The sequence below is a fragment of the Asticcacaulis sp. P2_C5 genome (assembly GCF_056404555.1).
This window is the reverse complement of record NZ_JBFUDU010000006.1, coordinates 227,784-341,184: the sequence shown is the minus strand read 5'-3', so window position 1 is coordinate 341,184 and position 113,401 is coordinate 227,784. Positions and strand designations below refer to the sequence as shown.

Annotated in this window: 107 protein-coding genes (1 of these 107 running past the window's edge); 57 read left to right on the top strand and 50 right to left on the bottom strand. The window is 61.3% G+C overall.

Going from position 1 to position 113,401, the window contains the following annotated elements; translation table 11 throughout:
• The first annotated feature begins 209 nt into the window (after positions 1-209).
• Both AC1DXO_RS13220 and AC1DXO_RS13215 read left to right on the top strand, forming a co-directional pair.
• Positions 210-413: a cold-shock protein gene (locus AC1DXO_RS13220; RefSeq protein WP_476978623.1), complete on the top strand. Its 204-nt coding sequence runs from the start codon at positions 210-212 to the stop codon at positions 411-413.
• Between the two features lie 423 nt (positions 414-836).
• On the top strand, positions 837-3,482 hold the full coding sequence (locus tag AC1DXO_RS13215) for a calcium-binding protein (protein WP_476978622.1): 2,646 nt from the start codon (positions 837-839) through the stop codon (positions 3,480-3,482).
• An 83-nt stretch (positions 3,483-3,565) separates the two neighbouring features.
• Here the strand turns inward: AC1DXO_RS13215 and gluQRS are convergent, their stop codons facing one another.
• Positions 3,566-4,360, bottom strand: coding sequence for a tRNA glutamyl-Q(34) synthetase GluQRS (gene gluQRS / locus AC1DXO_RS13210; protein ID WP_476978621.1), 795 nt, complete (start codon positions 4,358-4,360; stop codon positions 3,566-3,568).
• A 235-nt stretch (positions 4,361-4,595) separates the two neighbouring features.
• On the opposite strand from gluQRS, the gene AC1DXO_RS13205 reads away from it, so the two are divergent.
• The 4 genes from AC1DXO_RS13205 to AC1DXO_RS13190 all read left to right on the top strand — a co-directional run bounded on the left by AC1DXO_RS13205 (position 4,596) and on the right by AC1DXO_RS13190 (position 7,319).
• Positions 4,596-5,156 (top strand): HNH endonuclease, encoded by a 561-nt coding sequence (locus tag AC1DXO_RS13205; protein ID WP_476978620.1) that lies wholly within the window; start codon positions 4,596-4,598, stop codon positions 5,154-5,156.
• A gap of 32 nt (positions 5,157-5,188) precedes the next feature.
• Entirely contained in the window at positions 5,189-5,506 is a 318-nt protein-coding gene (locus AC1DXO_RS13200) for a hypothetical protein (RefSeq protein WP_476978619.1), read from the top strand.
• Positions 5,507-5,751: 245 nt separating this feature from the next.
• Complete coding sequence (locus AC1DXO_RS13195) at positions 5,752-6,186, top strand: hypothetical protein (protein WP_476978618.1); 435 nt, start codon at positions 5,752-5,754, stop codon at positions 6,184-6,186.
• Positions 6,187-6,251: 65 nt separating this feature from the next.
• Positions 6,252-7,319, top strand: coding sequence for an aspartyl protease family protein (locus tag AC1DXO_RS13190; RefSeq protein ID WP_476978617.1), 1,068 nt, complete (start codon positions 6,252-6,254; stop codon positions 7,317-7,319).
• A gap of 207 nt (positions 7,320-7,526) precedes the next feature.
• Here AC1DXO_RS13190 and AC1DXO_RS13185 read toward each other — a convergent pair whose 3' ends face one another.
• Positions 7,527-8,414 carry a glucosamine inositolphosphorylceramide transferase family protein gene (locus AC1DXO_RS13185; protein ID WP_476978616.1) on the bottom strand — a complete coding sequence of 296 codons (888 nt, stop codon included), beginning with the start codon at positions 8,412-8,414 and terminating at the stop codon, positions 7,527-7,529.
• Positions 8,415-8,479: 65 nt separating this feature from the next.
• On the bottom strand, positions 8,480-9,499 hold the full coding sequence (locus tag AC1DXO_RS13180; RefSeq protein ID WP_476978615.1) for a glycosyltransferase: 1,020 nt from the start codon (positions 9,497-9,499) through the stop codon (positions 8,480-8,482).
• Between the two features lie 213 nt (positions 9,500-9,712).
• Here AC1DXO_RS13180 and AC1DXO_RS13175 point away from each other — a divergent pair, with 213 nt between their 5' ends.
• The 3 genes from AC1DXO_RS13175 to AC1DXO_RS13165 all read left to right on the top strand — a co-directional run bounded on the left by AC1DXO_RS13175 (position 9,713) and on the right by AC1DXO_RS13165 (position 13,746).
• Positions 9,713-10,237, top strand: a complete 525-nt coding sequence (locus tag AC1DXO_RS13175) for an RNA polymerase sigma factor (RefSeq protein ID WP_476978614.1) — start codon at positions 9,713-9,715, stop codon at positions 10,235-10,237.
• A 136-nt stretch (positions 10,238-10,373) separates the two neighbouring features.
• Positions 10,374-11,354 (top strand): FecR family protein, encoded by a 981-nt coding sequence (locus AC1DXO_RS13170; RefSeq protein ID WP_476978613.1) that lies wholly within the window; start codon positions 10,374-10,376, stop codon positions 11,352-11,354.
• Complete coding sequence (locus AC1DXO_RS13165; RefSeq protein WP_476978612.1) at positions 11,290-13,746, top strand: TonB-dependent receptor; 2,457 nt, start codon at positions 11,290-11,292, stop codon at positions 13,744-13,746. Before AC1DXO_RS13170 ends, AC1DXO_RS13165 begins: the two co-directional genes overlap by 65 nt.
• On the opposite strand, the gene AC1DXO_RS13160 is transcribed toward AC1DXO_RS13165, so the two are convergent.
• The 6 genes from AC1DXO_RS13160 to AC1DXO_RS13135 form a co-directional block, all read right to left on the bottom strand.
• Positions 13,730-14,308, bottom strand: coding sequence for a hypothetical protein (locus AC1DXO_RS13160; protein ID WP_476978611.1), 579 nt, complete (start codon positions 14,306-14,308; stop codon positions 13,730-13,732). The two genes, AC1DXO_RS13165 and AC1DXO_RS13160, sit on opposite strands and share 17 nt — an antisense overlap.
• A 192-nt stretch (positions 14,309-14,500) precedes the next feature.
• Entirely contained in the window at positions 14,501-15,775 is a 1,275-nt protein-coding gene (locus tag AC1DXO_RS13155) for an NRAMP family divalent metal transporter (protein WP_476978610.1), read from the bottom strand.
• A gap of 86 nt (positions 15,776-15,861) precedes the next feature.
• Positions 15,862-16,320, bottom strand: a complete 459-nt coding sequence (locus AC1DXO_RS13150; protein ID WP_476978609.1) for a DUF1003 domain-containing protein — start codon at positions 16,318-16,320, stop codon at positions 15,862-15,864.
• Between the two features lie 30 nt (positions 16,321-16,350).
• A complete protein-coding gene (locus AC1DXO_RS13145) occupies positions 16,351-16,953 on the bottom strand; it encodes a demethoxyubiquinone hydroxylase family protein (RefSeq protein ID WP_476978608.1) in 603 nt (200 codons plus the stop codon).
• Between the two features lie 16 nt (positions 16,954-16,969).
• Positions 16,970-17,527 carry a disulfide bond formation protein B gene (locus tag AC1DXO_RS13140; RefSeq protein WP_476978607.1) on the bottom strand — a complete coding sequence of 186 codons (558 nt, stop codon included), beginning with the start codon at positions 17,525-17,527 and terminating at the stop codon, positions 16,970-16,972.
• A 29-nt stretch (positions 17,528-17,556) separates the two neighbouring features.
• On the bottom strand, positions 17,557-18,153 hold the full coding sequence (locus AC1DXO_RS13135) for a YqaA family protein (protein WP_476978606.1): 597 nt from the start codon (positions 18,151-18,153) through the stop codon (positions 17,557-17,559).
• 228 nt (positions 18,154-18,381) lie between these two features.
• Here AC1DXO_RS13135 and AC1DXO_RS13130 point away from each other — a divergent pair, with 228 nt between their 5' ends.
• From AC1DXO_RS13130 to AC1DXO_RS13120, 3 genes are all read left to right on the top strand, one after another.
• Positions 18,382-18,837, top strand: a complete 456-nt coding sequence (locus AC1DXO_RS13130) for a MarR family winged helix-turn-helix transcriptional regulator (protein WP_476978605.1) — start codon at positions 18,382-18,384, stop codon at positions 18,835-18,837.
• A gap of 129 nt (positions 18,838-18,966) precedes the next feature.
• Complete coding sequence (locus AC1DXO_RS13125; RefSeq protein ID WP_476978604.1) at positions 18,967-19,680, top strand: hypothetical protein; 714 nt, start codon at positions 18,967-18,969, stop codon at positions 19,678-19,680.
• Positions 19,681-19,701: 21 nt separating this feature from the next.
• Complete coding sequence (locus AC1DXO_RS13120) at positions 19,702-20,502, top strand: hypothetical protein (protein WP_476978603.1); 801 nt, start codon at positions 19,702-19,704, stop codon at positions 20,500-20,502.
• 17 nt (positions 20,503-20,519) lie between these two features.
• Here the strand turns inward: AC1DXO_RS13120 and AC1DXO_RS13115 are convergent, their stop codons facing one another.
• Positions 20,520-20,918, bottom strand: a complete 399-nt coding sequence (locus AC1DXO_RS13115) for a RidA family protein (RefSeq protein WP_476978602.1) — start codon at positions 20,916-20,918, stop codon at positions 20,520-20,522.
• Positions 20,915-22,417 carry an N-acyl-D-amino-acid deacylase family protein gene (locus tag AC1DXO_RS13110; protein WP_476978601.1) on the bottom strand — a complete coding sequence of 501 codons (1,503 nt, stop codon included), beginning with the start codon at positions 22,415-22,417 and terminating at the stop codon, positions 20,915-20,917. The genes AC1DXO_RS13115 and AC1DXO_RS13110 overlap by 4 nt, the downstream gene beginning before the upstream one ends.
• Positions 22,418-22,432: 15 nt before the next feature.
• Between AC1DXO_RS13110 and AC1DXO_RS13105 the strand changes: the two genes are divergently transcribed.
• Positions 22,433-23,626 (top strand): amino acid deaminase, encoded by a 1,194-nt coding sequence (locus AC1DXO_RS13105; RefSeq protein ID WP_476978600.1) that lies wholly within the window; start codon positions 22,433-22,435, stop codon positions 23,624-23,626.
• Between the two features lie 10 nt (positions 23,627-23,636).
• Positions 23,637-24,395 (top strand): SDR family NAD(P)-dependent oxidoreductase, encoded by a 759-nt coding sequence (locus tag AC1DXO_RS13100; protein WP_476978599.1) that lies wholly within the window; start codon positions 23,637-23,639, stop codon positions 24,393-24,395.
• Here the strand turns inward: AC1DXO_RS13100 and AC1DXO_RS13095 are convergent.
• The 3 genes from AC1DXO_RS13095 to AC1DXO_RS13085 all read right to left on the bottom strand — a co-directional run bounded on the left by AC1DXO_RS13095 (position 24,392) and on the right by AC1DXO_RS13085 (position 27,063).
• Positions 24,392-25,165: an SDR family oxidoreductase gene (locus tag AC1DXO_RS13095; protein WP_476978598.1), complete on the bottom strand. Its 774-nt coding sequence runs from the start codon at positions 25,163-25,165 to the stop codon at positions 24,392-24,394. The genes AC1DXO_RS13100 and AC1DXO_RS13095 overlap by 4 nt on opposite strands.
• A gap of 187 nt (positions 25,166-25,352) precedes the next feature.
• The gene (locus AC1DXO_RS13090; protein WP_476978597.1) at positions 25,353-26,375 is read right to left on the bottom strand and encodes a glycosyl hydrolase; all 1,023 of its coding nucleotides are present in this window, start codon (positions 26,373-26,375) and stop codon (positions 25,353-25,355) included.
• 145 nt (positions 26,376-26,520) lie between these two features.
• A complete protein-coding gene (locus tag AC1DXO_RS13085) occupies positions 26,521-27,063 on the bottom strand; it encodes a glutathione peroxidase (RefSeq protein WP_476978596.1) in 543 nt (180 codons plus the stop codon).
• A 199-nt stretch (positions 27,064-27,262) separates the two neighbouring features.
• Here AC1DXO_RS13085 and AC1DXO_RS13080 point away from each other — a divergent pair, with 199 nt between their 5' ends.
• Genes AC1DXO_RS13080 through AC1DXO_RS13070 form a run of 3 tightly spaced genes read left to right on the top strand, consistent with a single transcriptional unit; the run spans position 27,263 to position 30,151 of the window.
• Positions 27,263-29,188, top strand: coding sequence for a S9 family peptidase (locus AC1DXO_RS13080; RefSeq protein ID WP_476978595.1), 1,926 nt, complete (start codon positions 27,263-27,265; stop codon positions 29,186-29,188).
• Between the two features lie 4 nt (positions 29,189-29,192).
• Entirely contained in the window at positions 29,193-29,552 is a 360-nt protein-coding gene (locus tag AC1DXO_RS13075) for a DUF1304 domain-containing protein (RefSeq protein WP_476978594.1), read from the top strand.
• 26 nt (positions 29,553-29,578) lie between these two features.
• On the top strand, positions 29,579-30,151 hold the full coding sequence (locus AC1DXO_RS13070; protein ID WP_476978593.1) for an RluA family pseudouridine synthase: 573 nt from the start codon (positions 29,579-29,581) through the stop codon (positions 30,149-30,151).
• Between the two features lie 446 nt (positions 30,152-30,597).
• Here the strand turns inward: AC1DXO_RS13070 and AC1DXO_RS13065 are convergent, their stop codons facing one another.
• The 4 genes from AC1DXO_RS13065 to rhmD form a co-directional block, all read right to left on the bottom strand.
• The gene (locus tag AC1DXO_RS13065; RefSeq protein WP_476978592.1) at positions 30,598-32,064 is read right to left on the bottom strand and encodes a GH1 family beta-glucosidase; all 1,467 of its coding nucleotides are present in this window, start codon (positions 32,062-32,064) and stop codon (positions 30,598-30,600) included.
• A gap of 115 nt (positions 32,065-32,179) precedes the next feature.
• Positions 32,180-32,926, bottom strand: coding sequence for an SDR family NAD(P)-dependent oxidoreductase (locus AC1DXO_RS13060; RefSeq protein WP_476978591.1), 747 nt, complete (start codon positions 32,924-32,926; stop codon positions 32,180-32,182).
• A complete protein-coding gene (locus AC1DXO_RS13055) occupies positions 32,923-33,795 on the bottom strand; it encodes a 2,4-didehydro-3-deoxy-L-rhamnonate hydrolase (RefSeq protein ID WP_476978590.1) in 873 nt (290 codons plus the stop codon). Before AC1DXO_RS13055 ends, AC1DXO_RS13060 begins: the two co-directional genes overlap by 4 nt.
• 245 nt (positions 33,796-34,040) lie before the next feature.
• A complete protein-coding gene (rhmD, locus tag AC1DXO_RS13050) occupies positions 34,041-35,240 on the bottom strand; it encodes an L-rhamnonate dehydratase (RefSeq protein ID WP_476978589.1) in 1,200 nt (399 codons plus the stop codon).
• Positions 35,241-35,315: 75 nt separating this feature from the next.
• On the opposite strand from rhmD, the gene AC1DXO_RS13045 reads away from it, so the two are divergent.
• Genes AC1DXO_RS13045 through lldD form a run of 5 tightly spaced genes read left to right on the top strand, consistent with a single transcriptional unit; the run spans position 35,316 to position 39,856 of the window.
• Positions 35,316-36,140, top strand: coding sequence for an IclR family transcriptional regulator (locus AC1DXO_RS13045; RefSeq protein ID WP_476978588.1), 825 nt, complete (start codon positions 35,316-35,318; stop codon positions 36,138-36,140).
• Positions 36,141-36,152: 12 nt separating this feature from the next.
• A complete protein-coding gene (locus AC1DXO_RS13040) occupies positions 36,153-36,929 on the top strand; it encodes an SDR family NAD(P)-dependent oxidoreductase (protein ID WP_476978587.1) in 777 nt (258 codons plus the stop codon).
• 33 nt (positions 36,930-36,962) lie between these two features.
• The gene (locus AC1DXO_RS13035; RefSeq protein ID WP_476978586.1) at positions 36,963-37,931 is read left to right on the top strand and encodes a 2-hydroxyacid dehydrogenase; all 969 of its coding nucleotides are present in this window, start codon (positions 36,963-36,965) and stop codon (positions 37,929-37,931) included.
• On the top strand, positions 37,915-38,724 hold the full coding sequence (locus AC1DXO_RS13030; protein ID WP_476978585.1) for a kinase: 810 nt from the start codon (positions 37,915-37,917) through the stop codon (positions 38,722-38,724). The genes AC1DXO_RS13035 and AC1DXO_RS13030 overlap by 17 nt, the downstream gene beginning before the upstream one ends.
• A 1-nt stretch (position 38,725) precedes the next feature.
• Positions 38,726-39,856 (top strand): FMN-dependent L-lactate dehydrogenase LldD, encoded by a 1,131-nt coding sequence (gene lldD / locus AC1DXO_RS13025; RefSeq protein ID WP_476978584.1) that lies wholly within the window; start codon positions 38,726-38,728, stop codon positions 39,854-39,856.
• A 107-nt stretch (positions 39,857-39,963) separates the two neighbouring features.
• Here lldD and AC1DXO_RS13020 read toward each other — a convergent pair whose 3' ends face one another.
• Both AC1DXO_RS13020 and AC1DXO_RS13015 read right to left on the bottom strand, forming a co-directional pair.
• Positions 39,964-40,809: a fumarylacetoacetate hydrolase family protein gene (locus tag AC1DXO_RS13020; RefSeq protein ID WP_476978583.1), complete on the bottom strand. Its 846-nt coding sequence runs from the start codon at positions 40,807-40,809 to the stop codon at positions 39,964-39,966.
• Positions 40,810-40,896: 87 nt separating this feature from the next.
• On the bottom strand, positions 40,897-41,340 hold the full coding sequence (locus tag AC1DXO_RS13015) for an Lrp/AsnC family transcriptional regulator (protein WP_476978582.1): 444 nt from the start codon (positions 41,338-41,340) through the stop codon (positions 40,897-40,899).
• A 118-nt stretch (positions 41,341-41,458) separates the two neighbouring features.
• Between AC1DXO_RS13015 and AC1DXO_RS13010 the strand changes: the two genes are divergently transcribed.
• Both AC1DXO_RS13010 and AC1DXO_RS13005 read left to right on the top strand, forming a co-directional pair.
• A complete protein-coding gene (locus tag AC1DXO_RS13010) occupies positions 41,459-42,352 on the top strand; it encodes a DMT family transporter (protein WP_476978581.1) in 894 nt (297 codons plus the stop codon).
• A 56-nt stretch (positions 42,353-42,408) separates the two neighbouring features.
• A complete protein-coding gene (locus tag AC1DXO_RS13005; RefSeq protein ID WP_476978580.1) occupies positions 42,409-43,527 on the top strand; it encodes a Fic family protein in 1,119 nt (372 codons plus the stop codon).
• A gap of 3 nt (positions 43,528-43,530) precedes the next feature.
• Here the strand turns inward: AC1DXO_RS13005 and AC1DXO_RS13000 are convergent, their stop codons facing one another.
• The 3 genes from AC1DXO_RS13000 to AC1DXO_RS12990 form a co-directional block, all read right to left on the bottom strand.
• Complete coding sequence (locus AC1DXO_RS13000; protein WP_476978579.1) at positions 43,531-44,697, bottom strand: AAA family ATPase; 1,167 nt, start codon at positions 44,695-44,697, stop codon at positions 43,531-43,533.
• An 8-nt stretch (positions 44,698-44,705) separates the two neighbouring features.
• Positions 44,706-45,122, bottom strand: coding sequence for a hypothetical protein (locus AC1DXO_RS12995; protein ID WP_476978578.1), 417 nt, complete (start codon positions 45,120-45,122; stop codon positions 44,706-44,708).
• 247 nt (positions 45,123-45,369) lie between these two features.
• Positions 45,370-46,662 (bottom strand): spinster family MFS transporter, encoded by a 1,293-nt coding sequence (locus tag AC1DXO_RS12990; RefSeq protein ID WP_476978577.1) that lies wholly within the window; start codon positions 46,660-46,662, stop codon positions 45,370-45,372.
• A gap of 234 nt (positions 46,663-46,896) precedes the next feature.
• On the opposite strand from AC1DXO_RS12990, the gene AC1DXO_RS12985 reads away from it, so the two are divergent.
• From AC1DXO_RS12985 to AC1DXO_RS12975, 3 genes are all read left to right on the top strand, one after another.
• On the top strand, positions 46,897-47,331 hold the full coding sequence (locus AC1DXO_RS12985; RefSeq protein WP_476978576.1) for an OsmC family protein: 435 nt from the start codon (positions 46,897-46,899) through the stop codon (positions 47,329-47,331).
• 92 nt (positions 47,332-47,423) lie between these two features.
• Positions 47,424-47,765, top strand: a complete 342-nt coding sequence (locus AC1DXO_RS12980) for a YciI family protein (protein WP_476978575.1) — start codon at positions 47,424-47,426, stop codon at positions 47,763-47,765.
• A complete protein-coding gene (locus tag AC1DXO_RS12975; protein WP_476978574.1) occupies positions 47,766-48,983 on the top strand; it encodes an RNA polymerase sigma factor in 1,218 nt (405 codons plus the stop codon). It begins immediately after the preceding gene.
• On the opposite strand, the gene AC1DXO_RS12970 is transcribed toward AC1DXO_RS12975, so the two are convergent.
• The 5 genes from AC1DXO_RS12970 to AC1DXO_RS12950 all read right to left on the bottom strand — a co-directional run bounded on the left by AC1DXO_RS12970 (position 48,952) and on the right by AC1DXO_RS12950 (position 54,593).
• Positions 48,952-50,382 (bottom strand): ArnT family glycosyltransferase, encoded by a 1,431-nt coding sequence (locus AC1DXO_RS12970; RefSeq protein WP_476978573.1) that lies wholly within the window; start codon positions 50,380-50,382, stop codon positions 48,952-48,954. The two genes, AC1DXO_RS12975 and AC1DXO_RS12970, sit on opposite strands and share 32 nt — an antisense overlap.
• 43 nt (positions 50,383-50,425) lie before the next feature.
• The gene (locus AC1DXO_RS12965; RefSeq protein ID WP_476978572.1) at positions 50,426-52,471 is read right to left on the bottom strand and encodes a phosphocholine-specific phospholipase C; all 2,046 of its coding nucleotides are present in this window, start codon (positions 52,469-52,471) and stop codon (positions 50,426-50,428) included.
• 306 nt (positions 52,472-52,777) lie between these two features.
• Complete coding sequence (locus tag AC1DXO_RS12960) at positions 52,778-53,929, bottom strand: acyltransferase family protein (protein ID WP_476978571.1); 1,152 nt, start codon at positions 53,927-53,929, stop codon at positions 52,778-52,780.
• 20 nt (positions 53,930-53,949) lie between these two features.
• Complete coding sequence (locus AC1DXO_RS12955) at positions 53,950-54,387, bottom strand: YdeI/OmpD-associated family protein (RefSeq protein ID WP_476978570.1); 438 nt, start codon at positions 54,385-54,387, stop codon at positions 53,950-53,952.
• On the bottom strand, positions 54,384-54,593 hold the full coding sequence (locus AC1DXO_RS12950) for a type II toxin-antitoxin system RelE/ParE family toxin (RefSeq protein ID WP_476978648.1): 210 nt from the start codon (positions 54,591-54,593) through the stop codon (positions 54,384-54,386). The genes AC1DXO_RS12955 and AC1DXO_RS12950 overlap by 4 nt, the downstream gene beginning before the upstream one ends.
• Before the next feature lie 48 nt (positions 54,594-54,641).
• Here AC1DXO_RS12950 and AC1DXO_RS12945 point away from each other — a divergent pair, with 48 nt between their 5' ends.
• Positions 54,642-54,953: a hypothetical protein gene (locus AC1DXO_RS12945; RefSeq protein WP_476978569.1), complete on the top strand. Its 312-nt coding sequence runs from the start codon at positions 54,642-54,644 to the stop codon at positions 54,951-54,953.
• A 31-nt stretch (positions 54,954-54,984) separates the two neighbouring features.
• On the opposite strand, the gene AC1DXO_RS12940 is transcribed toward AC1DXO_RS12945, so the two are convergent.
• Entirely contained in the window at positions 54,985-56,484 is a 1,500-nt protein-coding gene (locus tag AC1DXO_RS12940) for a carboxylesterase/lipase family protein (protein ID WP_476978568.1), read from the bottom strand.
• Positions 56,485-56,660: 176 nt separating this feature from the next.
• A complete protein-coding gene (locus tag AC1DXO_RS12935) occupies positions 56,661-58,994 on the bottom strand; it encodes a glycoside hydrolase family 31 protein (RefSeq protein WP_476978567.1) in 2,334 nt (777 codons plus the stop codon).
• A gap of 240 nt (positions 58,995-59,234) precedes the next feature.
• On the opposite strand from AC1DXO_RS12935, the gene AC1DXO_RS12930 reads away from it, so the two are divergent.
• The 3 genes from AC1DXO_RS12930 (at position 59,235) to AC1DXO_RS12920 (ending at position 65,896) form a co-directional block, all read left to right on the top strand.
• Positions 59,235-61,457 carry an exo-alpha-sialidase gene (locus AC1DXO_RS12930; protein ID WP_476978566.1) on the top strand — a complete coding sequence of 741 codons (2,223 nt, stop codon included), beginning with the start codon at positions 59,235-59,237 and terminating at the stop codon, positions 61,455-61,457.
• A 75-nt stretch (positions 61,458-61,532) separates the two neighbouring features.
• Positions 61,533-64,805: a DEAD/DEAH box helicase gene (locus AC1DXO_RS12925; protein WP_476978565.1), complete on the top strand. Its 3,273-nt coding sequence runs from the start codon at positions 61,533-61,535 to the stop codon at positions 64,803-64,805.
• A gap of 86 nt (positions 64,806-64,891) precedes the next feature.
• Positions 64,892-65,896 carry an aspartyl protease family protein gene (locus tag AC1DXO_RS12920; RefSeq protein ID WP_476978564.1) on the top strand — a complete coding sequence of 335 codons (1,005 nt, stop codon included), beginning with the start codon at positions 64,892-64,894 and terminating at the stop codon, positions 65,894-65,896.
• A 9-nt stretch (positions 65,897-65,905) separates the two neighbouring features.
• Here AC1DXO_RS12920 and AC1DXO_RS12915 read toward each other — a convergent pair whose 3' ends face one another.
• From AC1DXO_RS12915 to AC1DXO_RS12900, 4 genes are all read right to left on the bottom strand, one after another.
• Positions 65,906-66,331, bottom strand: a complete 426-nt coding sequence (locus tag AC1DXO_RS12915) for a YciI family protein (RefSeq protein WP_476978563.1) — start codon at positions 66,329-66,331, stop codon at positions 65,906-65,908.
• A gap of 212 nt (positions 66,332-66,543) precedes the next feature.
• Positions 66,544-67,866, bottom strand: coding sequence for a Gfo/Idh/MocA family protein (locus tag AC1DXO_RS12910; protein WP_476978562.1), 1,323 nt, complete (start codon positions 67,864-67,866; stop codon positions 66,544-66,546).
• 97 nt (positions 67,867-67,963) lie between these two features.
• A complete protein-coding gene (locus AC1DXO_RS12905; protein WP_476978561.1) occupies positions 67,964-69,634 on the bottom strand; it encodes a methyl-accepting chemotaxis protein in 1,671 nt (556 codons plus the stop codon).
• Positions 69,635-69,861: 227 nt separating this feature from the next.
• Positions 69,862-70,719, bottom strand: coding sequence for a hypothetical protein (locus tag AC1DXO_RS12900; protein ID WP_476978560.1), 858 nt, complete (start codon positions 70,717-70,719; stop codon positions 69,862-69,864).
• Between the two features lie 317 nt (positions 70,720-71,036).
• Between AC1DXO_RS12900 and AC1DXO_RS12895 the strand changes: the two genes are divergently transcribed.
• The 3 genes from AC1DXO_RS12895 to AC1DXO_RS12885 all read left to right on the top strand — a co-directional run bounded on the left by AC1DXO_RS12895 (position 71,037) and on the right by AC1DXO_RS12885 (position 74,992).
• On the top strand, positions 71,037-72,146 hold the full coding sequence (locus AC1DXO_RS12895; protein ID WP_476978559.1) for an S-(hydroxymethyl)glutathione dehydrogenase/class III alcohol dehydrogenase: 1,110 nt from the start codon (positions 71,037-71,039) through the stop codon (positions 72,144-72,146).
• 138 nt (positions 72,147-72,284) lie between these two features.
• A complete protein-coding gene (fghA, locus tag AC1DXO_RS12890) occupies positions 72,285-73,139 on the top strand; it encodes an S-formylglutathione hydrolase (protein WP_476978558.1) in 855 nt (284 codons plus the stop codon).
• 65 nt (positions 73,140-73,204) lie between these two features.
• Positions 73,205-74,992, top strand: a complete 1,788-nt coding sequence (locus AC1DXO_RS12885) for a PAN domain-containing protein (protein ID WP_476978557.1) — start codon at positions 73,205-73,207, stop codon at positions 74,990-74,992.
• Between the two features lie 50 nt (positions 74,993-75,042).
• On the opposite strand, the gene AC1DXO_RS12880 is transcribed toward AC1DXO_RS12885, so the two are convergent.
• The gene (locus tag AC1DXO_RS12880) at positions 75,043-75,882 is read right to left on the bottom strand and encodes a HAMP domain-containing protein (protein ID WP_476978556.1); all 840 of its coding nucleotides are present in this window, start codon (positions 75,880-75,882) and stop codon (positions 75,043-75,045) included.
• A 316-nt stretch (positions 75,883-76,198) separates the two neighbouring features.
• Between AC1DXO_RS12880 and rpsD the strand changes: the two genes are divergently transcribed.
• Entirely contained in the window at positions 76,199-76,816 is a 618-nt protein-coding gene (gene rpsD, locus AC1DXO_RS12875) for a 30S ribosomal protein S4 (protein WP_476978555.1), read from the top strand.
• A gap of 410 nt (positions 76,817-77,226) precedes the next feature.
• Here rpsD and grxD read toward each other — a convergent pair whose 3' ends face one another.
• On the bottom strand, positions 77,227-77,562 hold the full coding sequence (gene grxD / locus AC1DXO_RS12870; protein ID WP_476978554.1) for a Grx4 family monothiol glutaredoxin: 336 nt from the start codon (positions 77,560-77,562) through the stop codon (positions 77,227-77,229).
• Between the two features lie 101 nt (positions 77,563-77,663).
• A complete protein-coding gene (locus AC1DXO_RS12865) occupies positions 77,664-78,560 on the bottom strand; it encodes an aldo/keto reductase (protein ID WP_476978553.1) in 897 nt (298 codons plus the stop codon).
• 301 nt (positions 78,561-78,861) lie between these two features.
• Here AC1DXO_RS12865 and AC1DXO_RS12860 point away from each other — a divergent pair, with 301 nt between their 5' ends.
• From AC1DXO_RS12860 to AC1DXO_RS12840, 5 genes are all read left to right on the top strand, one after another.
• Entirely contained in the window at positions 78,862-80,187 is a 1,326-nt protein-coding gene (locus AC1DXO_RS12860; protein WP_476978552.1) for a DUF4910 domain-containing protein, read from the top strand.
• Complete coding sequence (locus AC1DXO_RS12855) at positions 80,184-80,978, top strand: formyltransferase family protein (protein WP_476978551.1); 795 nt, start codon at positions 80,184-80,186, stop codon at positions 80,976-80,978. The genes AC1DXO_RS12860 and AC1DXO_RS12855 overlap by 4 nt, the downstream gene beginning before the upstream one ends.
• A 102-nt stretch (positions 80,979-81,080) precedes the next feature.
• Positions 81,081-81,551 carry a hypothetical protein gene (locus tag AC1DXO_RS12850; RefSeq protein ID WP_476978550.1) on the top strand — a complete coding sequence of 157 codons (471 nt, stop codon included), beginning with the start codon at positions 81,081-81,083 and terminating at the stop codon, positions 81,549-81,551.
• Between the two features lie 72 nt (positions 81,552-81,623).
• Positions 81,624-81,896, top strand: coding sequence for a CopG family ribbon-helix-helix protein (locus AC1DXO_RS12845; RefSeq protein ID WP_476978549.1), 273 nt, complete (start codon positions 81,624-81,626; stop codon positions 81,894-81,896).
• Complete coding sequence (locus tag AC1DXO_RS12840) at positions 81,884-82,171, top strand: type II toxin-antitoxin system RelE/ParE family toxin (RefSeq protein ID WP_476978548.1); 288 nt, start codon at positions 81,884-81,886, stop codon at positions 82,169-82,171. The genes AC1DXO_RS12845 and AC1DXO_RS12840 overlap by 13 nt, the downstream gene beginning before the upstream one ends.
• Here AC1DXO_RS12840 and purL read toward each other — a convergent pair.
• The 6 genes from purL to purC form a co-directional block, all read right to left on the bottom strand.
• Entirely contained in the window at positions 82,168-84,384 is a 2,217-nt protein-coding gene (purL, locus tag AC1DXO_RS12835; RefSeq protein WP_476978547.1) for a phosphoribosylformylglycinamidine synthase subunit PurL, read from the bottom strand. The genes AC1DXO_RS12840 and purL overlap by 4 nt on opposite strands.
• A 121-nt stretch (positions 84,385-84,505) precedes the next feature.
• A complete protein-coding gene (locus tag AC1DXO_RS12830) occupies positions 84,506-85,972 on the bottom strand; it encodes an OmpA family protein (protein ID WP_476978546.1) in 1,467 nt (488 codons plus the stop codon).
• Between the two features lie 211 nt (positions 85,973-86,183).
• Positions 86,184-87,611: an alpha/beta hydrolase gene (locus tag AC1DXO_RS12825; protein ID WP_476978545.1), complete on the bottom strand. Its 1,428-nt coding sequence runs from the start codon at positions 87,609-87,611 to the stop codon at positions 86,184-86,186.
• Positions 87,612-87,756: 145 nt separating this feature from the next.
• Positions 87,757-88,428 (bottom strand): phosphoribosylformylglycinamidine synthase subunit PurQ, encoded by a 672-nt coding sequence (purQ, locus tag AC1DXO_RS12820; protein WP_476978544.1) that lies wholly within the window; start codon positions 88,426-88,428, stop codon positions 87,757-87,759.
• A 4-nt stretch (positions 88,429-88,432) separates the two neighbouring features.
• The gene (purS, locus tag AC1DXO_RS12815; RefSeq protein ID WP_476978543.1) at positions 88,433-88,672 is read right to left on the bottom strand and encodes a phosphoribosylformylglycinamidine synthase subunit PurS; all 240 of its coding nucleotides are present in this window, start codon (positions 88,670-88,672) and stop codon (positions 88,433-88,435) included.
• Positions 88,672-89,430 carry a phosphoribosylaminoimidazolesuccinocarboxamide synthase gene (gene purC / locus AC1DXO_RS12810; protein WP_476978542.1) on the bottom strand — a complete coding sequence of 253 codons (759 nt, stop codon included), beginning with the start codon at positions 89,428-89,430 and terminating at the stop codon, positions 88,672-88,674. The genes purS and purC overlap by 1 nt, the downstream gene beginning before the upstream one ends.
• 187 nt (positions 89,431-89,617) lie before the next feature.
• On the opposite strand from purC, the gene AC1DXO_RS12805 reads away from it, so the two are divergent.
• The 3 genes from AC1DXO_RS12805 (at position 89,618) to AC1DXO_RS12795 (ending at position 91,831) form a co-directional block, all read left to right on the top strand.
• Positions 89,618-89,926: an ATPase inhibitor subunit zeta gene (locus AC1DXO_RS12805; RefSeq protein ID WP_476978541.1), complete on the top strand. Its 309-nt coding sequence runs from the start codon at positions 89,618-89,620 to the stop codon at positions 89,924-89,926.
• A 44-nt stretch (positions 89,927-89,970) separates the two neighbouring features.
• Entirely contained in the window at positions 89,971-90,705 is a 735-nt protein-coding gene (locus tag AC1DXO_RS12800; protein WP_476978540.1) for a transglycosylase SLT domain-containing protein, read from the top strand.
• Positions 90,706-90,781: 76 nt separating this feature from the next.
• Positions 90,782-91,831 (top strand): hypothetical protein, encoded by a 1,050-nt coding sequence (locus AC1DXO_RS12795; protein ID WP_476978539.1) that lies wholly within the window; start codon positions 90,782-90,784, stop codon positions 91,829-91,831.
• Between the two features lie 39 nt (positions 91,832-91,870).
• Here the strand turns inward: AC1DXO_RS12795 and AC1DXO_RS12790 are convergent, their stop codons facing one another.
• Entirely contained in the window at positions 91,871-92,545 is a 675-nt protein-coding gene (locus tag AC1DXO_RS12790; protein ID WP_476978538.1) for a 2OG-Fe(II) oxygenase family protein, read from the bottom strand.
• Entirely contained in the window at positions 92,535-93,842 is a 1,308-nt protein-coding gene (gene purB, locus AC1DXO_RS12785) for an adenylosuccinate lyase (protein ID WP_476978647.1), read from the bottom strand. Before purB ends, AC1DXO_RS12790 begins: the two co-directional genes overlap by 11 nt.
• Before the next feature lie 205 nt (positions 93,843-94,047).
• Between purB and AC1DXO_RS12780 the strand changes: the two genes are divergently transcribed.
• The 3 genes from AC1DXO_RS12780 (at position 94,048) to AC1DXO_RS12770 (ending at position 98,622) form a co-directional block, all read left to right on the top strand.
• Positions 94,048-95,331, top strand: a complete 1,284-nt coding sequence (locus AC1DXO_RS12780; protein ID WP_476978537.1) for a peptidoglycan-binding domain-containing protein — start codon at positions 94,048-94,050, stop codon at positions 95,329-95,331.
• A 110-nt stretch (positions 95,332-95,441) separates the two neighbouring features.
• Entirely contained in the window at positions 95,442-98,267 is a 2,826-nt protein-coding gene (gene galA / locus AC1DXO_RS12775) for a beta-galactosidase GalA (protein WP_476978536.1), read from the top strand.
• A 58-nt stretch (positions 98,268-98,325) separates the two neighbouring features.
• Positions 98,326-98,622, top strand: a complete 297-nt coding sequence (locus tag AC1DXO_RS12770; protein WP_476978535.1) for a putative quinol monooxygenase — start codon at positions 98,326-98,328, stop codon at positions 98,620-98,622.
• Here the strand turns inward: AC1DXO_RS12770 and radC are convergent.
• The gene (gene radC, locus AC1DXO_RS12765) at positions 98,615-99,352 is read right to left on the bottom strand and encodes a RadC family protein (RefSeq protein ID WP_476978534.1); all 738 of its coding nucleotides are present in this window, start codon (positions 99,350-99,352) and stop codon (positions 98,615-98,617) included. The two genes, AC1DXO_RS12770 and radC, sit on opposite strands and share 8 nt — an antisense overlap.
• Positions 99,353-99,355: 3 nt before the next feature.
• Positions 99,356-100,168, bottom strand: a complete 813-nt coding sequence (map, locus tag AC1DXO_RS12760) for a type I methionyl aminopeptidase (protein ID WP_476978533.1) — start codon at positions 100,166-100,168, stop codon at positions 99,356-99,358.
• A gap of 79 nt (positions 100,169-100,247) precedes the next feature.
• Here map and AC1DXO_RS12755 point away from each other — a divergent pair, with 79 nt between their 5' ends.
• The gene (locus AC1DXO_RS12755) at positions 100,248-100,661 is read left to right on the top strand and encodes a hypothetical protein (RefSeq protein WP_476978532.1); all 414 of its coding nucleotides are present in this window, start codon (positions 100,248-100,250) and stop codon (positions 100,659-100,661) included.
• Positions 100,662-100,665: 4 nt separating this feature from the next.
• Here AC1DXO_RS12755 and AC1DXO_RS12750 read toward each other — a convergent pair whose 3' ends face one another.
• Positions 100,666-100,842, bottom strand: a complete 177-nt coding sequence (locus AC1DXO_RS12750) for a hypothetical protein (protein ID WP_476978531.1) — start codon at positions 100,840-100,842, stop codon at positions 100,666-100,668.
• Between the two features lie 201 nt (positions 100,843-101,043).
• Between AC1DXO_RS12750 and AC1DXO_RS12745 the strand changes: the two genes are divergently transcribed.
• Positions 101,044-101,505 (top strand): J domain-containing protein, encoded by a 462-nt coding sequence (locus AC1DXO_RS12745; protein WP_476978530.1) that lies wholly within the window; start codon positions 101,044-101,046, stop codon positions 101,503-101,505.
• A gap of 2 nt (positions 101,506-101,507) precedes the next feature.
• Here AC1DXO_RS12745 and AC1DXO_RS12740 read toward each other — a convergent pair whose 3' ends face one another.
• On the bottom strand, positions 101,508-101,804 hold the full coding sequence (locus AC1DXO_RS12740; RefSeq protein ID WP_476978529.1) for a YciI family protein: 297 nt from the start codon (positions 101,802-101,804) through the stop codon (positions 101,508-101,510).
• A gap of 146 nt (positions 101,805-101,950) precedes the next feature.
• Between AC1DXO_RS12740 and AC1DXO_RS12735 the strand changes: the two genes are divergently transcribed.
• Positions 101,951-102,592, top strand: a complete 642-nt coding sequence (locus AC1DXO_RS12735) for a TetR/AcrR family transcriptional regulator (RefSeq protein ID WP_476978528.1) — start codon at positions 101,951-101,953, stop codon at positions 102,590-102,592.
• Between the two features lie 14 nt (positions 102,593-102,606).
• Positions 102,607-103,005: a DUF1761 domain-containing protein gene (locus tag AC1DXO_RS12730; RefSeq protein ID WP_476978527.1), complete on the top strand. Its 399-nt coding sequence runs from the start codon at positions 102,607-102,609 to the stop codon at positions 103,003-103,005.
• A gap of 61 nt (positions 103,006-103,066) precedes the next feature.
• On the opposite strand, the gene AC1DXO_RS12725 is transcribed toward AC1DXO_RS12730, so the two are convergent.
• Positions 103,067-104,581, bottom strand: coding sequence for an SPOR domain-containing protein (locus AC1DXO_RS12725; protein WP_476978526.1), 1,515 nt, complete (start codon positions 104,579-104,581; stop codon positions 103,067-103,069).
• A gap of 420 nt (positions 104,582-105,001) precedes the next feature.
• Between AC1DXO_RS12725 and AC1DXO_RS12720 the strand changes: the two genes are divergently transcribed.
• The 7 genes from AC1DXO_RS12720 to AC1DXO_RS12690 all read left to right on the top strand — a co-directional run.
• On the top strand, positions 105,002-105,439 hold the full coding sequence (locus AC1DXO_RS12720) for a phasin family protein (protein WP_476978525.1): 438 nt from the start codon (positions 105,002-105,004) through the stop codon (positions 105,437-105,439).
• Between the two features lie 307 nt (positions 105,440-105,746).
• The gene (locus AC1DXO_RS12715; RefSeq protein ID WP_476978524.1) at positions 105,747-107,639 is read left to right on the top strand and encodes a PAS domain S-box protein; all 1,893 of its coding nucleotides are present in this window, start codon (positions 105,747-105,749) and stop codon (positions 107,637-107,639) included.
• Positions 107,636-108,097, top strand: coding sequence for a response regulator (locus tag AC1DXO_RS12710; RefSeq protein WP_476978523.1), 462 nt, complete (start codon positions 107,636-107,638; stop codon positions 108,095-108,097). Before AC1DXO_RS12715 ends, AC1DXO_RS12710 begins: the two co-directional genes overlap by 4 nt.
• 8 nt (positions 108,098-108,105) lie before the next feature.
• Complete coding sequence (locus AC1DXO_RS12705; protein WP_476978522.1) at positions 108,106-109,251, top strand: sensor histidine kinase; 1,146 nt, start codon at positions 108,106-108,108, stop codon at positions 109,249-109,251.
• A gap of 351 nt (positions 109,252-109,602) precedes the next feature.
• The gene (gene clpS, locus AC1DXO_RS12700; protein ID WP_476978521.1) at positions 109,603-109,932 is read left to right on the top strand and encodes an ATP-dependent Clp protease adapter ClpS; all 330 of its coding nucleotides are present in this window, start codon (positions 109,603-109,605) and stop codon (positions 109,930-109,932) included.
• Positions 109,933-110,202: 270 nt separating this feature from the next.
• On the top strand, positions 110,203-112,524 hold the full coding sequence (gene clpA, locus AC1DXO_RS12695; RefSeq protein WP_476978520.1) for an ATP-dependent Clp protease ATP-binding subunit ClpA: 2,322 nt from the start codon (positions 110,203-110,205) through the stop codon (positions 112,522-112,524).
• Positions 112,525-112,678: 154 nt separating this feature from the next.
• A protein-coding gene (locus AC1DXO_RS12690) for an LLM class flavin-dependent oxidoreductase (protein ID WP_476978519.1) crosses the window boundary here: on the top strand, positions 112,679-113,401 show its 5' portion. Its footprint extends 279 nt past the window's final position; 723 of the gene's 1,002 nt are visible here — the first part of the coding sequence; the start codon lies at positions 112,679-112,681; the stop codon falls past the right edge of the window.

Genomic DNA, 113,401 nt, shown 5'->3' with positions numbered 1-113,401 from the left:
CACCAAATTCGATGTGTTTTTGTTTGACCAAAACGCAGAGTGCTGGCTTACTGCCCTCACAATCCGTTACTCTGGCTGCCTATGCTAACGGGATTGAGCGTTACGGTCTTACCGGCCCGCTTCGGTCTCAACCGCCTGCTACCGAGACGATTGTCGGGAAGGGGCAACCCTTCACGCCTCGATAACAGCTCGGACAAAGGAGAGCGCACATGGCCGAAGGTACGGTTAAGTGGTTTAATTCCACAAAGGGTTTTGGCTTTATTCAGCCCGCCGAAGGCGGCAATGATGTTTTCGTTCACATCTCGGCGGTCCAGCGTGCCGGCCTGCAAGGCCTCGCCGACGGTCAGAAGGTGTCGTACGAACTGCAGAACGAGCGCGGCAAGACCGCCGCCGTCGACATCAAGCTGCTGTAAGCCAGCAAAAGTAAAGCGTTCCAGAGCGCAGGCAGCCCCCGAGGTTGCCTGCGCTTTTTTATGAAATGTACGCTGCACCCTGCGCTTAGAGCAAAATGACTTTAGATAGAATCGTCATTTTTCTCTAATTCTTTGTTTAATCGCGCAATTTATCCGAAAAGTGCCAGAAACGTATATTGGCACTTTATCGGATTGCGCTCGGTGTTTGAAGCCTTATACCAACCCGCAAAGATACTGACACATAAAGCGCAGGCTTCGATTTACACTTTTGCAGCTCAAACGCCGCCGCACGGCCAGGGTCAACGACCGGGGGCTTGCGGTGATAACAATGTTAGCCTAGGTTGACCCCTATACCGCATGTGGTCAGTGAGTATAGGGGGCTCGCAACAGCGGATGGCATCAACCCCCTGCAGGGGCGCCATCTTGAGCATCGATTTGCTGGCCGGACCAGAGTCCGTCGTCAATACCACCACGGCATTTGAACAGATCCAAACCGACATTGTCGGATTATCGGATGGCGGTTACGTTATCGTCTGGGCCAGTTTTGATCCTTTCGGATCAACACCTTCAACCCTTTACGCCCAACGCTATACGGCCGACGGCCAGCCTGTCGGCGCCGAAAGCCAGATCAATGCGACTGGCACCTCGGCGCGATATCCCAGCGTGGCGGCGACGGATGATGGCGGCTATGCTGTCGCTTATCTCATCACTGACGCAGATATCAACCACGCGGAAATCCAGAGATTCGACAGCGCGGGCGATGCGGTGGGGGCGCCCATCGTCGTTGCGGCTTCGGGCAACAACATCCACGAACCGAGCCTGACCGGCATTGCCGGCGGTGGCTATGCCGTCAGCTGGATGGCTTATGTCGAGGGCGTGAATCAGGTTTTCGTCCAGATCTATGATGCCGCGGGCCAGGCCGTCGGGCCGGAGTTGCTGACGCCGCAGGACTGGCAGCCGGCGGTCGGCAAGGATGGAGAACTCCTCGACTTTCTTGTACGCACCTGGCAGGAGGCGGCCAGCGTGACCGGCCTGGCGGACGGCGGGTTTATCGTCACATGGACATCGGATACCGGCCATAGCGCGGCCATTTTCACGCAACGCTGGGACGCGAACGGCCAAACCGCTGGCGCGGTCAGAATTACCGACTATGGCGAATTGACCCGGTCCATCGTGGTTGCCATGCCGGACGGGGGTTATGTGATCGCCGGCAATGTCGGGCGGGAAAACGTCCATGAGATATTCAGCCAGCGCTTCGCCGCCGATGGCTCGCCGCTCCATGGACCGACCTATATCGGGGGGCTCCTCGGGTCGGGTCTGCAGGCCGTCGCCGTTGCAGCGATTACCGACGGAGGCTATGAATTCGCCTGGACGGACGGCACGGGCACCCACAACCAGCGTGTCGGTGATGACGGCGAACGGGTGGGCGGTGTCGAACGGATAACGGCGCCGGACGAATGGGGCGAAGGCCTGGTCGTTTCCGGGCTGGCCTTTGGCGGTTTCGTCGCCGCGTTCGGGGTGCGCAATCCCTCGGACGGTTTTACCGATGTCTATATGCGCGCCTACCTGCCATCGGGCGATCACCTTACCGGCACACCTGAGGCGGATACGCTTCAGGGCGTGGCCGGCAGCGACTGGGTGCAAGGGCTGGCCGGAGACGACCGGATCGGCGGCGGTGGCGGCGACGACTATCTCGACGGCGGCACCGGCAATGATTCGATGGATGGCGGGCTGGGTGACGATATCTTTATCGTCGATTCCGCTGGTGATGTGGTGATCGATCGCGCCGGACAGGGCCACGATACGGTCGAGGCTTCGGTCTCATTCCGCATGAATGTCGCCTTTGTCGAAGACCTGGTCCTGACCGGTAATGCCGATATCAACGGCGTCGGCAACCTGCTCGACAACATGATCATCGGCAATGCCGGCAACAATCTGCTGGACGGCGGGGAAGGACAGGATGTCCTGAAGGGCGGCGCCGGCAACGATACCTATGTCGTAGTCGTAGGTGAGGACGTCGTTGTCGAAACCAACGGCAAGGCCGGAGGCACCGACACCATCCTGCTTTATGGCGCCGTCACCGGCGACGAAGCCTGGCTGGAATCGATCGAGAACATCACCCTGATGAGCGCGGGCGACGCCGACCTGTTCGGGAACGGCCTGGCCAATATCCTGCGCGGCAATGACGGGCGCAATGTCATCGACGGACGCTGGGGGGCTGACGCCATGATCGGTGGCGGCGGTGACGATACCTACTATGTCGACGATACGGGCGACAGGATCGTCGAGGCTGTAGGCGGCGGCGTCGACCAGGTGCGGTCGTCCGTTACGTTCAACTCGTTCGGACAGGAAATCGAGGTCATCACCCTGACGGGGTGGGACACGATCAATGCCGTCGGTAATGCCGCCAACAACAGCATCACCGGCAATGATGGCGACAACAGCCTCTACGGCCAGGACGGCAACGACGTGCTCCGCGGCGGCGCCGGCAATGACAGGCTATGGGGCGGCAACGGGCTCGACATTCTGTGGGGCGGCGACGGCAACGATTCCCTGCGCGGATCGGCCGGCGTGGTCATGCGGGGCGGCACGGGCAACGATGTCTACTTCGTCAGCGACGCTTCGGACACACTGGGGGAATATGCCGGCGAGGGCGTGGACCTGGTCAATGCCACGATCAGCCTGACCCTTTCAGCCAATGTCGAGAACCTGATCCTGAGGGGCACCGGCAACACGACGGGTGTCGGCAACGACCTGGCCAATATTATCATCGGCAATGACGGCAACAATCTTATCCGCGGACGCGGTGGCGCCGACCGGCTGACCGGCGGATTGGGCGCCGATCTGTTTGTCTTCGATGATGTCGCCAACCAGGCCGTCATTACGGATTTTTCGGCCGGGCAGGGGGACCGGATTCATCTCAACGCGATCAGTCATGGCGTCGCCAATGGCGGCGGAATAACGGTTTTACAGGTCGGAAACGATACGGTTATCGATCTCGGAGGGGGATCGATCATTACTGTTCAAACAACCCTGGTGGCCGACCTGACAGGTCATGTCATCTGGTAGTCCGCGCCATTATCTGCCTCTATATCGACGAACTGTGTAGAGCGTTCCAGAGCGCAGGCGGTTTTCGGGCCGTCTGCGCTTCTCTATGTTTTGGGTGTTTGATCCAGCATTTCCCGAACACCGTCCGCCGTCTGGCCATCGTCACGATAATCGCGCAACGCTTTGGAGCCCTTGCGCTTGGCCAGCCGGCGTCCCTGGTCGTCGAGCAGCAACGGGTGATGAAAATACTGAGGCGTCGTCAGGCCGAGCAAAGCCTGCAGCAAAACCTGGGTATGGGTGGCGTCGAACAGGTCCTGACCGCGCACGACATGGGTGATGCCCTGGCGCGCATCGTCGATCACGACGGCCAGGTGATAGGCGACTCCGATATCCTTGCGCCCCAGAATGACATCGCCATTGATCGTGGGCTGGGCAGCGTGCTCGCCGGTCGCCAGGTCGGTAAAGACAAGCGGTCGGGCAATATGGCGTTGCGCCGCCTCGACCGATAACCGCCAGGCCGGCTGGGCCGGAGCCGGATCGCTTGTGGCGTCGTCTTCCTGCAGCGCGCTCAGCGCGGCCTCGGCCTGGCCTTTGCGCGTCCGGCTGTCGGCATAGAGGACACCCATATTGCGCAGCCGGTCCAATGCCGCCTGATAATCAACCAGATGTTCGCTCTGGCGCAGGACAGGCTCAAGCCAATCAAGACCCAGCCAATGCAGGTCATCGTAAATGGCCTGTTCGAATGCCGGCCGGCAGCGGGTGTGGTCGATATCCTCGATACGCAGGATAAATTCGCCGCCGTGATGGCGCGCGAAGTCATACGCCGTCAGGGCGCTGAAGGCGTGACCCAGATGAAGGTAGCCGGTGGGTGAGGGGGCGAAACGGGTCCGTACAGCCATGACAATCTGCAAGTTTTATAAGACGGCCAGCATAGCCTGATGTCCGCCCGGTGCAAATCGGGGCGTTATTTTTGCAACGCACACCTGTCATAAAAATTTGTCGTTTCTTTTGTGAGGAATCGGAGTCAAACTATCCACAGGCTCGGGTTTTCGAGCTGCCCGCTGCTGTCACAAGGAGGTCCGTCTTCAAACCTGATAGTGCATATCGTGTGAACCCCATGGACAGGAGATGGCCATGCAGGTTCTGAAAGCTCCGCCGCACGACTGGCGCGCCCTCGTGCTCAATGCCGATTTCCGGCCTTTGTCCTATTATCCCTTGTCGACCAAGCCGTGGCAGGATGTCGTCAAGGCGGTCTTTGAAGAACGCGTCGACGTGGTGTCGAACTACGATATCGAAATCCACTCGCCATCGATGAAGATGCTGCTGCCCAGCGTGGTGTCGCTGAAAACCTATATCGACCAGAACCGGCCCCCGGCTTTCACGCGTTACAATGTCTTCCTGCGCGATCGTTTCTGCTGTCAGTATTGCGGATCACCCGCCGACCTGACCTTCGACCACGTCCTGCCGGTCAGCCAGGGTGGAAAATCGACCTGGAACAACATCCTGACAGCTTGCGCACCGTGCAACTTGCGCAAGGGGGGAAAAACTCCCCAGCAGGCGCGCATGATGCCGACAAAAAACCCACACCGTCCGACAATGTATCAATTGCAGGAACTTGGCCGGCGTTTTCCCCCTAACTATCTTCACGAAAGTTGGATAGATTACCTGTATTGGGATACGCTTCTGGAAGCGTAGAGGGTTTTATCAGGTCTGGTTTGGCATAGAATATGTCGTCACCCGTGCGGTTTGAAATGGACAGGCGTGTCTTTGGCGTGGTGAATTTCCCGCGTCCGCGCGGCAAGACGCGTACGCCGCTGGAGCCTCTGACCAGCGCCTTGCAGACCTGTCTCGGCGTACGCATCGAGGCCCGGCGCAAGTGGTTGTTCGGCCGCAAGCATCACAGCTTCATCTTTATGGGCGAACGGGTGCAGATCCACATTCAGGATAACGGCGATGCGACTTTCGATCTTGGCCACGCCGATGACGAGGTGCGTGAAACCATACTAGAACATCTGCGCACCAGTTTCGATTTCGAAGGCCGTTAAGTCGTGCTGGTGGCTTGACACGAAAATCACAGCGCCGTAACCCTTGCCCATGACCGTCCTTTTCAACCATGCCCAGCAACAGCAATGCCGCCCTTGTGCGGTGCTGTCGCATGCCCGGTTGGACGTACTCAGGACCTGACGGTCCGCCCAAGTCGCCCAAATACCCAAATGGCAAACCCGACAGCCCCGCCCCGACCGGCGGGGTTTTTCCATGCGCGGTCCGGGCCAGACGAGAAAGCCCCGAAATGATCCTCTATTTTCGCACCGACGCCGAAATCGCCGACCTGACCTCGCGCCTGGTCGCCGCCACCTTGCCGAAACCGGCCTGGACCCATGCCGCCCACTTCGCCGCAGCCCTGTGGCTGCTGCGTTATGAATCGGGGACGCTCAGCGAAACCCTGCCGCCCATTATCCAGCGCTATAACGAAGCCAGCGGCACGCGCAACACCGACATCACGGGCTATCATGACACCATAACCCAGGCCTCGATCCGCGCGGCAGCGGCCTTCATGTCGCGGTTTGCGCCCGATCATTCCGTCTGTGATATTGCCAACCGGCTGATGGCGACAAACCTCGGTCGCTCCGACTGGTTATTGGCCTACTGGAGCCGGGAGCGGCTGTTTTCCACCCAGGCGCGCCGGGCATGGACGCCGCCCGACATCCACCCGTTACCCTATTAGCAAAGTAGCGCGGTTATGCTACCATCGGCTCGCGCCGGACAAAACATAATAACCGGGGAGGCAAGATGCGCGCGCTGTCACACTTTACCATGGGTCGGACTCCGGCCACCGATATGTCGCGCCGCGGGCTTGTTGCCGCAGTCGCGGCCGCTGCGTTTGCACCAGGCCTTGTGCTGGCTCAGGCGGCACCACCTGCGACACTCCCGGCTGAACCAGACGGACCAGATGGACCAGATGGCCTGGCGGCCGATATCGCCGCGCGCAGCGAAGCCAATCGCCGTATGACGATCGAGGTGCGGATCAATGGCAGGGGACCGTACCGTTTCATCGTCGATACCGGCGCCGAGCGATCAGTGATTGCCGACGACGTGGCGCGCGAGCTGGGCGTGGTTCATGGCGATAAGGTCGTCGTCGACGGCCTGGCGCGGCAGATTCCGGCAGAATCCACCACCCTGGCCGAGTTGGCGTTCGGGCCTTTCAAGCGCAAGGACATGCCGGTGCCGATTCTGCCGCGTGGTCTTCTCGGCTGTGACGGCTATCTCGGACTCGACGCCATCAACAAGACCCGTGTTACCTTCGATTTCGAGAACCATCTCGTGCGTATCGATTCCGGGCGCAGCAGTTTTTCGGTGTTCGATCCACAACATAACACGACGCGGGTCCAGGTTTCGGGCAAGGACGGCCGGCTGCAGGCCGGCGACTGCTGGGTCGATGGCGTCCGCACCGGCGCCTTTATCGACAGTGGTGCCGAAATCTCCGTCGGCAATCTGGCGCTCCACGCGGCCCTGGGACGGCGCAAACGACCGCCGTCTGACGTCGGTATCATCGTCCTGACCGGCGTTACCGGTGGCGAAGCCATCGGTCGCATGATCCCGATCAGGAATATTCGCATGCAGGCCCTGAACTTCAACAACGGCACCCTGGCCATCGCCGATGTTCCGAATTTTGCCAACTGGGGCCTCGACAAGCGGCCCGCCCTGCTGATCGGCATGGATTTCCTGCGTCAGTTCGGCAGTGTTACGATCGATTACCGAACACGCGAAATCCGCTTTGAACTGGCGAGCTCGCTCGACGATCGGGCTGTCGGCCGTTCCATCGCCCGCGGTGTCCTGCCGGACCCAGCCGTCGGCTAGAGCGAAATGACTTTAGGTAGAATCGTCATTTCACTCTAATTGTTTGTTTTGCCGCGCAATTTAACCGAAAACGGGGCCGCCCGTGCGGTGGCATCCACTTTATCGGATTGCGCTCTAACGCCATACGCTAGATGTGCCATCCCTGTAATGTGCTTTGCGATCTCTGGGGCACCGCTTGTCGAGGCGACCCGCCAAGGCGTGCCGTGCTCAGCGCCGGAACGCGCGGCGCAGCTTGTGCTCCAGCCGGATGAACGGTTCACGCCAGGAGCGTTCGATCCGTTTGACATCGATGAAGGTCACGTCGTCGGAGCCTGCCAGGGTATGCAGTCCGTCGCCATAGCCGTCTCTCAGGCCCTCCGGCGACAGGCGAGCGACGCTTTCCGCCGAGAATCTGTCCGGCGTCAGGGTGTCGATACGCAGCAGGTTCAGGGCCGCGCCGTAGGTCCCGACACAGTCCTGCATCGGCAGATAAAGCGCGCCGTCATGGACGAAGGGATTGCCGCCAGGACGCGATGATTCGTAGCCCTGGCGCACCGGATTGGCGGCGTGCTGGTGCCACGGTCCCTGCAGACGGTCGGCCCAGGCGATGTGCAATTCCCGCATGGCTCGGCCGTCGGGACCGGGCAGGGCGTAGAACATCCACCACCGACCGTCGTGTTGCGCGATTGTGGCATCGATCGCCGGCAATTCCAGCAGACGCTCGGCGGGCGCCCACTGATCGGGGAAACGCGTGCAGCGATAAAGCGTGAGAGCGCCACTGCGGTGAGCTTCCGGCAGCATGTAGAGTTCGCCCCCATCCCGGATAAGATAGGGATAGGACAGGTGGAACGGGCGCAACAGGGCCTGTCCGCTGGCCGTCAGGTTCTGCGTCTTATCGTAGCTGTAATAGTGGATTTCGCCACGCTTGATGCGATAATCATAGGCTTCGACGAAGATCGTCATGCCGTCTTCGGTTCTCATGCCGAAGGGGTCGGCAATGAAGCGGAACGGGCCGGGATCGGGAAGCCAGGTGATCTGGGAAGCGGCCAGAGCGCCGGGCGTCAGGGCGTCAGACATCGGGCGATTGAGGAAGCCCACATGCCACAGATCGATCATTGCAAGGGGCTCCGAATGGGTAGGGCTCAGTCATTGACGGGAAGCGGCCCCGCAGTCAACAACCGTCAGGCCAGGGACTCGATCGCGGTACGTAACCGGCGTCGGCCGGCGTCGAAACCGAAGGCCTCGATGGCGTAGGTCTGTGCCGCCAGAGCCTGGTCACGGAACCGGCCCCAGTTGGCGAAGGCCTGTCCGACGGCTGCGGCCAGGGCCGAAGCGTCTTCGTTCTGGAACAGGGCGCCGAATTGTCCGGCTTTCAACACCGCGCGCGGGCCTTCGGTATCGGATGCGACGACGGGGACGCCGGCAGCCATGGCTTCGATCAGCACGAGACCGAACGATTCGTAGCGCGATGGCACGACAAACAAGTCTACGCTGGACAGGAATGTTAAGGGATCGGCAGCCCAGCCACAAAATTCGACGCAAGTGTCGAGGTTCAGTTCGCGGCACAGCGCTTTCAGGCCGGACAATTCCGGACCGTCGCCGGCAAGTTTCAGGCGAAAGGCCTGGCCGGAGTCGCGTAACTGTGCGGCGGCGCGCAGCAGCACATCGAAACCCTTGATGGTGTGGAGCCGCCCCATGGCGCCGATCACCGGCACGGAACCTGGCGCGCTTTTGACGGGCATGGCGCGCAGGTGCGAGAAATTGGCCATGTCGAAGACGCGCAGGTCGGGGAAGGCGGCGCTGGCCTGGTCGCGCACGGCGTCGCTGACACACAGCGCGGCAGTGATGCGCTTCAGGTGGCGCTTGACGGTCGGGGTGTGCAGGACCTGGACCGTGCGCGACCGCGTACCGATGAACGGCATCATGCACAGGCGCCCGGCGCGGTTGCCGTGGGCGATGACCAGGTCAGGACGGAAGGCGCGGACATATCCGGCCAGGGTCATGGCGGCGATCGGATCGTGGATGGCGTGGGTTTTAAGCGGCCGGAAACCGTGTCCGGATGTAATGTCGGCCAGCATGCCCGACGGCTCTCCGATGCTTTGTACGTCGAAGCCTTCGTCACTCAGCGCCTCATGATAGTGGCGCGCCATAAGGCCGTCGCCGCCCTTGACGCGGGTCAGCATGATGTTCAGCAGACGCATACCCTGTGCCCCATTTTTTCTTTTTCGGAGACCCGGGCATACGCGCGTAACGAGCCCCTCCAATTTGAAGACACAGCCACACGCGACAACCCGCACCCGGGTTGCAAAAAATGTCACAAACGACATCAGGTTCGCGATGCGCGGGACAGCGGTTGCAGTCGAAGCCATGCCCCCGCTATAAGCGGGCAACAATTTTCCGTCGCGGCAATCCGAGTGTCTCAACCCACGACCCTAGTGCAGAGCTACCTGGCGAACCGCGACACGCTGTTGCGCTTCCTGACTGGCCTGTGCCGCGATGCGACCCTGGCCGAGGACGTGCTGCAGGACCTGTATATCCAGGCAGGCAGGGCCGATGTGGCGGTACAGGTCGACAATCCGCTCGGTTATCTGTTCCGCATGGCCAACAACCTGTATCTCAACCGCCTGCGCGCCCAGGCCAGCCATCGCGCCCGTGACGCGGCCTGGTACGATTTGCACCCGCAGCAGGATACAGGCGCTGACGCATCGCCCGATGCCGAAGCCGCGCTCAGCCGGCGCCAGGACCTGGAAGCCGTGTTAAAGGCCGTGGACGAATTGCCGGAACGCACGCGTGACATTTTTCGCCTGCACAAGGTGGAAGGCTTGGCGCAGGCCGAAGTGGCGCGGCGATTCGATATTTCGCTCAGTGCGGTGGAAAAACACCTCGGACGGGCCCTGAAACACCTTATGGCCCTGCGACGAAGTCACAAGGTGCATTAGGTTAAGGCCTTATATTTTCCCAAAAGCGTAGCGAATCTCCGGCCGGGCTTTTGGCCGCCGGGCTTTAAATTTGAAATTTGCTGCGGGTTATGCCTTTTTGAAGTGTCTTCGGTATATGGAGCGGATCAGGTTGAACATGTCGGACGACATTGCGGATATCGAAGCGGAAGCGGCGGAATGGGTCGTAAAGGCTCTGAGCGGCGATATCGGCGACGGGGACGTGCTGGCCTTGACAGCCTGGGTAGAAACATCACCGCGCCATGCCGAAGCCTATCGCCATGCTCTGGCATTGTGGGCGGGTCTGGAGGAAGAGGCGCCTCCATCCCAACCCTATGTGCCTTCGCGTGTGGCGAACGCCTCGGCCGGCCGGCCCTGGCGTTTCGCGTTTGCGGGCGCCGGGGCAGCCGTTCTGTGCGCCCTGGCCGTCAGTTTCGTCATCCTGCGCCCCGCGCCGGCAACCCTTTATGAGACCGGCCACGGTGAGCGCCGTGAGGTTGCCCTGGCCGATGGCACGCATCTGACGCTGAATACGGACACACGTCTCAGTGTATGGCTGTCGAATGGACGCCGCGACCTGACCCTGGACAAGGGCGAGGTGGCGCTGAACGTCGTCCATGACGCGCGCCGACCCTTTGTGCTGTCGAGTGGCGACCTGAAAATCACCGATATCGGCACGGAATTCAACGTGTCCCGCCTCGACGGCGTTGTCAATGTGGCGGTGCGTGAAGGCGAGGTCAGTCTTATGGCGCCCGGTCATAGGGCGGCCACTCTGCGTGCTGGTGATTTCGGCATCCACGCTGAAGCAACCGGACGTGAAACCTTTGGCCGGGTCGACCCGCGCGAGGCCTTTGCGTGGACGAACGCCCATGCTATCTATCGTAATCAGCCTCTGTCCGTCGTGGTCCGGGATCTGAACCGCTATTTCGACACACCTATCGTTGTCGATGACGCGGCCGGGCAACAAAGACTGAGCACCATATTAACCCTGGATTCGCAAGACGCGGTGGTCGGGCGATTACGTGAGTTCCTGCCGCTCGAAGTCCGCACGACGCATGAAGCCATCTATCTCAGCCTGCGCCCTGGTGCCGCTGCTGCTTCTGGCGGCAACGGACGTTGATGCGCGCCAGTCGGATGCACAGAAGGCTGTAGAAACGACGCGGCAAAGCCTGGATGTAGCGGCGCGTGATCTGCCCTCTGAACTCGTCGACCTCGTCCTGGCGACCGGCATATCGATCGGCGGCGTCGACCCGGTCATCTGCGCGGCGCGGCCCCAGGCCATTCGTGGAAATTACAGCGCCGAAGCTGCCCTGCAACGTCTGCTGGCCGGCAGCCGCTGTGACGTTCAGCGTGTTGACAACCTGACCTACCGCCTGGTTCTGCGCGAACGTCCAAAGCCCAGGCCGGAACCGCGTCCCATTGCGCGCCCTGTGCCGCCGTCACCCGCTGCCGACGAGGAGCCGGTTGTTGTCGTTGTCCGTCATCCGCAGCGTCTGAGCCAGACGCCGGCGGGCGTTAGTGTCGTCAAGCCGCCTTTGCTGGCCGGTGAAGACACCGACCTGACCCTGATCGCGCCGCATGTTTCCGGTATGACCGTGACCAATCTCGGCCCCGGGCGCGACAAGATCTTTCTACGTGGCATTTCCGACGGCGTACTCACCGGCCGGACCCAGTCGACGGTCGGCCTCTATCTGGACGACACGGCCATCACCTATAATGCCCCTGACCCCGACCTTCTGCTCGTCGATATGGCGCGGATCGAGGTGCTTAAAGGTCCGCAGGGCAATCTCTACGGCCAGGGCGCCCTGTCGGGGGTTGTGCGTCTGGTCACCAATGCGCCGGATACTGAAAACTTCTCCGCCCAGACTGGGGCTGCTTTGGGAGGGACGCGTGGCGGCCAGCCATCGTGGCGCGTAACCGGCGTGGTCAACCTGCCGCTCATCAAGGATCGCGCGGCGCTGCGCATGTCGCTCTACAGTGAAAAATCGGGTGGATTTATCCGGGGACGCGATGACCCGCCCGGTGTGATGAACAAGCCGCCCGCCCTGTTGCACACGGCTTCCAACGACACCGAGCGGGCCGGAGGGCGCGTCAGCGTCACCTGGCACGGCGACCGAGGTTTGCAGATCGATGCGACGGCCACGGCACAGGATCTCAATTCGTCGAACAGCCAGTATGTCATTGGCCGCAAGGCGGTCTTTGCCGAGGCACTGGCGGTCGCCGAACCGCACAACAACATCTTCCGTAACCTGTCCCTGAGCCTGACGCGTGAGACGGCGGCGGGGACGCTGAAACTGTCGGTCAACCGTTCGCGCCACAAGATCCATTCGGGCTATGATGCGAGGCCGATTGGACGCTATGTTTCCATTCCCAATTCCGGCGTCCTGTTCTACGACGAAGACCAGGTCTTCCATCTGTCAACCGCCGAAGCCAGTCTGGTATCGCCCCAGCGCGGCCACTGGCAATGGCTGACCGGCCTGTTCCTGGCCCACAGCGACGAACGCTTTACCCCGCACCTAATCGATATCTATACCGGAAAGACCCTGTATGACGAAGTGCGCGCCGACCGCGTGCGCGACGTGGCACTGTTCGGCAAGCTGATCTGGACGCCGTCACCGCGCTGGACGGTTTCCGCGGGTCTGCGCGCCCAGAATTCGCGCCACGAAACCGACAGTTTTATCAGCGATGTTCACCTGGTCAACTACCTGCCGGAAGGCCATATCGAAGGCCATATCGAAGCGACCCCGGTATCCCACGAACTGATGATCAGCTATCAGCCCAATTCGCGCCTGTTCCTTTATGCCCTGTCGGCGGACGGCTTTCGTACCGGCGGCTTCAACACAACCACGCTGGTCAATACCTCCGTGCCGAAGGTCTATGCCGGCGATCACATTGACAGCCTGGAAGGCGGATTCAAGTACCGGTCGAAGGATGCCCGCCTGTCGCTCGACATGGCCATATTCAGCGCCGACTGGCGCGACATCCAGAGCGACCAGTTGCGCGCCACCGGACTGCCCGTGACGCTCAATATCGGGCGGGGCGTCAATATCGGGCTGGAGACAGAATTGGGTTGGCAGGCCACGCCCGATCTGAAATTCCAGTTGCGCGGCCAACTCAACCAGCCGAAGCTGCGGCGCTATAACCGCCAGTATCCCTATCTGGCGGAAAGCGGCATGCCCTATATCGCCAAGGTCAATCTCAGCCTCAGCGCCCAGTGGGACCAGACCCTGTACGGCCACCGTCTGAACCATATCATGGTGGTGTCCGGCAAGGACGGATCGCTGCTCAACTACGGGGTTACGCCGCGGGTCTGGATGGACGGCTATGTCAATATCGACCTGTCGTCATCAACCGATATCGGGCCTTACAGCCTGGCTTTGCGAGTCACCAACGCCCTGTCGACGCAGAGCAACAGCTTTGCCTATGGTAATCCGTTCTCGATGGATACAGCCGACCAGATGACGCCGCTGCGGCCGCGCACGGTTTGGCTGTCGGTCAGCCGGTCTTACTGATCAGATCCGAAGCGAGGTTTGGCGTCAGGGATTGGGCAGGACGGGCGCGATTCGTCTGACCTTCCTCAACGGTCAGCCGGCGGCATCCGGCTTCGCTGCGTTCGACAAAGAAACGCGCCAGCGGCGGGCGGGCGATGCGGCCTTCTTCGAGGCCTTCCTTGGGCGTCAGGCCCCGGCGACGGTCGGGTCCGAAGTATTCGGTCGTTTCGAAAAATTCCATCGGCTTGGCCAGCAACAGCTTAAGCCGCAGCCAGAACTCACCTGGGCCCAGAGCGGCCAGAACGATATCGTCGACCCCGAGGCCCAGCAGATGGCGGATCGTCTCGCGGGTTGGCTTGCGGACAAAGGCGATGATGGGCGACAGGCGGATGACGTCCGCGTCGTGACCGCGGACGGCGCGGACGCAGTTTGCGAAGGTTTCGATCGTTTCGGCGCGGAATTCCATGACGAAGACATTCAGCTTGAAGCGGACGACAACGGCTTCGTAATCAGTGTCGCGGAAGCTGAGGCTGATCGCGCCCCTGGCCATGCGCAGGGCACGCAAAAGGGTGGGGTCCGGCATGCAATTGTCCATCTGGACATGAATGAAGCGGCCGGGAATAACGGGGACGGGCGCAGACATGGCTCGTGGGCTGCCAAAAGGAGGGCTGAACAACAAATGCTGACGAATCGCACTACAGGTAGAGATTGAGAAGGTGCAGATCAAAGGTTGAGGAGCGGTAAAGATTTGCCTTCCTGCCGGGCAATTTAAGAATTACGCTGTAAGGTTGCAATAGAGGAGGAAGCCTGCCGACCCCGTCATGAGCAGTAGCGTGAGAGCGCCCAAAAGGTTGGACCAGAAGCCGTTGGTGAACCGGCCCATGACCTTTTTGTTGTTGGAAATATGCAGCACGATGGCAATGATCACCGGCGACGTCACGCCGTACAGCATGGCTGACCACAACAGGGCCTGAATCGGCGATATGCCGGTATAGTTGATAGCCAGCCCGACGCCCAGCGCGACGACAATGACGGCGTAGAAGGCCGGCGCCTCGTGCAGCTTCTTGTCGAGGCCTTCCTGCCAGCCAAACGCCTCCGAGACGATGTAGGACAGTGAGCCGCTCAGTACCGGTATGGCCAGGAAGCCCGTGCCGATGATGCCGGCGGCGAACAGATAATAGGCGGCCGGACCTGCCAGGGGTTCCAGGGCCCTGGCGGCCTCGGCGACGGTGTCGATATGATGAATTCCGGCCGAAAACAGCACGGTTCCTGTGGTCAGGATGATGAAAAACATGACGATGTTGGAGAACAGCATACCGATATCGACGTCGAACCCCATCTCCCTGATCACCCGCTTGTCGACAACGACGTGGCTGTGGGCCTGGGCTTCGACCTCCATGGTTGTCTGCCAGAAGAACAGGTAGGGTGATATGGTCGTGCCCAGGATCGCCACCAGGACGTTGATATAGTCTTTGTCCAGTCTGATCGTCGGCATAAAGGTGTGGCGCGCCACGTCCATCCAATCGGTTTTCATCAGGAAGGGTACGACCAGATAAACCAGAAGGACGGCGCACAACCATTTCAGGATCGCCGCAAACCTTTGATAGGGCAGGGCGATGATCAGGATCAGCAAGACGACCGTAAAGGCGATACTGAAATAGCTGGTCGGGATAGACGGTACGATCAGGTTGGCGACGGCACCCATGCCGGCGATATCGGCGCCGATATTGAGCACGATAGCCGGAAAGCTGAACAGGATCATCAGCCACAGGACCGGCCTGGGGTACGACTTGCGTAAAATACCGGTCAGGCCCTGCGACGTCACCAGACCGATGCGGGCGCACATTTCCTGAATCGCGGCCATCAGAGGGAAGGTGATCAGTGCCGTCCACAAGGTCGCCAGGCCGTACTGGGCGCCGGCCTGAGAATAGGTGGCTATGCCGGACGGATCGTCGTCGCTAGCGCCGGTCACCAGGCCGGGGCCCAGGGACTTGAGAAGGGCGACGAGCCCGCGCGGCTTGGGATTGACAGGTGGTGAGGTTGGTTCCATCGCCTTTTGGCTCCTGATCTGGGTTTACAGACCACGCCCGGGCGAGCGGCGCAATAGGATGTTCCGTCCCGGCGATAAACAGCCGATCAGGCCTTGGGCGTATCTTCTTCCCTGGTGATCCGTTCCCTCGTCAGGGTTTCCAGTAGTCCGATCAGTCGCGTTATGTCTTCCTGGCGCATCAGGTCGATCTTCTGGTGCAGCGACTCGATATCCAGTTCGGCGCGGCAATTGACGTCATAGTCGAGCTGCGCCTTGTGCCGGTCGATATCGGACTGGCGGTTCTGCGCCATCATGATGATCGGGGCGGTAAAGGCGGCCTGGAAGGACAACACCAGATTAAGCAGGATGAAGGGGTAGGGATCCCAATGGGCGACCCAGCCAATGATATTCAGGATGATCCAGCTGATCAGGATGCACGATTGGACGATGATAAAGCGCCACGATCCGACCAGGGCCGCGATCCGGTCCGACATGCGCTCGCCAAGGGACTGAGGCGGCAGATGGGGCTTATGATGTCTGACCTTGAAGGGCGGCGCATCGGTCATTGAGGGACTTTCGGGGAGGAGCTTTCAGGGTTATATTTTTTCGCTGATCCGGATGGCCAGGCGGCAACCGGTCTTGATAATCGCCGACAACAGTGGGTAGGCCGGCGCCTCACGCGCGCCCTGCTCGACGGCGCGATCATGATGGCCGATTTCGTCGTCGCGGAACTGGCTCAGGCGCGCCGCCAGTTCGGGATCGCTGGACGTGACCTCGGCGATCTGTTCGGCATAATGTTCCTCAATCACGCTTTCGACCGCTTCGGTACAGGCGTGGGCCGCCTTTTCACCCAGCAGGGCCGTGCCGACGCCCAGGCCCAGAGCGGCAAGGCGCCAGACGGGTGTCATGATCGTTGGGCGGACGTGGTTGTCGCGCAGCAGCGTTTCGAAGGCGTCGAGATGGGTCTGTTCCTCGCCTTCCATGCGGCTGAACTGCTCGCTGAGATGGCTGTGCGGCGTGGCTTTGAAGACGGCGCTCTGGCCGCGATAGATATGGACGGCCGCCAGTTCGCCGGCATGATCGACGCGCAGGATTTCTTCCAGGCGGGCGCGGCTTTCGCCCTGGCCCGGCCGGGGCGGAAGGGGCTTATGTGATGCGTTGCGAGACGATTCAGCGGCGGTCGATGTGGCGGCGGTCATGACTGGACCTCGAAATCTATAATGCGCGCTTCTTTTTCGGGCGGAAGCGCAGGGACGCGACCAGGCTGAGTATGGCCAGGACCACCGATGCGATGGCATTGTATCCTGACATGGTTATGCCCCACAGGTCCCAGGCTATAACGTCGCACATGGCGGCACGGGTCGGCGCACCGCTCAGCATGGCGGCCACGCTGTCGAGGCTGATTTCCTTGCCTGACGTCGTGCAGGTTTCCGGTCCGCGCCACCAGTGCTGCTCGACGCCGGCATGGAACATGGCGATGGCGGCGCCGGTGGCGAATATGGCGAAAAGGACGAACGAGAAGACGCGCGGCGGCCCCTTCGCACCCGTGAAAAGCGCCCACACCGAGGCGACCAGCGAAACGCCAACGGCGATCCAGTAGATATCGCGTTGCTTCAGGCACAGATGGCAAGGGTTGAGCCCGCCGAACAACTGGAACGACCAGGCCGTGGCCAGCATGCCTAAGGAGACGACCAGCGCGGTGATGCTCCACCAGCGCGAAAAGGCCAGGCGTAGCTTGGCGCCGACATTGGTGGACGGTTTGGGGTGAGTCATCAGATATGCCTTAGTCCCGGCCATGTCGGTCAGCAGGTGGAAGACGAATGCGTCAGCAGCTTGACGGCAATGAAGCCTATCACGACTACCGCGAGAACAATAGTGGTGACAAGGTAGAAGCGCTTTTCCATAACTTCGGTGATTTCAGGACCGAAGCGTTTCACCAGGGCGGCAACCGCAAAGAAGCGCGCCGAACGCGTTACGGCCGAGCAGACGAAGAATAAGGGCAGGTTGAACTGCGCCAGGCCGGCGGCGATGGTCACCAGCTTGTACGGAATGGGCGTCAGGCCCTTGATCAGAATCACGGACGCGCCCCATTTGGCAAAAAAGCAGCGGAATTCGGCCAGACCGTTCGGATGGCCGAACAGGGCCAGGATCGCCTCGCCGACCGGCTGGAAATAATAGCCAATGGCGTAGCCCAGGAAACCTCCGAGCACCGAGGCAATCGAGCAGATGGCCGCCGTGCGCCAGGCTTTTTCCGGACGCGCCAGTACCATGGGAATCAGCATGACGTCGGGCGGAACCGGGAAGAATGAAGCTTCGGCGAACGAAACCAGGGCCAGGGCCTTTTCGGCATGACGCCCGCCCGCCAGCTTCAACATCCAGTCGTAGATTTTCTTGAGCACGTACACGCCTGCAAACTTCGAGGAAGGCCTCCCTTAGCAGGCGCATTGCCGCTTGTCGCGGGCGTGACGCACCACAGGCGCAAATTTGGGGAAATTTTTGCGAAATCTCCCGATTTTTACAAAATACCATGACTTTAGCGAAATTATGCAATGTCTTAACTATTACTGATTTGTCATTGGCAACGTACTGGGGCATCACGTAACCTCCCTACGAAAGGACTCGTACTCATGCCGCACGATTCGTTGACTCTGGACGAATACATGCCTTACCGGCTGGCCGTGGCGTCCAGCGCCGTGAGCACGCTCATATCGACCGCCTATGACAGCCTGTATGGGCTGAAAATACCGGAATGGCGGCTGATCATGATCCTGCGTGAGGACGGCCCGTCGACCCAGCAGGCCCTGGTCAAGCGCGGCGGCATGGACAAGGTGACGATCTCGCGCGCCGCCCAGGCCCTGGCCAAGCGCCGGTTGATCACGCGCGCCCCGCACGAGCACGACGGCCGGTCGCACCACCTGATTCTGACATCGGAAGGCGAGCGCCTGTTCGCCGACGTCGTCCCCGCCGCGGCCGAATATGAAAAAGTCATGCTCGCTGATTTCTCCGCCGACGAGGTTGCGACCTTCAAGAAGTTGCTGCGCCGTGTCGAAGATGCCGCGCTCAAGGCGCAAAATAACGGCTGACAGGCGAACTCGCGCATTTGAGGCGGCAAAATAGGGGAAGCGGGATAGCGCCGCGCCAATCTATCTGTTAACCTTTGTGGTTAGCTGCGATGTGATGTCGCCGCGTTCGCGGATGAGGGAGGAGGGGGCTTGCAAATCGATTACAGCAATGACGGCCACGGACTTCCCTCGGATTTCCCCAGCGATCCCGTCTTTCAGTTCGATCTCCTGTTCTGGGGCCTGGGCGCGCTGCTGCTGGTCCTGCTTCTGGCCGCGATCTTTTTCGCCTTCTACAAGATGGCCGAACAGCGCGTCATGTCCGACGCCCAGGATGCCATATCACGTCGCGTCGAAGTCGTGCGCAAGGTTCTGTCCGAAGCTGCCCGTGCCCCCGAGGACGAGCAGGAGGTGCGGTTGCGCGCCTGCGTCGATGAAATCAAAAAGCAGTTCGGCAGCACGCTCAAGCTCAGCGCGGATTTCAGCAAGGCCATTGGCGCGCTCAACACCGCGATGGATGGAACGCGCGAGGAAGAGTACAAGGCGCCAGGCGGCATGCCGATAGGCGGTGCCCTGACCGGAAACACCATCATAAATATCGCGGTCAATCAGGGTGAGATCGTGCCCTACCCGCAGAGCGCCGCCGCTGCCGCCCCTTCGGAAAAGGTAGCGATGACGGTCGAGGAAAAGAGCGAGACGATCTGGAAGGCCGTCCAGCGCATTTTCGACTATTGGAAGCACCGCAATTCGGTCGTGGCGTCCCTGCGCGCCGTTCAGCAGCAGATCAGCCATTCGCCATCGTGGTCGCCGCCGCGCATCGACGAAAAGTTTCTGCCGGCTGCCTTCAGCCGTCGCGGCGAGCATTGAGACAGGCCCGGTGACATAGGCATGCATGATTTCGATGACAATTTCGGAGGACCGGCGGAGGGGACGTTCAACGACCCCTACGATCTGTCGACTATCCACCCGATCTATATTGTCGGGCTGGTGGGACTGATTGTTATTGTTATCGCCCTGTGCCTGGTCGGCTACTATTTGGGCCGGCAGCGCGGGCTCGACCGCCTGAGGAAACAGTATCAGGACTCGCGCGAAGCCATCTACGGCAGTGTGCGCTATGCGCTCGACCAGGCGCTGAAGTCGTCGGGTGCCATCATTCTGGAGCGCGGCCGCGAGGTCGCCGACATCCTGGAGTCGCGCGTCGGGTTGCTGATTGCGCTCAATGGCAAGCTCGGCAAGGCGGTCAAGGCCCTGGACGATGCCCTGAAGGCCGAGAAGGACGCCGTACCCGTCGCGCCGGGCGCCCCCAAGATCAAGGTCGCCCGGGCTACCGAGGAACATTATCATCAGGTCTGGAAGGCGTTGCAGGCGCTGAACAAGTTCTGGCAAAAGGACAGTGTGCTGTCGCTGATTGCTGCCGCGCAAATGGAACTGGCCACCCCGCCGGTGCGGCCTTTGGTGACGCAATCCTTCTTCAAGCGTGATCGGCCGACGATTGCCGCGACGGTGGCGGGCGCCCTAAGCGACGCCGACAAGGCCGGCAGTGCGCCGTTGCCGGTGGTCGATGTGCCGCCGCCGGTCAAGGCCGAGGACACGCCTCCGCCGCCGGAACCGACACCACCCTTGCCGCCGGCACCGCGTCCCAGCGGCGGCCGGAAGCTGCCGGCCCACAAGCGTAATATGCTGGCCTGAGGGCGGAGGCCTGAGACCTAAGGCTTCTTATAGGCCACGCAGTCGACCTCAACCTTGCAATCGACCACCATCGATGACACCACACAGGCGCGAGCCGGCGGGTTGGCGCCGAAATACTCCTTGAAAATGCGGTTGAACGACATGAAGTCGCGCGGATCGTCGAGCCAGACACCGCAACGCACGACATGTTCCGTGCCGTAGCCGGCTTCGGCCAGGATGGCGAGGACGTTCCTGATCGCCTGATGCGTCTGGGGGACGATACCGCCGTCGATGACCTCGCCATTGACCATCGGCACCTGGCCGGAGACATACAGCCAGCCATCGGCCTGGACCGCGCGGGCAAAAGGCAGGTGCTGACCACCTGTGCCGCTACCGCCTTCGACTCCGTAACGTTTGATGCCGTTATCATCGCTCATGCGTCTATCCTCTGTTGGCGGGGCAGGAATCGTCCTGCACGGAGTTCGGTCGGCTTACCGTCTTTCAGGGCCGTCTGTCCATTGACCCATACCGCGTGGATGCCTCGCGCCGGCTGGATCGGATCGGCGAAGGTGGCGGCGTCGGCAATCTGTTCAGCATCGAACAGCACCAGGTCGGCGTGATAGCCTTCCCGGACATAGCCGCGGTCCTTCAGCCGGAATCGGTCGGCGGTCAGGCCGGTCATCTTGCGCACGGCGGTACTCAGCGAAAACAGTTTGCGCTCGCGCGTGAAATAGCCCAGCACACGCGGAAAAGCCCCCCAAAGGCGCGGATGGGGGCGCGGATCTTCGGGCAGGCCATCCGATCCGATAACAACGCCGGGATGGCTGAGGATACGTTCGACGTCGGGCGCGTGCATGCCGTGATAGACGGCGCCGGCCGGACGCAGGCGTTCCGCCGCCGTCAGCAAATCGGTCTGCCAATCGGCCGCTATGTCTTTCAACAGACGTCCGGCCATGTCGGGACAGGGTTCGGACCAGGTGATGGAGATATCGAACCGGTCCGTGACTTGCCTCACGTCCAGCGTCGTCGAACTGGCGGCGTAAGGGTAGCAGTCGCAGCCGATCGCCTGGCTTTCAGAGGCGGCGTCGACCGCTTCCAGGACTTCGGCGCTGCGGCCCCAGTTGGCGACGCCGGCGCATTTCAGATGCGAGATCAGTACTGGCACGCCGGCCTCGCGCCCGATACGGAAGGCTTCGTCCAGCGCGTCGCGGATACCGTCGGCTTCGGTGCGCAGGTGTGTGCAGTAGAGTGCGCCGACCGCCGCCAGAGGCATGGCCAGGGCAATAATCTCTTCGGTCGGCGCGTGTATGGCGTTGGGATAGGCGAGGCCCGTCGACAGGCCCAGCGCACCGTGATCCAGCGCCTCTTGCAATTGCGCCGTCATGGCGGCGATTTCGTCAGGCGTCGCCGCGCGGTCGAAGCGGTCCATCTGGGCGGCGCGCAGGGCGGTATGGCCGATAAAGGCGGCGATATTGCACGCTGGTCCCGCCGCATTGACGGCTTCTGTCCAGGCTTCGAACGTGGAGAAGCGAAAACGCTCAGGCCCACCCAGCAGGTTGAGTGGGTCTGGCACCAAGCCGTCGCCGACGATCAGGGGGGCTGCGCTGATTCCGCAATTGCCGGCGATTACGGTTGTGACGCCCTGGGTGATCTTGGGTGTCATGGCTGGCCGGTCGATGGCGACCATGTCGTCGTGTGTGTGGGCGTCGATAAAGCCCGGCGCCAGCACCAGGCCGGCGGCATTGATCGCGTCGCGGGCCGCCAGGTTGCAGCTTTCGGCGATCACGGTGATGCGCCCGTCCTTCAGCCCGACGTCGGCATGGCAAGGTTCGGCGCCGGAGCCGTCGATAAGGCGGGCATTGCGGATCAGTGTGTCGAGCATAGGCCTTGTCGAGCTGACGATTTTGGCTACAGAGGTAGGGGGACGAATCTGCACGGGTCAATCGAAAACATGCTGACGCTCGACAAAGGCCTGGGGGAGATCGGTGCCTCGCTGCTGCGCGAAGAGATCGCCCTGCCGTGCGCGGTGCTGTACGACAGCCGCGTGCAGAGCAATCTCGACTGGATGCAGGGCTTCGTCGCCGCTTACGGCCTGAACCTGGCGCCGCACGGCAAGACGACCATGACGCCGAAACTGTTCCAGCGCCAGATCGGCGGTGGCGCCTGGGGTATGACCCTGGCTACAGCGCAGCAGGTCATCGTGGCGGCGCATTTCGGCATCAAACGCGTGTTGATGGCCAACCAACTGGTGGGACGGCAGAACATGGCGGCCATCGCGCAGTGTCTGACGGATCCGGATTTTGAATTTTATTGTTTGGTCGATTCGGTCGAGGGCGTGCGCCAGTTGGGGCGGTTTTTCACCACGCCGATCCAAGTCTTGCTGGAGCTGGCACCGACGTCGGATCAAAGCGGTTACCGCACTGGCGTCCGCGACCTGGCCGGATTGGAGGCCGTCCTGGTCGAGCTGGAAAACTGGCCGCAGGTCCGGCTGTGCGGGGTCGAGATTTACGAAGGCGTCCTGGCCGAAGAGGGCGAGATCCGCACCTATCTGAAACGCGCCGTCGCGACCTTGCACGATATCGCGGCGCGAGACGGCTTTCATGGCCGGCCGATATTGTCGGGCGCCGGCTCGGCCTGGTACGACGTCGTTGCCGAAGAGTTCGCCGCGGCCAAGGAACTGGCTGACGTGGTGTTGCGGCCTGGCTGCTATCTCAGCCACGATATCGGTACCTACAAAAAAGCCCAGGCGCAGATCGAAACGCGCAACCCGATCGCCGCGAAGATGCACTACGGCCTGAAGCCGGCGCTGCACCTGTGGGCCTGCGTGCAGTCCTTGCCTGACCCGGGCCGGGCGGTGATCGGTTTCGGCAAGCGCGACGCTGCCTTCGATGCCGGTTTCCCGGAACCCGCCATGGTATTCCGCTCCGGTGCGGCAACACCCGCGCCCGCGCCGGACCATTGGACGGTGACGCGCATGATGGATCAGCATGCCTTTATGGACATCGCGCCGGGCGACGATATCCGCGTCGGTGACATGATCGCCTTTGATATCTCGCACCCGTGCCTGACCTTCGACAAATGGCGCAAGCTGCTGCTGGTCGATGACGACTATCGGGTTATCGACCTACTGGACACCTATTTTTGAGGAGACGGTCATGGGCAAGACGGCGGTGGTGACGGGCGGCGGCGGTAATCTCGGCCGGGCGATCGCAGCCGGTCTGGCAGCGGAAGGCTGGGATATCTTCGTCACCTTTATCAGCGACGCTGCTGAGTGCGCCGGCGTTATGGCCGATGTCACGGCGCTGGGCCGGCAATGTACCGCGCTTGCCTGCGATGCCGGCGTCAAGGCGGATGTCGATCGCTTGTACGCTGCCGTGCATGAGGCGGCGGGCGCGCCGGGACTGTTGGTCAACAATGCCGGCGTCCAGACCTGGTCGTCTTTGCTCGATCTGGAAGAGGCCGATTGGGACCGCGTCATCCGTACCAATCTGAAGGGCTGTTTTCTCAATACTCAGGCCGCCGCGCGTTTGATGGTCGATGCCAAGACGGGCGGCCGTATCGTCAATATCGGTTCGGGTTGCAATCAGATCGCCTTTCCAAACCTGGTCGATTACACGGCGTCGAAGGGTGGCATCGAGATGCTGACCAAGGTCGCGGCGGTTGAACTGGGCGCTTACGGCATCACCGTCAATTGCGTGGCACCCGGCGCTATCGAGACCGAACGGACCAAGCTGGAAGCGCCCGACTATGCCGGCCGCTGGGCCGCTATCACACCGCTGGGTCGGGTGGGGACGCCGAAAGACGTCGCCGATGCGGTGTGTCTGCTGGCCGGTGACCAGGCGAGCTTTATCACGGGCCAGACCATCAATGTCGACGGCGGCGTGTTCAACAAGCCAAATTGGCCGGGGTACTAAATCGATGCCAGCAGACCGCCATCGACATAGAGAATCTGGCCGTTGATAAAGTCCGAAGCCGAAGATGCCAGGAACACCGCCGCGCCGTGCAGGTCTTCCATCCGCCCCCAGCGGCCGGTCGGAACACGCTTTTTCAGCCAGCCGTCGAACTCCGGATCCTCATACAGCGCGCGGTTCAGCGGTGTGGCGAAATAGCCGGGACCGATTGCATTGATCTGCAGGCCATGTCTTGCCCAGTCGGTGCACATGCCCTTGGTCAGGTTCTTCACGGCGCCCTTCGACGTCGTATAGGGTGCGATGGTCGGGCGGGCCAGTTCCGACTGGACGCTGGCGATGTTGATGATCTTGCCATGGCCGCGCTTGATCATATGCCGCGCCACGGCCTGGCCGACAAAGAACAGACTGTCGATATTGGTCCGCATGATGTCGTCCCAATCCTTGCGCGTAAAGTTTTCCAGAGGCGCCCGGCGCTGGATACCGGCATTGTTGATCAGGATGTCGATGGCGACGCCGGACGCTTCCAGACCGTCGACGGCTTCAGCCGCTGCATCGCCATCGGTGACATCGAAGGGCAGCAGCACGACCTCGGCACCCAGGTCGCGCAGGGCAGCGGCGCCTTCGCCGAGACGCTCGGCCGAGCGGCCGTTGAGCACGATACGCGCCCCGGCATTGGCCAGGCCTGTGGCCATGGCCAGCCCCAGGCCCTGGCCTGAACCGGTGACCAGCGCCGTGCGCCCGGTCAGGTCGAACAGGGGATTTGTGTGTGACATGGTGTTTTCCTCCCGCGGCCATGAACAGGATGACGGGTCGGAAAGTAAAGCGCTTTTTGACTTTTTAGAGCTCAAGCGCCGTCGCACGGGCGCCCCCGATGGCTCGCGCAAACGTGCGCGGCGGCCAAAGAACGTTTTCTGGCGGCCTTGCCAACAGCCTATGAGCTACGCTCAATGGCCGTTGGAATTACGCCTCCGGCTTGAAGGCCGGGTCGATCTCGTCCTTGGTGATGTAGCGATCGGAATTATAGAAGCGCCTGATCTCGTCGACCGTATTCTGCTTGCCGTCGTGTATGAACTCGCTGTGCCATGTCATGAAATAGAGCCAGTCGGCTGACGGTCCGAGCTGGGTCGGATCGGGAATCGGACCGTTCTCGTGCAGGCAAATCGGCACAGTGTCGCCGACCACGGCCTTCACTGCGGCGAACATGTCGCTCAGCGGGCCGTGGTCATTGACGTAGGTGTCGGCGCCGGCGATGTCGACATACTGCCGGCCGGGATAGTAGCTGGCCTGGACGTCCTTGGTGTAGCCCAGCACCCAGATCAGGTTATCCAGCCCGCGTTCGAAGGTGTAGTATTTGTACATGAAGATCCACAGCGCCTTGAAGGCTTCGGCGCCGCTCATCCCCCACCAGAACCAGTTGCCGGTGAATTCGTGCATCGGCCGCCACAAGACCGGCACGCCACGGTCACGCAGCACGGTCAACTGGTCACCGATGGCGACGATGTCGCGGATCATGGCCGTATTTTCGGGCGTTCCGTGCTTGAACGCCGCGAACATGTCGAAATACTTCTTGGAATTTTCGTAGCCGGTGCCGATGGTCGGCGCCCCCCAGTGCCAGCAGATGGTCGGGATGCCGCCTTCTTCCTTGTACCACCGCGTGGCGCGATCATTGGCCGCGACCCAGTCATTGGGGTCGATATAGTCGAGCCCCAGCACGGCCGGCAGCTTGCCCGAGACTTTTTCAATATAGTCCAGTTCGTAGCGCGGTCCGCCGTGCCAGATCGATTCCTGCTGACCGGTCAGGGTCTTCTTGCCATAGATGCCGCACAGATAGGCATAGAGCGCCCGGGCCTCGGGCGAGGCTTTCGGATTGCTGAGTTCGCCCCTGGCCGGAAGAGATGGCGTGGTCTGGGCCTGGCTGCCGTTTGCGGTCATCGCAGCCCAGGCGCTCATCGCCGCGAGGGCAGATCGCTTTGTCAGATGCATGGTTGTTTCCTCTCACGGCATTTTAGCAGAATAATTAAATTTGAAATATGAAAAAGAGGGGAGCCCAAATTTGCGGCATGGCAGGCCAATAAAAATCCCGCAGCTGGTGAACTGCGGGATGAATGGCCTATCGAAATGAGACTGGCTACTTGCCGAGTTCTGCGTTGATGGCAGCCAGCAGGCGTGGATCTTCCGCCGTCACATCCGGGGCAAAACGGCCGACGACGTCACCTTTGCGGCCGATCAGGAACTTCTCGAAATTCCACAGAACTTCGCCCGGTGGACTGACCGGAATGCCGTAACCTTCCAGCCGCTCGCGCATCGGCCCGGCGCTGACCGCCACGGGTTTGGCCCTGGTCAATATGTCGTATAGAGGGTGCTTGTCGGCGCCGACGACACTGATCTTGCTGAAGATCGGGAAGGTGACATTGTACTCGGTCGAGCAGAAGGTGGCGATCTCGGCATCGCTGCCGGGTTCCTGCTCCAGGAAATTGTTGGCCGGAAAGCCCACGATACGCAGACCGTCATAGCTCCGGGCGCGGTGCAAGGCTTCCAGGCCCTCATATTGCGGAGTCAATCCGCACTTCGATGCAACATTGACAATCAAAAGGACCTTGCCGGCATAGGGACCTAAGGTGGCCGGCTTGCCGGCGATCGTACGCAAGGGAAGGGTGTAGATATCGCTCATCTGGAACTCCGTGGGCCGCATGCGGCGTGGGGCAAGCCTACAGTGCGCAGGTGTGCGGTGCAACAGCCAGACGCGCGACGACAGGGGATCATCGCCCGGGTCCTTCCAATTCCATGTCGATTAATGTTTCCGCGGCAACGAATTGAACTGCCGTCAATCCTGTGTAGAGTGCTGCCGACCTATCACGACGGAGATGCCGATGCGCCGGTTTGCACTTGTTCTGGCTGCCATGATTGCGGCGCCGGCCTTTACCACAGCCGCTTTGGCGGATGCCGAAAAACCGGCTGCCCTGGTCGCGGACGGCATCCCCGCCGTGCCCGACTCGATCGTAACGGCGACCCGGCCCTATATGGAATACCGTACCGCGGGCTTTGCCGGCTGGAGTCCATCCGATAAGTCGATGCTGATCACGACCCGCTTCGGCAATACCGCGCAGCTGCACCGGTTGGCGGGCCCGATGATGGACCGCCGCCAGATCAGTTTCGAAGCCGAACCCGTCGGCGGATCGTGGTCGCCGAGAGGCGACGTCCTGGTGGTGCGCAAGGATATCGGCGGGAACGAGTTCTTCCAGCTCTACACCCTGAAGAACGGCCAATTGAGCCTGCTGACCGATGGCAAGAGCCGCAACGCACTGGGTGCGTGGAGCAAGGACGGCCAGCTGATCGGGTACACCTCGACACGGCGCAACGGCACCGACAACGACATCTATGTCATGGATCCGCGCGACCCGGCGACGGATCACCTGGTCGCTCAGGTGACGGGCGGCGGCTGGGGGCTTAGTGATTTTTCACCCGACGGCAAGACGGCCGTCGTCGTCAATGTTCAGTCGATAAGCCATTCGGTCCTCTATATTCTCGACATGGCAAGCGGCTCGATGACGGCGATTGGCGATCCGGCCAAGGAAATTGCCTATGGTGAGGCGCAGTTCGCCCCCGATGGCACGCTCTGGGTAACGTCCGATGAAGGCTCCGACTTCCAGCGGCTGGGCACGATCGACATCAAGACTGGCAAGTTCACGCCCAAATCGCCCGATCCGAAGTGGGACGTCGAAGCCTTCGATATCGCCGACGACGGCAGCTTTCTCGTCTATTCGATCAACGAAGCCGGTCGCGACCGGGTCAAGGTGATGGACTCTAAGACAGGCACGGTGCGTGTCGTCAGCGATCTGGCCGCCGGTACGGTCGGCGGGCTGGACATTGCGCCCTGGGGCGATATTGGCCTGACGGTCACCTCGGCGCGCAGTGCCGCCGATGCCTATTCGATTGATCCGAAGAGCCTGGCGGTAACGCGCTGGACCCAGTCGGAAACGGGCGGCCTGGACACCAATGTCAATGCCGAGCCGCAGTTTGTCGAGGTCAGGTCTTTCGACGGCGAGCCGGTATCGGGCTTTCTCTACCGCCCCGATCCGGCCAAATTCCCGGGCAAGCGCCCTCTGATCGTCAATATCCACGGTGGACCGGAAGGTGAATTCACGCCGGGCTTCCTGGGACGAAGCAATTACCTGCTCAATGAACTGGGCATCGCGATCTTCTACCCCAATGTGCGTGGATCGACCGGTTTCGGCAAACGCTTCGTCTCGCTGGATAACGGGCCGTTCAAGCGCGAGGATTCGGTCAAGGATATCGGCGCCTTCCTCGATGTGCTGGACAAGGATCCGGCCCTGGACGCGTCGCGTTTCGCCGTCACCGGCGGGTCGTATGGCGGCTATATGTGCTACGCCGTGGCTATCCGTTACGGCACGCGGCTAAAGGGCGCCAACTGCGTCGTCGCCATCTCCAACTTCGTGACCTTCCTCGAAAACACCCAAAGCTATCGTCGCGATCTGCGCCGCGTCGAATATGGCGACGAACGCGATCCGAAGCAGCGCGCCAAGCTGATGGAGATATCGCCCCTGACCTCCGTCGATCGCTTCAATATCCCGCTGCTGGTCGTGACCGGTGGTAACGATCCGCGCGTTCCGGCGTCCGAAGCCGACCAGATTGTCAAGGCCGTGCGGGCCAAGGGCGGCACGGCGTGGTCGCTGCTGGGCCAGGACGAAGGCCATGGCTTTGCCAAGAAGGTCAATCAGGACTATCAGTTCTGGGTCGGACTGATGTTCTGGCAACAGACCCTTTTGAAGGAATAGCCATATGAGCCTGGGCGCCATCACCGATATCCTCATCGCCGTTGTTGCGGTGCTGCACGTGTTGTTTCTGATTCTGGAGATGTTTCTGTGGAACACGCCGTTTGGCCGAAGAACCTTCGGGCTTTCAGCGGAGTTTGCCAAGGAATCGGCGAAATTGGCGGCCAATCAGGGCCTGTATAACGGCTTTCTCGCTGCCGGCCTCGTCTGGGGTTTGCTGGCGCATGACTTCCATGCCAAGATATTTTTCCTGGCCTGCGTCATCGTCGCTGGCATCTATGGCGGCATCACGGTCAAGCGCTCGATCCTGTTTATCCAGGCCTTGCCGGCGATCATCGCGCTTGTCTTGTTGCACATCCCCGGGTGATCCTCTTTGCCGACGATGCCCTGGTGGTGGCGGATAAGCCTGCCGGCCTGCTCAGCGTGCCCGGGCGCGGTCCCGACAAGCAGGACTGCCTGATTGCCCGCGTTCAGTTGCGTTACCCGGATGCCTTGACGGTGCACCGGTTGGATCAGGCGACGTCGGGCCTGATCGTCTTTGGGCGCGGTGAAGTGGCTCAGCGGGCTTTATCGGTGGCCTTTGCCGAACGCCGGGTCGAGAAACGCTATATCGCCGTGGTGCATGGGGAATTGCCGGATACGGGCGAGGTCGATCTGCCGCTGATCACCGACTGGCCCAATCGCCCGCGCCAGATGGTCGATCATGTGGTGGGGAAGCCGTCGCTGACGCGGTATCGGGTGGTGGCGCGCGGAGAGCGGACATCGCGCGTCGAGCTAGAGCCGGTCACAGGCAGGTCGCATCAGTTGCGGGTGCATATGCTGGCCATCGGCCATCCGATTGTTGGGGATACGCTATACGCGGCGCAACTGGGCGGCGAGCGATTGTTGCTGCACGCAGAGCGGCTGATTGTTCCGCATCCGGTGACCGGCGAGGCGATGGCATTCGAGGTTGCGGCAGCGTTTTAGGGTAGAGAAGATTCGAACACGGATCACCGGTCGCTGACGCTTCCGGTGACACGGATGCCGCTTCGCGGACACGGATAGACACGGATATCTCGGCCTTACTCGGGCGGTATCGTGACTTTTATTTGAATTGAAGCGCGTTGCGCTTCGAAAAAAACGAACAACGCAGGACTGGCGCCGCATGCGCTACTACCATCCGTGCCTTATCTGTGTCCGCCGAGCGGCATCCGTGTCACCCTGAAGCGAGAGCGAAGGGTGATCCGTGGTAAAATCCTTGCTTCCTGCATTCTCGACGGACGCCGTTTTGAAGCCAGAAACCCCACCAGCCTCGCCGGCAGGCACACATCTCACGTCTCATTGGCTATCGCCAATTCGCGCTCGTGCGGTCCCCCTCCCCAAATTTGCAAGCAAATTCAGGGAGGTATAAGGACAGCGGCGGTTGTTTTGTGCTAGGCGGCCACGACCTTATTGGCTGCGGCGCATTTGCCATACCAGTAACCGGAATCCTTGATCGTCCGCTTCTGGTCGTTCTTGAAGTCGACATGGACCAGGCCGAAGCGCATCGAATAGCCCTGAGCCCATTCGAAATTGTCCATCAGACTCCAGCAGTGATAACCGCGCACCGGCACGCCGTCGGCAATGGCCTTCGACAGCTGATTGAGGTGCAGGCTCAGCCATTCGATCCGCTTGGGATCGTGGATGGCGCCGCTCTCGTCCGGGCCGACATTGTAACAGGCGCCGTTTTCGGTGATCTCGATCGGCCGCGCACCGGTGATCTCGTGCATGCGCTTCAGGATATCGTAGAAGCCCTGTGGATAGATGTCCCAGCCGATATCGGTCTTGTCGTGATCGCCGGTTGCCCATTCGCCCTTGACGCCGACGCCTGGAATGCCGCCGTTGTCGTCCGAGGCCGAGACGCGCCACTGGGCATAGTAGTTGAGCCCGACGAAGTCGAGATCGGCCTTCATGATGGCTTCGTCGCCCGGACGGAAGTCGAGCAGGGTGTTTTGTTGATCGGCCGGCAGGACGCCTTCCGGATAGGCGCCATTGATCACCGTACCGGCGAACCAGGCATTGAGGAACAGGTCCCATTTCTTGGCCGCAGCCTTGTCGGCTTCTGAGTCCGTGGCCGGCAGCATGGGGGCGACGTCATAGACGCTGCCGACCTTGAGCTTCGGATTGACGCCTTTCAGCGCCGCATAGCCTAAGCCATGGGCCATATTGACGACGTGGGTCGCCTTCAGGAAGGCCAGCGGGTCCTTGCGGCCGGGCGCGAAGATGCCGTTCCAGTAGCCCAGTTGCGTAAAGGTCTTGGATTCGTTGAACAGGGTCCAGTTCTCGATCCGGTCGCCCAGGGTCTTGCCCATGATGGCGGCGTAGTCGGCAAAGCGCGCCGCTGTGTCGCGGTTCGGCCAGCCGCCCAGGTCTTCGAGATTTTGCGGCAGGTCCCAGTGATACAAGGTCGGCATGGGGCGGATGCCGGCTTCGAGCAGGGCGTCGGTCAGGCGGCTGTAATAGTCGAGCCCCTTCTGGTTGGCCGGGCCGGTGCCGTCGGGCTGGATGCGCGTCCAGGCGGTCGAGAAGCGGTAGCTCTTCAGGTTCAGCGCCTTGAGCAGGGCGATGTCCTGCGGGTATTTGTGATAGCTATCGCAGGCGACATTGCCGGTGTCGCCATTCTTGATCTTGCCGGGGGCAAGAACGAAGCGGTCCCAGACGGATTCGCCCTTGCCGTCTTCGTTATAGGCGCCTTCGACCTGGTAGGCGGCCGTGGCCGCGCCCCAGAAGAAGCCAGGGGGGAAGCTGCCGGGCTCGGGGCCCGTGACAGGCTTGGGTTTGGATTTGGCGCTGGCCATGACGGGCGTCAGAGCGGCGCCCATAAAGCCAAGGCCGGACGCGAGCAGTTCGCGACGGTTCATGATGGTCTCCTCAACACAGTTTATATCGGCCTCATTGAACGGGCCGTCTGCGATTGAAGGGAGTTTCGGGCCGTGGTCAAGCCATAAAAAGGCCCGGAACGCGGAGCCGATCAGGTTAGAAGGTCGTGCGGCCGCCGGAAGTGTCAAACGTTGAGGCTGTCGTGAAGGAACATTCCTCCGACGCCATGAAGCACACCGTGGCGGCGCTTTCGTCGACAATGCCCAGACGTCCCATGGGGATCTTCGAGCGCATATAGTCGACCTGTGACGGCGGCAGTTGCGCCAGGATGGGTGATTCAAACGTTGCCGGCGTCAGGGCGTTGCAGATAACGCCCTTGGTCGCCAGTTCCTTGCCCAGGCTTTTGGTCAGGCCGATCACGCCGGCCTTTGAGGCCGAATAGGCGGAGGCATTGGGATTGCCTTCCTTGCCGGCGACGCTCGCCACATTGACGATGCGGCCGTAGCCGCCTTCGAGCATGTAGGGGATGACCTCACGGCAGCAATAGAACAGACCGTTGAGATTGATGTTCATGACCTGAAGCCACGAGTCGAGTGGGAATTCCCACAGCGGCACCGTGGCGCCGGTGATGCCAGCCGAGTTGATCAGGATATCGATCCTGCCCAGGATACGCTGCGAATGTGCCGCCGCCGACTTGACGGCGTCATGGTTCGACACGTCGAGAGACACGACACCGGAAGCACCCGTGTCCGCCATGGCGGTTTCCAACGCCGCGGCATTGAGGTCCCACAAGACCACCTTGCCGCCTTCGGCGACGATACGTGTTGCAGCGGCTTTACCCAGGCCCGATGCCCCGCCAGTGACGATGGCGCAACGGCCTTCAAAACGTCCTGCATAGATCATCCGAGAATCTCCTGGCCTTCGAGCGAGAAGGGCACAACCGTCTGACGCTGTTCACCCAGCTTCGACACACCCAGATGCATGGTGTCGCCGGCATTGAGGTAGATCGGATCGGGCTTTTTGCCTTCGCCGACGCCGGGCGGCGTCCCGGTAATAACCAGGTCGCCCGGCTGCAGGGTGATGAAGCGCGAAATATAGCTGATGCAGAAGGGCACGTTGAAGATCAATGTCTTCGTATTGCCGGTCTGCATGCGTTGGCCGTTCACATCGAGGAACATGTCGAGATTGTGCACGTCGCCGACGTCGTCAGGCGTGACCAGCCACGGACCGGTCGGGGCGAAGCTGTCGCAGCCCTTGCCCTTGACCCACTGGGTGCCGCGTTCCTTCTGAAAGGCGCGTTCGGAGACGTCGTTGACCAGGACATAGCCCGCGACGTGATCCAGGGCGTCGGCTTCGTCGACATAGCGACAAGTCTTGCCGATGATCAGGCCCAGTTCGACTTCCCAGTCCATCTTGGTGGCGTCGCGCGGCTTCATGACGTCGTCATTGGGGCCGGTCAGCGAGGTGATCGCCTTGGTGAAGAAGATCGGCTCGGGCGGGACGGGCAGGTTGGATTCGGCGGCGTGGTCGGCATAGTTGAGGCCGACGGCGATGATCTTGCCGATGCCGCTGACGGGTACGCCATAGCGCGGTGAACCGGCGACGACGGGCAGGGCGGAGATATCGATGCCCTTAAGCTTGGCCAGTTGCGACAGGCGCACCGTGTCGGGCGTCAGGTCGGAGACCAGGCCTGACAGATCGCGGATGCGGCCATCGACGTCGACGAGACCGGGTTTTTCGGCGCCCTTGGGGCCGTAGCGGCAGAGTTTCATGGATAGGTCCTCTTTAAGGAAGGTTTGAACCACGAACCTCACGAACCGACACGAACAAGATTTAGGAACCGCGAATGAACGCGAATGAACGCTAATTAAGAGCGAGCGCCAAAGGCGCTCATTTTAGGGAAGCGTGCCCACAACGTTGGAGGTGTTCCCAAAAAATATTCGCGTTCATTCGCGTTCATTCGCGGTTCCAAAATCTTCCTTGTTCGTGTTTTTCGTGTTTTTCGTGGTCAAAAAATCTAATGCGTATACGGCCGGAACAACGCGACGTCGGGATTGAGCTCGACCCCGAAGCCTGGTTTATCCAAAGCGGATACGTTCAGGCGGCCATTGACCGGCACAGGTTCGCCCAGCAATTGCGGATGGAACATCGGTGCGACGTGATCGGCCTTGGGCGCCATCATCAGGAACTCGGCAAACGGCGAGTTATGGCGCGTGATAACGAAGTGGTACGAATAGACCGATGAACCGTGCGGCACGACCATGATGCCACGCGAATCCGCCATGGCCGAGATCTTCAGCAGTTCGGTCACCCCGCCGCACCAGCCGACATCGGGCTGGATCAGGTCGCAGCAGTCCATCTCCATCAGCATGCGGAAGCCCCAGCGCGTGGCCTCGTGCTCGCCGGTGGTGACCAGCATGCCGGCCGGGACGTTCTTTTTCAGTTGGGCGTAGCCCCAGTAGTCGTCGGGCGAGATGGCTTCCTCGATCCATTTCAGGCCATAGGGTGCGCAGGCATGGGCCAGTTTGGTGGCGTAGTTCACGTCCAGCGCCATCCAGCAGTCGTACATCAGCCAGAAATCGTCACCGCACCGGGCCCGCATATCGGCAAGCAGTTCGACATTCTTTTTCAAGCCGGCGTCGCCTTCGATCGGACCATGCAGCAGGGGCAGCTTGCCGCCGATAAAGCCCATCTGTTTGGCGAGATCCGGCCGTGCGCCCGTGGCATAGAACTGCAGTTCGTCGCGCACGGCGCCGCCCAGCATATGATAGACAGGCTCACCGCGCAGGCGCCCCATCAGGTCCCACAGCGCCAGGTCGACGCCGGAAATGGCGTTCACCACGATGCCCTTGCGGCCGTAATATTGCGAGGCGAAATACATCTGGTCCCAGATGGTCTCGTAGTCGAATGGGTCGCGGCCTTCCAGAAAGCGCGAAAAATGCTTTTCGACCAGATAGGCCGCCGGTTCTCCGCCGGTTGTCACGGCAAAGCCCGTCGTGCCGTCCTCGCACTCGATCTGGACGACCAGGGTGCCCAGAACATTGATGCCGAAAGACTTGCGGCTCTGGCGGTATTCGGGATAACGGCCCATAGAGGTGGCGATATGATTGTCGATCCAGTGGCCTTCGCCTTGGTCATGATAATCCGCCCCGCCGCCGCCTTCGCCGCCCTTGATCACAAATGCGCGGACATGCTTGATCTTTGAATATTTTGACATTAGTCTCACCATTTGGGACGTTTTATCAGGATTTGGCTTGGCTTCGTCCCACAATTTAGATATGAGTTTTAAAGAATGAAACAAACTGCGTCAACGGACAATTTGCCGGAAGGTATCGATGATCCGGTCGCCGGCAAGTCCCTGGCCGGCGCGCAGACCCTTGTGCGCGGCCTGGACGTGCTGATGGCGGTGGCCGACAGCGGCAAGAGCCTTCCCGAACTGTCGGAAGCCCTGGGACTGACGCGGTCCACCACCCACCGCCTGGCCACGACCCTGGTCGAACAGCGCTTCCTCAACTTCACGCCGCGTGTCGGCTACAGCCTGGGGCCGCGCCTGCTGGAACTGGGCTATCTGGCGTCGCGCCAGATGAACCTGGCGCGCGTCGCCCACGACTATCTGGTTACCTTGGCGCGACAGACCGGCGACACCGTACACCTCGGCATCCTCGACAATGGCCGGGCCCTGTATCTCGACAAGGTGCTGGGCAGCCGGCGCATCGAGATCAGCTCGCGCATCGGCGAACGCCAGCCCCTGCGCTCAACCGGTATCGGCAAGGCTTTGTTGCTGGATGACAGTCCGGCGGCGCTGCACGACCTGTATGTCCGCGAAGGCCGCGACTACCCGCAATATCGCGTGCCGGAAGACGAATGGATGACGCGCATGACGGCCTATGGCCAGGCAGGCTATGCGCTCGACCTGGAAGAAAACGAAGACCGTATTCGCTGCGTGGCAGCACCGATCCGTGACGCCGGCAATCGCATCATCGGTTCGATCAGCGTTTCCAGCGCCGCGCAATATATGGACGACGCGCGCATGAAGGCGCTCACCGACGACGTCCTGGCCACCGTCCGCGCCATTTCGGCCGAGTTCGGCTGGACCGAAAAACATATAAGATCATAGGGAAGAACCTCCATGCTGCTTCAAGGACAAAAGGTGCTGGTCACGGGGGCGTCGCGCGGTATCGGCCGCGCCACCGCCGTCATGTGCGCCCGTCACGGTGCCGATATCGGCCTGAACGTCTATAACGACGCCGAAGCCACGGCATCCGTGGTGGCCGAGATCGAAGCGCTGGGGCGCAAGGCCTTCGTCTATGACGGCGACGTTGCCGATCCGGCTTCGGCGCCGGCCTTCGTCAAGGGCGCAGCCCGGGCTCTGGGCGGTGTGACGGCCTTCGTCTCCAATGCCGGTATCTGCCCGTTCCACAGCTTTCTCGACATGCCGCAGGACGTCTTCCTGCGCACGCTCAACGTCAATCTCAGCGGCGCCTACTATATGTGCCAGGCGGCCGCCAACCAGATGGTGGAGCAGGGCCGTGATAGTGAAGGTCGCGGCGGATCGATCATCGCCGTGTCGTCGATCTCGGCCCTGGTCGGCGGAGAGATGCAGACCCATTACACCCCCACCAAGGCCGGGGTCCATTCGCTGATGCAGTCGACGGCGATCGCACTGGGCCGTCATGGTATACGCTGCAACTCGGTCATGCCGGGCACGGTTGCCACCGATATCAACAAGGACGATCTCGCCGACCCGGCCAAGCGCGCCTATATGGAAAAGCGTATTCCCCTGGGCCGGCTGGGCCATCCCGACGACATCGCCAAGGTCGTGGTCTTCCTGGCGTCTGATCTCAGTGGATATGTCACGGGTGCATCGGTGCTGACGGATGGCGGTCTGTTCGTCAATCTGCAATAGATTGCGGCTACGGATTCGACCCAAGGACTGCACATGACCCGCCCGAAAATCCTTTTGACCCGCCGGTGGCCCGAAGCCGCGGAAGCCTGGCTACGCGAACGCTTTGATGTCACGGTTAATGAGGCGGCGGCCCTGACACCCGACCAACTGGTCGCGGCCATGACCGAGTATGACGCCCTTTGCCCAACCGTCACCGACAAGCTGACGGCCGCCGTGTTTGCCGCACCGAATCCGCGGGTGAAGATGATCGGCAATTTCGGCGCGGGCTTCGAGCATATCGACCTTGCCGCCGCAAAAGATGCCGGCATCTTCGTCTCCAACACGCCTGATGTCCTGACCGAAGCGACCGCCGATATCGCGCTTCTGCTGATGCTGATGACGTCGCGCCGTGCCTCCGAAGGCGAACGCCAGTTGCGCGCCGGAGGCTGGAAAGGCTGGGGCACGACGGCGCTGATGGGCCAGTCCCTGCAGGGCAAGACGCTCGGCCTGATCGGCTTTGGCCGTATCGCCCAGGCCACCGCCCACCGCGCCCGGACCTCGCTCGGCATGAATATCCTCTATCACAGCCGCAACCCGGTCGCCCCGGAAGTCGAGAGCGCCTTTGCCGCCAGTTATTGCGCCTCGGTCGATGACATCGCCGCGCGCTCGGATGTCCTGTCGCTGCATTGCCCCGGCGGGGAGGCGACCCGCCATATGATCGATGCCCGGCGCCTGGGGCTGATGAAGCCGACCGCCATCCTGATCAACACAGCGCGTGGTTCGGTGGTCGATGAACCGGCCCTGGCCAGGGCCCTGCGCGATCGCGTCATCTGGGCGGCAGGGCTCGACGTCTATGAGCACGAACCGACGGTTCACCCCGACCTCCTCGACCTCGACAATGCCGTCCTGCTGCCGCACCTGGGCAGTGCCACCCTGGAGACGCGGACCAATATGGGGCTGCGCGCCGCCGCCAATGTCGACGCCTTCTTCAAGGGGGAACCGCTGCTTGACCGCATTGCTTGACAGGGTGGCGGATGCGGTCCGGGATTGGCGTGCTGCCCAGTCCGGGCCATTGGTCGTCGGTATTTGCGGTGCCCAGGGCTCAGGCAAATCGACCCTGGCTGTGGGCCTGAAAGCGCGGCTGGAAGGCGAGGGGGCAAGGGTTGCCGTCCTGTCGCTCGACGACCTGTATCTGTCCCATGCCGAGCGCGCCGAATTGGCGGCGGATATCCATCCCCTGTTTGCCACGCGCGGCGTACCCGGCACCCACGACGTCGAACTGGGTATTGCGGTGCTCGATGCTCTGACGGACGGTCGCGCAACCGCATTGCCGCGCTTTGACAAGGCTCACGACGATCCTGTGCCCGCGAGCGAATGGCCGGTTATTCACGACCCGGTCGATGTGATTCTCTTTGAAGGCTGGTGTGTCGGCGCGATCGCGCAGGATCCGGCGGACCTGACCGAGCCCGTCAATGACCTGGAACGCGAGCGCGATGCCGACAGCGTGTGGCGGACCTATGCCAATACGCAACTGGTTGGCCTCTATGCCCGCCTGTATGGTCGTCTTGATCGCCTGATCCTGTTGGCGGCCCCCGGATTCGAGATCGTCCAGGCGTGGCGCACCCAGCAGGAGCACGATCTGGCGCGCGACCTCGCCGCAAAGGGCATAACCGGCACACACGTCATGTCCGATGCCGAAGTCGTGTACTTTATCCAGCATTATGAACGCCTGACGCGCCATATCCTGCGTGAGATGCCGTCACGCGCCGACCTGACCCTGCGCATCGACGCCGACCGAAACCTTATCGAGGCCTGACATGATTATCTCCGCCGCCACCGACTATCGCGCCGCCGCCAAGGCCAGGCTTCCGCGTTTCCTGTTCGACTATCTCGATGGCGGTTCCTATGCCGAGATGACCTTGCGCGCCAATGTCGACGACCTGTCGCGTCTGCCCTTGCGTCAGCGCATCCTCAAGAACGTCGCCGACGTGTCGTTGGAAACGGAACTGTTCGGCGAGAAGATGGCCATGCCGGTCGCCTTGGCGCCGGTTGGCTTGGGCGGCATGTATGCCCGTCGCGGCGAGGTCCAGGTCGCCAAGGCCGCCAAAAAGGCACGCGTACCCTATATCATCTCGACGGTTTCCCTATGTCCACTGAAGGAAATCGTCGAAAAATCCGGCCACGACATCTGGTTTCAGCTCTATGTCCTGAAGGACCGCGGCTTCATGCGCCATGCCCTGGAACGGGCGCAGAGCCTGGGCGTTACCAAGCTGGTCTTCACCGTCGACATGCCGGTGCCCGGCGCGCGCTACCGCGACAAGCATTCGGGGATGAGCGGCGATTACGGACCGATCCGCCGTATTCTCCAGGCCATGACCAAGCCGCAATGGGCGTGGGACGTCGGCGTCATGGGCACGCCGCACGATCTGGGCAATGTCTCGGACTATCTCGGCAAGGCGACCGGCCTGGAAGACTATATCGGCTGGCTGGGTGCCAATTTCGATCCGTCGATTTCATGGCAGGACTTGGAATGGATCCGCGACGTGTGGAAGGGGCCGATGATCATCAAGGGCATCCTCGACCCGGAGGACGCGCGCGACGCGGTGCGCTTCGGCGCCGACGGCATTGTGGTGTCGAACCATGGGGGGCGGCAACTGGACGGCGCCCTGTCGACGACCCGCGCCCTGCCGGCGATCGCCGAGGCGGTCGGCGATGACCTGACGGTTTTGGCCGATTCCGGTATCCGGACGGGGCTGGACGTGGTGCGCATGCTGGCCCTGGGCGCGAAGGGCGTACTGTTGGGCCGGGCCTATATCTACGCCCTGGCGACTTCGGGCGAGGCGGGGGTTACGAACCTGCTTAGCCTGATCGACAAGGAAATGCGCACGGCCATGGCCTTGACGGGTGTCACGAGGGTTAGCGACATAACGTCGGATTTGCTAGCTTAATCAAGCCTTTGGCCCACAGATTGGCACAGATTTTCACAGATTAAGAAAGAAGGTTCAAATCTTCTTTCTTAATCTGTGAAAATCTGTGCCAATCTGTGGGAAAAATCTTACGCCGCGCCAACCACCTGACGTTGCTGGCCCAGGCCCTGAATACCCAATTCCATGACATCGCCCGGATTGAGATAGATCGGATCGGGTTTCTGGCCCATGCCGACGCCCGGCGGCGTGCCGGTCGAGATGACGTCGCCCGGATGCAGCGACATGAACTGCGACACATAATGGATCAGGAAGGCCGGCTTGAACACCATGGTCGATGACGACCCGTTCTGGAAGCGGCGGCCATTGACCTCCAGCCACATGGCGAGATTCGTCACGTCGCCAGCCTCGTCCTTCGTCACCAGCCAAGGGCCGATCGGACCGAAGGTGTCACAGCCCTTGCCCTTGTCCCACGTCCCGCCGCGCTCGATCTGGAAATTGCGCTCCGACACGTCGTTGATGGTGCAATAGCCGGCAACATAATCCAGAGCCTCGGCCTCCGACACATAGGACGCTCGTCTGCCGATGACGACACCCAGTTCGACTTCCCAGTCGAGCTTGGTCGAGCCTCGTGGCTTCAGCACTTCATCGTTGGGACCGACAATCGCCGAGGTCGCCTTCATGAAGATGACCGGCTCGGATGGCACCGGCAGATTGCTCTCGGCGGCGTGGTCGGCATAGTTCAGGCCGATGCAGATGAACTTGCCGACGCGACCGACGCAGGAGCCATAACGCGACCCTTCCGGCGCCAGGGGCAGGGTGGCGGGATCGATGACGGCCAGACGCGCCAGGCTGTCCGGAGACAGGACGTCACCGGCGATATCGGAGACCAGCGACGACAGATCGCGGATGCGGCCGTCGGAATCGAGCAGGCCGGGCTTTTCTGAGCCCACAGGGCCGAAGCGGAGAAGTTTCATGGCGCAAATCCTTGCTGGCGGGCGGTTGTCCCGCTCGATAATCTGCTCACGTCGCGACGTAAAGGCCTAATTGTCGCACAAATAAAATTACGCCTCATGCAAGGGCGGCAACCGCCGGCGCACCGGCTGCGCCTTGACAATCGACGTGCTGGTCGCCGCCTTGTCGATAATCCGGTCAAGGATCTGGTCCAATTGCTCGATCGAGCGCAGATGCAACCGTACAATAAAGCAGTCGTCGCCCGTCACCTTGTCGCACTCACTCACTTCGCGGATATCGCCCAACAGTTGCTGGACGATATGCAGCTTGCCAGGCAGGGGCTTCACCCGGACTATGGCCTGTAACGTGTAACCCAGGGCCATCGGATCGATATCGACCGTAAAGGCCCGGATCACGCCGCGCTCCTCCAGCCGGCGCAGGCGCTCCGATACGCTGGGCGACGACAGGCCGACCCGTGCGGCCAGGTCCTTGACGGAGATGCGCGCATCCTCGACCAGGACGTCGATCAGGCGGCGGTCGAGTTCATCGATCATAAGGCAAAATCCAAAAATTACTTCATATTGTGAGGCATTTTATCAAAATAAGCGTCTTTTGTCCATGGAATTGCGCCGCGCGACCTTCTAGTCTTGGCGCCTTGCAAAGGAGATTGCCATGAAGGACAAAACACGCGGTGCGGCCGAAATGACGGGGGCCATGCTGATCGCGGGCACCCTTGGCTGGTGTGTGGTCAAGTCTGGCCAGCCGGTCGGCGATATTGTCTTCTGGCGCTGCCTGTTCGGCGCACTCACTTTGTTTGTGGTCTGTGCCGCCATGGGCCTGTTGCGCCGTGGCCTCATGACCTGGCGTCAGGCGGGACTGGCAGCTCTGGGCGGCGTGGCCATTGTGGCCAACTGGCTATTGCTGTTCGCCGCCTATCCGAAGGCCTCGATATCCGTGGTAACAGCGGTCTACAATACCCAACCCTTCATGCTGGTGGCGCTGGGTGCAATTCTGTTTCGGGAACGTGTGACGCTGACGCAACTCGGCTGGCTGGGGCTGGCCTTTGCCGGCGTGGTACTGATCGTCCAGGTAAAAGGCGGCACCGGTAGCGATTACCTGATTGGTATTCTCCTGACCCTGGGGGCAGCGTTTCTCTATGCCCTGGCGGCCATTGCCACCAAACTGCTGAAGGGCACGCCACCGCATCTGATCGCCCTGATCCAGTTCGTGGTCGGCGTGGCGATGATGCTGCCCTTCTCCCATCCGGCGCGATCCATGCCGATGAGCGCCTGGGCCATCATGCTGACCCTCGGCGTGGTGCATACGGGCGTCATGTATATCCTGCTGTACAGCGCCATCCAGAAGCTGCCGACCAGCCTCGTCGGAGCCCTGTCCTTCGTCTATCCGGTCGTGGCGATCGTGGTCGACAGGCTGGCTTTCGGCCATCGGCTGACCATCACCCAGATTGTCGGCGCCGCCGCCATCCTGCTGGCAGCCCTGGCGATGAACCAGGGCTGGACCTTTGGCAAAAGATCGGTTGCGGCACCGGTGATCGATAAGGTGTAGGCTTATAGATCACTTTTATGCTATATTGTGATCTATAAATTGTGGATTTATCGATCATGTGGAATTGGCAGCACGCCGAATGGCCCCACTTCACCTATGAAGTTGCCATTATGCACCGTGCAGAAACCCTGTTTGCGGAAGGCACGGGAAGGCTGATCGGCGTCTCCAAACATCTTGGGGGCGGCGCGCAGACGGCATTGCGTGTGGAACTGCTGAGCGGCGAAGCGGTCGACAGTTCGGCCATCGAAGGGGAACGCCTCGACCGCGACAGCGTGCAATCCTCGATCCAGCGGCAGCTTGGGTTGGCGACAGATGCCCGCCGGCCCAATGCGTCCGAAGCCGGCATGGCCCGGATGATGGTCGACCTCTTTGTCGCCATGGAGTCGCCGCTGAGCCACGACATGTTGTTCGACTGGCACAGCCAGGTGGTGAACGGCCGCAACGACCTGGCGGATGTCGGTCGTTATCGGCGTGGCGACGACCCGATGCAGATCGTGTCGGGCCCGCTGTCGGCGCCGAAAGTCCATTTCGAGGCGCCGCCCGCCGCCAGGATCGCCGATGACATGGCTGTATTGATCGACAGCTTCAACGCAGCACCGCGCGACCCAGGGGTTATTCGGGCGGGGTTGTTTCACCTCTGGTTCGAGTCGATCCATCCGTTCGAAGATGGCAATGGCCGGATCGGTCGGGCCTTGATCGAGAAGGCCCTGGGCATGCCGAGCGGCGGCATTCTCGGCATGGCGCCGACCTTGCTGCGTCACCGTCGTGACTATTACCAGGCGCTGGAACGCGCCAGCCGCACGATGGATATTACGGACTGGCTGCTGTGGTTTGCCGCCAAGGCTATCGAAGCGCAACGCCGCACTCTTAGCCTGATAGACTTCACCTTGCAGAAATCGCGGCTGCTCAATGCTGTCCGGACGCAGATCAATTTTCGCCAGGAAAAGGTGTTGCTGCGCATGCTGGCAGAAGGTCCGGAGGGCTTTCGTGGCGGCCTGAGCGCGGCCAACTACCAGACGATCGCCGATACGACGAGCGCCACGGCGACCCGTGATCTGGCAGATCTGGTCGAGATGGGCGCCTTGAACCGGACGGGCCAGCGCAAGTCCACGCGTTATTATTTGCCGTTTGAGATAGAACCGGTCTCGGATGTCTCAGTCGAAAGTCTGCGATAGTGGCTACCGCTCCGGCCATTCCCACGACGGCGCTTCGTTGCCGATGATCTGCGTCTCGCCCAGCTCTTTTTCGAGCGTAATCCGCTTGCTGCGGCCGGCCTGCTCGATGGCCGAGACCAGGCCTTCGGCGTGCGACACCACCACGACCTGGCTGCGTTCGGAAGCCTTGACGATCAACCGCCCCAGTGCCGGCATCAGGTCGGGATGCAGGCTCATTTCCGGTTCGTTGAGCACCATGAAGGCCGGCGGGCGCGGTGACAGCAGGGCCGTCGCCAGCAGCAGGTAACGCAAGGTGCCGTCGGACAGTTCGGCCGCGCGCAAAGGCCGCAGCAAGCCGCGCTGACGCATCAGCAGTTCGAAATAACCGCCCTGGTCGTCGATATCGACCGTCGATCCGGGAAAGGCGTCGTCTATGGCGGCGGCGAGTGCGTCTTCATCGCCGATTTCCAGAATCGTCTCGACCGCAGCGGCCAGATCGCTGCCGTCGCCAGCCTGGACAGGCGTATAGGTGCCGATCTGCGGTGAACGTGCCGGCGCGTCGCGGTCGGTGCGGAAATGGTCGTAGAAACGCCAATTGTGCATATGTTCGCGCAACCGCAGCAGTTCGATGGCGTCGCGCGGATCGCTGGCATGGGTCATCATGCTGTCGAAGGTCGACATACTGGTGAAGACCTGTTTCCAGCTTCCGCTGTCGTCACGAACGCGGACGCTGGGACCGCGGCGGGCGGCGATCTCGTTGCGTGCGCGCAAGACCTGACCGACCCAGAGCGACTCCGTTTTGATGTGCGGGTCTGAACCGAACTTGGTCTTGATGGCCAGCGAATCCAGAGTCGGCAGGCCCAGGTCGATCGCATAGCCATACTCGTCGGTGGCGAAGCCCATCTTCAAACTGACCGGATGTTTGCGGACCGTGCCCTGGATCGGATACTGGCCGGAGCGCATTTCGCGCGAAAAATATTCCGGACCGGCCCACAGGACCGAGTTGAGCCCGCCTTCCAGTGCCAGGGCACGAATGACATTGCCATGGGCGATGTCGGCCAGCAGACGCAGGGCGCGATAGAGGCTGGACTTGCCCGAGCCATTGGCGCCGGTCACCACGTTCAACGGTTCCAGTTCGAGCACGACGTTGCGCAGCGACCGATAACCGGAAATGGCCAGGGTGGTGATCATAGGCCCGACTAAAGACCGCCGTCGCTCGCCGGCCCCTGTTTGACGAAGTGCTGTGTGCCCTTGGGCGAGATGACGTCGTAGCCATCGCCCGCCAGCCGCCAGGTCAGGTCGGGGCCGAATTGGATATCGGCGCCGGTGCGCTCGGCGGTGCCGGGATAGAGGTCACCTTCGCTGTTGTAATAGCTGTAGCCGACCATATCCTTGTCCGAGCGATAAAGGGTGACGCCTTCATAAACCGGCATGCCGTTCGGCGTGCGCACCTTGTGCACATCCATAACCAGCTTGCCGCCGGCCGTCATGGTGAAGCAATGGGTGTCCGTGCTGCCGCCGGCCATGTCGGTGCGCCAGCACGAACCCGTCAGGCCGTCGAAAATCTGGCCCGGCGTCATGGCGAGGGCGGCGATCAGCAGGGGCGTGGCGAACATGCGAGGTCTCCCGTTTGCCCTGTTATAGGCACGCAGTACGCATGCTGTCGAGTTACCGCATCGTCATGTTTATCGCCTGCTGATTTTTCCGCCGCATGGTCCATATGGCGGGCCGGCCGCAGATGCCCTAATCTGGACACAAGGGTTAATTTGACCCGCAAAATTCCATCATCCGGGAAGCGTGAGAGATTTCCGGGTAATGGGAAATAAGCCCTCCGGTTTCCCCTGGCCGGGGGGCTTCTTTTACTTATTCGACCCAATCCTTTTTGAGGCGGGTCGCTGCGAAGATCAGCAGTACGGCGGCAATGCCGTAGAAGCCAAGCCCCCATAAAAAGGCGTATTTGATCGAGTCGACGCCATAGTGCGGCTTCAGCAGGTCCGACAGTTTGCCGAAGGCATAGGTGCCCAGGGCGATCCCGATCAGATTGTTGATCAGCAGGAACAACGACGACATCACGCTGCGCGAGGCGGCGGGCGCCAGATGCTGGACAGCTGTGAGGATCGGCCCCAGCCACACCAGTCCCAGAGCCTGTGGGACCAGAAACAGCAGGAAGGCGGCTTGCGGAGTCTTGGCCATCACCCCAAGGGCGTACAGGGGCGCGGCAATCAGAAAGGCCGCGGCGGGGATCAGGGCATAGGCGGTCTTTGTCCGGCGGCCCAGGCTGTCGCCGAGAAAACCGCCGAGCACCAGCCCGGAGACGCCGCCGATCAGCAATACCCCGGCGAACAGCTCCGATCGGCTGACCAGATCCATATTCAGCGATCGCGCCAGGAAGGACGGCATCCAGTACATGACGCCATATCCGACCATCGAGGCACAGGCCGAACCGATGGACAGCAGCCAGAAGGACGGCTTCATTGCTGCCAGCTTCGCCACGGCCAGGAGGCCGAGGGGCGTGCCGGCCGCGGTAGGGACCACCTCATTGCCGCCGCGCGGTGGGTCCTTGACCAAGAGCCGGAAGATTGGCGCCAGGACGACGCCGGCAGCGCCGACGACCAGGAAGGCGTAACGCCAATTGACGTGCGCTGCCAGCAGGCCGCCGAACAGTACGCCGGCGGCACTGCCCAACGGAATGCCCAGAGAGAACAGCCCAAGGGCACGGGCGCGGATCCGGGCCGGGAAATAGTCGGAGATCAGGCTGTAGGCCGGCGCGACACCACCGGCTTCACCGACGCCGACGCCCATGCGGCAGATGGAGAGTTGCCACAGATTGCCGGCCAGGCCGCACAGGGCCGTAAAGCCCGACCAGATGGCCAGCGCCCAGGTCATGATCCAGACGCGCGAGGTACGGTCGGCCAGCCAGGCGGCGGGGACGCCTAAGATGCAGTAGAACAGGGCCAGCGGCAAACCGCCCAGCCAGCCCAGTTGTGCATCGTTCAGGTTCAGGTCGACCTTGATACTGTCCTTCAGGATGCTCAGCACCTGGCGATCGAGGAAGTTCAGCGTGTAGACGAGTATAAGCAGGGCCAGGACAAAATAGCGGCCCGTCGTGCCGGCCGCTGGTTTTGCGGACTCCGCAGCTCGGTGAGTGTCTGGCATCAAGAACGTCCCTGTCGACCGCGCGAAAGTGGCGGCCACTTGGTCGTGAGCCGCATCGGTTGTCAAGCGCAGTAAGGTCGTAGAGCGTTGAGGTCGTTATGGCGCCACAGTAGCCCCTACCGTCGGCCCGACGATCCATAAAAATCGTACGAAAACTTTATTTGCCTGATCTGATCGCCGCGCTACAACCGCCCCGGCATCGCCAAAGACATCAACCCCAAAAGGAGAGACACCATGATCCGCACGGCAAAAGCCCATTGGGCCGGCGACGGCAAGTCCGGCGAAGGCACCCTGACGACACAGAGCGGGGTCCTGTCCGGCCAGCCCTACAGCTTCAAACTGCGCTTTGAAAATGCCGATGGCCAGGCCGGGACCAATCCGGAAGAACTGATCGCCGCCGCCCATTCGGGCTGTTTCTCCATGGCCCTGGCTTTCGCCCTGGCCAGCGCCGGTTTTACCGCGACCAGCATAGACACCGAAGCCAGCGTTGACCTGCAGCCAGGCGAGGGCGGTTTCTCGATCGCTGGAATCAAGCTGAAACTGACCGCCGCCATACCGGGCATTTCCGCTGACCAGTTCCAGGAAATCGCTGCCGGCGCCAAGGCTGGCTGCCCCGTATCAAAAGCGCTGGCTTCCGTGCCGATTACGCTGGAAGCTATTTTAGCGTAATTTTTTACAGTGGTGTGTCGAAATGCGGCATCGTGGCGCGTCATGGTCACGAGCCGCAACCTTGCGCTCGCAACAGGACATAGGAGCCAGCCATGAAATACGCCCTGCTGATCTATGAGACAGCCGACTCGTTTGAGGCTTTTCGCAACGACCTGGCCTATAATGCCGCCTTTCCAGCCTACACTCAGGCCCTGATCGAGGCTGGCGTGATGGCCGGCGGTGCCGGCCTGCAGGGCACGGAAACCGCCACGACCGTCCGTATAAACGAAGGCGGTCACACGGTGGAAGACGGCCCGTTTGCCGAGACCCGTGAAATGCTGGGGGGCTTCTACCTGATCGATGTACCCTCACTCGATGAGGCGCTGAAGTGGGCTGCACGCCTGCCGGTCAGGCCTGGTTGCTGTGTCGAAGTCCGCCCACAGCTTGTTATGTGAATGGACGCGGGGGCGGCGGCGGAAAAGGTGGCGCGCACGGCCTATGGCCGGCTGGTCGCTTACTTGTCCGCGCGCACACGCGATATCGCGGCGGCCGAGGAAGCCCTGGCCGCCGCTTTTTTACGCGCGTTGGAAACCTGGCCGCGAACCGGGGTCCCGGATCGTCCAGAGGCCTGGCTGCTCAGTGTCGCGCGCAATCGCCTGAACGACGGCTGGCGCCGCGACAAGGTCCGCACCGAAGCCGAACCGACCCTGGAACTGATGATGCAGGATGTAACGGAAGCGGCGGCGTTTCCAGACGAACGCCTCAAGCTGATGTTCGTCTGCACGCACCCGGCGATCGACGAAGTTGTGCGTACGCCGCTGATGCTGCAAACCGTCCTGGGGCTCAGCGCCGAGCGTATTGCCTCGGCGTTTCTGGTCAAGCCGGCTGCCATGGGGCAAAGGCTCAGTCGCGCCAAGAGCAAGATCCGCGACGCCGGCATTCCGTTCGATGTGCCCAACGCCAACGAATGGGCGCACCGCCTGCCGGCACTTCTGAATGCCATCTATGCTGCCTATAGTCTGGGCTGGGGTGACTATGCCGGCGATGGCGATCATCGCGGCCTGGCCGACGAAGCCATGGACCTGGCCCAGTCTCTGCACGGACTGATGGCGGCCACGGCGGAGTTGAACGGGCTGCTGGCGTTGATGCTCTATTGCGAGGCGCGTAAGGCGGCGCGTTTCCGGGACGGCGCCTATATCAGCCTCGATCGTCAGGACCCGGCGGCTTGGGATTGGGCGATGGTCGATCACGCCAATCGTCTTTTGAACGCCACGGACCCGCGTGCCTTGGGCCGGTTCCGGCTAGAGGCTCTGATCCAGTCGGTCCATATCCGGCGCGGCGTCACCGGGACCACGGATTGGGAAGGTATCGCCGGCCTCTATGCCGCCTTGCTCAAGGTTGCGCCATCTCTGGCGGCACGGACAGGCTATGCGGTGGCATTGACCGAGTCAGGCCAGCCGGAGCAGGGGCTGGCGGTTCTGGACGATATGGATCGTGGGCGCATGAACGACTATCAGCCTTGGTGGGTGGCTCGGGCGCATGTGCTGACGGTCCTCGGCGATGAAGCGGCCAGGTCGGCCTATGAGCGGGCCATAGGTTTGAGCCAGCACCCGGCCCAACGCGCCTTCCTGATGGAAAAACTCAACGCGCCAGGTCGCAGTGGGGATCACTGAGCGTGCCGGTGTAGAGGCGATAGGTCGATTTCTTGCCTGGCTTGACCGTGCGCGATACCGTTCCCGCGTCCTCGATATGGGTAAAACACCGCCCGACATCGATCGTCTTGTCCGCCGCCACGACAATCAGGGCGCGGCCCTTCGGCGGTAGTCCCTGCCACGGGTAGCGCTCGCGCTCGGCCATGGCATAGGGCGCGAAACCCCAGGACAAGGTCGGTCGGGTGGTTTCGTAGGCCAGTTCGCCCTGGGTATTGTAGTCGGTAACGGCAATCCAATCTGTTCTGTGGCTTTTGACAAATATGCCGTCCGCCAGGCGGAACCAGCTTTCCGACAAGCCTCCCATGCCAACGACATGGCCTGATACGGACATCAGGACCAGAACGACAACACTCAGGCCGATGCCGACCGGCGCCGCCAGCCAGCGCACGCGTTGCAGTTTGGATGGGCCCTGCAGGCCTTCCGCCACAACGGCGCCCAACAGGACCAGGCCGGGAAAGACCGGCGCCGTCCAGTTGCCCTGGATGCGGTCGTGAAAGACATGGACCAGCAGATAGGCGAACAGCGGCATAGGCGTCGCCACCAGCAAGCGCAGGCGCGAGTCTTTGGTCTGGAAGGCCGCCAGGGCGCCCAGCACCGTAAAGGCGAAGACCAGAGGATTGAGCAACAACGGTTGCGACAGCAGGAACTCGATCAGGAAGTTCAGGGTCAGATGGCTGGCGCCGATACGGCCGAACTGCTTGGTGACTGAGATCCAGTCGTGCTGCAGGTTCCACAGGAGGTTGGGCGCCATGGCGGCCAGCGCTACGACCGCGCCGAGATAGGGCCACGGTGTCAGCAGCCACTTGCGCGCCGGCGTGTCGAGGATCATCCAGGCGACGACGCCGAGGCCCAGAAACAGGTTGGTATATTTGGCCTCGACGCCCAGCCCGGCAAACAGGCCGAAAACCAGCCAATATTGGCCCTGATCGCTGGCTTGCAAACGGGCGAGAGCCCATAGGCCACCGGCCCACATCAGGACGCTGGGCGGATCGGGCGTGGCCAGCACCGAACCGACGCTGAGCAGCAGACAGGCATTGAGCCATAGGGCCGTGCGCCGCGCCACCGCCTCGTCGAACAACACCCGCGCGGCGTCATACATGAACCAGGTGACGCCGAGAAAGCTTAGGACGAACAGCAGGCGGACAAACAGCGACGTGTCGAAGCCATCGGGCGCGATCATGATCCACCACGCCACCATGGGCGGATGGTCGTAATAGCCGGCGGCGGGGTGGCGCGACCACAGCCAGTAATAGGCTTCGTCCGGCACCAGGTTCATATTGGCCGCCGCCACCAGACGCAGCACGGTCATGGAACCGATCAGTATGGCCAGCCAGGGCAGGGATTTCAGGCGTTCGAACATGGCCCTTATTGGCCGGTTTCGCGCCGGCTGGCAACTGGTCCTGTCAGATGTCCGGGAGGCTCAACGGCGCCGGCCCACCCAGGGCGGGATCGCTGAACGAGGGCATGCCGTTTTCGATATGGCCGGCAAAGCGGGCATACAGCCACGGTGCGGACACGCTGACGTCGTACCAGTTATGGCTGGCCGAGAGGTCAAGCACGATCAATCGGCTTTCACCTCGCCCAAGCGCGACAGTCTGGTCCGGCTGACCGTAGGACTCGTCCCTGATCGTTAGCTGCATGGCCTCGTCGCCCTCGTTGCGCAGGCTTAACCTTATGCCGTCCAGCCGCACCACGGCCCTTGTGTTGTTGCCGCCCGACATGCCGCGGTAAAAGCCATTCGGCCCCAACACGTGGACGTCGATCACGCCATGCTCGGCAAATACCGTCGCCATCGCCTTGCCGCCAGGAGCAAGGGTGTAGCGCAGAGGCTGGGCAACAGACGATATCCCGCTGTACACGTGAAATACCGCCGCCAAATCGGGACTACGATTTTCCACTTCGAAGCCAGCCGAGAAGCCAATCACCGGCTGGCCGGCCAGATCATAGGGCAGGGCGCGCGCCGGGCGTTGGCCGCTTTCCTGGACGGGCGGCTCCAGGCCGTCTGGCGGGGAGGGATTGACGGTGCCGGAAAGCTTTCGTGTGCGCAGGGCCAGGTCTGCGGTCGCGGGAACCTGTGCGACGGCGGTATCCGGATTGGCGAAATCGAAGCAGGTCAGCAGATCGCCGCACACGGCGCGACGCCAGGCCGAGATATTGGGCTCGCGGACGCCGAAGCGCGCCTCGAGGAAACGGATGACCGAGGTGTGGTCGAAGACCTGCGAGTTGACGAAACCGCCCTTGCTCCACGGCGAGACGACATACATCGGTACGCGCGGCCCCAGACCATAGGGACGGCCTTTGAATTTGTCGTCGGCCAGGTGATATTCGCCGGTGGTGTCGATCTGGCTCTCACCGAGGAAACCGGCGGACCATCGTGACGGCGGTGCGGGCGGCGGCACATGGTCGAAAAAGCCGTCGTTTTCGTCGAAATTGATCAGCAGGACGGTCTTTGCCCAGACGTCGGGATTGGCGGTCAGGGCATCCAGCACGCGGGCGGTATAGTCGGCGCCCTGGGCGGGGCTTGACGGTCCGGGATGCTCCGACCCCTCGGCGGTGGCGATGATCCAAAACACCTGCGGCAGTTTGTCGGCCAACACGTCCTCGCGCAACTTGTCGAGGTCGCGCGTGCGGATCGAGCGCCGCGCCAGTTCCGCCAGCGGACCGTCCTTGGCCTTCTCGGCGGCGCGATAGGCTTTGAAGCCGGCCAATGGGTTGTCGGTGAAGTTGTCATTCATATCCTGATAGATCTGCCACGACACGCCAGCGTCGCTCAGCCGCTCAGGATAGGTCGTCCAGCTATAGCCGCCATGCCCCTTCGGATCGCCCGACAGATGGTCGTAGCCGTTGTCGATGACCGGCCCGCCCTTGTCGCCGGCGGCATTGTTGGTGCCTGTCCAGTGATAGACTCTGTTGGGATTGGTGCCGGCGTGCATTGAACAATGATAGGCGTCGCACAGCGTAAAGGCCTCCGCCAGCGCATATTGAAACGGGATATCTTCGCGGGTGAAATAACCCATCGACCGGTTGTGTTTGGCCTGGGGCCAGGCGTCCATACGGCCATTGTTCCACGCTGCCTGCGCATCGGGAAAGGTGTGCGGCGTGCCTTCGGTACGCATGCGGTGGAAATCGGCCTGGGTGTCGAGGCGATAGGGCACGATCAGGCGTTTGTCGTCGTTCTCGTCGCGCTGAACCAGGATCGTCTTACCCGTGCGGTCCATCATGTTTGCAACCGGCGTTGCAAAACGATCGGAAAAGCCGCGCACGCCGCGCAAGGTGCCGAAATAGTGGTCGAAGCTGCGGTTCTCCTGCATCAGGATGACGACGTGTTCGACGTCCATCACCGTGCCGGTGACGCGTTTCGCCGGGATATCCAGCGCCCGCGCGATCGAGGCGGGCAGAGCGCCGGCGGCCAGGGCTGAGGCGAGAAAGGCGCGGCGATCGATGGACATAGGTCTGCTCCCCGGATGTGCCCGCGACTTAAGAACAGGATTGCGACAGCTTTACGACGTCGTAAGGGTAGAAGTTTTTACCACGGATAAGCGCAGATGGATTTGCCGATGGCAATCCACACGGATTGCACGGATGCAGGCGCGATATAAAGCACTTGTTTTGAGCTTACGCGCGCGCAGCGCAGTTCTCGACTTATCAATCAAGGTATTGATTTTGATCACAAAATCCGTGTGATCCGTGCCGGATGTCTTCATCCGATCCGTGCCTGATCCGTGTTCCAACTTTCTGTTTCACGCATCCCGCAGTCAGAGTCTTAGGAACCAGCGTTTACGATAACAGACCCACAACACCAGGAAGATCAAGGTGATCATCACCAGGCCGAAGCTCAAGGAGGCCAGGTTGGGAGGAAACCACTGGGCAAAAAAGACATTGCCGGCGCTGCGCAGTGAATACCAGGGCTGCGGGAACAGTTGCCAATCGATCAGCGGCGCGACCAGGAAGGACAGGATATAGGCCAGCAGCGGATTGGAGCCATAGACCGTGGCCGGGAAAAACAGCGGCCCGGCCTTGAGATGTTCCGTCAGCAGGGTCAGCCCGGACAGGCAGATCAGTGAAAAGCCGACCGTGAACAGGACGAAGGTGCTGGTCCAGATGTTCTTGATGATTGGACAGACCGTGTTGAACAGCACCGCGATCAGTATCAGTTGCAGTCCCGCGCCCAGCCAATAAAGGACGGGCCGCCTTAGAGTTTTTTCGGCGTAGACGTGTCCAACCAAAGCGCCGGCGAGGACATTGGCGCAGACCGGCCAGGTACTGAGCAGGCCATCGGGGTCAAAGACGACCTTGCCGTTGACCGGCCACCAGATGAACATGTGGTCGGTAGTCAGGACGGTCCGATCGAAAAAGGCTGGCCAACTGCCGACCGGATCGAAGCGCGGTGCACCGAAGCCCGGTACCGGCACGAAATAGAGCAGAACGAACCAGGAGATGACGACAGCGACGAAGGCGTAGGCCATGGCGGTCTTGCTGGCCTTGAAGCCGCCGTCGCGCCGGGCGGTAAGCAGGACGAACAGCGCGACAACCATGTAGCTGACACCGATGCGCTGCAGAACGCCCGGTATGCGCAGATGAGCGAAGTCAAACGTGGGATAGGCATTGAGAAACAGCCCGATCACAACCAGGATCAGGCCGCGCACCACGATATGGCGCGCTTGCTCAGTCACTGTTTGGCCGCCATCTATCCGCCGCCGCAGCGACAGCGGAATAACCGCGCCGATACAGAACAGAAAGACGGGCGCCACCATATCGATGAAGGTGCCGCCCTCCCATTTGGCGTGGACTAGAAAGGCATATTGGTGCTCCCACGCACCGGGATTGAGATTGAGCAGCATAAAGATGATGCTCAGACCCCGCAGGATATCGAGCGCCTGCCAACGCGTGTTGGTCGTCTCTGCCATGATGGCCCCCTATGTGACGGTTATCCCAATATTTTGGTGACAGCTTTTTCGATGCGCCGCGCCCGCGTTTCAGGCGTCTTGGCCTCTTCGATGGCGCGGACATGTTCCTTGCGATGGCTGAAGGCCAGCTTGTCGAAGGCTTCGTCGGCGCCGGCGGCATCCAGGGCGGCCTGGAAATCTTCGGGTATCTCGACCACGCGTGGCGCGCTGTCGAGTTCGATGTCGACCGTGATCGCATCGCCGCCATTGATGCCCGAGGCGGCGCGGTGTTCGGACGAGAACCCGACCATGTATTTGCCGCCCATGACGGCGACGGTGTTGCGATAGGTGTAGCCATTGACCGTGAGTGCGACCGGCGGCTTCTTGCCGGCGCCAAGTGCGTCGATAATCCCGGCCGGTATTTCAATGCCGGTGACGGACCGGCCTTCGGGTTGTTGTAGGGTGGTGTGGAATTTCATTTTGTTTCCCTCGGCCCTTGTCTTAACAGTCGCCTTATGATCCGGCGGCTGCCATGAATTATGCGTAGGATTGTGACCGTATCGGTGCCGGCTGTGAAGCGGTAAATTACGAGAAACGGGGAAACGACGCCGATCCGGATACGCGAGCCGAGGCCTGGGCGCAGCGCACCACTTTCAGGGTATTCGGTCAGGCGATCATAAAGCACATCGAACAAGCCGTCTGACGGCCGGCTTCCTTAGCCAGATAATTGAAAATGTCGGCCGAATCGTCGTCCGCCCATGACGAAACGACGACAATGGCCATCAGGTCAGAGTGCCGCCAGGCGCGCGGCTTTGCGCGCGCGATGTTCTTCCAGCGTCATAACCTCGCCGCGCTCTACAGCCGCCAAGGCTTCGTCGACAAGCGGCTTAGCCCAGGACAGATCGTCGGTCTCTTCGGCAATGCGCATATCAATCAGGTGCGCGATGGCATCTTCGGCAGACGAGAATTCGCCGCTGGCGATATGGGCGTCGAGCCAAGCCTGTTGTTGCGCCGTCAAATTTATCATGACGGAAGGCTAGCATAAACCCGACCCGAAGCCAATCGCCGGGCGATCGTCAAGGCCGGGACTCGAACAGTGTAAAATCCGGCGCCTTGCCGCGCGCATCGACCTCATCGGCGCTGCCGAGCGGCAGGATCGAAGAGTCCGAGCCATCGAAGGCCGGCCAGGCGGGAAGGCCTTCGCCATTCGGATCGCCGGTCTTGGCGAAGTTTGTCCAGTAGCCCGACGCCCGCGCGGCCATCATCCTGTCCTCGGCATTCCACGGTCGCGAATCCTGCGCCAGTTGATCAAAGATATAGCGGATTTCGGCACCATGTCCGGCCTGGCAGCCATAGCCGCACGGCTCGACCGGTTCGGCCGGTGAATGAACGAAGTAATAGATGTAGGATTGGCTGGCGTGGGCCTGGGATTGCAAGGCCGCCCATGCCCGCATCCGCCAGCCCCAGTAGTCGCTGGTCAGCCGGTTGATCGAGGCGCGCGCCTCGTCGTCCGTACGGCCGGGATAGGCGGTCAACAGGTCCGCGGACGGCGCATGGCCGAGCAGTTGCGTAACCAGGGCCGCGTAGCGGGCAGCCGTGAAGTCGGCGGCTGGGGTTGCCAGGATTTCAGGTGCCAGGTCCTTGCCTTCGTCGGCGTTCCAGCCAACCAGGATCGGCACGTCGTTCTGGCGGTGATGGCGGTAGGTCGTTGTCAGGTCTTCGCGCAGGACGTAGCCGTCGATGATCGGTTCGGGAGTCCACGGCTTGTGGATGAGGGTGTCGGCATCCGTGGCGCGCAGTTGCGCCAGGCTTCCCGGGAATTGCCTCAGCGCCTTCGTTTCGGCGGCGGCTCGGTCGGCCCTGGGCATTTCCGTGGAATCGAGGGGGACGTTCACATTGCCGCTCTCGGCGATGGCGCGCTGGAACAGCCCCTTGGCGGCGGGCGAGGCGGTCAGGGCGACGACCGAGATCGAACCGGCCGACTCGCCGAAGATGGTGACACGATCGGGATCGCCGCCGAAGGCCGCGATATTGTGCTTGACCCAGGCAAGGGCGGCGATCTGGTCGCGAAAGCCCTGGTTGCCCGAAGCGTGGTCAGGCGATTCCCTTGTCAGTTCGGGATGGGCGAAGAAGCCGAACACGCCGAGACGATAGTTCAGTGTGACGACGATAACGCCCTGACGCGTCAGTTGCGCGCCGTCATAGCCACCTTGGGAGCCGGAGCCGCCGAAATAGCCGCCGCCATGGATCCAGACCATAACCGGAAGGTTTTTGGCATCCCTGGGCGCCCATATATTGAGATAGAGGCAATCCTCGCTCTGTGGTTCGGATATCCACGGCACGGTTTGGCGGCAAACGGGCGAGAAAGCGGTGGTCTGGCGCACGCCCGTCCATGGTTTCTCCGGTTGCGGGGCGCGCCAGCGCAGCTCGCCGACGGGCGGAGCGGCGTAAGGCACCCCGAACCATGTGGCGACACCGTCTTTAACGGTGCCGGAGACGGCTCCGGCTTCGGTCTGCACAGGCGGCGTTGATTGGGCGTGGCTGACGATGGGGACCATCAACAGTGTGGCACCCATCGTCAGTCCAAGCGAGGTCTTAAACCAAGTTCTCCAAGCATCCACGAGAGCGACTCCGCAGCCCCTCATCCGGCCTTCGGCCACCTTCTCCCCTCCCGAGGGTAGAAGGGGATAATCCGCGCGTCCGCGAAGATTGAAGGCCGCTATCATCCTGTGTCCTCGTTGTACTTTCCGAATTAACGGCCGACAATCTGGACAAGCGATGGCGCGGACTTGGCCAGGGTCTTGTCACCCGTGGCTGTAAGCTGGCCCGTGGCGTCGTTCCAGTGCAGGGTGGCGGTTACCGTACCCTTGCCCTTTTCGTAGTCGTAGGAAACGCCGTCGTCGTCGTAGAGGGCGAAGTCTGCATCACGGCCTGGATAGACCTTGATGGTGGCGATCGACTGCTTGGTGGCGGTCGACTGGATATCCGAGCCCAGCGGCACGATCGAGCCAGCCTTGACGAAGACCGGGATCTGGTCGATCGGCGCGGCCACCTTGACCCACTGGCCGCCGCTCAGCTTTTGGTTGGTCCAGTAGTTATACCAGTCGCTGCCGGCCGGCAGATAGACCGACTTTTCAACTTGCGCCTGCTCGGTGACCGGCGCCACCAGGAAGGCCGGGCCGAACATATATTGCGTGCCGAGATTGGCGACATTCGGGTCATTCGGGAACGCCATCCAAAGCGGCCGCATAAACGGCGCGCCGGTGTCGAAAGTCGCCTTGGCCTGGCTGTAGATATAGGGGATCAGCGCATAGCGCAGGCGGTCGTATTTGGCCAGGATCGGCTCGGCGGCGGCGCCGAACTCCCAGATTTCGGTGTGCTTGCGGTCACCGTGGATACGCAGGGTCGGCAGGAAGGTGCCGTACTGGAACCAGCGGGTGAACAACTCGGGATAGTCATGGTTCTGGCCGACTGTGGCCTCGGCGCCGGCGGGATCGAGCAGCGGTGTTTTGGTTGCCGAGGTCTGTTGCGGCAGCCACTGCCAGCCGCCGATATCATTGCCCCAGTAGGCGATGCCCGAAGCCGTCATGTTCAGCCCGGTCGGGACCTGCCGCGTCAACGCTTCCCACGACGGATTGATGTCCGACGACCAGAACAGGGCGCCCGTACGCTGCGACCCCAGATAGGCGGCACGCGACAGGATCAGCACGCGCTTGTTGGGCTTCCATTCGCGCATGCCCTGGGCGACGCCCTCGACGTGAACCAGAGGATAGAGGTTATGGTAGCGGTCGCCCGAGCCGATGCTGTAGAAGTGGCCATCCGGCACCAGGTCCGGCTCGGTCTCGTCCAGCCACGGATAGTCGAAGCCATGCGACAGGATGTTGTCGCGGGCATGTTCCCAGAACCACTTGCGCGCTTCGGGATTGGTTTCGTCGATCAGCGCGCCGGTGCGATCCGAGCGGAAGGGCAGGCCGTCAACCGTCTTGCCGTCCTTGTCCTTCAGGAAATAGCCCTTGGCGTCCAGTTCGTTGAAGTAACGCCCGGCGGTTTCGAAACGCGGCCAGATCGAGATGATCGACTGCATGCCCATGTCATGCAGTTGCTTGTTCATGGCGTCCGGATCGGGGAACTGCGCCGGATCGATGTCCATCTGGCCCATCCGTGTCCAGTAGAACCAGTCGACCACCATGACATCCAGCGGATACTGCTTCTGGCGGTAGGTATTGGCCACGCGCAGCACCTCGGCCTGGCTGTCGTAGCGTGCCTTGGACTGGATCAGGCCGAAAGCCGCCTTGGGCGGGATTGGCGTCTTGCCGGTCACCCGCGCATAGGCGGCATAGATTTCCTCGGGCGTATCGCCGGTGATGACGAAGAAGCTGACGCGTTCGCCGACCTTCGACTGGAAGGCCGTGCGGCCGTTGACGGCAGCAACAAAGCGCGTGTCCGACGGATTGTCCCAAACGATGCCGTAGCCCTTCGACGACACCATGAACGGCACGCACACCGTTTCGCCGGCGGGCGCATCGTACCAGTGCTTGCAGTCGATCACCCGGCCGCGCAGATCCAGAATGCCTTCCTGGTTCTGCCCCATGCCGTAATAATGCTCGTCGGCAGGCGCGCTGAACGTAGCGCCGACCTGATAGGTCTGCTCGCCCGACACCTCGTGAGGCGCCATCTCCCAGCCGCCCATGGTCAGCACGGTCTCGCCGCGCGCATTCTTGACCTGCAGGCCCACAGGCGCCAGGGACGGGGCGAAATATTTCTCGCCCATCGACGGGACATGCGGCGGTGGCGCGGCATTGACATGCAGGGTCAGGGCTGATGACGCAAACGTATCACCGTCCTTGTCAGCGATCTGTTTGAAGGCGCTGTTGTCGGCATTGCCGCTGAGAATGCCGTAGCCGCCCGGTTTTAGCGCTTCGGTCTTGTCGGCGGCGATGGTGACATGCACGACATTAGGGCCGTAGGCCTCGACACTGACCCACGCGCCGTTGCGGTCCAGAGTCGTGATGGGCGCACTGTGCGCTGCTGCCGCCAAAGCCAGTGTGGATACAAAGCCGGTGAGGGCGGTGAGCATGCGATGCATCGGTGTCTCCCTGATAGCGCTATCATTTTATCTATGGGCTAAGCCGTGGCGCATCCCCCGTCAAGCCCAATTGGACGCTTGGCGTTGATTTATCGTACAAACGGCTAGCCGTAAAAACAAAGGCTTGTGACTTTTCACCGTCAGGCCTGACTTGCGCTTGCCATAGGGAAGCCGGCAGATTATCGTACAAATCAAAGATCGCCGTAAGACGCGGTCCAGGAACTGTTGAGGGAGACGGGTATGCGTCGTGTTCTGGCCTGGCTTGCGGCCGCGGTTATGCTTGCGGCCACGGTTGCGCTTGCAGGATGCGGCGGCGATACGGCGTCCAGTGGTTTCTCGCCTTTCAATTCGGCGACCGCGAAAGGAACAACGCCCGCAAAATCCGCCAATGGAGCCTATAGCTGGACGAACGCGCCGTGGGGCGGCGGCGGATATGTCTCCGGGATGCTGTATCACCCCAGGGTCAAGGATCTGCTTTATGCCCGTACCGATGTCGGCGGCGTCTATCGCTGGGACCCGGTCAACTGGTCGTGGATAGCCCTGAACGACGATCTCGGCCGCGACGATTCGCAACTAACCGGCATTGTCTCGATGGCGGTCGATGCCAATGACCTCAACAAACTGTACCTTGCGGCGGGACAATATACGCCGTCATGGGGGCGGACGGCGGCAATCCTCCGCTCGAACGACCAGGGCAGGACCTGGGCACGGACCGAGCTGCCGATCCGGCTGGGCGGCAACTGGGACGGCCGTGGTATGGGAGAACGGCTGCAGGTCGATCCGAACAAGGGCTCGATCCTGCTCCTGGGCACCAACCAGGACGGCTTGTGGAAGAGCACGGATTCCGGTGTAACCTGGGCCAAGGTGACGGGCTTTTCGCCGTCGGCGGTGAATTTCGTGGTATTCGACCCGCGTTCGGGCTCGGCCGGGACTGCGACCCAGGTGCTCTATGCCGGCCTCGCCAGCAACACGACGACCAGCCTGATGAAGTCGACCGATGGCGGCGCCACTTGGGCGGCGGTGCCGGGCCAGCCCGTAGCCCTCATGCCGCACCAGGCGGCGCTCGACGCCAATGGCAGCCTTTATATCACCTTCAGCAACGCCCTGGGTCCGAACAACATCAGTGACGGCGCGGTTTACAAGCTGAATACGGCGACCGGCGTCTGGACCAATATCACGCCGCAGACACCCGGCGGGTTCGGCTATAGCGGCGTGTCGGTGGCGGCCAGTACGCCCGGCATGGTTGTGGTGTCGACGATCGACCTGTGGTGGCCGGGCGACACCATCTATCGTTCGATGGACGGCGGCGCGACCTGGACGTCGCTAAAGGACCACAGCCTCATGGACCTTCAGGGTTTCGACTGGGTCAAGCCCTACTGGGGCGGCGATATCAACAACCGGCTGGGCCACTGGATCACCGATGTCGACATCGACCCGTTCAACAGCAATAACGCCATCTACAATACCGGTTTTGGCCTGTGGATGAGCAACAGCCTGACCTCGTCGACCGTGACCTGGGGCTTCCACGACCGCGGCCTGGAGGAGACCGTGGTGCTGGATGTCGACAGCCCGCGCTCAGGCGACATTCACCTGTTTACAGCTCAGGGAGACGTCGGCGGAGCCCGGTACAGCGATTTTTCGCCGCGTGAAGTCGGCAACTATAACGGTGCGCCGACCGGGACGGACCTTTCTATTGCCGCCGCAGGTCTCAACCCGTCGATCGTCGTGCGCTCCAGTTGGCAAAACGATCGTGGGTTTATCTCGCGGGACAGCGGCGACACCTGGACGAAGTTCAAGACCAATCCCTTGACATCGAGCAGCGTTGATCCGGGCCATATTTTGATCTCGGCCCAAGGGACGTCCTTGCTGTGGGTGCCGCGCGGTCAGGCGCCGATCCGCTCCGAAAACAACGGCGATACCTGGACCGCTGTGACGGGCTGGCCCACCGTACCGTCGGATCAGTACTTCCTGCCGGTCGCCGACGCCTCGTTCGACGGCTACTACTATGTCTACGACTACCCCAATGCCCGCCTGTACGAGAGCAGCGACGGCGGCAAAACCTTCGCCATCACGGTGACCGGCCTGCCGCAGTGGCAGGGTTCGGATCTGGTATCGGTACCTGGCGACAAACGCCGGGACCTGTGGATCGCGACCGAGGCCGGCCTGTACCATATCGATGGTCCGACGGCGTCTCCGGTCAAGGTCGCCGGCATCGACAAGGCCTACCGCGTTACCTATGGCGCGCCGGCGCCGGGCCAGACCTATTGGGCGATCTTCGTCTGGGGCAAGGTCGGCAGCGTGACGGGCCTGTTCCGCTCGGATGATGCCGGCGCCAACTGGGTACGGATCAATGACGATGCGCACCAATATGGCTGGTACAACGACATCGCCGGCGACCCGCGGGTCTACGGTCGAATCTATCTCGCGACTGGCGGCCGCGGCGTGATCATCGGAAACAGATAGCTGGTCGCGATTGCGTAACGGGGCAGGGCTGGCTAGGCTGGACTTTTCGAATCTGTCGTCGGAGCCGCTCAGCCCATGCCAGCGGACACGCTAAGTTTTGCCGATCTTGAGCGCAACCTGCCCAAAGCGTCACTCACTCGCGGGCGGGACTATGTCAGCGGCCGGCGGGTTCGCAAGCTCTGGCTCAGCTACGACCGGACGGAAATCACCTCCGAGGTCCACGGCAGCGATTACAGTCCGTATGCAGTCTCGATAGTCCTGACCCGAACCCCGGGTCTGATTGATATTTCGGGCGATTGTACCTGCCCGGTAGGCTATAACTGCAAGCACGTTGCCGCCACATTGCTGAAGGTCCTTGATGATGGCCTGATGGGTGCGCAGCCTGGGACACCGACACCGATCGCCACCATGCCGTACGAGATTACGGCCTGGCTCGAAAAGCTGTCGGAGGTCGAACGCGGCAACGACTATCCGCCGCAGATTAATCAGAGACTGCTTTATGTCCTGCAGCCGGAAACTCGCACGCCGCGCATGCCGCAGGTGGTCGTATCGACCCTGTCGGTCCGTGTGTTGAAGGACGGCAGTCTTTCCGGTAACACGACGCGTAGCAATTTTAGCAATTTCAACCCCGAAAGCGCACCGAAATACTATCGCGACAACGATGTCGCCATTGCTTCACAACTGGCCCGCCTCGCCAACGGCTACGGCGAAATGATCGTACGACGGGCCGGGCTGTTGCGCGAGATCGTGGCGACCGGACGCGCCTACTGGACGAGCCACAACGGCCAGCCGCTGGCCTGGGGCGATGAGCGGCCGGGCCAAATAACCTGGACACAACGCGACAAGAGCGGCATGCTGCCCATGCTGGAAGTCGAGGGCGCCGTCGCGTGCAACGCCGAGGCGCCCGTCTATATCGATCCGGTCGCTCGTCTTGTCGGCGATATCGCGACCGGCCTTTCGCCGCGGCTGGCCTTTCGGCTGCTGTCGGCGCCGCCCATTTCGCGCGGCATGGTCGATCAGGTGACGCGCAATCTCGCGACACGACTACCGCAGGCCCATCATGACCTGTTGCCGGGGCGGCCGGCCGTGGCCATCGATATCCGCGATGTCCCCGTGCCCATTCTGCGCCTCGAAATGTCGAAATCGGCGCCATATGCTTATTACAATCGGGTTGAGAGCGTTGCAGTGGCACGCCTGACTTGGCGCTACGGACTGGCTACAATAGAGCCCAGTGAAAAGGCCGCTCGAACCGAGGTCTTTATCGACGGCAAGCTCCATGTCGTTCATCGCGATGAACGCCGCGAGCGCGCCTTCGTCAGGCAATTGACGATTATGGGTTTCGAAGACCTCCGGCGCAGCCATTACCATCTCGCGGACGCCGGCCGCCAGGACTATAGCCTGGAAACGGTGAACGACTGGCTGGCCTTTTTGCACAGCCAGCTGCCGCAGCTACAGGCGCAGGGTTGTGAAATCCATATCGATGCCGCCTTTCCCTATCGCCTTACCCAGGCTTCCGGAACGTTCGATGCCGAGTTTCAGAGCAGCGGAATCGACTGGTTCGAACTGGATCTCGGCATAGATATCGACGGGCAGCGCTACGACCTGGCGCCGGTCCTGGCGGCCCTGGTCATGTCACCGGGGTTCAAGACCGGCGAAATCGAAACCCTGGCGGCGGAGGGCGACGATTTTTTCCTTGCGCTGGGCGACGGCCGACACCTGGCCGTAGCGGCTGAACGCTTCCTGCCGGTCGTGCTGGCGCTGCACGCCCTTAATCTTAATGGGCTCCTGGCTTCCGGTGCGAGCGGCATCAAGGTGTCGCGCGCCGATATGGCCGGGCTCCTCGACTTCGAAAGCGCGAACTTCACCTTCAAGGGCGTCGACAATCTGCGCCGGCTGGCCGGCCTTCTCAAGGCGAACGGCTTGCCGCCGCTATGTCCGCCCGAAGGCTTCCTGGCGACCCTGCGGCCTTATCAGGCGCAGGGGCTGGCCTGGCTCGATCTGCTGCGCGACAGCGGCTTGGGTGGAATCCTGGCCGACGATATGGGGTTGGGGAAGACGGTGCAGATCCTGGCCCTGCTGGCGCGCGAGAAGGCGGAAGGGCGCCAGATCTTGCCCAGCCTGATCGTCGCTCCGACCAGCCTGATGACCAACTGGTGCCAGGAGGCCGCCCGTTTTGCGCCGGACCTGAAGGTGCTCCTGCTGCACGGCAGCGCGCGCAAACAGGACTTCGCCGCTATCTCCGCCCATGACGTTGTACTGACCACCTATCCGCTGATTGCCCGTGATCATGAGGTCCTGCTGGAGCAGGATTGGCACGTCGCGGTGCTCGACGAAGCCCAGACCATCAAGAATCCGGCGGCCGCGACGACCAAGTGGCTGCGGGGTGTCAAGGCGCAGCACCGTTTCTGCCTGACCGGCACGCCGATGGAGAACCATCTCGGCGAGCTTTGGTCGCTGATGAGCTTCGTCAATCCTGGCTTTCTCGGCGAGAAGGCGGCCTTTACTCGCGCCTGGCGTACCCCGATCGAGAAACTCGGCGACAAGGTCCGCGCCCAGGCCCTGGCGCGGCGCGTCAAACCATTCCTGCTCCGGCGAACCAAGTCCGAAGTCGTTGACGAGCTGCCGCCCAAGATCGAAATCGTCGAGACGGTCGTGCTCGATGACCGCCAGCGCGACCTGTATGACTCGATCCGCCTGTCCATGTCCGAAAAGGTGCGCCAGGCGATCGCCGACCGCGGCCTGGCCAAGAGCCATATCATCGTCCTCGAAGCGCTGCTGAAGATGCGTCAGGTCTGTTGCGATCCGCGCCTGCTCAAGCTGACGGAGAAGACCCAACGTCCGTCAGCCAAGCTGGAACGGCTGATGGAGATGGTCGTGGAACTGCAAAGCGAAGGCCGCAAGATCATCGTCTTTTCGCAATTCACCTCGATGCTGGCCTTGATCCAGGCGCGCTGCGACACAGCCGGCCTGAGCTACAGTCTGTTGACCGGCGATACCAAGGACCGCAAGTCCGCCATCGAGGCCTTCCAGAAGGGAAAGCGCGATATATTTCTGATCAGCCTGAAGGCGGGCGGTGTCGGTCTCAATCTGACGGCGGCGGACACGGTCATCCTCTATGACCCGTGGTGGAACCCGGCGGTCGAGGCCCAGGCCGTCGACCGCGCCCATCGTATCGGCCAGGACAAGCCGGTCTTCGTCTATCGCCTGGTTACATCGGGCACGATCGAAGAAAAGATGTCCGAATTGAAGGCACGCAAACAGGCTCTAGCCGACAGCTTGTTCGATCAGGATGGCGGCATCGGCAAGGCCCTGACAGAGGATGATGTGGCCGCTCTGTTCGAAGCGTAAACCAAAAAATTCCTGATACAGGCAGTTCGGCCCCTGTGCAGCCGTAAAATGGTTGCTATAGTTCGGGCGGGATATCGGGGGTACATATGGCACAACTGCATTTGACGAAGCGGCAGATTCTGGGCGCTGGCCTGGCCTCATTAATTCCGGCGTCGGCCTTTGCCGCTGACGTCATCCGCATTCCGTTCAATTATTACCGCGACTGGGTTCCGGTTATTCCGGTCAGCGTGAACGGTAGCGAGGCCGTTCCTTTCATCTTTTCGACGGGCGCCAGCCTGAACACCATGGATGATGACCTGGCGGCACAGTTGGGTCTTAAGCAGGTTCATGGCCTGCGCGACCTGTTTCTCGGCAATCAGACTATATCGCCGGGCCAGGTCGGACGCGCCCGCGATGTGGAAGCTCAAGGCGTCAAGATCGGCGGCGTCTACGACATGGGCCAGCGCGTCTTCTCCGTCAGGCCATCGACGGCCAAGGAACAGGTCTACGCAGACAAGCACCGCGACGATCCCAACTATCCCCGCGGCACCATGGGCATGGAGCTCTTCGTCGCCGCACCCTGTATTCTCGACTACGAAGCCCGCGAACTACGCTTGTCGCCGGCCGGGCTGACGGGTCTCGATGGTTTCATGACCCTGCCGGCGCGCATCACCTGGTCAAGCAGCGATATCAGTGTCTCGGTTCGCGCGATGCTGGACGATCAACTTCTGAACTGTGCGATTGATACGGCGGGTCGGGCCGATCTCTATCTACCCTCCAGATTTGTTCGCGAGCATAATCTGTATGACCGTTTTCCGGTGGGAGTTGAATCGCCGCTGAGTCTTACCGACTCAACGAAAGGGACGATTCGTACGGTCCGCATGAAGAATTTCGATATCGGCGGTATCCATTTTGACGAGATCAATGTCACCCTGGGCGATCCGCGAAAGGATGACCATCTCAGCGGATTGGGCGTCACGGCGGTGATCGGCCGCGGTCTGCTGAAACAGGTGTCACTGGCCTTCCCGGGGGACGGGCGCCTGATGGCGAAAGCCAACAATGCCTTCAAGAGTGTTTCCGACCCCTGGGTGCCGATTCTTTCAGACGATTAGGCGACGGCCCTAGCGATTGGCCATCATGTCGCGCAGTTCCTGTTCCTTCGCCATGATCTCGCCGGTCGGGTCGCTTTCGGCAAAGTCTTCCGGACCGAAGATAGGACGGATATCGATTTCGGTATCCTCGTTCATTGGATTGGGGCAGCGTTTGACCCATGCGATAGCCTCTTCGAGGCTGCTGACTTCCCACAGCCAGAAGCCGGCAATCAATTCCTTCGTCTCGCCAAATGGCCCGCTGACCACCTCGCGCGACTTGCCCGAAAACTTCACCCGGGCGCCGTCGCGCGTCGGCTTCAGCCCGTCGCCGCCCTGCATGATGCCGGCCTTGACCAGTTCCTCATTGTAATTGCCCATGGCGGTCAGCAGTTCGGCGTCCGGCATTTCGCCGCCTTCGTAGCCAGCATTGCCCTTAACGATAACCATGACTTTCATTGTGCTCTCCTGCGATCCGGCCGCGTTGTGACACCAAGTCCTCAGGGCGGCTGCGTTAGAGCAAAATGACTTTAGGTAGATTCGTCATTTCGCTCTAACTTTCTGTTTTGTCGCGCAATTTAACCGAAAAGTGGCAGCCACTTTATCGGATTGCGCTATAGAATGACGAACGGCCAGAGCGGAATCCTACACGGCCGATGAAATTATTTCGATTATTTTACCGGCGGCAACCGCCACGGCGCGCGATATTTCGGCGTGATCAAGGCGTTGGCGGCCTTGTCGCCGCCGAAGCGGTTGGCGGCGGCATTCCAGTGGATCTTGTCGCCGGTGCGATAGGCGATATTGCCCATGTGGCAGACGGTGGCCGTATTGGCCGCCGCCTCGATCGTGCAGTTCGGCGTCTTCGAGCGGTCCTTTATGCAGGCGATAAAGTTGGCGGCGTGCAGCGACAATCCATTGTCGGATGCCGGTATGGCCGCGACGGCCTCGGTCTTGAAGCCTGTTTCGCCGGCCTTTTCCGCCTGGACCAGCCATTGACCGCGGTCGACGACCAGCGTGCCGAATTCACCGATAAAGGCGACGCCGTGCTCGCGCCCGCCATAGGGACCGTTGCCGATGGCCAGGCTATGTTCCCAACTGATCGAATAGTCGCCGAAATCATATAATGCCGTCTGGGTGTCGGGCGTTTCCGCCGCCGAATCCGGATAAGCATATTTGCCGCCCAGGCACATGACCGATTTCGGCGTGCCCGATTTCATTCCCAACAGCGCCATGTCCATCAGGTGAACACCCCAGTCCGTCATGGTTCCGCCGGCATAGTCCCAGAACCAGCGGAACGTATAGTGGAAACGGTTGGGATTGAAGGCGTGCAGCGGCGCCGGTCCCAGCCACATGTCGTAATTGACGCCGGGCGGCACCGGGCCGTCGGGCTGAGGTTTCAGGACCGGCGCCCGCGGCAGATAGGCCCACACCTTGACCATACGCACCCGGCCCAGCTTACCCGACTGGACATAGGCGATAGCGTCGGCCCAATGTTTGTTGCTGCGCTGCCATTGCCCGACCTGGACAATACGGCTGTAGCGGGTCTTGGCCGCGACCATGGCCTGGCATTCGGCGACCGAATTGCCCAGCGGTTTCTCTACATAGATATCCTTGCCGGCCGAACAGGCATCGGTCGCCATCAGGCAGTGCCAGTGATCGGGCGTCGCGATAATGACGGCGTCGATGTCCTTGTCGTCGAGCAGCCGGCGATAATCGCGTTCGATCTTCGGCGCTTTACCGGTCAGGCCCTGCAGTTCGGTCGCCCGCGCGGCCAGGACGCTGTCGTCAATATCGCACAAGGTGGCGATTTCGACCCCAGGCACCTCCAGATGTGCCTTCATGTCGGCCCATCCCATGCCCTTGCAACCGATCAGGCCAAGCCTGACCCTGTCGCTAGGGGGCGTTTGGGCGCGTGAGGCGAAGGCAGCTGCCGACAAGGCGACGGACGCGCCCAGGGTACCGCGGACCAAAGCCCGCCGATGAAGAGTCTGCATGATGTTTCCCCGACTGTTGTCGATGCCGTGACGGCGCATTGTAATCGATTACGGGGGATTTGCCGGAGAATGTCAACAGCGCGGAATGCGTCCCTGCCTACGCCCGCAGCCGGCTCACGAAGCCGAACACCTCCGCCTGCATGTCCTCCGAGCGGCGTTCCAGTTCATTTGACAGGCCCAGCAATGACTGGGCGGCCTGGCCTGTCGCCTGGGCCGCGTCGCCGACACCGGAAATATGCCCCGTCACATCACGCGTCCCTGTCGCGGCCAGGCTGGTATTGCTGGCAATCTCGTTTGTCGCCGCACCCTGTTGTTCGACGGAATAGGCAATCGCCGAGGTCAGTTCGCCGATCTGCTCGATGGTTTTCACAATCGTTCCGATCGAGCCGACGGTCGTCGCTGTCGCTGCCTGAATCTCGTTGATCTTCGAGCGAATCTCGTCGGTCGCCCGGGCCGTCTGCTGGGCCAGTTGCTTGACCTCCGACGCCACCACCGCGAAGCCCTTGCCGGCTTCACCGGCCCGCGCCGACTCGATGGTCGCGTTCAGCGCCAACAGGTTGGTCTGGGCGGCAATCGCCTGGATCAGGTTGATGACCTCGCCGATCTGGCCAGCCGAGGCAGACAGGGTGGCGATGGCCGCCTCCGTGCGCTGGGCCTCGGTAACGGCATGGCGGGTGACCTGCGACGTGCGCGCAACCTGCTGGTTGATTTCGCTGACACTGGCCGATAATTCTTCGGTTGCCGCCGCGACATTCTGCACATTGTTGGCGGCTTCGATGGCGGCAACATTGACGGCGCGGGCGCGGTTGGCGGCATCGTCGGCATTGCCGGTCAATCCGCGGGCCGCATCGGCTACCGTGCGCGACGAACGGGCAAAGCGCTGGGCCAGATCGCCCATATGCTGCTCGAACTCGCCGGCGATCCGGTTGCGCTCCTCGGCCAGGTTGGCATTGATGCGCTTTTCTTCCTCAGCCTGCTGGGCCTTCAGGGTCTCGCCCTCGGCAGCGCGGTCGCGCAGCGTGCGGATAGAACGCCACAGCGACGACACTTCGTCCTTGCCGCGTGCTGCGGGAATATCGGTGTCATAAGCGCCGTCGGAAATGCGCATGACGCTGCTGGTGACGTGCTGCAATGGACGCGAGATCGAGCGGACGGCGGTCCACAGCGAGGCCGCGACCAGGGCAAGGATGCCGGTAGCGGCGATCAGCAGGAACTGCCACACGCGCTGGGTCTTGTACCTGGCCATGGCGGTTTGATTGGCGTCGAGATTGCTGCGGATATGTTCGACCATGGCGTCGATACTGGCCTGGAAGGCCTTGCGATTGGCGCGGTTGGCGTCGTTATTGCCCAATTGGCTGGCAGCCTCGGGCCCTTGCTCACGGCCCAGCCGCGCCAGTTCACGGCGCAGGGTCATGAATTCGTTGGCCTGGGTTTCCACGGCGTCGAACTCTGGCAGGGCGCCGGGCTTTAGCTCAGACTTCCATTCGGTCAGCAATTGCGCGATAGCGTCCAGGTTCTTGTCGACGCCATCGGCATATTTTCCGGCTTCGGCCACATCCTTCGACATATAGACGCCGCGTGATTCCATGACGGTGGCGGTGACAAGGCGATTGAGATGTTCGCCACGATAGGCGTCTTCATGGGCCTGATCGGTCTGTTTGAGGACGCGGTTGTAGTCGTTGATGGTAACCAGACCCAGCCCGGTGATCGCCGAAGCCATCAGGGCGAAACAGGCGACGAGCGCGAGGATGCGCGACTTGATGGTCATGAGGTACACCTTTACTTAAAGGGGTGCGCAGGGCGCGACAGTATCGCTATGGTTTATCGCGCCGTGGTTAATACAAGGTTTTTGCGTTTGAAATGTCGAGGCAGTGAAGGTCGCTCGGGCTGCTACAAAAGGCTTGAAGCGCAGTCTCGGACAACGCCCGGGCCATGAAAAAATGCGCCCGCCGAACTGGGCGGACGCATTCCCTGAGTGCCGCGGTGCCAGACAATTCAGGCGAACACCGTGTCCAGGCCGCCTGGCTTGCCGGCCAACTGCCTGTAGGCGGCAGCGACCGGCGCTATCATGATGGCGAACATCAGCGGTGTAACGATCACGATAAACAAGGCCAGCGGAACCAGCAGGACAGGATTGCTCATGAACATACCCAACGGATTGGCGGGATCGGCCGCGCCGGCGGTTATGTGTGCGGTCATGCCAACAACTAGCATCACGACGCTGTACACGATGACGGCCAGGATCTCGACGACGAAGGCCATGATGAGAGCGATGATGTATCCGCCCAGCAGGCTCCAGAAATTGCCCTTGGTCAGCGCAAATGAGCCGAACAGGTTGATCTTGCGCGTGTCGAAGGTCTGGACCGAATACAGCGACATACGCACCACCACCCAAAAGATCAGGCAGATGAGCAGTGGGATGCCGATGATGGCGACAAAGACGAGGGCCTTCGGTGCGGCCGCGCCCACGACGGCGACGAGGACGCCAATGACGATGCCCACGATGACTTCAGCGACGATCACGATGAGAAACAGCAGCAGGTTGACGCCGATCTGGCGAAGTTCGTCTCCTCCGAAGCGCAGGTAGCCGAAACCGCTTTCCGATGGCCGCAGGACCGCACGAAAGACGGCGCAATTCATGATGGCGCCGAACAACAGGCCTACGGGAATGATAATGCCGTACATCGGCAGGATCTTTTGATACATGGCCAGGATCGCCGTTGGGTCTGCGCTATTACCGGTCGCCATGGCGCTGGTCATTTGTGTCATGGCTGGCATCATCATCGAAAACATGACGTAGAACAGCGCTGCATAAAAGATTAGCAGCACCGTGCCCCAGATGGGTATCAACATCGGTTTCGCCTTGATTACGCGAAAACCTTCGAATGCAAAATTGGTATCCAACGCCATGAGCCCCTCCAGCGCTAAGACCGTCCTTGGTCGGCCGGATGGCCGGGATACGGTGGGCCTATTGTGACCTGCTATTGATGGTCTGCCAATAGCCGGACGGCAAAAACCTGCCGAGCCGTACCCTGACCTGTCCTGCGGCCTTGGATCGACCCGTTCGTTTTCCTGGGCCAGGACGTTGACGTGGACAGTCGGGAATTGAGGGTTGCCGCCGTCCGCGAAAAACGCCAATAAAGCGAACCGGAAACCTAGGAGACCGAGCCATGAAAACCCGTGCCGCCGTTGCCTTCGAAGCGAAAAGGCCGCTGGAAATCGTCGAGGTCGATCTGGCCGGGCCGCAGGCCGGGGAGGTCCTGGTCGAGATCAAGGCCACCGGCATCTGCCATACGGACGCCTACACCCTGGACGGCCTCGACTCGGAAGGCCTGTTCCCGTCCATACTGGGCCATGAAGGTGCCGGCGTCGTGCTCGAAGTGGGCGCAGGCGTGACGTCGCTGAAGCCCGGCGACCATGTCATTCCGCTCTACACGCCGGAATGCCGCCAGTGCAAATCCTGCCTGTCGCGCAAGACCAACCTGTGCACGGCCATCCGCGCCACCCAAGGCAAGGGGCTGATGCCCGACGGCACGTCGCGCTTTTCCTACAAGGGCCAGGCTATCCATCACTATATGGGCTGCTCGACCTTCGCCAACCATACCGTCCTGCCTGAAATCGCCCTGGCAAAGATCCGCAGCGACGCACCCTTTGACAAGGCCTGTTATATCGGCTGCGGTGTCACGACGGGCGTCGGCGCCGTGGTCAATACGGCGGGTGTTGAACCGGGCGCCAATGCCGTGGTCTTCGGGCTCGGCGGCATTGGGCTCAATGTCATACAGGGCCTGAAGATGGTCGGCGCCGACAAGATCGTCGGTGTCGATCTCAATGACTCGAAGGAGGCGTGGGGCCGCCGTTTCGGCATGACCCATTTCGTTAACCCGAAGACGATCACCGGCGATCTGGTCGCCCGTCTCGTCGAACTGACCGGGGGCGGGGCCGATTACACCTTCGACTGCACGGGCAATGTCGACGTCATGCGCACGGCCCTGGAAGCCTGCCATCGCGGCTGGGGCGAAAGCATCATCATCGGTGTAGCCCCCGCCGGCGCCGAGATCCGCACGCGTCCGTTCCAGCTTGTCACTGGCCGCGTCTGGAAGGGCTCGGCCTTCGGCGGGGCGCGCGGACGCACGGACGTGCCGAAGATCGTCGACTGGTATATGGACGGCAAGATCGAAATCGATCCGATGATCACCCACACCCTGCCGTTGGAACGGATCAACGAAGCTTTCGACCTGATGCATGCCGGCGAAAGCATCCGCAGCGTCGTGGTGTTCTGAAGCCAGGTACGGGGGACCAGGTTCGGGCCGGCCTTTATTAAATACTTCCAATTCACGCGACGAATCGCGTGAAATATCTATCCCTGCGGGTGTTACAGTTGATCCTTACGTGGACGTCAACTGTCACGGATCTGAGGCATGTATACAGTGGACTTTATCTCCCAGCACCGTCTTTTCGACGGCATTCTCTACTTCATCAAGCACGACAGTACGGCCGTGGCGGGGCCCATGTCGGCCAGCGTCTTTGTTCCGGATGTCGCTGAAAAGCGCGGCGATGCGCCGTTTCCGGCCCTGTACTGGCTGTCGGGGCTGACCTGCTCGGCCAACAACTTCACCGAAAAGGCCGGCGCCTATCGCAAGGCCTCCGAATTGGGGTTAATCATCGTTGCGCCCGATACGTCGCCACGCGGTGAGGGTGTGCCCAACGACCCGGCCACCGACCTGGGGCAGGGCGCCGGCTTCTATGTCGATGCCACCCAGGGGCCGTGGAAGGCCCATTATCAGATGGAGACCTATGTCACGCGCGACCTGATCGAGGTCGTCGAGGCCAATTTCCCGGCGGCTCCCGGGCGGCGCGGTATCTTCGGCCATTCGATGGGCGGCCACGGTGCCCTGACATTGGCGATGAACCACGCCCACCTGTTTCGTTCGGTCTCGGCCTTCGCGCCGATTGCCTCGCCGCTGCACGCCCCGTGGGGCGAGAAGGCACTCAGCAACTATCTCGGCCATGATCGCAGCGCCTGGGAGCCTTACGACGCCGCCTTGCTGATGGCCAAGGGTATGGGCAAGGCCTTTGACGACATCCTGATCGACCAGGGCCTGGGTGATCCGTTCCTGGAAACGCAACTGAAAACCGAACTGCTTGAACTGGCCGCTTCAACCGCCGGCCAGAAGTTGACGGTGCGCTATCACGACGGCTACGACCACGGCTATTATTTTATCCAGAGCTTCATCGACGATCATATTGTCTTCCACGCCGAGCGGCTGAAATAACGCCGTTTCATTTTACCGCAGCCTGACGTATCCTGCCCTACAGCACACCGGGGCAGGGGATGGCGATGCGCAAATGGAAACAGGTAATGGCGGCGGCCGTTGCGGCTGCCGGGGCGATAGCTCTGATCGGCGGGGTCATGGCCTTCGCCCAGACCCTGGAGGTCGATGTCGACCGCCCCGGAGGTGATTTCCTGAAGGTCGATCTGCCGAGCCACGCCGAAAAGGCCTGCATGCGGCTGTGTGCCTCGCACAATCAGTGTCGCGCCTTTACCTATGTGCCCGGCGGTGGCACGGCCGGGACCTGGCAGCCCGACGCATGCTGGCTGAAGAATTCCGTGCCCAATGCTTACTATCCGGCCTATCCGATGACCTCGGGCGTCAAGGGCGTCAACTTCACTGCCGATCTTCCGCAGGTCGATGCCGAGCGGCAACCCTATGTCATTACGCGGGACAGGGCGCGCCAGATTGGCTATCGCAGCGCCGTCGCCGAAGGTGTCGTCCCCATGTTGCTGATTATCGGCGATACATCGCCGGCTCCCGGCATGCCGGCCGATCCGGCCTGCACAAATGCCGGCGCCATCGGGCCGGCCGACGTCGAACGGGCAGAGCAGATAATGTTCGGCAGTGAAACCGACGCCACACACAGCAGTGTCAGCCAATTTTATCACGAGGTATCGCGCGGCCGCTATACTATCGCCCGGGCCGGGGTGATCGGCCCCGTCCGCCTGTGCCCGGAAGCGACGAACTTTCCGGACAAACTGATCCGGCGCATCGCCGCTGCCGGTTTCCGGCTGGCGCCATACGACCGCAACGGCGACAACCGCATCGAAACCTCGGAACTGCTGGTCGTCATGTTCGATAACGCCACCCGGACCGGCGCGTTGAGCGACAAGGATTGCTACCCGACCCAGGAACTGGTGTCCGACGGTCACACCCAGCTGCAACTCTGTGGCGTCGCGGCCGCGGGCTATCTTTCGACCATGAACAATCCAGCTCACGAAATCGGCCACTTCCTGACAGGACGCGACGATCTCTATGGCCCGTCGGGCCATTGCTGGAGCTGGAGGCTGACGGTCATGTCGTGCACCGGTGGCGATTCCGCCACCGGCGCCTTCGAAGGACCTGTCAATTTCGATCCATGGAACCGTATCCGGCTGGGCTGGGCCGCACCGCGCTTTGCCTCGACCGCCGCGCGTTCCACCTGGAGCCTGAGTGCCTATTCGGATTTTGCCGACGGCGAACCCGACGACCCCGTGGTCATTTACGATGAAAGCCGCGGCCTGTCGGAATTCTATGTCGTCGAATACCGACGGCCGTCGCGCTGGGCCCACGACGCTGGCGCCCTGGTTCCAGGATGCGAACCGCCGTTGCCAGGCTGTCCCGCGCCACGTCCGGCCGATGGGCTGGTCGTCTGGTACGTCCGGACAGACAGTAACGGCCACGCTTACCGCTATCTTGCCCGCGTCGTTGCCCTGGGGAACGAACTCCACACGCCCATTCGTGGCGACGACATTTACAATGAAACCACGACCGATACCGGAGTCACGACCATATTTATCACGCCTGGCCCGAATGGCGTCATTGATGCGCCCGTCGACGTCCGTGACTACGCCGCCAGCTTTGCCGCCGTCTGGGCCAAGGCCTTTCCCCAGCCGGAGGGGACGGCAACTGTCGTTATGAAGCCGGGCGATCCGGTGCAGCGGCTGACCTGGTCCGACCTCAGCGACGCCGGCATTGTCCTTCGCGTGACCGCAGGATCACAGGCCGGCACAATGAACCTGGCTATCATTCCTGGCTTGCAACTACGACCTCGCGGCAATATTCCGCGTCTGCCGCCGATACAGCGTCCGTAGGGATCAGGCGGCTGACGGTTTATTATCGGGAGGTTGGGGCAGACTCGATTTCAGTCCAGCACCAGTTCGCGCAGCTTGTGCTCATTTTCGAGCTTTTCGCGCGACATGCGATCGGCTTCGGCGGCACGGTCCTTGAGAATTCCCAGCGCGCCCCACAGTTCGCCGATCTCGCCGCGGACCTGGTTTTGGGGGAGCGGCGTGTCGTAGGCCCCCTCCGAAATCCTGACCATGGATTCGCGCACCCTGGCCAATGGATTGGTGATCGAACCGATGGCCAGCCACAGTGAACCGCCAAGCAGCAAGAGGATGCCCGACGTTGCCATGATAAGGAATTGGCCTTGGCGCTGGCTCTCAAACCGCGTAACCTCGGCCTGGCTACCGGCCAGTTTCGCTTCGAGGCCCGTGACCATGGTATCGATGCGCGCCTGCATTGCTTCACGGAACAGTCGATATTTGTCCTTGTTGCCATAGGCGTCCGCGGCCGTAACGCCTTGCTCACGCGTAATCCGGGCCAGGTTATGGCCACCGCGGACAAAACTCATGCAATCGGCCCGCACCTTGGCCAGTTCCGGCAGTTCGCCGGGCTTCAGGTGCGTCTGCCAGTCATCCAGGAACGCTTGAAGCGTATTGACTCTTTGATCGACGCGGTCGGCCTGGAACAAGGCCTCGTCACGCGTTTCCGCCAGGTAGACGCCGCGCATTTCGACCGCGCCGGCGTTAAGATATCGGTTCAGCCGCTCACCCCGAAAGGCGTTTTCCGAGTTATGACGATAGTTTTCAATGATGTGATTGTAGTCGTTCATCGTCTTAAGGCTGAGCGCCGTGATGGCGGTGGCCAGGACTGCTGACGCTGCTACAAGACACAGGATTTTGGTTTTGATCGTCATCATACATACGCTCGAAAGGGCCGCTTGAATGGCCTTTTACCATAGCCGCGTTAATATTCATTGCCGGCGGCATGAGCAGGCAACGACCAAACAGAAGAGTAGGCATCTAAAGGCCGGGGACTGGAAACCTAAGGCCTGAGATTCGTCAATCCGGCTTAATGCGTGGCCAAATCCTTTGCGGAGCTTGACTCAAGGCCTCAGGACCTGTAAGTGCGCGCGTTCCCGGGCGACCGGGCATTACGGGTCATCCTGAGCTGCCGTTGCGATCGCCTTCCACATAAGGGTGGGAGGCCAGTCAGGGTAAAACTATAGGTACGATATGTCCAAGCGCCACAGCGCCAAGTACAAACTCGACCGCGTCATGGGTGAAAACCTGTGGGGCCGTCCCAAGTCCCCTGTCAACAAGCGCTCCTACGGCCCCGGCCAGCACGGTCAGCGCCGCAAGAACAAGATCTCCGATTTCGGCACCCAGCTCCGCGCCAAGCAGAAGCTGAAGGGTTACTACGGTAACATCACCGAAAAGCAGTTCCTGCGCACCTATGAAGAAGCGTCGCGCCGCAAGGGCAACACGTCGGAAAACCTGATCGCCCTGCTGGAAACTCGTCTGGACGCCCTTGTCTACCGCGCCAAGTTCGTGCCGACCGTCTGGGCGGCCCGTCAGTTCGTCAACCACGGCCACGTCCTGGTCAACGGCAAGCGCGTCAACATCCCGTCCTATCGCGTCAAGCCGGACGACGTTGTCGAAGTGCGTGAACGTTCGCGCTCGATGGCTCTGGTCCTCGAAGCCCTGCAATCGCCCGAGCGCGACGTGCCGGACTATATCGAGCTGGACGCCAAGGGCATGAAGGCACGCGTCGTTCGCCTGCCGGAACTGTCCGAAGTGCCATATCCGGTCAAGATGGATCCGCATCTGATCGTCGAATACTACTCCTCCTGATTTCGGTCTCGTTCTGACGGGCTGCAAATGCCCGTCCTTTTGCGCGCCCTTGCTCATGTACTTAAGTACACTTCGCTGCGGGTGCTCAAAGGCCAGACATTTTGGCGACGCCGAACGTTGTTTCGCCACGTCATAACGGCCCGAACTACGGTGGAAGTAAGATGTAAGAAAACCCCGGAAGCGTTGCTTCCGGGGTTTTCTGTTATCGGTTCAGCTGTCTTTCTTGGTTTTGTTCTCTTCCTCGTTCCGCCGGGCCGTGCGCTCACTATGCTGCAGGTTCAGCCAGCCAAGGTATTCGGCCCGCTCATAGACACTCCGGGCGCAGGCGTCATCCCCCGCATTCCGTCAAGCGAGGTCGTGACAGACGATAGGGCTTGTGTAGCCGTGAAGAGCCGATGACCGTGCCTGAATCAGGCCGGGATAAGGCCTTTTTCCGACAGGGCGGTCTTCAACTCGCCCGACTGGAACATCTCGCGGACAATATCGGCGCCGCCAATGAATTCGTTCTTGACGTACAGCTGCGGGATGGTCGGCCAGTCGGAATAGGCCTTGATGCCATCGCGCAGGGCTTCATCCTGCAGGACGTCGACTCCGACATATTCCACGCCGAGATGATCCAGGACCTGAACCACCAGACCGGAAAAGCCGCAACGCGGTTGCTCGGGGGTGCCCTTCATGAACAGGACGACATCGTTGCCCTTGATAGTGCTGTCGATAAAGGTGTTGACGTCGGGTTCGTCGCTCACGGCGCTCTCCTCGGGGAACAAACTGTAATATCGGCTATATAGGCGCGCCACCGGTGCAAATCCAGTCCATTCCGGAGCTGTTATCCGCCACGACCCCAGATCTACGCGCCCCGACCATTGAAACGCGCCATCTCGATCTGGGCCGGTACCGACGGTGGCATATGGCGTTCCGGTACGTTCGCCAGGGCTTCGAGATGCTCCGGACTGTCCGGTTCGACGAAGATGCAGGCCAGGCTGGGCTGTGTCAGGCCGTACCCCAGGCACAGTTCCTCAGGCGTCCAGCCATGAGTCTGGTGCAGGAAAGCATGTGTGCCGGCGCCTGCCAGCGGATTCTTGGCCTTGGCACCGAACCAGCCGCGGCGGGCTTCCTGGGGCACGACGTCGGACGCCTTGCGATAGGCTTCCGGGAAGAAGGCCGTGGCGACAACGTTCATTTCGCGCTGAATGGCATTGTCGATCTGGCGGCGCTTGTCCCAGCTCGAATCGATGTCGAAACTGGTAGCCAGGACGTCGAACTGTGCGCCCTTGACCAGATCGCCGATATCCTCGGTTTCGGCATGGACGCCGAGATAACGCAGCATCTTGGATTTTTGCAGGTTGCGCAGAAAGTCGAGGCTGTCGTCGGGTAGCTCGCCAGCGCCGGGTTGACCGAACATCAGCAAGTCGATCCACTGGACGCCCGTGTCCTTGATAATGGCGCGCAGACGTTCACGCAGGGGGGCGAACGCGTAACCGGACGGGTCGCCAGCGTGTTGCGATTCGTGCGCGTCGATGGTGATGAACAGCAGTTTGCGATCGACCACAGCGAACACTTCGGTGGCGGCCTTGACGAAGGTCGCTTCGCTGCTGTCGAAATGATAGGTATTGATGCCGTTTTCGAGTCCGGTCATCACCAGCTTTTGCAACAGGCTATGGTTTTTGCGCAGCTTTTCGGAATTCAGCCGCAAGCCGATGGTCGAAAGCGCGATGCCCGAACGGCCGAAGGGACGGTAGCGCATGACCTTTATCCCTCCGTCCGCTTGTCGCGGCAATCTTGCGTTTTTTCCCTCATAATGAAACGTTTTGCCGCTGTGAATGGGGTTGAATTCGGAGGTATGCAACCGGCGTAACACGGAGAAGGTAATGAGAGTGTTAAAGACGGTTAAGCCTTCGCGGTTTGCGGACAATTTTTATGCACTGCGGCATGAGGGCGACATAACGAACAGGCTGGCAATCCTATGTCGCCTGAGCCGAAAGGCGCTCACCTAATCTTAACCGTCGCGGGTGAAATTAGTTAACATCTCGCGAAAGGCAGTTTCCATGGCTTTGGACATGCGCATATCGGCAGACTATGCCCTGCTGGACGGACTTTATGACCGTCTGTTTCCGTTATTGCGCTCGATTACCGGGCCGGGCATCGAGGAATCGCTGCAAATCTTCAGCGAGCATATGCCTTTGGAGATATTCGGCGTGCCGTCGGCCACGCAGGTCTTCGACTGGCAGACTCCGCCGCAATGGAACTGCCGCACGGCCCGCCTGACGGGACCGGACGGCGAGGTTGTCTGCGATATGGCGGTCAACAACCTGCACGTCGTCAACTATTCAGAAGGCGTGGATCAGGTCCTGAGCCTGGCCGAGTTGCAAAAGCACCTGCATAGCCTGCCAAGTCTGCCGGATGCGGTGCCCTATGTCACCAGTTACTACAACCGGACCTGGGGCTTCTGCCTCAGCGATACGATGCGCAAGGGTCTGAAGGATGGGTTATATCACGCCCATATCGACGCCGACTTCAGCCAGGGCAGGGTGCCGCTCGCCCACACCTTTCTTGACGGGGACAGCGATCGTGAAATCCTCCTGTCGAGCTATCTGTGCCACCCCTCCATGGCTAACAATGAACTGAGCGGGCCGCTGGTCTTGCTGGGGCTGTACAATCGCATCAAGGCCTGGCCACGGCGCCGCCATCGCTTCCGCTTTGTGCTCAATCCCGAAACGATCGGCAGCCTGTGCTATCTGCATCTGCATGGCGACGAGCTGCGCGACAAGATGGATGCCGGCCTGGTCCTGACCTGCCTCGGTGGACCCGGCGAGATATCCTACAAGACGACGCGCCGTGAGACGGCGCGTGTCGACCGGCTGGCAGGGCAATGGAACGCCGGCGGCAGGCTGGGTATTCGACCCTTCACACCGACGGGGGGATCGGATGAGCGGCAATACTGCTCCCCGGGGTTCAATTTGCCGGTCGGACAGTTCGCCCGGGCGACCTATGGCGACTACGACGGCTATCACAATTCGCTCGATACCAAGAGCTTCATGACCATCGACGCCCTGGTGCGCAGCATCGACACCATCGAGGCCTTCCTGCTCGAGCTGGACGGGTGCGGCCCATGGACCAACCTGGCGCCCTATGGCGAGCCGCAACTGGGCCGGCGCGGGCTTTATCCCAATATCAATTCGGCGGCGACCTGGGGGGCGTCCAGTGACGAGGTTTTCGACGGACGACTGATTTTGCAAAGATTGCTGACCGTGCTGAACTACAGCGACGGTACCTATGATCTGATCGACATTTCTGAAAAATGCGGATGTTCGGTGCGCGACCTGCTGCCGATCGTCAAGCGGCTGGAAGAGGGCGGGTTGCTGCGCCTATGAAAGTGGTGTTTCTGACTGGATCGCATCCGCGTCATGCCTATATGGCGCGCGCTATAGCAGCGACCGGGCGCCTGGCGGGCCTGGTAATCGAGCAGCGCGAATCCTTTGTCCCTCAAGCACCTGAAGGGCTGAATTTGGCGACGGCAGACCTGTTCCGCCTGCATTTCGCGCGCCGTGATGCGGCGGAGGCGCACCATTTCGGTGACCCGGTCTTGCCGCAGGTCACGCGCTACGACGTCAGTATGGCCGAACTCAATACGGCGGCGACGGTTGATTTTGTCAACGCACAAAGCCCAGACCTGATCTTGTCCTACGGTGTCCACAAGCTGACGCCGGAGACGCTGAACGGCGTAAAATGTCCGTTGAAATGGAACATCCATGGTGGTCTGTCGCCGTGGTATCGCGGCGTCACCACCCATTTCTGGCCCAGCTATTTTCTCGAACCGCGGATGACGGGCATGACGGTCCACGAACTGACCGAGGCAATCGACGGCGGCGACATTATCCACCAGAGCGCGGCCGACCTGATCCGCGGCGATGGACTGCATGACCTGGCCTGCCGGGCCGTCATGGCGCTGGGCGAGGACATGACAGGCCTGATTGACGTAGTCGCTGGGGGACGATCGAGGCCGCCGCATCGCCAGGGCACGACCGGCCGGATCTGGCGCAGCGTCGACTGGCGGCCCGAACATCTGCATCCGATCTATGAGCATTATGGCGACCGTATCGTCGATCTGTGCCTGGAGGGCGCAATCGGGCAGGGCGTGCCGAAGCTGATCCGTCAGTTCTGATTTTCTCGAAATCCCATTCATGCCTGGTTCAGGCCATGGATTATAAGCTGTTTGGCCTTAAGCGCGTTACGCGCTATAGTTAAGCCTTTCAGGGGATGACGCATGAACCGGATCGTGACGACAGGAGCCAAGGGAATGGTTTTGGGTATGCTGGTCGCCATGACCCTGATGCAGCAAGCGTTCGGCGCGACCTGCGCGCGCGCGCCGGCGGCGGAGCTCGACAGCGCGATTGCCCAGACGATCGCCGCCGTGCAGAGCGGCAATGCCCCGGCCTTTCTCAACCTGATTAGCGACGATGGTGTGTCTCTGCCAGAGGGCGGTAAGATCGCCTTTCGCAGCCTGCAGAGCCAGTTCGATGGCAAGAGTGGCGCCTTTTGTACGTTGTTCGGCTGTCCGGGCAAGCCGGCCACCTTGGGCGGCAAGTTCAAGCGCGGCCAAATCGACAAACAGATCGACGAAAAGCACGGCCTGGCGACGGTCTTTATCAATGCCAATACAAACGACGAGCTCGACCTGAATTACAAGTTGCGCGACTGCCGCTGGGAACTGACGGGCATAGCTGCCGTCGAGTAGGGCGAACGTGATTTGACGCATGGTCTGGGCGTGGTATTCCTAGGTAATACCCGTTAATACCGAGGTGCCGTCATGGCTGTATCCGTCAAGCTGGATGATGATCTTAAAAGCCGCGTGAAAACTCTCGCTGAACAGCAGCAGCGTTCGCCGCACTGGATCATGCGTGAAGCTATTCAACAATATGTCCAGCGGGCGGAGGCGCGGCGATCTTTCATTCAGGAAGCGCTCGACAGCCGCGAGGAATTCGAACGGACCGGGCTGCATTTGACGCTTGATGAGGTGAATGCTTGGCTGGAAACCTGGGGCACGCCCGACGAAAAAGGCCCGCCTGAGTGCCACACCTAGTTCTGACGCCGGAGGCGCTGAGTGGCATGGAGCGATGCAGGGCCTTTCTGAACAAAAAATCGCCTGCGTCGTCGCGTCGTGCGATGGACACGGTTCGTCGACACTACGCGATCCTTCAGCACGCTCCCAATGCAGGGCGTCCACTCGAAGAGGGCCTGAGAGAACTGGTTATCCCATTTGGCGATTCGGGTTATGTCGCGCTCTATGACTATGTTGAAGCAAGAGATACTGTTCGCGTACTGGCATTCCGTCACCAGAAAGAAGCCGACTATTAGGCTTTTCCCGCCATATAGTCCGGCAACCAGGCTTCGTTCGTTTCGCGCAATGTGGTCAGGCTGAGGCAGACGCCGACATAGGTCAGGTCCGTGCCCATTGCGACACCGACGACGGCGACAGGAACCTCGGCCTCGGCCGCCTGGGCGGTGACCAGATGGGCGGCCGCTTCGTCGACCGCGACCAGGTAGCGCGCCTGGTCTTCGGCAAAGGCAAAGATGTGATCGGCCAAGTCGGTCGGATTTTTCAGTTCCAGCCCGACATTGGACGCCAGCGCCATATCGACAGCTGCCGACATTAGCCCACCATCCGACAGGTCATGGACGCCCTTGGCGATGCCGGTGCGGATCAGGCGGCGCACCAGGACGCCATTGGCCTTTTCGCACTCCAGGTCGACCTTGGGCGGTGCGCCGGCCTCGATGCCGAAGACTTCGCGCAGATAGAGGGACGAACCCATTTCGCCGACGGTTTCACCGACCAGCAGCAGCACCTGACCGGGACGCACCTTGTTGAAGCCCATGCGCTGGTCATAGTCCTTGAGCAGCCCTACGGCGCCGACGGTCGGCGTGGGCGGAATGGCCTGGCCGTTGGTCTCGTTATACAGGCTGACATTGCCGGAGACGACCGGGAAGGCCAGTTCGCGGCAGGCTTCGGCCATGCCGTCGATGGCGCGGACGATCTGGCCCATGATCTCGGGTTTTTCCGGATTGCCGAAGTTGAGATTGTCGGTGATGGCGATCGGTTCGGCGCCGACGGCGGTCAGGTTGCGCCAGGCCTCGGCGACGGCCTGTTTGCCGCCTTCATAGGGGTTAGCCTTGACATAGCGCGGGGTGCAGTCGGAGGTGACAGCGAGCGCCTTGCGCGTGCCGTGCACGCGGACAATACCGGCGTCGTGGCCGGTCGACGAGTCAGCCAGGGTGTCGGCCATGACATGGCGGTCATACTGCTCCCACAGCCAGCGCTTCGAAGCCTGGTCGGGGCAGGAGATGATCTTCAGCAGGGCATCGCCGACATTGGCGAGGGGAATGTCGGCGGCGCTCAGAGCCGGTTCCTGGGCAGGTTCGACCCATGGGCGATCATAGAGCGGCGCGTCATCGGACAGGGGCGCCAGCGGCAGGTCACAGACCACCTCGCCCTTGTGCAGCAACACGATACGGCCCGAGGTATTGGTCTCGCCGATTACCGCCGCGTCGAGACCCCACTTCTTGAAGATACGATGGCCGTCTTCTTCGCGGCCGGGTTTCAGGATGGCCAGCATGCGCTCCTGGCTTTCCGACAGCATCATCTCATAGGCTGTCATATTGGTTTCGCGCTGCGGCACCTTGTCGAGGTCGAGTGTCACACCCAGGCCACCCTTGCCGGCCATTTCCACGGAACTGGAAGTAAGACCCGCGGCGCCCATATCCTGGATGGCGGCGACCGCGCCGGACGCCATCAACTCGAGCGTGGCTTCGATCAACAGCTTTTCGGCAAAGGGATCTCCGACCTGGACTGTGGGGCGCTTTTCTTCCGAATCTTCGGAAAACTCGACACTGGCCATGGTGGCGCCGTGGATGCCGTCGCGGCCGGTCTTCGAGCCGAAATAAACGACGGGCAGGCCGGGTTCGGGCGCGGCGGAATAGAAGATCTTGTCAGCATCGGCCAGGCCGACGCACATGGCGTTGACCAGGATATTGCCGTTGTAGCCGGAATGGAAGTTGGTCTCACCGGCGACCGTCGGCACACCGACGCAGTTGCCGTAGCCGCCGATACCGGAGACGACGCCTTCGACCAGGCGGCGAGTCTTCGGGTGGCCGGGTTCGCCGAAGCGCAGGGCGTTGAGCAGGGCGACGGGACGGGCGCCCATGGTGAAGACATCGCGCATGATACCGCCGACACCGGTCGCTGCACCCTGATAGGGCTCGATAAAGGACGGGTGGTTATGCGATTCCATCTTGAAGATGCAGGCCTGACCATCGTCGATGTCGATGACGCCGGCATTTTCACCCGGACCGCAGATGACGCGCGGACCGGTTACCGGGAATTTGCGCAGGTGCATACGGGAGGATTTGTACGAACAGTGCTCGGACCACATGACGCTGAACACGCCCAGTTCGACGTCGTTGGGCTCCCGGCCCAGACGGTCGAGAATGACCTGATACTCATCAGGCTTCAGGCCGTAGTCGGCTGCCTTGGCGGCCATGGATTTCTGCGGGGCGGCGGTCACTGTGCTCATGACGGGGCATGTAGCGGATTCCGGTCCTGCGCTCAAGAAGCGTAGCGTTGGCGCGACGAAAAATGTCGCTCAAGAAGCGTAGCGTTAGCGCAACGAAAAATGTCGCTCAAGAAGCGTCGTCTCAGCGGTGCTTTGCGCGGCGATGCTTATGGCGCCGATGCTTGATCGTATGCGGTTTCGCCTTGGCGCCGAATTGCACCTTGACGGTGACGCGGCGGTTCCTGGCTTTCGTCACACCGTCGCCCGTCTTCACGGCCAATTGCGTTTCGCCGTGCCAGGCAACCGTAATGGCATCGGAGGGCACGCCATTGTCGGTCAGGGACTGGGCGACCATGGTGGCGCGGCGCCTTGAAAGGACAAGGTTGTAAGCCATGCTGCCCGACGTGTCGGCATAGCCGTCGACGCGTACGCGTGCGTCAGGCGCCGACTGGGCATACTGCGCCGCGTCGATAACGACCGACTGAGCCGCCGCATCGAGGCGTGAGCCGCCCAACGGGAAGTAGGTGGTATATTTATGCGGCTTAGGTGCCGTGAGCAGGTTGGGAGCGGCGGTCCTTGCGCCAGAATCTTCGCCAGACTCAACGTTTAGGTCGGGATAGTCGGCGGAATCAGAGGTCGAAGCGCCGTTTGTCGTGGCGGCGGATCGCGCTGCGGCCGCATATAGTCCGTTCGTCGTCGTCTTTGGAGCAGTGGCCTGTGACGCGCTTGTCGTAGCCGGCGCGACAGCGCTTGCCGGAGGCTTGGTCGCGGGTGAAGGCGCCGTACTGGCGGTGGGCAGGCTGGCTGGCGACGTCTGCGTCGAAGAGGTTTCGGCGTGCGAGGAGCGGGGTTTGAGCGGTGCGCCGAAGGTCCAGCGGAAGCCGACCGTCAGGCTCTGATCGGCGATAGGGCCCTGACCCTTGGCCGTATAGGTGTCGGTAACGCCGCCATGGGTGTCGCTGGCCGCGATGTCATAGGATGTGGAGCCCGTGCGCAGATAGCGATAGGTCATGTCGAAGTGCAGGCGCTGGGTGACGTCCAGGCTGGCGCCGGCCAGAAACTGCGCCGCCGGCAGGGTCTTGTCGGCCTTGGTACTGTAGACGTAGGTATGGCCGGTGGTGGTGACCGTCTCGTGATAGTCGGTTGTGGCCTTGACGACACCGGCACCGACGCCGACAAAAGGATGGATGCCGGACTCCGGCCACAGATCCACTATGGCGTTGGCCATCAGCGACGTCTTGTCGAACCTGTCCATATCGAGCGTTTCGCCGCCGCCCAGACCGTTGATCAACGTGCCGGGACGGTTGCCATATTCGACTTCAGCGCGCAGGTTCGGTGTGAAACGATAGCCCGCCCGCGCAAAGCCGCGGCCGGCATAGTCGGGTGTCAACTTGTAGCTGCCGTCGGCCAGGGGCGGTGTCGCGCCCGGGGGCGTCGAGGTCAGGGTGACGTCGCTGACCTTCAAGGATTGCGAGGCGGTCGGCCCATGTCCGGCATCGACCGCGACATACCAACCAAGCGACGTATCCGCCAGGGCACCGGACGCAAAGGCAGCGCCGGTAAGGGCTACAGCCGTGCCGGCAAGAAGACGTATGCGAAAGTCGGCCATGATCACGCCTGGGTACATATTGATTTTTATAAGCTATTTTATCAGGTCACAGACCCGTGCGCACCGCTCCTCCCGTAAAAGCCGAAAGAATCCTGGCGGTCGCAGCATTTATGTCCCGCTTACGCCCGCCGGTTGGCAATTTGGCGCGGGTTTTCATCACATAGGTTGAATATGTCGCAATCTGGGGCAGAACGTAACGAGCTGGGGCCGTTTACAGGATAAACTGGAACTTCGGCTGGTCGTCCCTGACGCAGGCCGTATCGACCTTGGCGTCCGGATTGGCGAAGAAGGCCGTGACCATGGCCTTGGCGCACGGGCTTTGACGCGCAACACCGTGTGTGCGGTTGGGGAACATGACGTAGGTGCCATGGTCGAGGCGCCTGACGGCGGCCTCCGACAGTTCGGCAGGGCAGCCTGCATCGATATCGGCCGACAGCAGCAGGGTCGGGATCGAACTGGTCAGTGGCTGGTTCTCGACCGGATCGGGTTTGCCCGTGTCAAAGCCTTCGCATACCGGAAAGAAACGCGCGGCGTCATGGGCAACGGCAAAGCTGATCGGGTCGCCCTTGCCACCGTCCATGGTGCCCTGGATATTCGACGGCGTTTCGAAGGCGAACTCTTCCTTGCACAGATGCGTAAAGAACTGCCCTTCGACATAATCGCTTTGTGTTTCCATAAAGGCATCGAGTGCTGAGTAGTCGCGTTTATAGAGCCGATCGATGGAAGCCGGCAGCTTCCGAGCGCCTTCGGTGTCGTAGATGGCGTCGAGCAGATAGGCGGCAACGGCGTCGGCGGAGTGGCCATCCGGCGCTGTCGGTCCCAGCTTGAGCAGATGCACCAACAAGGTATCGAGATGTTTTTCCCCGTCCGGATATTTGGCGTTGCAGGCGGCGTCGGCGGCACACAACGACAGGACCTGGCGGACTTCGCGCGACACCAGCAAAGGCAAGGGGCCCGTGGCACTGGCTTCGGGCGGCCATGTCGAGTCGAGCACAACGGAGCGGAGGTCCGACGGATCGTGCTGCATCACAGCCATAGCGACGCGCGTACCGTACGATATGCCGTACAGATTATAGGTTGTAATGCCGAGCGCCTTGCGCAGATCACCGATGTCCTGGGCGACGACGGCGCTGTTGTATTGCGACAGGTCGATGCCCTGGCCCTTTAGCTTTTCGCCGCACGCCTTAAGGTCCTCGACGCCCTTATCACTGGTCACGCCGGCGTCTGACAGGGGGGCATGGCCGCAGTCGAGGGACGGATTGGAGCTTTCGGCACCGCGTTCATCGAAGAATATCCAGTCGCGATCGGCCATGGCCGGAGCGCGGCCGGCCTTCAGGCGCTTGGCCAGGCCGTCGACGACACCGCCGCCGGGACCGCCGTGCAGGAAGATCACCGGATCGGGCTGTTTGGTGGCGGCGGTTGTCCGGACAATGACGACGGGGAAGGAGATCAGGCGGCCGTTATTGGCGCCGCGCGTTTCCTCGACCGTCATGTCGCCGCATTCGACATTATTGGGAAGGAAGCTGTAATCGGCCTTGCACGCTGTGGTGTGAAAGCCTGTCGTGGCGGTGGGCTTGGGCTGGGTGCAGCTTGTCAGGGCAAGGGCTGAAAGTGCGAGAAGACCGAGTTTGCGCCACATGATACCACCTCATTTAGGGCAGTGATCGCAGGAATGTGGGGCGGTGTAAAGTAAGGTGTGGAGTGGTTGAAACAACCCCACCGCCACCGAGGACTACGGCCTCGTGTGGCCGCCTCCCCGGCCTCGGCGGCAGCCAGCGGGGAGGTTAGGCCGCTTGAAGGGCCTTGACGAGGCTGCGGAACATCGGCGCGCCATCGGCCGAGCCCAGGGCCTCTTCAAAGGCGCGGTCAGGGTGGGGCATCATGCCCAGCACATTGCCGGCCTTGTTGACGATGCCGGCGATGTTGTTCATCGAACCATTGGGGTTTTCGACGTAACGGAAGACGACCTGGTCGTTGTCCTCGATCGACTGCAAGGTATCGGCATCGGCGAAGAAATTGCCGTCGCCATTGCCCTGGGTCATCCAGACGGTCTGCTTGTTGCCATAGGCGTTGGTGAAACGCGTATTGCGGTTTTCCAGTGTAAGCTCGATCGGCTTGCAGACATATTTCAGACCGGAATTGCGCAGCAGGGCGCCGGGCAGCAGGCCGCTTTCGCACAGGATCTGGAAGCCGTTGCAGATGCCCAATACGGAGACGCCGCGTGCAGCTTCGGTCTTGACCGCAGCCATGACCGGCGACTGCGACGCCATGGCGCCGCACCGCAGGTAGTCGCCGTAGGAGAAGCCGCCGGGGATGATGATCAGGTCGAGACCGGAGGGCAGGGAGGTGTCTTCGTGCCACACCATCTCAACACTGCCCTTGACGGTGGTTTCGACGGCGGTCTTGCAGTCACGGTCGCAGTTGGAACCCGGAAAAACGAGGACGGCGGCTTTCATGGTTCTAGGCTACCTCGACCTTGTAGGATTCGATGACCGTATTGGCCAGCAGCTTTTCGCACATGGCCTTCAGTTCATCCCTAGCCGCTGCCTCATCGGTCGCTGCCAGGTCGAATTCGAGCAGCTTGCCGACGCGGACATTGGCGACGCTATCCCAGCCGAGGCCGTGCAGGGCGCCTTCGACAGCCTTGCCCTGGACGTCGAGGACACCGGGTTTGAGGAAAACGTGGACCTTGGCCTTCATTATTGCATTCCGCCTTCAATAACCTTGGGCATGTCGCCCATAATGCCGAGACGCTTGGCGACCTCGGTGTAGCTTTCGATGACATTGCCCATGTCGCGACGGAAGCGGTCCTTGTCCATCTTCTCATTGGTCTGGGCGTCCCACAGGCGGCACGAATCGGGGCTGATCTCGTCGGCCAGGATGACGCGCGAGAATTCACCTTCGAACAGGCGGCCATATTCGATCTTGAAATCGATCAGAGTAATGCCGACCGCGGCGAACATGCCTGACAGGAAGTCGTTGACGCGCAGCGTCATGGCCAGGATGTCGTCGATCTCCTGGGTGTTGGCCCAGTTGAACGCCGTCACATGTTCTTCGGTGACCATGGGGTCTTCGAGGGCGTCGTTCTTGTAGTAGAATTCGATGATCGAGCGCGGCAGTTGCTGACCTTCCGGCAAGCCGAAGCGCTTGGCCATCGAGCCGGCAACGACATTGCGGCAGACGACTTCCAGAGGAATGATCTCGACTTCGCGGATCAGTTGCTCACGCAGGTTCAGGCGCTTGATGAAGTGGTTCTGAACGCCGATATTGGTCAGCTTCGTCATGATGAATTCGGAGATCTTGTTGTTGATGACCCCCTTGCCTTCGAGAACGGCCTTCTTCTGGGCGTTGAACGCCGTGGCGTCGTCCTTGAAGTATTGAATCAAGGTTCCGGGCTCAGGGCCTTCGTAGAGAATCTTGGCCTTGCCTTCGTATATTTTCTTGCGGCGGGTGGTCATCGCACCATCTCCAGAGGGGGAGGAGCCTGCGAGTCACTAAGATCAGCACTCTTTCAGGGTCGGCATCATAGGCGATGCCTTGTGCCGCCGCAAATAAACAAAATCTTTTGCCGTGTAAACGCCGGTTCTTGTTGCGAACGCGAATAAGCGGATTTAAAACGTAAGACTTGCCTGAAAGGTCTGTTCCATGTCCACGCCCACTGAGTCCCGCTCCGAAGCCCTTGCTGCAGAGGAACTGGCGGAGCGGCGTGCCGCTACCGGGCGTAATCGGGCCATCGCCATCTGGGCGGCGGCCAAGATGGGGCTCAATGCCGATTCGACCGAACTCTACGCCCAGGCGGTGGAAAATTTCCATGCCGAGCGCCCGACGGAAGAAGACGTGATTCGCAAGATCTATGGTGACCTGATAGCGTCCAACATCACGGTGCGTGAAAGTGAAGTGCGTACGCGGGCGGCGGAATTCCTGGCCCAGGCGCGCGAGGCGCTCAAGAGTTAAGCTAGAGCTATAAGAAACCAACAGAATTTTGGGAGCGGTTAAGCATGCGCGTAAAAGTTCTTTTGGCCCTGGGTTTGGGATTAGGCCTGCTGACCCTGGCCGGTTGCGCCACCATGCCGGCGGATGACGGCGGTGGGGGGTTGCCGCAGCAGCCGATCGACGCGCCGCCGCCGCCGCCGCCCAGTGAACCCACGGTCGATGAACCGGCGCCTCCGCCGCCTCCACCACCTCCGCCACCCGAGCTGTTGATGCCCGGCCTGGCATGGGAAAATAACCACTCTGAACGCCTGCCGTGGTCGGCGGAACTGCGCACCCAGGTTCGCGCCAATCTCCTATCCTTCAACAAGGCAACAGACTGGGCCGACTTCTGCCCTGGCTGGGGTAGCCTGAGCGACGACAACAAGGTCGATGTCGTGGCGACCATGGCGGTCGGCATCGCGAAATTCGAGAGCAACTACAATCCGCATACCATCTTCCATGAGCCGCCGCCGCTGGGTGTCGATTCGGTGGGCCTGTTCCAGCTGTCCTATGAGAACGGCTTCACCTGGTGCACGCTCGACCGACCCAACAAGTCGCTGGAAGACCCCATTAACAACATCAAATGCGCCGTGCCGAAAATGGCGAAGCTGATCGCCAAGGACAAGATCATCGCCGCCGGCAGTACAGGCGCCAACGCCATGGGGCTCTCGCGTTACTGGTCGGTCATGCGACTGGGCAGCGGCCACCATCTCGAAGATATCCGCGCCATGACCCACAACCTGCCGGTCTGCCACGCCTGAGGGTCTCCCGTATTTGCGGGATGGCTCAACGCATGCATCGCTTGATATCCTTGCCTGACATCAGGCGGAGGCTAATATGCGTTATGCGTACACAATCGGTTTGACGATGGTGGCGACGATGGTGGCGAGCCCCGTTTTGGCGGGCAACTGCCCCGGTGAGAACGTCAATTCGCCGCAACTGCCCGCCATTACTCGACTCGAATATACCCTGCCCGGTGACACCGTCCATCGGTTGCCGGCGGTCTCGGCCAATCCGGTGGACCACCGGAAGCTGGTTGGCGCCTCGCTGCGCGACGGCCAACTCGGTATTGTGCTGACCCTCGCCCAGCCGGTCCCAGCAGGATGTCGGGTCTATGTGCAGATTGCCGATCCCGGCGCCACGGATGGTGACCTGGAGATTGGCCGGGGCATGGAAGTCGTCAAACAGGCCTTTGATACACTCTCGTACAATTTCAACGTGGCTACATCCGTGGCAGGCAACGGTGGCAACACACTGGTCCTGTCCCTGCCGGTGCGTGCGCGCGTATCGGATGACCGGCGTTTCGGGCTCCAACTGCGCCTGGATACGTCGCGCGTCCGCCAGACACCCAGCAATTTCCAGCCCTTCGAGTTTACCGTCATGCCGTTCCGGCTGGTCAGCCTGACGGCGCAACAGGCGGAGATGAGCGCGGGGGCGCGCGTCGACGTTTTCGCAACGCTTAACGAGGCGCCGGACCAGGGGATGGGGCGCGAGGTCACGGTCGTCTATACGACCAGCAGTCCAGCGGCGGGATTGATTGACACGGCGGAGCTGGCTGCGCCACATCCGGCGGTGATGGTGCAAACCACGGTCGACGGTGGGGAGGGGACGCCGCGCGACCGGGTCGTCTTCATGGCGGCCCAGCGCCCGCTTGTGCCGCAGAATGGCATCCTGGTCGATGCGCGGACCGCCCTGACGGCGCGATTGCAGATGGGGCGCAGTGCGTCGGCTCAGCAAGGCCCATTGTCGTCACTCGATCTGACCGTCAGGGACGCTGCGGTCAAGACTATAGCGGTCATAGGTGTGGCCCCAAAAGGTGTCACGCCGGCGCAACCTCCGGAAACGCCCGTCCTGCCCGGTATTGTCGCAAAGACCAAGGGCAATTAACGATGCTGGTTCCTTGACTGGCACACTACTTATGCGCTGTCAGATAAACCGCCCGGTAATCGAGAAACGCGGGCCGCCAGCATAGGGCGCCACGGATGCCACCGAGCGCGGCTGGTCGCCGGCAAACAGCGCCAGATCGTTGAGGCGCGGCATGATCCCGCCCTCGATATCGCCGGACGGGCTGTGGAACAGCATCTGGCCGCCCCAGTCGGAACGCCAGCCGTCGGTGAAACTCCATTCGAAGCACAGGCGCGCCGCCGTGTCTGTATGGCGGGTGAAGAAATCACCCGGCCGGTAACAGACGGCTTCCAGGCCGGTCAGGTCGAGATCGGACAGACCGGTCAACTGGCCGCAAAATTCAGCAAAGGCCACAGACTTGATCACATCCGCCAGGGGCTGCAAGGCGACGCCCTCCAGCGTGCCCATCAGGCCGTAGCCAAGCCGCAGATACGACAGGCCCGACTGGGCGCGTTCGGCGGCTTCCGTCAGCCTGGCCTGGATATCGGCCTCGGGCAGGGTCGCCAGTTCGCGACGGTTAATGACCTCCGGCCCCTTGGATGTGACCAGTTGCAGTTCCCAGGGCGTCTGCTGTTCCAGCGCATGGTGAATGGCGCGGGCGTCGTCGTCCGCCACGGCGCCTTCCAGGCGGATACGGCCTTTCGACGCAAAACGGCTGAGATAGCCGCCGGTGTCGAACTGGGTGTTAAGCTTCACCGAACACCCGCGCAAAAATCGTGTCGACGTGCTTGGTGTGGTAGTCGAGGCTGAAGAAGGGCTCCAGTTCGGCGCGCGTGAAGAACTTCGAGACGTCCTCGTCGGCAGACAGGAAGTCAAGGAAATTGCCTTCGCCACGCCACACTTTCATGGCGTTGCGCTGAACGGCGGAATAGCTGTCTTCGCGCGACATGCCCTTTTGCGTCAGGGCCAGCAGGACGCGCTGGCTGTGGACCAGGCCACCCAGGCGATCGAGGTTTTTCTGCATGTTTCCGGGGTAGATCAGCAGGTTCTCGATAACATTGGCCATGCGGCGCAGGGCGAAGTCGAGGTGGACGCAGGCGTCGGGCGCGATGCCGCGTTCCACCGACGAGTGCGAGATATCGCGCTCGTGCCAAAGAGCGACGTTTTCCATGGCCGGGATGACGGCCGAGCGCACCAGACGGGCGAGGCCGGTCAGGTTTTCGGTCAGGACGGGGTTGCGCTTGTGCGGCATGGCCGAGCTTCCCTTCTGGCCGGGTGAGAAGAATTCCTCGGCCTCCAGGACTTCGGTGCGTTGCAGGTGGCGGATTTCGACGGCCAGGCGTTCGATGCTGGAGGCCACGATACCCAGGGCTGCGAAAAAGGCGGCGTGACGGTCGCGGGGAATGACCTGGGTCGAGACCGGCTCGACGGCCAGGCCCATCTTGTCGGCGACATAGGCTTCGACCTCGGGCGAGACATTGGCGAAGGTGCCGACAGCGCCGGATATGGCGCAGGTCGAGATTTCCTCGCGTGCCGTGACCAGACGGACGCGGGCGCGGACGAATTCGGCATAGTAGCCGGCCAGTTTCAGGCCGAACGTCACGGGTTCGGCGTGGATGCCGTGCGAGCGGCCCACGGTGGGGGTGAATTTGTGTTCAAGGGCGCGGCGCTTCAGGCCGGCGAGAAGCAGGTCGACGCCTTCGATCAGCAGGTCCGCCGAACGCTGCAGCTGGACGGCGAAACAGGTATCGAGCACGTCCGACGACGTCATGCCTTGGTGCAGGAAGCGGGCTTCCGGCCCGACGATTTCCGAGACGTGGGTCAGGAAGGCAATGACGTCATGCTTGACCGTGCGTTCGATCTCATCGATTCGGTCGGCGTCGAAAGCGGCGTCCTTGCCCTTTTCCCACAGGATTTTTGCGGCTTCCTCGGGGATGACACCCAGTTCAGCCATCTTGGTGGCAGCGTGCGCCTCGATTTCAAACCAGATTTTGTACTTGGTGTCGGCGTCCCAAATGGCGGCGGCATCCTTGCGGGCATAGCGGGAAATCATGGCAAACCTGTGCTGACAAACGATGCCGGCCTGATGGGCGCGCATCTTGCCGGTGTCAAGTCCCGATGCTGCCGCACCTGCGAAAACGGCGCTTCTCACAATAAAGTTAATTTACGCTTTGTAGGTGTGAGGGCTTGGCGGAGTGGTTTACAAAAGGTTAATTTACCGTTTTGAACTACCATGTAACGATGTGAGGGTTGTCGTCGTGCGCAAGCTTTTCCTGAAATCCGGTGTGGCTTTCCTGGCGGTCGCAGGTCTTGGCCTTGGACTGTCGGTCCAGGCGCGTGACAACAAGCCGGTGGTCAAGCCGCTGAGCCCAGACTTTGCCCACGCGTCGCACGATGCCGCGGTCCAGACTGTGACGGTCGTCCAGACCGGGACGCCTGGCCCTTCGGCCCCCCAGGGGCATGTCGTACAATCCGAACTGGCCGCCATCGGCACCGATGACGTCATTGCCTGCCCGGAAACCGGCCAGACCACGCCGGAATGGAAGGCTGTTCCCGAAGACCTGCGCAAAATCGCCCGTCCAGGCCAGTGCTTCGCCAAACTGCTGGTCGCACCGCAATTCGAACTGACCCGCGAACGCGTTCTGGTCGCCGCCGCGCGTACCGAAAGCCATACTGTTGCGGAAGTCTCCGAATGGCGCATGCAGGATGTCCTGGTGGAGCAGGAACGCGTCATGCACCGCATGATTCCGGCGGTGACGCACGTCGCCATGGAAACCGAGGTCGTCAAGCCGGCCGGCTTCCGCGAAGAAGTTACACCCGCCCGGTTCGAGAATCGCGTCGAGCGCATCATGGTCCAGCCGGAGCGCCAGATTTGGGTCGCCCAGCCGGGTATCGCCACGGGCGCGGCCCTGGTGACGCCGGGCGATCATCAGCCGGTCCGCTACCGTGCCGACGGCACCTTGACCTGGCCGGGCAAGGAACCCGTCAATATTCCAACCTCGGGCGAGACGCGCGAATACCTGCAACAGGGCAGCGCCCAGACCGTCTACTGCCTCAAGATTATTCCGGCCGTCTTTGAGGATCGCCGGTCGCAGGTCATGGTCGAGCCCGAACACGTCCGACGCGTCGAAATCCCGGCTGTGACGCGTCAGGTCCGCCGCACCGTCCTCGATGTGCCGGAGCACGAAGAAGAATACACCGTGCCGGCCGTCTACAAGAAGCAGAAGGTCAAGGTCGTGATTACGCCGGCGCACGTCGAGACGGTCGAAATTCCGGCGGTCTATAACGACGTGGCCCAGCAGCGCCTGGTGACAGAGGCCCAGCCGGTATGGCGCGAAGTGCTGTGCGACAAGAACGCTTCGCCCGCCAAGATTTCCGAAATTCAGCGCGAACTGAACAAGCGTGGCTACGACGCGGGTCCGGTCGATGGCCATCTCGGTCCGCAAACCGTGGCGGCCATGCAGAAGTTCCAGGCCGACAAGGGCCTGCCACAGGGCCAGGTTTCGGTTGAAGCCGTCCGCGCCCTGGGCGTCGCTCTGTAAATTTATAATACAAATGAAGTTTTAGGACTTCAAAACCTGCCGTACCCATGCCACTAATCTCCCTGTGCCGGCGCAGACCGGAAAAAGGGAGATGGCCCAGGGAGGCGGAAATGAACAGGCGTGACCTTTTCAAGAGTGCATGTGCGGCAGCCTTTGTTGCGGGCGTGGGCGGCAAGGCCAGTGCCCTGACTGTGCCGACTGTGGCGCCGCCTCCAACCCCCGGTCCGCGGCAGACCCTGCTGTGCAATACCGGCTGGCGATTCCATGATGGCGACATCGCCATGCCGGTCCTGATCACGCACGATGATACCTACAACGCCGCCAAAGCCGGAAGTGCGTTGGGCGCCGCGTCTGCGTCCTACGACGACAGCGAATGGACCGATGTCGCCCTGCCGCATGACTTCGCCAGCTTCCAGCCGATCGAGAACGGGACCAATGTCGACCAGGGCTATCGCCGGCGCGGCATCGCCTGGTACCGCAATTCGCTGCGCTTCGATGAGGCCGACCGGGGCAAGCATATCGAACTGCAACTGGACGGCGTAGCGACCTTCGCCACCATCTGGTTCAACGGCACTTTGGTGGCGCGGAACTGGAGCGGTTATTCCTCGGCCTATGTCGATCTGACGCCCTATGTCACCTATGGCGAGGCCTTCAATTCACTGGTCGTGCGCGTCGATGCCTCGGCCATGGAGGGCTGGTGGTACGAAGGGGCGGGCATCTATCGCGACGTCTGGATCGTCAAGCGTAATCCCGTCCACATCAGGACCGACGGCGTCTTCGCCCATCCGGTCAAGGACGACGACGGCTGGCAGATCCCGGTCGAGGTCACGGCCTACAGCATTCGCGGCGGTGAAGATCATGTCGATGTCACAGTCGAACTGTGGGACGACGAGGTCGGGCTTTTGGCCCGCGAGCAGACCGACTTCTGGGTCGTTGGCCTGGCGGGTGGTCGCGAAGACATCACCCTGCGTTACAACACACCACGCCTGTGGAGCCCGGATACGCCCAACCTGTATCGCGTTGTGACGACCCTGTCGCAGCAGGGGGTAGTGATAGACGAGGTCACGACGACCTGCGGCTTCCGCACCCAGCGCTTCGACGCCGACAAGGGTTTCTTCCTCAACGACCAGCACGTCAAGATCAAGGGCGTGTGCCTGCACCAGGATCATGCCGGCGTTGGCACGGCTGTGCCGGCGGGCGTTATCGACTACCGCCTGCGTCGCCTCAAGGAGACCGGCTGTAACGCCATCCGGTTCTCACACAATGCCCAGAACAAGGTATTGATGGATGCCTGCGACCGTCACGGCTTCCTGATCATGGCAGAAAACCGCAACTTCAATCCATCGCCAGACTATATGGAGCAGCTGGAATGGCTGGTCCGTCGCGATCGTAACCATCCGAGCATCTATCTGTGGTCGGTGTTCAACGAGGAGCCGATGCAGGGGACGGAAGCCGGCTATGAAATGGTCCGGCGGATGAGCGCCGTCGTCAAGTCGCTGGACACGTCGCGGCCGGTCACGGCGGCGATGAACAATGGCCTGTTCACACCGCTCAACGTATCGCACGCCGTCGATGTGGTCGGCATCAACTACCAGCAGGACCAGTACGATCCGTTCCACGCTGCCCACCCCGACAAGCCTATGTTCTCGTCGGAGGACACTTCGGCCTTCATGACACGCGGCGAATTCAAGACCGACCCCAACAAGCACGTCATGGCGTGCTACGACGATGACGCCGCACCGTGGGGTGAGACTCATCGCGCGGCCTGGAAGGCGATTGCCGAGCGCGATTTCATCGCCGGCGGTTTTGTGTGGACCGGTTTCGATTATCACGGCGAACCGACACCCCATACGTGGCCGACCAATTCATCCTTCTTCGGCATTATGGACCTGTGCGGTTTCGACAAGCCGGCCGCCGATATCCACCGGGCGCAATGGGTCGACAACAAGCCGGTGTTGGGCCTGTCGCCGCACTGGAACTGGACATCTGGCGAGACGGTGCGCGTTATGGCCTGCACCAATTGTGAAGAGGTCGAACTGTTGGTCAATGGCACTTCGGCTGGCAAGCAGAAGGGCGACCGCCTGGAGATGAACTACTGGACCGTGCCTTTTGCGGCGGGTTTCATCGAGGCCAGGGCTTACAAGGCGGGTAAGGTCGTGCTGACGCGGCGCGTCGAGACGACGGGCAAGACCGTGGCGCTGCGCCTGACGCCGGATCGCGCGATCCTGATGGGCGATGGCCGCGACGCCATGCCTGTCAAGGTCGAAGCCGTCGACGCCAAGGGCAGGGTCGTGCCGCAAGCCAGCGACAAGGTGACCTTCACGATCACCGGCGGCCAGATAATCGGCCTGGGCAATGGCGATCCCAACTGCCTCGAAGCCGAAAAAGGCAATATGCGCTCGCTGTTCCACGGCCTCGCCCAGGTGATCGTCCAGACGCCGAACAATGGCCATGGCAACCTGACGATCAGCGCCAGTGCACCGGGTCTGAAAGCCGGGACGGTGTCCATTCGGTTGGGTGACGCGGCTGCGCCGGCAGCCCAGGCCACGGCGCCGTCGGTGCAAAAGATCGGTGGCTGGTTTCGCGCTCCGGCCGGGACTGCGCCCTCGGCAGCGTTGGATTACAGCACCTGGAGATGGTTCAATACCGGTGAACTGGCGGGCGCGCCGTCTAAGGATGGCGTTGAACTGGTCGCCGCCAAGGTTTCGCCTTTCGCTTCGATCCAGAAAAACGGCGGGATCGTGGAGTTCCTGGACGTCACCGGGGCGTGCGACATCTATATCGACGGCGTCAAGGCGGGGTCGAAGGACTATGCCGAACCCGGCAAGGTGCGCATTCCCTTGACGCCCGGCGGCGAGCGTACGGTGGCGGTGCAGTTCCGCACAGTGACCGGCCAGGCCTGGGGCCTGCCGAAGGATGTTCGTATCCGGCCGTGACGGCTGCTGTCAGGAACTGGCGGTTCGCAGAATAATGTCGGGCGGTCAGGAGATGGATATGTACGGATTGATCGGCAGTTTTGTCGCCCATACGGGCAAGCGCGACGAATTGATCGCACGCATGACGGATGACGTCGGCGACCTGCCGGGTTGTCTCAGCTTTGTGGTGGCGAAAGATCCGACGGACGGCGAACGGATCTGGATCACCGAGGTGTGGGACAGCGCCGAGAGCCATAGGGCCTCGCTCCGCATTCCCGGCGTGGCGGAGTCGATCCGTAAGGCCATGCCGCTGATTGCCAGTTTCGGGCAACAGACCGTCACCGAACCGGTTGCCGGCATCGGCTTGTCTAAATGAGGCCTAGCTGACGGTGACTTGAAATGCCTTCGCGGCCGACGATCAGATGGTCGTGAACCTTAATGTTCAAGGTGCGCCCGGCCTCGATCACGGCCCGGGTCATGTCGACATCGCCGGAACTGGGCGTCGGGTCGCCGGAGGGATGGTTGTGCACCAGGATGACATTGCTGGCCGACAGTTCCAGCGCCCGTCGCATGATTTCGCGCGGATAGGCCGGCGCATGGTCGACCGTGCCGTAGCCCATGACCTCGTCTTGCAAGAGCTGGTTTTTCTTGTCGAGGAACAGGACGCGGAACTGTTCGCGCGGTTCGTGGGCCAGGGCGACCTTGACATAGGCCATCAGGGCCGACCATGAGCCGATGACGGTGTCGCGCCTGACCGGTGCGGCCAGCAGCCTCTGGGTTGCCTCAAACATCAGTTGCAGGTCGAGGGCGATGTCGTCGGAGACTTTGAGCGACTTGCCCTTGCTGTCGCTCGCGGTGACCCGTTTCAGGTCGTCGCGCGCAGCACTCAGTACACCCTGAAGCGAACCGAATTCGCGCAACAGCGCTTTCGCCAGCGGCTTGACGTCGCGTTGCGGGATCGAGCGGAACAGAAACAGTTCCAGCAGTTCGTAATCGGGCAGGGCGGCCAGACCGCCTTTCAGCGCGCGCTCACGCAGGCGCTGGCGATGACCTGCATGGTCGGGCGCGCGGGCGTCCGGACCGCCGGTTGCGCCCCCGTCCGACATGGCTCAGCCTGCGTTGGGCCGGAATTGGCCGGTGCGCGAAGCCGTGAAAACTTCGACGCCGTTGTCGGTGACGCCGCAGCTATGCTCGCACTGGGCCGTCAGCATCTTGTCCCGCGTCACGGCGGTCCAGCCGTCGTTCAGCACCTTGACCTCGGGGCGGCCCAGATTGATCATCGGCTCGACCGTGAAGAACATGCCCTTTTGAATTTTTGGGCCACTGCCGGCGCGGCCGAAGTGCAGGACATTGGGGTTGTCATGGAAGACGCGCCCGAGGCCATGGCCGCAGAAGTCGCGGACGACCGAGCAGCGCTGCGCTTCGGCGTATCTTTGGATGGCCGCGGCAATATCACCAAAGGTATTGCCAGGCTTGATCTGTTCCAGGCCCAGGCGCAGGGCTTCGTAGGTAATATCGACCAGGCGCTTCGCCTTGGGGCCGACCTCGCCGACGTCGTACATGCGCGAGGTGTCGCCATGCCAGCCATCGACGATCACGGTGACGTCGATATTGGCGATGTCGCCTTCGCGCAGGGTCTTTTCCGACGGAATGCCGTGGCAGACGATATGGTTGGGCGAGATACAGACCGTGTGCTGATAGCCCTTATAGTACATGCAGGCGGGCAGGGCGCCGTTGTCCAGTGTGAACTGGCGCGCCAGATCGTCGAGATAGGACGTCTTCACGCCTGGCACGACATAGGGGATCAGCATGTCGAGGCAATCCGCCGCGACGCGGCCGGCCTTGCGCATGCCTTCGAAGTCCTCTTCCGTATGAATACGAATGGTTTCGGAGCGGACGAGGTAATCAGAATCTGTGGTCATGGCCTCCTATATAGCCTCCTCTTGACGTTTTCTCAACCGTCACGCCGTAAACACAATAGCAAGTTCACGAGAGGGCAGCGTGGCCAGGTTCAAGATCACCTTTGTCGTCACGCTTATGGCGTTTCTGGCCGCTGTGGCGGTGTGGGTGCAGTACGACTGGCAGACCAGCTACATGCCTGTGAACGCCAGGGTCAGCCGATCCACAACCCTTTGCCACATCGAAAAGAATGGCCGCAAGGTTGTCGACAAGGTGGACCGGCAAACCATTGAGGTTCCATGCGCCATTGCCTATGCGGCGGTTGAAACAGGCCAGCGTTGGGCGGGACTCGATGTCGTAGCCCGAACAGCGATCGAATATATCTATGTCTCGCCGGTCGACAGGCGGAGCTATGCCGGCAATGCCGACCACGCCGCAAAGACCTTGCAAGTCGGTGATATAATCGAGATCCGGGCTCACAAGAAAATCGCGGCAAAGTCCAGGTACGCCGCCTGAGCTTTTATACCATTTCAGAGAAACTGGTCGGCATCAGCCAGCCCATATCGTCATGGCGCAGGCTTTCACTGACCGTGAGACCTGGCGAGCACAGCGGACATTCGTCCAGCGTCTCCTGAGCCGTCAGCCCATGCTCGATCGCGTCCATAATGCATTTGATATGCTCAGCTTGATTGTCCATGACCCGCCTCTTTCGTTCTACGGAATGGTATAGCCTCGACTCCTATATAGTCTGTCTTCGGACAAATTGCATTTACCGGATTTTTGCACTGCACAACAAATTCTCGTGACCGGGAAACCGCCAGGTACTGGCACGCTTGCGCAATAGGGCCTAAATGAAGGTGGGAGCCTTCGTCATGGGACCGGGCAGGAGTAGTTAAGCATGCTGTGGTTGGCGGGGATTATTGCGGCCTTCCTGGGCCTGGCCTATGTTGGGCGCCAGGTCCGGCTGGGTAAATGGACGTCGCAGCCCTGGTTCCAGCAGTTTCGCGCCGTACGCGGCGTTATCAGCCTGCTGTTCCTGATGGCGGGCGTCTTGCTGATGGCCTTTCGCATGTACCCGCTTGGCATAGCAGCCCTGATCGCTTCTGCGGTGACCGGCGGGACGGTGCGTATCACCGGCAGTTTCCAGCGGCGCCAGGGTGCGCAGCCGGTGGCGGCCTACAGCCAGGAAGAGATCAAGGCCTATCAGACCCTCGGGCTCAGCATTGGCGCCGGACGCAAACAGGTGGTCCAGGCCTGGAAGGACCTGATGAAAACGTCTCACCCGGATCAGGGCGGTTCGTTGGACCGCGCCAAGGCGATCAACGCCGCCCGTGACTTGCTGTTGAAGCGTAAATCCTAGACCTATCCGGTTCTGGGCAGGTCTCGGATCTCGACTGTGCCGCCGGCCTCATAAACCGGATTGCCGTCCATCATCCGCTGTGCCGCGTCGATATCCTCGGCTTCGATACGGATAAAGCCCGTCACCTGAGCAGAGATATCTGGTACAGGCCCCGATCGACGCACGCACGTCCCAGCGCCGATCGCACTGCCGCCCATGAATCTGCCGGTAGCGGCCAGTTTGGCGATATAGGATGTCCAGCTCATTTCATCGACCGGCGATGTCGTGTCGGCATGCATCAAGACAATATAGGACGGCATGATTGACCTCCGGCGGTGCGCCATTAAACCTGGGCCATAAGCTTTCGCAAGGCGGTAAATGCCTGAACGAGGTATTTGAATGATCATTCAAATCGCGCTTGACAGGTTCTTGATTGAACGCTTAATCAAGTGAAGGAGTTTTGCGTATGAAACCGGAAATCGACACCCGGACACGGATTGTAAGGGCCGCCATGGATCTGTTCTGGAGCAAGGGGTACAACTCGACCTCTATCGCCGACATCTTAAGCCGTACCCAGTTGAACAGCGGCAGCCTGTACCACGCCTTTCCGGGAAAGCAGGACGTGCTGATCGCCGTCCTGGAGGCCTATCGCGACGGGCTGTACCCCATGCTGATCGATCCGGCCTGGGAAGGCGTTGAAGATCCGATCGAACGCATCTTTGCCCTGTTGAACCGCTACCGCTGGCATATCGTCGAGACCGACTGCACCTATGGCTGCCCGATCGGCAGCCTGGCTCTTGAACTGCACGAAGCCGATCCGGTGGTGCGCGATCTGCTGGCCGTCAATTTCACGGGTTGGACCCAGGCAATCGAGGGCTGTCTTGAGGCGGCGCGCGATCGTTTGCCGCCCGCACTCGACCGCGCCGCCCTGGCGCAATTTGTCCTGACGACCATGGAAGGCGGCGTAATGCAGGCCCGCACCCACCTTGATGTCGGCTATTTCGATCGCGGCGTCGCCATGCTGCGCGACCATTTCGACATGCTGATGGCCAAGGCTGAAAAGGTTGGGGCCGAACTGACTCGCGCTCAACGCCAGGAGACTATTTAAAGGGAGCTGAAGACATGCCTGAGATCAATCTGTTTGCCGTTGTGGCTGCGGCCATTTCCGCCTTCGTGCTGGGCGGGCTGTGGTATTCGCCTTTCCTGTTCGGCAAGGCGTGGCAGCGTGAGGCCGGCGTTACGGACGAGATGATGAAGAACGGCAAGCCGGCCGTCATTTTCGGCGGGGCGTTCGTCCTGACCCTGATCGCGTCGTTTGTTTTTGCCATGTTTCTGGGACCAAAGCCTGGCCTGGGTTTTGCGGTCGGGGCAGGGGCAGCGGCCGGCATCTGCTGGGTCGCCGCCGCCTTCGGCATCAACTACCTGTTTGAACGACGCAGCTTGACCCTGTTCGCCATCAATGGCGGCTATAATGCGCTGCTGTTTACTGTCATCGGCCTGATCCTCGGCCTGTGGCATTGATATAAAAAAAGGCCGCCATTGCGGGTGCAATGGCGGCCTTTTTTGAACAGTTGGCGTCCGCCTACGAGTCGCCCTTGATGACCATGCAGTCGAGGCGTTTGGCGGAAATGGCCGTGCACGCCTTCTGTGCCTGTTCCTTGGTCAGGGAGGCAAAGCGCGTACGGTACCAGCCGGCATCCGACTGTGTGATCTGCGATGTCGCCTCGGCCAGGGCCGTGCTGAAGCGCTTCTTCATATTGGATACCCAGTCATTCGCCAGGGACTTGTCCTTGAAGGCGCCCACCTGGACGGCCCATATGGCGTCGGGGTTCTTTTTCTTCTTGGCAGGCGTCGCCGCGGCAACGGCCTTGGTGACGCGCGACGCCTTTGACGGGTCGGGCTTGGCTACGGGCTTGACTGCGGCCAGGACCGGCTTGGCGGTTTCAGGCTTTTGAGCCTCCTGCCTCTGGGTAAGCGTGCGGACGACGTCCGGGGCCGTGACCGTGGCGCTGGCGCGCTGAACATTGGTGTCGGTGGCGTTGGCTTGTTCGCTGGAGGCCAGGGTGTCGCGCAGTTCGGAGTCGCTGAATGCCGCGTCTTCGTCGTCCTGGTCGTTATTGGCCAGTATGGTATAGGGCGCCGGCTGGGCATTGCGCGTATACATAGCGCGTGTGAATTCGGTCTGGGCGACGGCGATGGCTTCACCATGGTCGCGGCGGCCGATGACGTCGAAGCCGGTGTTCATCAGCATGGTCACGTGTTCGCGGCGCTGGTTCTTGTTGCTGCCGCCCAGCATGACCGCGATCAGGCGGTGGCCGTCCTTCACCTGTGACGCGACCAGATTGTAGCCGGCGGCGTTGGTGTAGCCGGTCTTCATGCCGTCGATGCCGGGCATGTCGCGCAACGGGTTGTGGTTATAATAGGTGCGGGTGCGGTAGGTCTGGCTCGGCAGGTTGAAATAGGCATAGTATTGCGGATAGTCGCGCATGACCGCACGGGCCAGGATGGCGAGATCGCGCGCCGATGACAGCTGGCGCGGGTCGGGCAGGCCCGAGGCATTGACGAAGCGGGTATTGGTCATGCCCAGCTCCTGGGCGCGGATGGTCATCAGCGCGGCAAAGCGTTCTTCCGAACCGCCGATCTTTTCCGCCAGGGCAACAGCCAGGTCGTTGGCCGAATACAGCGCCACCAGGCGCATGGCCGTATCGACGTCGATAGTTTCGCCGGGCTTGAGATAGACCTTGACCGGCGCCTGGGACGACGAATGCTGGGTCATGACGATCAGGTCGTCGGGCTTCAATGTGCCCTGGGCCAGGGCGTCGAACGCCATGTAAAGGGTCATGATCTTGGTCAGGGAGGCGGGATAGCGCGCCGAGTCGGCCTTGGCGGCATAAAACACTTCGCCGGTTACCGCATCGACCACGATCGCAGAGTAACGCGCATTGTCGCTTAGATCCTGAGCGTGGGCCTTGAGCGGGTTCAGCAGGGCCATGACGCCCAGCAAGACCAGCAGGAACCCCTTCATCAGGTGTCCGGCATTTCCCCCCGAGCCCCAGCGTGGCATCGTAATCGACTTAGCCTGGCCAGTTGTACGCATCAATGCTTTCCTCAACTCATTTACAAACGCGCTTGCGTCCGACTGTAAGAAATCAATGTTGTCTTAAGATCAGTACGCAAGGGCAGCATAACCCGGAAGCTATAGTCTGTCGCGGCGTTTCCTTAACCCGAAGTTAAAGACACTGAATTGTGACATGACAGTCATGCCCTTGCCGCATTCCACGACCACACCAAACAACCACAGCATAAGGTCCTGCGCCCAAAATCTCCCATCTGAGGGGAATTGGCACATCACTTTTGCGTTAAGGTTTTGTGCGGTGCACAATAAAACTTGACTCCATGCTGCGGTTGCGTTAAATATGATCTCAAGCCGGGCAGAAGTCCGGCAGGAAAACCTAAGGTACGCAGTCGCTTTTGCGTCGGGTGTGCCACCACACATCACTCATTAGGAGTATTACACATGGATACCGGTGCAGAAACCATCAAGGCGACCGTAGAAAAATTGGCTTTCTCGGGCAATCAGGCGTTCAAGGACTCGGTCGAAAAGACCCTGGGCGCCCTGAGCGAAGTCAACAGCCTGTCGAAGGGCAATGTTGAAGCTGTCGTCGAATCCCTGACCGCCGCCACCAAGGGCGCGGAAACGGTCGGCGCGCAAGCCATGGCCTTCTCCAAGAAGAACTGGGACGACGCGGTCACCGCCGCCAAGACCCTGTCGGGCGCCAAGAGCATCCAGGAAGTCATCGAGCTGCAATCGCAGTACGCCAAGTCGTCGATGGAAGCCTATGTGTCGGAAATGAACCAGCTGACCGAAACCCTGTCGGCTTCCTTCAAGGACACCTTCAAGCCGATCAACGCGCGCATGACTGCCGCCGTCGAGAAGTTCCAAAGCTACAAGTAAGCTTTTACGAGCCCGTCTCGGGCGACAAGCATATCGAAAGCTCCGGATCGCAGGATCCGGAGCTTTTTTGTGGGTGAAGCTGTGTCGGGCTAAACTCGGCCCGCGGGTGCGTCGTGCTGTCCACCGGACCCAAGGTTTTGAGTCGGCAACTGCCGATTGTCCTTTTGCCGCCTTTCGATTCGATATAAAGCTTGCCGTGTCGACCGCAAAGCGGCCGGCTGGCCGAGCCGCGTGACAGACACGCCGGACTTGCCGTGTTGCTTGCGTATAACCGAGCCGATTGAACGTCATCAGGTGTCGTTAAGTAATGGATTCTGCAAACCCAGAGGATCTGACGCAGAGCGGTTCGTTGTTGCAGATCGTGCTGCAGACGGTGTTGGACGGATTGATCGTCATCGACAGCAAGGGCTGTGTGCAAAGCTTCAACACGGCGGCGGAGAAGATTTTCGGTTACACGCCCGAAGAAGTCGTTGGCCACAACGTCCGGATGCTGATGCCGGCGCCGTATCAGGCCGAACATGACGGCTATCTCAGCCACTTCCTGGCGACCGGCGAGAAGAAGGTGATCGGCATCGGCCGCGAAGTCGCCGCCCGCCGCAAGGACGGCAGCGTCTTCCCGATGGAACTGGGCGTCAACGAGATGCATGTGGGCGAGATTCGCCTGTTTGTCGGGACCATTCGCGATATCACCGAGCGCAAGGAGGCCGAGCGTCAGCTCAAGGAGGAGGCCGGCCGGATGCAGGCGGTGATGAACACCGTGCTGGACGGACTGATCACTATTGACGAGCACGGCATGGTCCAGACCTTCAACCCGGCCGCTGTCCGCATCTTCGGCTACACGCCGGACGAGGTCATCGGCCGCAATGTCAAGATGCTGATGCCGGAGCCATATCATTCCGGGCATGACGGTTACCTCAAAAACTACTTTGCCAGTGGCGACGCCAAGGTCATCGGCATTGGCCGGGAGGTCTCCGGCCGACGCAAGGACGGCAGCGTCTTCCCCATGGAACTTGGCGTCAACGAGATGCAGTTGGACCGCGCACGCGTCTTCGTCGGCACGGTGCGCGACATCACCGAACGCAAGCGCGCCGAGGACAATCTGCGTTCCGAGGCGTCGCGGCTGCAAGCGGTGATGAACACCGTGCTCGACGGCCTGGTCACCATCGACCAACTGGGCACCATCCGCAGCTTCAATCCCTCTTCGGTGCGCATCTTCGGCTATCAGCCCGAAGAGGTGGTGGGTCACAATGTCCGGATGCTGATGCCCGAGCCCTACCATTCGGAGCACGACGGCTATCTGCGGCACTACATGACGACCGGGGAGAAGAAGGTGATCGGAATCGGTCGCGAAGTGGCCGCCAGGCGCAAGGACGGCAGCGTCTTTCCGATGGAACTGGGGATCAACGAAATGTGGCTGGATGGCGAGCGGATGTTTGTCGGCACCATCCGCGACATATCCGAACGCAAGGATGCCGAGGCTGCCATTCATGACTATGTCGAGCGGCTCAAGCGCAGCAACCAGGAACTCGACGATTTCGCCTATATCGCCTCACACGACCTGAAGGAGCCGATCCGCGGGCTGAGCAACAACGCCGTGTTCTTGCAGGAAGACTATGCCGACCTGGTCGATGAGAGCGGCCAGCGGCGGTTGAATCGTATGGTCTATCTGTGCCGGCGCATGGAGGCCCTGGTCGACGATCTGCTGTATTTTTCGCGGCTCGGCCGCCAGGAATTGGCGGTGCAACCGGCGAATCTGAACGCGGTGATCCGCGATATCGAGCTGATGATGGAGGTTACGCTTCTGGAAGAGAATGCGGAAATCGTCCTGCCCGAGCCGCTGCCGGTCATCACCTGCGACGTTCCGCGCGTGACCGAAGTTTTCCGCAACCTGATCACCAACGCCGTAAAGTACAACAAAAGCCCGCGCAAACGCGTCGAGATCGGTATGTCCGCGCTCCAGCCCACCCCGACCTTCTATGTCCGTGACAACGGCATCGGCATCGAACCGCGCTTTTTCAACGACATCTTCCGTATTTTCAAGCGATTGAACGAAGAGGATGACGCGGTCAAGGGGACGGGGGTGGGGCTCACCTTCGTCAAGAAGATCGTCGAACGGCATGGCGGCCGGATCTGGCTCGACTCACGGCCGGGAGAGGGCACGACCTTTTATTTCACACTCCAGGCGACGGAGGGATCATGAATATGCAGACCCTGCCCAATATCCTGCTCGTCGAAGACAATGAAGATGACTACGAAGCGACGGTCCGAAGCTTCCGAAAGAACCACGTCCTGAATCCGGTGCATTGGTGCCGCAGCGGCGGCGATGCCCTGGACTATCTGCATGGTCGTGGCCGGTACGCCGAAGCGGGCACCGCCGTCAGGCCCGACCTCATCCTGCTGGATCTCAACATGCCGGGAGTCGACGGGCGTCAGGTGCTGACGCATGTCAAGGACGACGCCGCGCTCAGATCGATACCGGTGGTCGTCCTCACCACCTCCGCCGACTCCAAGGATGTCGATCAGTGCTATGCCATCGGCGCCAGCACCTATATCCAGAAGCCGGTCAGTTTCGAGGGGCTGACGGAGGCCATCCGAACCATGAAGGACTATTGGTTCGGCGTGGCGATCCTGCCCAACCGAGAAAAACCCCGAGGCTGATGCTTTCCATGGAAATGTCGACCCAGACACAGTCCGTCGCGGAGTCTCCGATCGTCCTTCTTGTCGATGACAGTCCGGAGGATCGCGAACACTATGTACGCGCGCTGAAGAAGATCGACGATGTGCAATACCGTTACCTCGAGGCGGCGGGCGGCGACTCGATGATGGAATACCTCGCCATGTCGCGACCGGATTGCGTCCTGCTCGACTATTCGCTGCCGGGACGCAACGGCCTCGACCTGCTGCGCCAGATGGTCCCGGAATATCCGTTTCTGCCGATCGTGATGATGACCGGGCAGGGGAATGAAAATATCGCCGTGCAATCCATCAAGCTGGGTGCGCAACATTATCTGGTCAAGTCGCAGGTCACGCCCGACCTGCTGCATGAGACCATCGGGGCGGCGATCAAGCATTGTGCCCTGAAACGCGACCACGACATGCTGATCCAGAAATTGACTGCCACCAATACCGAACTGGAACGGTTTGCCTATGTGGCGTCGCACGACCTGCAGGAGCCGATCCGCATGGTCGTCAGTTTCAGCCGCATCCTGTCCGAGGAATATAGTCAGTGCCTTGATGAGGTCGGCCGCGAGTATCTCAGCTTCGTCCATGATTCCAGCCTGCGCATGCATGACATGGTGGCGGACCTGCTGACCTATTCGCGCACCGGTGGCAGCCGCCAGCACATCCTGTTCGAAGGGGCGGCCGCACTCAGGACGGCATTGGACAATCTGCGCGAACTGACCAGGGAGAGGGCTGTCGAGATCAGCTCCGATGAACTGCCCCAGCTGTACGGCAACCCGGTGCAGTTGATCCGGCTGCTGCAAAATCTGATCACCAACGCCATCAAGTATCAGCCGGCGGACAATATTCCCCGCATTCACGTCGGCGTGGTCGACCAGTGCGACGCCTGGTGCATCGCCGTCAGCGACAACGGACTGGGCATCAATGCCCGATTCCTCGAACAGATCTTTCAGCCATTTCGCAGGTTGCACGTCTGGGAAAACATCCAGGGCACCGGACTGGGCCTGGCGATCTGCAAAAAGATCGCCAACAGTCACGGTGGCGATATCCGGGTGACGTCGCGCGAAGGCGAGGGCAGCACGTTCTACGTCACCCTGGCCAAGCCACCGTTGAACGACGACGTGGCCTGACGAAGCGGGCAGGCGCTGCCAATCACTTACCTATTGCTTTTTTGCGGAGGCCTGCGGCCCAGTGTTCGCCGTATACGACTGTGTGCGGCTGAATTGGGCGTAGCGGTCGGGCCACAGAACTGTCGCTTTTCGACATCAGTAAGAATCTGTGATCGTTTCATGTGTGCGTTTATGCATTTCTCCACTTAACAGCGCTTCAGTTTGGACTATCTTGTTATTTCGCAGCGGCAACCTATCTGATTTGTGTCGCGGCACAAGCCTTGCATCCCTTGTGGATAAGGGCTGAGACGTGGAACGAGGATGAGGTCGAATTTGTTACGACGGGAATTTATTGTGGGTGCGCCATCGATAATGGCAGCGGAAAAAGGCAGCGGCACGCGGCCGAACGGTTCGCCGCTGGCCGTTGTCGACACCAAGCCGAAACCTCAGAAGCCGTCGCTGTATCGCGTACTCATTCTGAATGACGACTACACGCCGATGGAATTCGTCGTCTACGTGCTGGAGCGGTTTTTCAACAAGTCGCGCGAGGACGCGACGCGGATCATGTTGCACGTCCACCAAACCGGTGTGGGGGTGTGCGGCGTATATACTTACGAAGTGGCGGAAACCAAGGTGGCGCAGGTCGTGGATATGGCCCGCCGGCATCAGCACCCGCTGCAATGCACTATGGAGAAGGACTGACGGTTCAAGGTGCTGATGCCGGCAAAATGTAACAAGGCGGCATCAGCACCCGCTGCAGTGTACGATGGAGAAGGACTAATTTCCTTCTTGTACGAGGTTAGTCGATAAAAAATTTAACAAAATTAGCAGGGTACGGAAAAAGAAACAGGGGCAGGCAAAGCGGTTCATCGTGGGTTAAGCAGCGTTTGTTAAGGTCGCATATACCTTAAGTTAGCAGTTTTACCCTAGATTTTAGGTAGCGTAGGTAAGTTTAGGTTTCAGGAGGATGTCATGCCGTCTTTTTCAAGCGCTTTAGAGGAAACCCTGCACCGTGCGGTCGGGCATGCCAATGCGCACCATCACGAATACGCGACGCTGGAGCATCTTCTGCTGGCCCTGATCGACGATGTCGATGCGGCCGCCGTGATGAGCGCGTGTAATGTCGATCTGGCCCGCCTGCGCACCGCGCTGGACGCCTATATCGAAACCGATCTCAAATCCCTTGTCGAGCCGCAATCGGAAGAAGCCAAGCCGACGGCCGGTTTCCAGCGCGTCATCCAGCGCGCCGTGATCCACGTCCAGAGCTCGGGCCGCGACGAAGTGACGGGCGCCAATGTCCTGGTCGCCATCTTCTCCGAGCGCGAATCCCACGCAGCCTTCTTCCTGCAGGAACAAGAGATGACGCGCTATGACGCGGTCAACTATATCGCCCACGGTATCGCCAAGAAGCCGGGCGCCTCGGAACAGCGCAGCGTGCGCGGCGCTACCGAAGACAATGGCTCGACCAATGACGAAAAGGCCAAGGGTGGCAGCGGTTCGACCGATGCCCTGACCGCCTATTGCGTCGACCTCAATGAAAAGTCACGCCATGGCAAGGTCGACCCGCTGATCGGGCGTTCGGCCGAGGTCGAGCGCTGCATCCAGATCCTGTGCCGCCGTACCAAGAACAATCCTCTGCTGGTCGGTGACCCCGGCGTCGGCAAGACCGCCATCGCCGAAGGCCTGGCCAAGAAGATTGTCGATGGTGAAGTGCCGGAAGTTCTGGCCGGCGCCACCATCTATTCGCTCGACATGGGCACGCTGCTGGCCGGTACGCGCTATCGCGGCGACTTCGAAGAGCGTGTCAAGCAGGTCGTCAAGGAACTGGAAGCGCACCCCAATGCGGTCCTGTTCATCGACGAAATCCATACGGTTATCGGCGCCGGCGCTACCTCGGGTGGGGCCATGGACGCCTCCAACCTGCTGAAGCCCGCCCTGGCCGCCGGTTCGCTGCGCTGCATGGGTTCGACCACCTACAAGGAATATCGTCAGCACTTCGAAAAGGACCGCGCCCTGGTCCGCCGCTTCCAGAAGATCGATGTCAATGAGCCGACGCTCGACGACACCATCCGCATCCTGAAGGGGCTGAAGCCGTATTACGAGACCTTCCACCACCTGAAATACACCGATGCGGCCATCAAGGCGGCGGTCGAGCTGTCGGCGCGCTATATCACCGACCGCAAGCTGCCCGACAAGGCGATCGATGTGATCGACGAAGCCGGCGCCTTGCAGATGGTTCTGCCTGAGCACAAGCGCCGCAAGGTCATCGGGCCCAAGGAGATCGAGTATGTTATCTCCAAGATCGCCCGCGTCCCGTCCAAGTCGGTGTCGCGCGACGATACCCAGGCGCTGCGCGACCTGCGTCAGGACCTGAACCGCGTTGTCTTCGGTCAGGACGAAGCCATCGAGCAACTGTCCTCGGCCATGAAGATGGCCCGGGCCGGCCTGCGCGATCCGCAGAAGCCGATCGGCTGCTACCTGTTCTCCGGCCCGACCGGCGTCGGCAAGACCGAAGTCGCCAAGCAATTGGCCGCGACCATGGGTATCGACCTGCTGCGCTTCGACATGTCAGAATATATGGAACGCCATACGGTCTCCCGTCTGATCGGCGCCCCTCCGGGCTATGTCGGACACGACCAGGGCGGGCTGCTGACCGACGCCGTCGACCAGCAACCGCATGCGGTGGTCCTGCTCGACGAAATCGAAAAGGCGCACAGCGACATCTACAACATCCTGCTGCAGGTCATGGACCATGGCCAGTTGACGGATGCGGTCGGCAAGAAGGTCGACTTCCGCAATGTCGTGCTGATCATGACCACCAATGCCGGCGCGTCGGATAACCAGAAGAACAGCATCGGCTTTGGCCGCGAGAAGGTGACGGGTGAAGACGAACAGGCGATCAAGCGCCTGTTTACGCCGGAATTCCGCAACCGCCTCGACGCTATCGTCACCTTCCGCCAACTCAAGCAGGAAGTGATCAGCCAGGTCGTCCAGAAGTTCATCCTGCAGCTCGAAATGCAGCTCGCCGATCGTCACATCTCGATCGAGCTGACCGACGAAGCCGCCAAATGGCTGGCCGAAAACGGCTACGACGAACTGTATGGCGCCCGTCCTCTGGCCCGCGTCATCCAGGAAAACATCAAGAAGCCGCTGGCCGACGAGATCCTGTTCGGCAAGCTGGTCCGCGGCGGCCATATCCTCGTCAAGCTGGCCGACGGCAAGATCGCCTTCGACATCACGCCCTCGCAGAGGGGGGCGGATAAGTCAGGCGCCAAGGCCGAAGCCGTCGACTAGGGGCAAGCCCCTAGGACCGTTACTCGACAGCGTTGATCTAAGGGATTGCCTGAAACACGATAAAGATAAACGCCCCGCGAAGCGATTCGCGGGGCGTCTTGCCTTTCAATCGTAACAGGAGCACCTACATAAAGGACCCGAAGTGAGGTCCGTCATGATTCCGTTTTCCATTCTCGACCTGTCGCAGATTTCCGAGGGCGGCACAGTATCCGACGCCCTTGCCAATTCGGCGCGCATGGCCAAGGCGGCTGAAGCCGCCGGCTATCTGCGTTACTGGCTGGCCGAGCACCATGGCATGCCGGCTATTGCCTCGGCAGCTACGGCGGTGGTCATCGCCCATGTCGGACAGGCGACCAAATCCATTCGTATCGGGTCAGGCGGAATCATGCTGCCCAACCACGCGCCATTGGTCATAGCCGAACAGTTCGGAACGCTTGAGGCGCTATTCCCCGGCCGCGTCGATCTGGGTATCGGGCGGGCGCCGGGAACCGACATGATGACGGCGAGGGCCCTGCGCCGGAACATGGACGCCGGCGTCGACAGCTTCCCCAATGATATTGTGGAGCTGCAAACTTTGTTTGGCGCACCCGAAGAGGGCCAAAGACTACTGGCCGTGCCTGGCATGAATGCCCATGTGCCGATCTGGCTTCTGGGCTCAAGCCTGTACAGCGCGCAACTGGCCGCGCAACTGGGGCTGCCCTATGCCTTCGCTTCGCACTTCGCGCCAGAACTGCTGTTCGAAGCGCTACATGTCTACCGCAGCCGATTCCAGCCCTCCGAACACCTGGCCAGGCCGCATACCATGGTCGGTGTCATGGGCGTGGCGGCGGATAGCGACGCTGAGGCTGAGTTTCTCTACACCTCAATGCAGCAGTCT

Excerpts from the sequence above, each read along its gene's own strand:
- purC (WP_476978542.1), bottom strand. The coding sequence starts at position 89,430 with ATGACCACCCGCCGCAAGAAAATATACGAAGGCAAGGCCAAGATTCTC.
- AC1DXO_RS12900 (WP_476978560.1), bottom strand. The coding sequence starts at position 70,719 with ATGTTGATACCCATCTGGGGCACGGTGCTGCTAATCTTTTATGCAGCG.
- AC1DXO_RS13160 (WP_476978611.1), bottom strand. The coding sequence starts at position 14,308 with ATGCCGGACCCCACCCTTTTGCGTGCCCTGCGCATGGCCAGGGGCGCG.
- AC1DXO_RS13100 (WP_476978599.1), top strand. The coding sequence starts at position 23,637 with ATGGGCAAGACGGCGGTGGTGACGGGCGGCGGCGGTAATCTCGGCCGG.
- AC1DXO_RS13115 (WP_476978602.1), bottom strand. The coding sequence starts at position 20,918 with ATGAGCGATGATAACGGCATCAAACGTTACGGAGTCGAAGGCGGTAGC.
- AC1DXO_RS12745 (WP_476978530.1), top strand. The coding sequence starts at position 101,044 with ATGCTGTGGTTGGCGGGGATTATTGCGGCCTTCCTGGGCCTGGCCTAT.
- AC1DXO_RS13185 (WP_476978616.1), bottom strand. The coding sequence starts at position 8,414 with ATGATCGATCTGTGGCATGTGGGCTTCCTCAATCGCCCGATGTCTGAC.
- AC1DXO_RS12855 (WP_476978551.1), top strand. The coding sequence starts at position 80,184 with ATGAAAGTGGTGTTTCTGACTGGATCGCATCCGCGTCATGCCTATATG.
- AC1DXO_RS12865 (WP_476978553.1), bottom strand. The coding sequence starts at position 78,560 with ATGCGCTACCGTCCCTTCGGCCGTTCGGGCATCGCGCTTTCGACCATC.
- AC1DXO_RS12735 (WP_476978528.1), top strand. The coding sequence starts at position 101,951 with ATGAAACCGGAAATCGACACCCGGACACGGATTGTAAGGGCCGCCATG.
- clpA (WP_476978520.1), top strand. The coding sequence starts at position 110,203 with ATGCCGTCTTTTTCAAGCGCTTTAGAGGAAACCCTGCACCGTGCGGTC.
- AC1DXO_RS13105 (WP_476978600.1), top strand. The coding sequence starts at position 22,433 with ATGCTGACGCTCGACAAAGGCCTGGGGGAGATCGGTGCCTCGCTGCTG.
- AC1DXO_RS12980 (WP_476978575.1), top strand. The coding sequence starts at position 47,424 with ATGAAATACGCCCTGCTGATCTATGAGACAGCCGACTCGTTTGAGGCT.
- AC1DXO_RS13180 (WP_476978615.1), bottom strand. The coding sequence starts at position 9,499 with ATGCGTCTGCTGAACATCATGCTGACCCGCGTCAAGGGCGGCGACGGC.
- AC1DXO_RS13075 (WP_476978594.1), top strand. The coding sequence starts at position 29,193 with ATGAGCCTGGGCGCCATCACCGATATCCTCATCGCCGTTGTTGCGGTG.
- AC1DXO_RS13090 (WP_476978597.1), bottom strand. The coding sequence starts at position 26,375 with ATGCATCTGACAAAGCGATCTGCCCTCGCGGCGATGAGCGCCTGGGCT.
- AC1DXO_RS13155 (WP_476978610.1), bottom strand. The coding sequence starts at position 15,775 with ATGGAACCAACCTCACCACCTGTCAATCCCAAGCCGCGCGGGCTCGTC.
- AC1DXO_RS13120 (WP_476978603.1), top strand. The coding sequence starts at position 19,702 with ATGCATGATTTCGATGACAATTTCGGAGGACCGGCGGAGGGGACGTTC.
- AC1DXO_RS13170 (WP_476978613.1), top strand. The coding sequence starts at position 10,374 with ATGTCGGACGACATTGCGGATATCGAAGCGGAAGCGGCGGAATGGGTC.
- AC1DXO_RS13010 (WP_476978581.1), top strand. The coding sequence starts at position 41,459 with ATGAAGGACAAAACACGCGGTGCGGCCGAAATGACGGGGGCCATGCTG.
- AC1DXO_RS13005 (WP_476978580.1), top strand. The coding sequence starts at position 42,409 with ATGTGGAATTGGCAGCACGCCGAATGGCCCCACTTCACCTATGAAGTT.
- AC1DXO_RS12795 (WP_476978539.1), top strand. The coding sequence starts at position 90,782 with ATGCGTTATGCGTACACAATCGGTTTGACGATGGTGGCGACGATGGTG.
- AC1DXO_RS13020 (WP_476978583.1), bottom strand. The coding sequence starts at position 40,809 with ATGAAACTTCTCCGCTTCGGCCCTGTGGGCTCAGAAAAGCCCGGCCTG.
- AC1DXO_RS12715 (WP_476978524.1), top strand. The coding sequence starts at position 105,747 with ATGGATTCTGCAAACCCAGAGGATCTGACGCAGAGCGGTTCGTTGTTG.
- AC1DXO_RS12965 (WP_476978572.1), bottom strand. The coding sequence starts at position 52,471 with ATGTCCATCGATCGCCGCGCCTTTCTCGCCTCAGCCCTGGCCGCCGGC.
- AC1DXO_RS13080 (WP_476978595.1), top strand. The coding sequence starts at position 27,263 with ATGCGCCGGTTTGCACTTGTTCTGGCTGCCATGATTGCGGCGCCGGCC.
- AC1DXO_RS12720 (WP_476978525.1), top strand. The coding sequence starts at position 105,002 with ATGGATACCGGTGCAGAAACCATCAAGGCGACCGTAGAAAAATTGGCT.
- AC1DXO_RS12975 (WP_476978574.1), top strand. The coding sequence starts at position 47,766 with ATGGACGCGGGGGCGGCGGCGGAAAAGGTGGCGCGCACGGCCTATGGC.
- AC1DXO_RS13035 (WP_476978586.1), top strand. The coding sequence starts at position 36,963 with ATGACCCGCCCGAAAATCCTTTTGACCCGCCGGTGGCCCGAAGCCGCG.
- AC1DXO_RS13060 (WP_476978591.1), bottom strand. The coding sequence starts at position 32,926 with ATGATCTATGCAGGACGTTTTGAAGGCCGTTGCGCCATCGTCACTGGC.
- AC1DXO_RS13140 (WP_476978607.1), bottom strand. The coding sequence starts at position 17,527 with ATGACTCACCCCAAACCGTCCACCAATGTCGGCGCCAAGCTACGCCTG.
- AC1DXO_RS13195 (WP_476978618.1), top strand. The coding sequence starts at position 5,752 with ATGATCCTCTATTTTCGCACCGACGCCGAAATCGCCGACCTGACCTCG.
- AC1DXO_RS12985 (WP_476978576.1), top strand. The coding sequence starts at position 46,897 with ATGATCCGCACGGCAAAAGCCCATTGGGCCGGCGACGGCAAGTCCGGC.
- AC1DXO_RS12730 (WP_476978527.1), top strand. The coding sequence starts at position 102,607 with ATGCCTGAGATCAATCTGTTTGCCGTTGTGGCTGCGGCCATTTCCGCC.
- AC1DXO_RS12705 (WP_476978522.1), top strand. The coding sequence starts at position 108,106 with ATGGAAATGTCGACCCAGACACAGTCCGTCGCGGAGTCTCCGATCGTC.
- AC1DXO_RS13200 (WP_476978619.1), top strand. The coding sequence starts at position 5,189 with ATGTCGTCACCCGTGCGGTTTGAAATGGACAGGCGTGTCTTTGGCGTG.
- AC1DXO_RS12725 (WP_476978526.1), bottom strand. The coding sequence starts at position 104,581 with ATGCGTACAACTGGCCAGGCTAAGTCGATTACGATGCCACGCTGGGGC.
- AC1DXO_RS12825 (WP_476978545.1), bottom strand. The coding sequence starts at position 87,611 with ATGTGGCGCAAACTCGGTCTTCTCGCACTTTCAGCCCTTGCCCTGACA.
- radC (WP_476978534.1), bottom strand. The coding sequence starts at position 99,352 with ATGTCGGACGGGGGCGCAACCGGCGGTCCGGACGCCCGCGCGCCCGAC.
- AC1DXO_RS12770 (WP_476978535.1), top strand. The coding sequence starts at position 98,326 with ATGTACGGATTGATCGGCAGTTTTGTCGCCCATACGGGCAAGCGCGAC.
- AC1DXO_RS12910 (WP_476978562.1), bottom strand. The coding sequence starts at position 67,866 with ATGCAGACTCTTCATCGGCGGGCTTTGGTCCGCGGTACCCTGGGCGCG.
- AC1DXO_RS13085 (WP_476978596.1), bottom strand. The coding sequence starts at position 27,063 with ATGAGCGATATCTACACCCTTCCCTTGCGTACGATCGCCGGCAAGCCG.
- AC1DXO_RS13065 (WP_476978592.1), bottom strand. The coding sequence starts at position 32,064 with ATGAACCGTCGCGAACTGCTCGCGTCCGGCCTTGGCTTTATGGGCGCC.
- fghA (WP_476978558.1), top strand. The coding sequence starts at position 72,285 with ATGTATACAGTGGACTTTATCTCCCAGCACCGTCTTTTCGACGGCATT.
- AC1DXO_RS12905 (WP_476978561.1), bottom strand. The coding sequence starts at position 69,634 with ATGACCATCAAGTCGCGCATCCTCGCGCTCGTCGCCTGTTTCGCCCTG.
- AC1DXO_RS12945 (WP_476978569.1), top strand. The coding sequence starts at position 54,642 with ATGTCGGCCGAATCGTCGTCCGCCCATGACGAAACGACGACAATGGCC.
- AC1DXO_RS12845 (WP_476978549.1), top strand. The coding sequence starts at position 81,624 with ATGGCTGTATCCGTCAAGCTGGATGATGATCTTAAAAGCCGCGTGAAA.
- gluQRS (WP_476978621.1), bottom strand. The coding sequence starts at position 4,360 with ATGGCTGTACGGACCCGTTTCGCCCCCTCACCCACCGGCTACCTTCAT.
- AC1DXO_RS13045 (WP_476978588.1), top strand. The coding sequence starts at position 35,316 with ATGAAACAAACTGCGTCAACGGACAATTTGCCGGAAGGTATCGATGAT.
- AC1DXO_RS12990 (WP_476978577.1), bottom strand. The coding sequence starts at position 46,662 with ATGCCAGACACTCACCGAGCTGCGGAGTCCGCAAAACCAGCGGCCGGC.
- AC1DXO_RS12955 (WP_476978570.1), bottom strand. The coding sequence starts at position 54,387 with ATGAAATTCCACACCACCCTACAACAACCCGAAGGCCGGTCCGTCACC.
- AC1DXO_RS12895 (WP_476978559.1), top strand. The coding sequence starts at position 71,037 with ATGAAAACCCGTGCCGCCGTTGCCTTCGAAGCGAAAAGGCCGCTGGAA.
- purB (WP_476978647.1), bottom strand. The coding sequence starts at position 93,842 with ATGATTTCCCGCTATGCCCGCAAGGATGCCGCCGCCATTTGGGACGCC.
- purL (WP_476978547.1), bottom strand. The coding sequence starts at position 84,384 with ATGAGCACAGTGACCGCCGCCCCGCAGAAATCCATGGCCGCCAAGGCA.
- AC1DXO_RS12880 (WP_476978556.1), bottom strand. The coding sequence starts at position 75,882 with ATGATGACGATCAAAACCAAAATCCTGTGTCTTGTAGCAGCGTCAGCA.
- AC1DXO_RS12995 (WP_476978578.1), bottom strand. The coding sequence starts at position 45,122 with ATGTTCGCCACGCCCCTGCTGATCGCCGCCCTCGCCATGACGCCGGGC.
- AC1DXO_RS12850 (WP_476978550.1), top strand. The coding sequence starts at position 81,081 with ATGAACCGGATCGTGACGACAGGAGCCAAGGGAATGGTTTTGGGTATG.
- map (WP_476978533.1), bottom strand. The coding sequence starts at position 100,168 with ATGACCACAGATTCTGATTACCTCGTCCGCTCCGAAACCATTCGTATT.
- AC1DXO_RS13205 (WP_476978620.1), top strand. The coding sequence starts at position 4,596 with ATGCAGGTTCTGAAAGCTCCGCCGCACGACTGGCGCGCCCTCGTGCTC.
- AC1DXO_RS12800 (WP_476978540.1), top strand. The coding sequence starts at position 89,971 with ATGCGCGTAAAAGTTCTTTTGGCCCTGGGTTTGGGATTAGGCCTGCTG.
- AC1DXO_RS12920 (WP_476978564.1), top strand. The coding sequence starts at position 64,892 with ATGGCACAACTGCATTTGACGAAGCGGCAGATTCTGGGCGCTGGCCTG.
- AC1DXO_RS12940 (WP_476978568.1), bottom strand. The coding sequence starts at position 56,484 with ATGGGTGCCACACTGTTGATGGTCCCCATCGTCAGCCACGCCCAATCA.
- AC1DXO_RS12805 (WP_476978541.1), top strand. The coding sequence starts at position 89,618 with ATGTCCACGCCCACTGAGTCCCGCTCCGAAGCCCTTGCTGCAGAGGAA.
- AC1DXO_RS12935 (WP_476978567.1), bottom strand. The coding sequence starts at position 58,994 with ATGCATCGCATGCTCACCGCCCTCACCGGCTTTGTATCCACACTGGCT.
- purQ (WP_476978544.1), bottom strand. The coding sequence starts at position 88,428 with ATGAAAGCCGCCGTCCTCGTTTTTCCGGGTTCCAACTGCGACCGTGAC.
- galA (WP_476978536.1), top strand. The coding sequence starts at position 95,442 with ATGAACAGGCGTGACCTTTTCAAGAGTGCATGTGCGGCAGCCTTTGTT.
- AC1DXO_RS12740 (WP_476978529.1), bottom strand. The coding sequence starts at position 101,804 with ATGCCGTCCTATATTGTCTTGATGCATGCCGACACGACATCGCCGGTC.
- AC1DXO_RS13040 (WP_476978587.1), top strand. The coding sequence starts at position 36,153 with ATGCTGCTTCAAGGACAAAAGGTGCTGGTCACGGGGGCGTCGCGCGGT.
- purS (WP_476978543.1), bottom strand. The coding sequence starts at position 88,672 with ATGAAGGCCAAGGTCCACGTTTTCCTCAAACCCGGTGTCCTCGACGTC.
- AC1DXO_RS12860 (WP_476978552.1), top strand. The coding sequence starts at position 78,862 with ATGGCTTTGGACATGCGCATATCGGCAGACTATGCCCTGCTGGACGGA.
- AC1DXO_RS13220 (WP_476978623.1), top strand. The coding sequence starts at position 210 with ATGGCCGAAGGTACGGTTAAGTGGTTTAATTCCACAAAGGGTTTTGGC.
- AC1DXO_RS13015 (WP_476978582.1), bottom strand. The coding sequence starts at position 41,340 with ATGATCGATGAACTCGACCGCCGCCTGATCGACGTCCTGGTCGAGGAT.
- AC1DXO_RS12710 (WP_476978523.1), top strand. The coding sequence starts at position 107,636 with ATGAATATGCAGACCCTGCCCAATATCCTGCTCGTCGAAGACAATGAA.
- AC1DXO_RS13150 (WP_476978609.1), bottom strand. The coding sequence starts at position 16,320 with ATGACCGATGCGCCGCCCTTCAAGGTCAGACATCATAAGCCCCATCTG.
- AC1DXO_RS13055 (WP_476978590.1), bottom strand. The coding sequence starts at position 33,795 with ATGAAACTCTGCCGCTACGGCCCCAAGGGCGCCGAAAAACCCGGTCTC.
- AC1DXO_RS13165 (WP_476978612.1), top strand. The coding sequence starts at position 11,290 with ATGAAGCCATCTATCTCAGCCTGCGCCCTGGTGCCGCTGCTGCTTCTG.
- AC1DXO_RS13095 (WP_476978598.1), bottom strand. The coding sequence starts at position 25,165 with ATGTCACACACAAATCCCCTGTTCGACCTGACCGGGCGCACGGCGCTG.
- AC1DXO_RS12970 (WP_476978573.1), bottom strand. The coding sequence starts at position 50,382 with ATGTTCGAACGCCTGAAATCCCTGCCCTGGCTGGCCATACTGATCGGT.
- AC1DXO_RS13145 (WP_476978608.1), bottom strand. The coding sequence starts at position 16,953 with ATGACCGCCGCCACATCGACCGCCGCTGAATCGTCTCGCAACGCATCA.
- rpsD (WP_476978555.1), top strand. The coding sequence starts at position 76,199 with ATGTCCAAGCGCCACAGCGCCAAGTACAAACTCGACCGCGTCATGGGT.
- AC1DXO_RS12915 (WP_476978563.1), bottom strand. The coding sequence starts at position 66,331 with ATGAAAGTCATGGTTATCGTTAAGGGCAATGCTGGCTACGAAGGCGGC.
- AC1DXO_RS12960 (WP_476978571.1), bottom strand. The coding sequence starts at position 53,929 with ATGGCAGAGACGACCAACACGCGTTGGCAGGCGCTCGATATCCTGCGG.
- AC1DXO_RS12750 (WP_476978531.1), bottom strand. The coding sequence starts at position 100,842 with ATGGACAATCAAGCTGAGCATATCAAATGCATTATGGACGCGATCGAG.
- AC1DXO_RS13130 (WP_476978605.1), top strand. The coding sequence starts at position 18,382 with ATGCCGCACGATTCGTTGACTCTGGACGAATACATGCCTTACCGGCTG.
- clpS (WP_476978521.1), top strand. The coding sequence starts at position 109,603 with ATGGCAGCGGAAAAAGGCAGCGGCACGCGGCCGAACGGTTCGCCGCTG.
- AC1DXO_RS12885 (WP_476978557.1), top strand. The coding sequence starts at position 73,205 with ATGCGCAAATGGAAACAGGTAATGGCGGCGGCCGTTGCGGCTGCCGGG.
- AC1DXO_RS12830 (WP_476978546.1), bottom strand. The coding sequence starts at position 85,972 with ATGGCCGACTTTCGCATACGTCTTCTTGCCGGCACGGCTGTAGCCCTT.
- rhmD (WP_476978589.1), bottom strand. The coding sequence starts at position 35,240 with ATGTCAAAATATTCAAAGATCAAGCATGTCCGCGCATTTGTGATCAAG.
- AC1DXO_RS13000 (WP_476978579.1), bottom strand. The coding sequence starts at position 44,697 with ATGATCACCACCCTGGCCATTTCCGGTTATCGGTCGCTGCGCAACGTC.
- AC1DXO_RS12925 (WP_476978565.1), top strand. The coding sequence starts at position 61,533 with ATGCCAGCGGACACGCTAAGTTTTGCCGATCTTGAGCGCAACCTGCCC.
- AC1DXO_RS12930 (WP_476978566.1), top strand. The coding sequence starts at position 59,235 with ATGCGTCGTGTTCTGGCCTGGCTTGCGGCCGCGGTTATGCTTGCGGCC.
- AC1DXO_RS13190 (WP_476978617.1), top strand. The coding sequence starts at position 6,252 with ATGCGCGCGCTGTCACACTTTACCATGGGTCGGACTCCGGCCACCGAT.
- lldD (WP_476978584.1), top strand. The coding sequence starts at position 38,726 with ATGATTATCTCCGCCGCCACCGACTATCGCGCCGCCGCCAAGGCCAGG.